This window comes from Nitrospirota bacterium (assembly GCA_037386965.1).
Classification (GTDB): Bacteria; Nitrospirota; Thermodesulfovibrionia; order Thermodesulfovibrionales; family JdFR-86; genus JARRLN01.
This window is the reverse complement of the sequence record JARRLN010000001.1, coordinates 1-86,783: the sequence shown is the minus strand read 5'-3', so window position 1 is coordinate 86,783 and position 86,783 is coordinate 1. Positions and strand designations below refer to the sequence as shown.

Genomic DNA, 86,783 nt, shown 5'->3' with positions numbered 1-86,783 from the left:
GCACAGCAGCGCACATAACCTGTACTTACATTAGTAAGGACGGCTGCCGAAAGTATGTGAAGCGGATTACAGAAGGGAAGGATGGGGAGGGGGACCTTTTTATGCACTTTTGGGCTATAATGCCAAGGTGGAAATCGTTGATTTCAAGAACAAATTGCGTGCCCTGGCCGCGAAATTCGAGAGGAGAGGAAGATATTCGAAGAATCCTCCAAAATTAGTTGGTAAGAGGGTATTTCTAAGGGTTCTGCCCATGATAATTTGAGGATTACTAAAGGGAATGAATTATAGAGGCTCTTATAGAAAACTCCTTGATAATGCAAAGGCTGCCATGGTTGCTGCCATAGAGATTTATAATAAGCCTATCTTCAAATACAGGGACGAGTGTTTCATAATTTTACTCTTGAATGCTTGGGAACTGGCCTTGAAGGCTCTTTTGTCAAAAAATGGACAGTCCATCTTTTATCCGAAGAAAAGAAATCAACCATACAGGACTCTATCTTGGAAGGACGCATTGACGAAGTCAGAGGTTCTCTTTCCAAAGAGCATCCCTTCTTTGCCTGTAAGAAGAAATCTTGAATTACTAAGTACTTATCGGGATAATGCAGTTCACTTCTATAACGAAAAAGGATTTGGAATCCTTGTATGTGCACTTGCCCAAACAAGCATAATTAATTTTAAGGACCTTCTGGCTGAAGCCTTTGATGCAAAGATAGAAGAAGAGGTTAATTGGCAACTGCTGCCACTTGGGTTTTCAACGCCAATTGACCCTATAGCCTACATATCAGAAAAGACGAACAGAGAAAAACCTACCAGAGCTGTGAAACAGTACTTATCCGAATTGGCTGAATCCGTCGATGAAGTGCAAAGAAATAATTATGATACGGGCCGACTGTTGACCGTTTTTAGTGTGAAACTTGAATCAACTAAGAAAATAGAGCGCGCTGACGTTGTCGTGGGTCTCGAAGGCGTGGTAAAGTCAGGCGGACCCTTAGCCATAGTCAAGACTCAGGATCCAAACATTACTCACCCATTGAGGCAGAAAGACATAGTTGATACAATCGCAAGCCTTCACGGCTTTAATTTTACGTCACATGTATTCCAGGCGATTGTGTGGAAGTATAACCTGAAGGAGAAGGCTGAGTATTGTTGGCAAGCCGAGGAGGGAGTTTTAACTAAGTATTCGAGAGACGTGATTGCTTGGGTGAAGCGTCTCACGAAGGCCGACATCGAGGATGCTTTAAAGGACTATAAGTCGCACCTTCGAGCAAAGAGGGAGCGCAGCAATTAGGCACCGGCTGTTTGCACGGTGTAACAGTCGTATATCAGCAACAAGCGCAGCACATCTTTCATGTATAATCAACCCCATGTTCGGACCTCTCCGCCGCCTCTATGACTGGGTGCTGCACTGGGCCGAGACGCCCTACGGCTCGCCGGCCCTGTTTCTTCTGGCCGTGGCCGAAAGCAGCTTCTTCCCCGTCCCCCCGGACGTCCTGCTCATCGCCCTGGGGCTTTCCATCCCCCGGAGGTCTTTTCGCTATGCCGCGCTCTGCACCGTGGGCTCCGTGCTGGGAGGCGCCCTGGGGTATTACCTGGGGACGGCCTTCTGGGACCTCATCGGGGAGGGGATACTCTTTCATTACGTGGACCGGGCCGGGTTTGAGGCCGTGCGCGAGTACTTCCTGCAGTACGAGGGCTGGGCCATCGCCGTGGCCGGCTTCACCCCCATTCCCTACAAGGTCTTCACCATCTCCGCCGGGTTCTTCCGGGTGAACTTCGGCGTCTTCATGCTGGCCTCGGCGCTCTCGCGGGGGGCCCGGTTCTTCCTCATCGCCGCTCTCATCTATGTCTTCGGCCCCTCGATACGGAGCTTCATAGACCGCTACTTCAACGCCCTCACGGTGGCCTTCATGGTGCTTCTCGTCGGCGGGTTTCTCCTCATCCGCTACGTCCTCTAGCCCTCCACGGGGGCACAAAAAGTGTGCAAACCGGCTTGTGAAACCACGGTGGGGCGGATTATAATTGGTGAATGGGCGAGGTGTGTCCGGACTGTAGGCAGGCCCCGGAGCTTTGCACATGCTGTGCCGGATGAGGGCACGTGTGCCCCCTGGAGCGGGGGGAATTATTCTGCCCGGTCTGTAAGCCCGAGCCCCGCGGGCAAAGCAGGGGAGGGTAGGCGCGGAGCGCCTTGACTTTAAAGGATAAATCAGGTAGCATATTCTTTCTTTTGGTTCTTTAAAAAAATGAAGATCCAAGTCTCACGGATACCCGAAGAGGGTCTGGACATAGAGGGCGAAGAGGCGTTTGTCGACGAGGATGCGGGGCCTGTCACGGCGAAGGTGAGCCTTCGGGTCGAGAAAGTCGAAGAGGACGTCCTCATGAGGGGAGAGGCCACGGCCGGACTCCGTCTGGTTTGCAGCCGCTGCCTCAAGGAGTTCGAGAGGGACCTCACCGTCCCCCTGGACCTTGCCTTCTCCCCCGAGAAGGAGATGGGCGAGGAAGAGGAGCACGAGCTGGCCGAGGAGGAGATGAGCACCGGCTTTTACAGCGAGGACGAAATCGACCTCGCCGAGGTGGTCCGCGAGCAGATGCTCCTGAACATCCCCATGAAGTCCCTCTGCGACGAGGCGTGCAAGGGCCTCTGCCCCCACTGCGGAGCGGACCTCAACGTAGAGACATGCGCCTGCGGGACCAGGGAGGTCGACCCCCGTCTCAAGGCTCTGGAGAAGTTTTTCAAGAAGGGAGAGAACTAGGAATGGCAAACCCGACACACAGACATACCCGGTCCCGGCGGGACAAGAGGAGGGCAAACTGGAAGGGGCAGAGCCCCAATGTCATCCTCTGCCCCGAGTGCGAGGAGCCCAAGCTGTCCCACCGGGCCTGCCCTCACTGCGGGTCGTACAACGGTCGGAAGGTCCTGGAGATAGTCGAAAAAGAGGCATGAAAATCGCCCTTGACGCCATGGGCGGTGACTTCGCTCCGGCGGTCACCGTCGAAGGTGCCGTAGAGACCGTCAACGAGCTGCCCGACACGGAGGTGGTCCTCGCCGGCGACGAGCCCGCCTTGCTCCGAGAGCTTTCCTCAAAGAAGTATCCCCAGGGGAGAATATCCATCGTCCACGCCACCGAGGTGGTGGGCATGGAGGAGCCGCCCTTGCAGGCGGTGCGGAAGAAGAAGGACTCCTCCCTCCGGCGTGCCGTGGAGATGGTCAAGGCGGGCCAAGCCGATGCCGCCGTAAGCGCCGGCAACTCCGGGGCCATGATGGCCCTGGCCCTCTTTCTCCTCGGGCGGAGCGAGGGGGTGGAAAGGCCGGCCATAGCCACGGAGATGCCCTCCTTTGAAAACCCCTTTCTCCTCCTGGACGCCGGGGCCAACGTGGACTGCAGCGCGGAGAACGTCCTTCAGTTCGCCTTGATGGGGGACGCCTACGTGCGGCTCGTCCACAAGGTGCCGCGTCCCCGGGTGGGCCTTCTGTCCATTGGCGAGGAGCCCTCCAAGGGCAACGAGCTCACCAAGGAGGCCTTCAAGCTCCTGGAGAAATCCTCCGTGAACTTCATCGGCAACATAGAGTCCCGGGCCGTTTTTCTGGGGCACGCCGACGTGGTGGTCTGCGACGGCTTCGTGGGCAACATCTTCCTGAAGACCAGCGAAGGGCTCGCCGAGGTCGTCCTGAAGATGATACGGCGCGAGATCGGCGCCTCCAGGGTGGGCAAGCTCGGCTATCTCCTCATGAAGTCCGGCATCCGGAATTTCAAGAAGAAAACCGACTATGACGAGTACGGCGGCGCCCCTCTCCTGGGGATACGCGGGACCTGCTTCATAAGCCACGGGCGCTCCAGCCCCAAGGCCATCAAGAACGCCCTCACCAAGGCCGCGGAGTTCGCCCGCACCCGGGCCCACGAGGCCATCTCGGCCGAGATCAGGGAATACCATGCATCGGGAAAGACCCCCGTTGCGGGCTAGGGTCGTCGGGACGGGCTCCTACACGCCCGGGCACGTCCTTACCAACCACGACCTGGAAGAGATGGTCGATACCTCCGACGAGTGGATTACCGAGCGCACGGGCATCAAGGAGAGGCGGATTGCGGCCGAGGACGAGAACACGAGCGACCTGGCCTACGAGGCCTCCGTCCGGGCCCTCAGGGACGCCGGCGTAAAGCCCAAGGACGTGGACCTGATTGTGCTCGCGACCATGACTGCCGACATGCCCGTTCCCGCCACCGCGTGCATCCTGCAGAACAAGCTCGAGGCGAAGCGGGCCGTCGCCTTCGACGTGGGGGCGGCCTGCTCGGGTTTCCTCTTCGCCCTTTCCGTGGCCGAGAACTACGTGAAGACCGGCGCCGCCGGCCGCGTCCTGGTCGTGGGAGCGGAGGTCCTTTCCCGGTTCGTAAACTGGCAGGACCGGAGCACCTGTGTGCTGTTCGGCGACGGGGCGGGGGCCGTTGTCCTGGCGCCCGCCGAAGGGGATGAGGGCATCCTCTCGGTGGAGCTTCACTCCGACGGCTCCCTGGGCAACCTTCTCTGCCTGCCCGGGGGAGGAGCCCGGAGCCCGGCCTCCCCGGAGAGCCTCCAACAGGGGCTTCACTATATCCACATGAAGGGCAACGAGCTCTTCAAGGTCGCGGTCAAATCCCTGGAGAAGGCCGCCCTGGAGTGCCTGAAGAAGAACAAGATGAAACCCTCGGAGGTCTCCCTGCTCGTCCCGCACCAGGCCAATCTGCGGATAATCCAGGCCACCGCGAACCGCCTGAAGCTCCCCATGGAGCGCGTGATGGTAAACCTGCAGACGTACGGAAACACCTCGGCGGCCTCCATCCCGCTGGCCCTGGACGAGGCCGTCAGGACCCGGCGCGTGCGGGACGGCGATTACGTCCTCATGGAAGCCTTCGGCGGCGGGCTCACCTGGGCCTCCGCCCTTGTGAAATGGGCGGCCTGAGGAGCCGCTTCCAGCAAATAAAAAAAGAGGGCCCCTCGAGGGGCCCTCTTTTTTTCATGCGCGTCAGGCTTTGATGAGCTTTTGCAGTATCTCCAGGGGCAGGGGGAGGACGGTGGTGTTGTTGGGGCTTCCGGACATCTCCGACATGGTCTGAAGATACCTCAACTGGATGGCGATGGGCTCGGTGGCGATGACCTGGGCGGCCTCGGTCAGCCTCTTGGACGCCTGGTACTCGCCCTCGGCGTTGATGACCTTCGCCCTCCGGAGACGCTCCGCCTCGGCCTGCTTGGCTATGGCCCTCTGCATCTCCTCCGGGAGGTCCACGTTCTTCACTTCCACCGCGCTGACCTTTATGCCCCAGGGCTCGGTCTGGTCGTCTATGACCTCCTGGAGCTTGGCGTTCAGCTCGTCGCGCTTGGAGAGAAGGTCGTCAAGCTGGCTCTGCCCGAGAATGCTCCGAAGGGCAGTCTGGGCGAGCTGGCTGGTGGCGTAGAAGTAGTCCTCCACCTCCGTGATGGCCTTGGCAGGCTCCATGGGCCGGAAGTACACCACGGCGTTGACCTTCACCGTAACGTTGTCCTCCGTGATGACGTCCTGCGGGGGGACGTCCATGGTGATGGTCCTCAGGCTCACCTTCACCAGCTTATCCACGCCGGGGATTATGATGATAAGCCCCGGTCCCTTGAGGGGGACAAGCCGCCCCAGCCTGAAGACGACACCCCGCTCGTACTCCCTCAGCACCTTGATGGCCGAGAAGAGAAAGAAGGCCACGAACAGGATGATAACGACAAAGACCGTAAAGCCTGTTCCCATGTCGGGCATTGCTGCACCTCCCCTGTTGTTATGTGGATGTTTTCCTTACCTTGAGCTTGAGCCCGTTGGCCGATTCCACCGTCACCGGCTCACCCTTGGCAATGTGCTCGTCGCTTACGGTCGACCATATCTCCCCGTGCACGTTCACTTGTCCGCCCCGGGGGGTTATGTCCGTCACGGCCTTTCCCCTGAGTCCCACCAGGCCCTCAAGGCCAGTGGAGGGCCGGGCCTTGTGGGCCTTTATGATGAGGCCGATAACGATGGTAAAGAAACCCGCTGTGAGAGCAACCGCGGTGACCACCACGGAGAGGGAGAGCTTGAAGAACGGGCCCGCCTCAAAGAGCATGAGGGAGCCGATGGTCATCGATATGATGCCGCCGATGGTGAGGGCGCCGAAGGAGGTCACCTGGGTTTCGAGAATGAAAAGGACGATGGCCAGAAGCACGAGCAGAAGCCCCGCATAATTAACGGGCAGGGTCTGCAAGGAGTAGAACGCCAGGATAAGGCTGATGGCCCCGACGACCCCGGGGAAGATGGTCCCGGGGCTGACCATCTCGAAGAATATACCGTAGAACCCGAGAATCATGAGCATATAGGCCACGTTGGGGTTGCTGAGGAAGTCAAGCACCTTGTAGCGGAAGCCCATCTCCTCGCGCACGACGTGCGCCCCTGCGGTATTGAGCCTCTTCTCCCCGGCGGCTGTCTCCACGGTCATCCCGTCCATCTGCGCCAGCAGCGACTGGACGTCCGGTGCCACAAAATCGATGACGTTATTTTTCAGGGCCTCCTCTTCGGTGACCGAGACGCTCTTTCTCACGGCGTCCTCGGCCCATCGGGCGTTCCGGCCCCGGCTCTCGGCCAGAGAGCGGATGTAGGCGGCCGCGTCGTTGGCAACCTTCTCGGCCATGGTCTCGTCCATCTTTCCGCCCATGGCCACGGGGTGGGCGGCGCCGATGTTGGTCCGCGGGGCCATCGCGGCCACATGGGCGGCGATGGTGATGAAGGTGCCCGCGGAGGCTGCCCGTGCACCGGGCGGCGCCACGTAGACCGCCACAGGCACGGTGCTGGCGTTCATCTCCTTGATGATGCTCCGCATGGACGTATCCAGCCCCCCGGGGGTGTCAAGCTCCATGACCAGGGCTTCCACGCCCTGCCGTTGGGCCTTCTCGAGCTTTCTCGTGATGAACTCGGCCGAGACCGGGCCGATGACACTCTCCACGGTGATGACCATGACCGTAGGGATGTCTCCCCGTTCGCGGCCTTCCTGTGCCCCGGGGGAACTGCCGGCAGGGGCCAGAAACGCCCCGGTGCCCAGAAGAAGGAGAAGCAGCAGGGATGCTCGTTTCAACATATATGATTATAACAGAAGAGTTTCCCCCGGACGTGTGCGCGCTCCCGCGCCTCAGCGGTAATTGACGAACTCCATGTGAAAGTCGAAGTCCCGTTCCTTCAGGGCCTGGATGACGGACTGCAGGTCGTCTATGTTCTTCCCTTTCACCCGCAGCTGGTCTTTCTGGATCTCGGTCTGCACCTTGAGCTTCATGTCCTTTACGAGCTTGGCCAACTCCTTGGCCCGCTCGGTGGGTATCCCCTGCTGAAGACGGACGACCTGACGCACGGTGTCGCCCGCTGCCTGTTCGACTTTCCCGTAATCGAGCGACTTCAGGGCTACGCCCCGTTTGACCAGCTTGCCCTGAAGAATGTCGATTACGCTCTTGAGCTTGTGCTCGTCGTCGGAGAGCACGGTTATCTCCGCCTTGTCCCTGTTGAGGTCGATACTGCTTTTGCTCCCCTTGAAGTCGAACCTCTGGGATATCTCCTTCCCGGCCTGGTTGACGGCGTTGCTGACCTCCTGTATGTCCACCCGGCTCACGATGTCGAAAGAGTGCTCAGCCGCCATGGTCCCCTCCTTCTTCGAGCTTAAAATTATGATGATTATACCGTATATTGCAAGTGCGCAACAACGCTTATTTTCCGGGCGGGAGGTGAAAATTATTCCTTGACACCGGTGCTTGCCGATACTAAAGTAGTCTAAGAAGAAGCATCCAAGAAGAAGCTTTTTGAGGGGAAATACTGAAAGGAGGGACGGCCGTGGATTTTAGCAGACTATGGGGCACATTGCCGCCGGACGTGCTGGATTTCCTTCTTCGCCGCGATGTCGTGCGAAAGATGGCTCTGGAGAAGGGGAAACAGAAGCTGTATGATTATCTGGTCATCGTGAACGAAGATAATCGGCCCAAGGGCGTTCAGCTCAGGCGGACCCGCCTCCTGCAGAACCTCCTGGAGGCGGTCAACAAGGCCTATGAGCAGGGGCGCGTTTCGCCTCATGTGACGCGAGCCATCATCGGCAATCTGGTGGGCAGCACAATCTTGAGAGAAAAAGAGCGCACCCACGGCTTCGTGCAGAAGTACGGCTTTCCGCCTCCCCATCTGCTGACCATAAGTCCCACGAAAAAGTGCAACCTCTTTTGCAAGGGCTGTTACGCAGCCAGCTCGGCGGGCAACAGCGAGACTCTGACGGCCGAGGTCCTGAACAGGATTATCAAGGAGAAGAAACAGCTCTGGGGCTCGTACCTCACGGTCATCACGGGAGGAGAGCCGCTCCTGTACAAGGATGACGGCAAGGGCATCCTGGACATATTCGAGCAGAACAACGACAGCTATTTCATGATGTACACCAACGGCACCCTCATCACCCGCGAGGTGGCCCGCCGCATGGCCCAGTTGGGCAACGTCACGCCGGCCATCTCCATAGAGGGTTTCCAGAAAGAGACCGACGGCCGGCGGGGAGAGGGAGTATACCGGAGGATACTTCAGGCCATGGAAAACCTCCGGAGCGAGGGCGTCCCCTTCGGCATAAGCATGACGGCGACCCGCCATAACGCCGAGGTGCTGCTTTCCGACGAGCTCATAGACTTTTATTTCGAGCACCAGGGAGCCATCTACGCCTGGCTCTTCCAGTACATGCCCATCGGCCGGAGCTACACGGTGGACCTCATGGTTACCCCCGAGCAGCGGGTGAAGATGTTCCAGCGGGAGCAGTACCTCATCAAGGAGAGGAACATTTTCCTGGTGGACTTCTGGAACGGCGGGCCGTACTCCCACGGGTGCATCTCCGCGGGCCGCACCGGAGGGTACTTCTTCATAGACTGGAACGGCAACATCGCGCCGTGCGTCTTTTTCCCTTACTACGTCTCCAACATCTATGACGTCTACAGGGAGGACAAGACGCTGGACGACGTGCTCTTTTCCCCGTACTTCGAGAGCATCCGCACCTGGCAGAACCTTTACGGGTACGCCCAGCCGCCCCGAAAGGTGGGCAACTTCGTCACACCCTGTCCCATGCGCGACCACCACGACGTGGGGCACAGCATCATCAAGCGCTTCAAGGCAAGGCCCATGGACGAAAACGCCGCGGCCGCCCTGGAGGACGCTGAGTACAGGGAACGGATGAGACAGTACGGCCGGGAGATAACGTCTCTTACGCAGGACCTGTGGGAAGAGGAGTACCTGAGCCACGAGAAAGAAAAAGAACCGGTCGACGAAAGGGCGGAGCAGTCTCTCATCTAGCGTTCTTTTAGCTGCCGTGAAAAAGGCCTCCCTTCGAGGAGGCCTTTTCTTTGCACCGCAGGGCGGGCAGCCTCTCAGTTGCTGCCGTAGGTGCGCTTTTCCTCGTCGAACACGCGGGCGGTCTCCAGAAGGAGGTGCATGGTGTCGGTCTTGATGTTGACGTCCCCGGTCGTCTCGCCGTGAACGATGTGGAAGTTGCCGGACGCCCACCTGGCCATCTCGAAGAAGGCCTCCCGTCCGCTCAGGGAGCCCGTGGAGGCATGGACTATCTTGCCGTGGCTCATGTAGATATCGCCGTCGGCGCCCTCCGTGAAAAGCTCTATCTTCGCGGTCTTCAGGCCGAGGTTCAGTATCTGGATGATATCGGTGAGGTTGAAGTCCTCAAGCGAGCCCGAAAGCCCCCGGGGTTCTTTCTTTCTCTCCTCCTTCGGGGGCGCCGCCCCGTCCAGCATCGTGCGGATGGCGGAGACCAGCTCTCCCATGTTGACGGGACTGACCAGGTACAGGAGCTTTTCGCCCCTGAAATGCCTCGGGTACTCGGCATTGGGGAGGATGAAAATGAAGGGCTTCTCGCGGATGCCGGGTATCTCCTGCATGGTGTTATAGAAATGGATGAAGGTCTTCTGGTCCAGGAGCTCCACGTCCGCCACGATGAGGTCCGGCTGCCGCTGCTTCGAGACGCGGATGGCGTCCAGGCTGTTTGATACGTGCACCACCTTGGTCTCATTGGCATCCACGCTGAGCCGTATGAGGGCCGAGAGCGTGGGCTGCCTCTCCAGAAGGAGGATGGACCTCTTGGCCGCCACCTCGGAGGGTTCCTCCTTCAGGACCTGCATGAAGACCTCCACCACCTCGGGGTCGAACTCCTTCCCGGTGGACTTCGTGATCTCGCCGACGGCCTCTTCGCTGGAGAGGGCCTTCCGGTAGGGGCGGTCGGTGGTCATGGCCACATAGGAGTCCGAGATGTGCACGATGCGGGCCCCGATGGATATCTGCCTGCCCCGGAGACCCGCGGGGTAGCCGCTGCCGTCGTAGTTCTCGTGGTGCTGGGCGATGATGGAATCCACGTCCCAGGGGAACCGGACGTCGCGCAGTATCTCCACGGCATTCAGGGGATGGGTCTTGATGGAGAGAAACTCGTTAGACGTAAAGCGCCTGCTCTCGGCCAGCAGCTTGTTCTGGATGCCCACTTTCCCGATGTCCTTCAGCAGGGCGGCGCAGCGAACGGCGTCCACGGTGTCTTCGTCCAGGCCCATCCGCCGGGCTATCTTCACCGAAAGGCTCGCCACAAGCTGGTCGTTATTGAAGAAGAACCGGTCGTCGACCTCGAAGACCTGAAGGATGCGGTCCAGGAAGGAGAACAGGAAGTTCTTCATCTCCCCGAGGCGCCCGTTCAGGGCGTCCTCCCGGCGAATGGAGTCCTGGAGGAACTGCTTGAACCCCTCGTGGCTTATGGAGAGCTTCCCTTCGTCGCTGGCCATCGCGTCCAGGAAGAGAACGGTCACATCGGGCCTCGTCCTCTGCACGATATCCCTGAACTCAGCGGTCTCCGTGGAGCTCATACCCTGGCTTGCCAGGACCATCCCTATGTCTTCCTTCTTCAGGTAATGGATGCTCTCCAGGACACGGCCGGTCTCGAAAACGATGAAGTCCTCGGCCCGCAGAAGGTCTCCGAGGAGGTGCCTTTCCTTCTCATTTTCATTGAAAATCAGAATTTTCTTTACACCCATATCATAAATCTCTTTAATAAAATATAATTAAATATAAAGATGCCCCGGATAATAGTCAAGAGAGGGAAATCACCGTTTCGGTGAAACCCACTGAATTCTCCCCTCAAGCCCCGCGGTTACATACCGCTTGCCCTCCTCATCGACCAGGACGCCCTCGAACCCGTTTTTTTCCAGAAGCTCGAGGCCTTTTTTCCGGCCCATGACGAATACCCCCGTGGCGAGGCCGTCGGTGAGGACGGCCTCCGGGGCCACCACGGTCACACTCACCAGGCCCCGGGCCGGGTATCCGGTCCGGGGGTCCAGGAGGTGGTGGTACCTGACGCCGTTTCGGATGAAGTACCGCTCGTAGTCACCCGAGGTGGACACGGCCTGGTCCCGAAGAGGAAGGACGGCGATGAGTTCGTCCTCGCCGGCTCCTCCGGCCTCGGGCCTCGGATTGCGTATGCCGACGCTCCACCCACCGCCGCCGGGCTTTGTGCCGAAGGCCCTGATGTCCCCCGCCACAGAGACCAGCCCGGCCCGGATGCCCTTTTGCTTGAGGACCTGCACGGCCTTGTCGGCGGCATAGCCCTTGGCTATCCCGCCGGTGTCAAAGGACATGTCCGCGCGGCTCAGGTAGACCGTCCGCTTCTGCCTGTCCACCTCTATGGCCCGGTAGCCCACCCGGGCCAGGGCTTCCTTGACGGCCTCCGGCCCGGGCTTTATCTTCTTTCTGAAGTCCCAGAGGCGGATGACGGGGCCGATGGTGGGGTCGAAAGCGCCGCCGGTGAGGCGGGACACCTGGAGGGCCCGCTCCACGATTTCGAGGGTCTCAGGGGAGACGTTAACGGGGCTTCGTCCGGCCTCCCGGTTGATGGCGGCTATCTCGCTGTCCCGGGTCCAGAAGCTCAGGAGCCTCTCAAGCCTGCGGATTTCCTGGAAGGCGGCCTCTATGGCCGCCCCGGCCTTGTCCTCCGATTTCGAGACCACGGTGACGGTGACCATGGTGTCCATGGCAAACGTGGTCTTCCTGAACATCCGCTCTCCGCCCTGCCGCGTGCAGGCCAGAAGGACGAAAAAGGCCAGAATGACGGGAAGAAATCTATTTCGCATGCCTGTTTACCCTCCGGGCGGGCCCGAGCTTCCGCTTGAGGAACGAGCCGGTATGAGACGCCCTGGAGCGGGCCACCTCCTCGGGCGTGCCAAAGGCCACCAGCCTGCCCCCCCGCTCTCCCCCTTCGGGGCCAAGGTCTATAATATAATCGGCCGATTTCAGGATGTCCAGGTTGTGCTCGATGACCAGGACCGTGTTGCCCCTTTCCACGAGGGTGTTCAGGACCCCCAGGAGCATCTCGATGTCCACGAAGTGCAGGCCCGTGGTTGGCTCATCGAGGATGTAGAGCGTCTTTCCCGTGGATTTTTTCCCCAGCTCCCTGGAAAGCCGCATCCTCTGGGCCTCTCCCCCCGAGAGCGTCGGGGCCGGCTGCCCCAGCGGAACGTAGCCCAGGCCCACGTCCTCCAGTATCTCGAGCTTCTGCCTGAGCGGGGGGACGGCCTCGAAGAAGGTGCGGGCCTCCGAGACGGTCATCGCAAGGACGTCCGCAATGCTCTTGTCCCTGTAGCGTATGTCCAGGGTTTCCTTGTTGTAGCGCTTGCCGCCGCAGGTGTCGCAGGGGACGAAGGCGTCGGGAAGGAAGTGCATCTCCACTTTCCTCATCCCGTCGCCGTGGCAGGTCTCGCAACGGCCCCCCTCGACGTTGAAGCTGAACCGCGAGGCCTTGTACCCCCGCACCCGGGAGTCCGGAAGCCGGGCGAACAGCTCCCGGATGAGGGTGAATACCCCCGAGTAGGTGGCCGGGTTGGAACGGGGCGTCCGTCCCAGGGGGGCCTGTTCCACGCAAATGACGCGGTCGATGTTCTCCATCCCCTTGACGCGCTTTATCCTGCGGCGGTGCTTCCCCGGGACGCCTCTTCGGCCGAGGTGCCTCCTCAAAGCCTTGAAAAGGACCTCGAAGACGAGGGTGCTCTTGCCGGAGCCCGAGACGCCGGAGACACAGACGAAGACCCCCAGGGGGACGTCGACGGCCAGGTTCTTGAGGTTGAACTCCGCCGCTCCCGTTATCTCCAGGTAGCCCGCGGGGGTCCGGCGCCGAGGGGGAAGGGGGATGCCCTGCTCTCCGGAGAGGAACCTCCCCGTCGCCGATTGCGCTTCCCGCTCCACCTCCGAGGGGCTTCCCGCGGCCACCACCCATCCCCCCCGCACCCCGGCCCCGGGGCCCATGTCCACGATGTGGTCGGCCCACCGCATGGTCTCCTCGTCGTGCTCCACCACGATGACGGTGTTTCCCCTGTCTCGGATGGACGAGAGGCTCTCGAGCATGCGGGTGCAGTCTCGGGGATGAAGCCCGATGCTGGGCTCGTCCAGGACGTAGAGCACCCCCGTAAGAGAGGAGCCCATCTGGGTGGCAATCCGTATCCTCTGGGCCTCGCCTCCCGAAAGGGTCATGGAGGGCCTGTCCAGGGTGAGGTAGCCCAGGCCGACCTTGCCCAGGAAGGTGAGCCTGTCCTGCACTTCGGCGAGGATGCGCGCCCCGATGGTGCGTTCCCGTTCGCTCAGGGAGAGGTCCCGGATAAAACGGAGAGCCCCCTCGGCCGGCTTGCGGGAAAACTCCCCGATATTGATGCCGCCCACCCTGATGTGCAGGGCCTCCTTCCTCAGGCGGAGTCCTCCACAGGTCCTGCAGGGCCTGAGCTCCTCGGGGGACTCGTCTTCGCCGTCCTCCCAGAGGTCCTGAAATCCCAGTCCACGGCACGTAGGGCAGGCCCCCAGGCGGCTGTTGAAGGAGAAGAAACGGGGCGTAATCTCCGGGTAGCTGATGCCGCAGCGCGGGCAGGCCATGGTCCTGCTCAGGGGGATGTCCCGGTCCTCGTCCGTCAGGTTTATGATGACCGTGTCGGCGTACTTCAGGGCCGTCTCTATGGCCGCGCGCAGGGGGCGGGAGACATTGGGCTTGATGATGAGCCGGTCTATGACGACCTCTATGGTGTGCCGCTGATGCCTCTTCAGGCTTATCTCCCCGGTGAGGTCCGTCATCTCTCCGTCAATCCGGGCGCGGATGAAGCCCTCCGCCCGCATCTGCTGAAGCTCCCTCTTGTACTCCCCCTTCCTGTCGCGGACCACGGGGGCCAGTATCTGGATGCGGCTCCCTTCGGGCATCCCCATCACCGTCTCTATGATGGTCTCGGCGTCCTGGCTGGTGATGGGCGCCCCGCACCGGTAGCAGAAGGCCTTGCCGATGCGCGTGTACAGGACCCGCATGTAGTCGTAAATCTCGGTGATGGTGCCCACCGTGGAGCGGGGGCTCCTGGCCACCGTCCTCTGCGTTATGGCGATGGAGGGGGAGAGGCCCTCCATGGAGTCCACGTCTGGCTTCTGCAGCTGCTCCAGGAACTGCCGGGCGTAGGCCGAGAGGCTCTCGACGTAGCGCCTCTGGCCCTCTGCATAGATGGTGTCGATGGCCAGGGATGACTTCCCCGAGCCCGATGGCCCCGTGATGACCGTGATGCGGCTGCGGGGGATGACCAGGTCTATCCCCTTGAGGTTATGCTCCCTGGCTCCCTTTATCACTATGGAGTTCTGCATTGCTGGGGAAACGTTTTTCCTTAACCTTTTAATATAAATAAATTGCGGCGCGCCGGGCAACCGGAGGGGCCAGCCCCACGTCGGTGAAACCCCGAGCGTTTGCTGCACCGGGGCTTGCGGGAATTTCTCACCGCCCATAGGGGAGGGCAGGTTATCTCCCGGCCCATGTGATGGGTGGCCGGGGGGCAGGCCCCCGGCGACGGGGAGCGGACAACCGCGCTCATGGCCGCCACCCCGTGAGAGCCAAGGAACAACATATCTAGTCAAAACAGGGACTTATATGCTATACATTCATAAACAACTTTAATATCTTGAGGCCTCAGGTGACAGCTGAAGAGGGGGATGCAGATGGCAAGGAGGCATCCCGGCTAGCCGTCCGTATCCCTTTATGGGCCCGGGAGGGGCAATGAATCCATCGGCCGCGGGGAGTATGGGAAGGGAGGGGCCGCGGGGGCGGGGCCCCTCCCTGAGGGATGTGCCGGGGGTGTCATTTCTTTTCGGACGCGCTTCTCATCTGCGCGGCGTCCTCCCTTATCCTGGCCAGGGATTCCTTCAGGGGCGCCCAGCCGTACCAGTGCATGTAGTCGGGGTTGAAGTGGAAGGCCCCCTGGAAGGCTCGATTGCGGTACTCAAGGAGCATGAGGAATAGGTCCTGCTCCACGGAGCTTTTGGCCTCGTAGAACTGAAGGAGGTCCGGCGCGTAGTGCCAGCCGGCGGGCTTGGCAAGAATGCCGTCCTCATAGAGCCCATTAACGATTCTGATGGCCTGGGCCAGGACGCGGTCGCTCTCGCGAACGATCTGGTCGGCGGCCTCGAGCTGTCCGCGGGCGAAGGAGCTGCTATGGCAGTTGGAGCAGACCCCGAGCATCTGCTCACGCTGCTCCTGGAACCCCTCCCTGGTGAGGCGGGCCACCTTGCCGGCCTTGACCACGTCGAACCTCTCGGTCGGGTTGCCCTCGGCGTCCAGGACGCCCAGGGCCTTCAGTATGGTCACCCGGTCGGCCATCCACGCTGGGTCCTGCTCCGGGAGCCTCAGAGCCAGAAAACCCCAGGCCGTCATCACATCGTGGTCTCCGCCGGGCATGTGGCAGGTCTGGCAGGTCGGGGCGCGTTTGCTCCCCCGCCCCTCTATCTGCCAGATGGTGCCGTGCTTGGAGGTGGACCACATCTCCCACTGGGGATGGTCAAAGCCCATGTGGCAGGTCTGGCAGGCCCTGGGGTCGCGGGCTTCTTTCGCGGAGAAGGTGTGCCGGGTGTGGCAGGAGTCGCAGGCCCCGCTTCCGTAAGCGTACTGCTTGAGCTCCTCGGCGGATTTGAGCCCTACCTTGTGGCAGCCGGAGCACCCCTTGTACCCTTCGGCCACGATGGGGCTCGGCTGGTGGTTCAGCATGGGCATTGCCTTCATGGCTATCCAGGCGAGGCTGTGCTTGCCTTCCTTGTACTGGGCCACCTGCTTCTGGTGGCAGGAAGCACAGGTCTCGGGGGTGGGCATCTTGGCCTTCTGGACGTCCTCGGCCGAGGTGTGCTCGGAGCCGTGGCAGACGGAGCAGTCAAGCCCCTTCTTTCCCATCTTGCCCGAGAGGTGCTGCTCCACGATATTGGGGGTTATCTCCCTGTGGCAGCTGATGCAGGTGCTCTCCTGTGCCGAAATGGCCAGGGAGGGCAGTGCCAGAAACAAAACCGTTACCATGAGCCTCACTGCTGTCATAAAGCTCCTCCTCCGATGTGGAATGCATGTGAACTGCCGCGCTCTCAAGAAACAGCACCACTATAGCGGGTCCGAGGCGTGCCCGGTATGACCCACGTCATACCGGGCATCTTTTACAGGGAATTGACAGGGCAGGGGGAGGTCATGTATAGTTTAGAAACTGCGCAACTTGTTTACCGGCGTTCCGCTCCCTGGGGGACGCCATGAACGGTGCGCCTGCCTTCTTTCCCCTCCCCGGAAGGAGCAGGCGCACTTCTTTTTCCCGAATGGCATCCGCTTCCCCCCTTCATTTGATGGGACGTCGGAGGTGCGGTATAATCAGAGTTTGCCATGAGCCCGAAAAACGGCATTCTCAAGAGCGTTTCACTGTACCTCCGGATGGTCAAGGTCGCCCATTCGGTATTTGCTCTGCCCTTCGCCCTAACGGCTGCCGTCATCGCGGCGGGCGGAGTTCCCCGCTGGTGGACGCTCCTGTGGATTATCGTCGCCATGGTGGGTGCCAGGAGCGGAGCCATGGGCCTGAACAGGGTCATAGACCGGAAGGTGGACGCCAGAAACCCCCGGACCCGTTCCCGGGAGCTTCCCTCCGGGACGATACGTGCCCAGCACGCGCTTTTCTTCTCTCTTGTCTCGCTGGGTCTGATGGTGCTTGCTGCCGCCATGCTCAACCCCCTCTGCCTGAAGCTCTCGCCCATCGCCGTGGCGGTCCTGGCCGTCTATTCGCTTACCAAGAGGTTTACGTGGGCCTCCCACTTCGTCCTGGGGCTGGCGCTTTCGGCCGCTCCCCTGGGAGCCTGGATAGCCGTCCGGGGAACCTTCGACTGGCGGGCCGTCCCCCTGGCCCTGGCGGTTTTCTTCTGGCTTCCGGGGTTTGACATCCTCTATGCCCTCCAGGACGTGGAGTTCGACAGAAAGGAGGGCCTTTTCTCGGTGCCCGCGCGGTTCGGCGTAAAGAGGGCGCTCCTTCTGGCGCGCCTCCTGCATCTTCTTTCCTGGGGGTTTCTGGCCCTCACGGGCGTGCTCTTCGGGTTCGGCCCCTGGTACTGGGGAGGCCTCCTCGTGGTCGGTGGCCTCTTCCTCTACGAGCACTCCTTGGTGCGCGCCGACGACCTGAGCAGGCTGGACATGGCCTTCTTCAACATGAACGGCTATATCAGCGTGACGGTCCTCTTTTTCACCGCGGCGGAGGTTTTCCTCCGTTGAGCCCGGAGAGGCAAAAGTGATATATAATCAGCTATGCGCGTAATTGTCGTCGGCGCCGGAGAGGTGGGCTACCAGGTCACCAAGTTCCTGGCCCTGGAGAAACAGGACGTGGTGGTGGTGGACCGCGACGCGGCCAAGCTCGAAAGGATCAGCGAAGAGGTGGACGTGGGCACGGTGGTGGCCGACGGGTGTTCGCCCTCCGGGCTCAAGGAAGCGGGTGCGGAAAACGCCGACATCCTCCTGGCTGTCACCGACAGCGACGAGACGAACATGATAGCCTGCATGCTGGGCAAGGCCATGTTCGCCATTCCCCGCAAGATAGCCCGCCTCCGCAACCCCGAGTATTTCCGCAACGAGAAGCTCCTGAGCAAGGAGCACCTGGACATAGACCCGGCCATCAGCCCCGAGATGGAGGTGGCCGGGGCGGTCGTCCGCCTCCTGGAAACTCCCTTCGCCACCGATGTGGAGGACTTCGAGGAGGGCCTCATCAAGGTCGTGGGGTTCCGGATGCCGAATGACTCGGCCATCACCGGCAAGCCCCTGAAAAGCATACGCGACCTGGTGCCTCCCAAGAAGTTCCTCATCGGCATCATCGAGAGGGACGGCACCGTCATCATCCCCACGGGCGATGACGTTATCCTCCCCGAGGACGTCATCCACATGCCCGTGAAAAAATGGGAGGTGGGCGATGCCATCCGCTTCCTCGGGGCCTCCACCAAACCGGCCAAGAAAATCATGATAGCCGGCGGCGGACGGGTGGGCCTGGCGGTGGCCGCCGCCATGGAGTCCCGCGCCGATGTAAAGGTCATCGAGAGGGACGCCGGAAGGTCCAAGTTCATCAGCCGGAGCCTGAGAAAGGCTATCGTCCTTCATGGGGACGGCTCCGACGAGGCGCTGCTCAAGGAGGAGAATATCGCCGACATGGATGCCTTCGTCTCGGTCTCCAACAACGAGGAGCTGAACATAATGTCCTCCCTCCTGGCCAAGCGCCTCGGGGCCAAAAAGACCATCACCATCGTCAACAGGCCGGACTATCTCGCCCTGGCGCGCGGCCTGGGGCTTCAGGCCGTCCTGAGCCCCCGCGTCATCACGGCAAGCTCCATCCTGAAATATGTCCGGCGGGGGGACATCCTTTCCATCACCTCCGTGGCCGATGACAAGGCCGAGATCCTTGAGGCGCGCATCGGGGGCTCCTCGGCCCTCATCAACAAGCAGCTCAAGGACGTCCGGCTGCCCAAGTCCGCCCTGGTGGGGGCCATCGTCCGGGAGGACAACAAGATCATCATCCCCTCGGGCCAGGACACCGTGCACGAGGGCGACAAGCTCATCTTCTTCACCCTGCGGGAATCGATCAAGAACGTGGAGAGCCTCCTGGAGTGAGACGGGCCCGGAGGAGATGAACCTTCCCCTCATCCTGAACTTCATCGGTTCGGTCCTGCTTATCCTTTCTCTCTTCCTCGTCGTTCCGGTGGCCATCTCCTCCCTGGGCGCGCAGCCCGGCATCCAGGCGCTCCTGGTCACTTTCGGACTCTGCCTCCTGGGCGGCGCCCTCCTCTATGTCCTTACCCGGAAGCACAGGAAGGAGAGCCTCCGGCACCGCGACGTCTTCGCCGTGGTCACCCTGAGCTGGCTGGTGGCCAGTCTGCTGGGCTCCCTGCCGTACGTGCTCTCGGGGGACCTCCCTTCCTTCACCGACGCCTATTTCGAGGCGATGGCCGGGTTTACCACCACGGGGGCCACCGTGGTGACCGACATAGAGGGCATGCCGCGGGGGATACTCTTCTGGCGGCATCTCACCCAGTGGATAGGGGGGATGGGCATCATTCTCTTCGCTTTGGCCGTCCTGCCTCTGGTGGGAAGCGGGGCGATGCAGCTTTTCAAGGCAGAGGTGCCGGAGGTGACGGTGGACAAGCTCCGCCCCCGCATCATCGATACGGCCAAGGCCCTCTGGTACATCTACGCCGCCCTGACGGGCCTGGCCGTGCTCCTGTATGCGGCAGGGGGCATGGACCTCTATGACGCCTTCTGCCATGCCTTCACCACCTTGGCCACGGGCGGGTTCTCCACCAGAAACGCAAGCCTGGCCTCCTATCGAAGCCCCTTCATCGACGTCGTGGCCACGCTTTTCATGTTCATGGCGGGCGTCAACTACACGCTGTACTTCCGCGGGTTCCGCGGAGAGCTCTCCCGGTTCTGGCGAAGCAGTGAGTTCCGGTTCTACGTCACCGTCACCCTGGTGGCCATCGTGCTGGTGACCTTGAAAATTGCCGGCTCGGAATACGAAAATATAATTACGTCCGTCAGATACGCGGCCTTTCAGGTCGTTTCGGTCATGACCACGACGGGATATACCACGGCGGACTACGGGCTCTGGCCGCCTTTCGTCCAGGCGCTCCTTGTGTTGCTCATGTTCTTTGGAAGCATGGTCGGTTCCACCGGCGGGGGGATGAAACAGGTGCGGGTCCTCCTGATGCTCAAGCAGGGCTATCGGGAGCTCTACCAGCTTATCCACCCCCATGCGGTCACCACGATGAAGCTGGACCGGCGGTTCGTGCCGAAGGAGGTGCTGGGAAGCATCTGGGGGTTTCTGTTTCTGTTCCTCACCATCTATGCGCTGGCAATCCTGGCGATGACCGCCCTCGGGCTGGACCTCGTGACCAGCGCTTCCACGGTCGTATCGGCCATGAGCAACGTGGGCCCGGCCCTGGGTGCGGCCGGCCCCGCGGAGAATTATGCCGGGTTGCCCGCAGCGGGGAAATGGGTACTGATTTTCTGCATGCTGGCCGGCAGGCTCGAGGTCTACACCGTGATAGTTCTCTTTGTGCCGAGGTTCTGGAAGAAGTAGCGGATGAAAATATATAAAAGAACGGGCTTCTGGCTCATCCTCATCGCCCTGGCCGCCCTGGGGTTTCTCGTCTACACAAGGACGCACGTCACCGTAGAGGTAAAAACCCAGCCCGTCGAAAGGCGCGACTTCGCCCTTACCGTGACGGCCACCTCCACGGGCACCATCCGGGCGGACACAGAGGTAAAGATAACCGCCCAGCGCACGGGCAGGCTCTCCTCGCTCCCTGTGGTGGAGGGTGACATCCTCAAGGAGGGGGACACCATCGCCGAGATCGACCCCGTGGAGGCCCGGCTCAATCTGGAGCTCGCAGAGGCCGCCCGTGCGAGGGCCCGGGCCTCTCTCCAGCAGATGCGCGCCTCCTACGAGGCGTTTCAGGTGGAGGTGGAAACAGGCATCGAGAAGGCGCAGGCCGAGCTGAAGGAAGTCCGGGCGCGCCACCAGAAGCTCCAGGAGCTTCAGAAGAAGGGTTTCTTCTCGGACCTGGACATGGCCGCCGTGCAGCGGGAGTACCAGGTGGCCGAGTCCGCGCTTCAGAACGCCCTTTCGCGCAAGAGCCTTCTTCAGGCCCGCAAGGACGAGATACGCGCCCAGCGGGCGGCTGTCCGGGAGGCCGGAAAGAACCTCGAGCTGGCCCGGCTCACCTACCAGTACTCCTTCATCAAGGCCCCCATCTCCGGCATTGTGACCGAAAGGCCCGTGGACCTGGGGCAGACCGTGACCAAGGGGACCCTGGTGGCGGCCATGATTTCCCCCGAATCCCTCTACATAGAGTCCTTCGTAGACGAGGCTGACGTGGGGAAGGTCAGGGTGGGCCAGCCCGTCCGGGTGACCATGGACGCCTATCCCGGCCGCACCTTTCGGGGCGAGGTTTACAGGATTTCCCCGGTGGTCACGGGCGGACGGCTGGAGAGCAGGACCTTCGAGGTGAGGACCCGGCTCAAGGACCCCACCGTGGTGCTCAAGACGGGGATGTCCGCCGACACGGAGATTGTCGTCGAGACGGTCCAGGACGCCCTGGTCATCGAGTCCCAGGCCGTGGTGGACAGGGACGGAAAGAAGTTCGTCTACGTAAAGGACGGCGACAGGGCCGCCCTCCGGGAGGTCACCGTGGGCCTTTCGGACTGGACCCATACCCAGGTCCTTTCGGGCCTGAGCCCGGAGGACGTGGTTATCGTCAACCCCGACGTGCCGGGGCTCAAGGCGGGGGCCAGGGTAAGGGCGGAAGGATGATAGAGCTGAAAGATGTCAGGAAAGTCTACGTCCTGCCCAAAATCCAGGTAGAGGTCCTCAGGGGAATCAGCCTTACGGTCGGAAAGGGGGAGTTCGTGGCCGTCATGGGGCCTTCGGGGTCGGGCAAGTCCACGCTTCTCCATCTCCTGGGCTGCCTGGACCGGCCCACCTCCGGAGAGTACCTCCTGGAAGGCGCGGAGGTAGCCGGCAAGTCAGACAACGAGCTTGCAGCCCTCCGGAACAAGAAAATCGGGTTTGTCTTTCAGAGCTTCAATCTTCTCCCGCGCCTGCCGGCCTGGAAGAACGTGGAACTTCCCCTCCTGTATATGGGCGTTCCGGCCGTGGAGCGCAAGGACAGGGCGATGCGGATGCTGGAGAGGGTGGGCCTTGCCCCGCGGTCCAACCACAAGCCCAGTGAGCTCTCCGGCGGCGAGCAGCAGCGGGTGGCCATCGCCCGGGCCCTGATAAACAACCCCGCCATCATCCTGGCCGACGAGCCCACCGGCAACCTCGACACGCGGTCCGGCCAGGAGATAATGGACCTGGTGGCCGGGCTTCACGCCGAGGGGGCCACCATCATCATGGTCACCCACGAGGCCGACATCGGCCGCCGAGCGGGGCGCATCATCTCCATGAGGGACGGTCTTTGCTACGATGGATGTTTTTGAGACCCTGAGGATTTCCGGCGACTCCCTCCGCGTAAACAGGATGCGGAGCGTCCTGACCATGCTGGGCGTCATCATAGGGGTAGCCGCGGTCATTCTGCTGGTGTCCATCGGCGAGGGGGCCCGCAGCTACATCAAGCAGGAACTGGGGGAGCTGGGCTCCAACATCCTTATCGTCGTGCCGGGAAAGACCTCCAAGGAAGGAGGCATGCACATGGGGACCTCCTCGGTAAGGAAACTGGTCTATGACGACGCCGTGCTCCTGGAAAAGCGCTCCGGAAGCGTGGAGGAAGCGGTCCCCGTAATGCTCGGCACATCCTGGATAAAGCACGACGGCCGCTCCCGGGACACCTACATCGTGGGGGCCACGGAGAAGTATTTCCCCGTCAGGAACCTGGGCATCGAGGTCGGGAGGCCCTTCACGCGCTCCGAGGTGGAGGCCAGCCGCAAGGTCTGCGTTCTGGGGCGCACGGTCAAGAGGGAGATCCTGGGGGACCAGAACCCCCTGGGGGCCATCGTTACCCTGGGGGACGCCAAGTACCGGGTCGTGGGCGTGATGGAGAAGAAGGGCGTCACCCTGGGCAGCGACCTCGATGACGTGGTCTTTATCCCGGTCACGGCGGCCCGGGAGCTCTTTGATACCGACGCCCTCCTGAACATCACGGTCAAAGTCCGTGGGCCGGAGTACATAAAGAGGGCCAAGAAGGAGATAACCGAGATACTGACCAGGAGGCACGCCGGCAGGGAGGACTTCACCATCCTGAGCCAGGACGAGATGCTCAGCGTGATGAACAAGATACTGGCCATCATGACCGCGGTCCTGGCCGGCATCGCCGCAATCTCCCTTCTGGTGGGCGGCATCGGCATTATGAACATCATGCTCGTCTCGGTGCGGGAGCGCACCAGGGAAATCGGCATCCGGAAAGCCATGGGGGCCCGGAACTCGGACATCCTTCTGCAGTTCCTGGTGGAGTCCGTCACCCTGAGCGTTCTGGGAGGCTCCGCCGGAATCGTGCTCGGGGGCGGCCTGGCAACCGTGCTTCCGTACTTTGTCTCTTACCTGCCCACCCATCTGCAGCTCTGGTCCGTGGTGCTGGCCTTTTTCTTCTCCGTGGCCGTGGGTGTCTTCTTCGGCGTCTACCCAGCCCGGAAGGCAGCCCGCTACGACCCCATCGTCGCCCTGAGATACGAATAACCCGCCCGAGCCTCTCCTTTTAGCGCGGCATTGTGCGTTTCCGCATGGATGAAGGCCCTTTCTTTTGGGTATACTAAAAGCACTCTAGCGATAGGAAACTACATAAAGTATTCATGGGAAAGGCTCGGAAATTACTGAATAAAAAAGTCCTGTTCGTCCTTTTCCTGGCCGTGGCCCTTGCCGTTTTCGTCCGTGTCCTTCGCGGACCTTTCGTCTCCGATTACCTGAGACGGACCGTCCTGGCCGACATAACCCGGGCCACGGGCTACCAGGTGGATGTCGAGCGCATCTTCATAAAACCCCTGCCCCTTGTTGTGGAGGCCCGGGGGGTCACGGTGGCCGGGCCGGACAAAAGAGAGGTTCTGCGGAGCAAGGGAATAAAGGCCTACGTGAACCTGTCTTCCCTGTTTTCCGGGCACGTGACCATCCAGCGCCTAAGCGTTCTGGAGCCCGCGGCCTCGGGTGACAGGAAGGATTTCGAGGCCCTGGCGGGCCTTCTCAGGGGCAGGCACGGCGCGCACTCCCCGGTCAGCCTGGAGGTGAAGGTCGTCACCCTCAAGGGAGGCCGCCTCACGCTCCGTGACTCGCCCACGGGCTCTCCCCTTACTCTATCGGGGCTCGACGCGACCGTGCTTCTCCGCAATGAGCCGGAGGTCTCCTTCTCCGTCGGGGCGGTCGGCCCTCTTTCGGTATGGCATACAAGGGCGGTGGAGGCGTCCGTGGAGGGTGAAGCCGTTGTGGGACCGAAGGGCCTGCGGCTCGACAGGCTGGAGGTCAAGTCCCTGGAGGCGACACTGAAAGGGAAGGGCACGGTGTCGTACCAGGGCAGGGTGGCCCTTGCCCTGGACCTGGCACTTCCTTTCTCCGCCGTAAAGGAGGCCCTTTCTTTAGAGAACCCCGGGGAGGGCACCGTCCGGGTGCAGGGAAAGCTCGAGGGCGACGTCAGAGACCCCGCCTTGGACATGAAAATTGCCGGGGGCTTCCGCCTTGCGACCCTCATGGAGGCCCTGGGCGTGCACGGGTACACCCTCACAGGACAGGTTGACCTGAAGGGCACCGTCTCGGGACCGCTCTCGGGTCCCGTGGGCCGGGGCAGAATCACCCTGAGCAAAGGCAGGCTCTTCGGCCTGAAAATCGACGAGACCGCCTCCGACATCGCGTATGAGAACGGGCAGATGCGCTTTACCGCCGCCCAGGGCAGGCTCTATGGCGGCACGGGCAGGGCGGAGGCGTCCATCGGAATCCCCCGGGTAAGGCCTTACACGCTGGACGCCTCGTTCGAGGGCATAGACGCCCACGCCGCCCTGGAGCTTGTGGGGCTCGGCTTTCTCAATCTGCCCCCGGGGCGCGTTAAAGGGGAGCTTCATACCGCGGGGATGCATTTCGACCCGCACGGAGAGGTCGTCTTCACGGCCTCGCGCGAGCGGCCGGGCGACCCGGTGGGAAGAATAAGGAAAATCGCCGGAAAGTTCGATGAGAAAGAAGACGTTGTCACCCTCCAGGGGTTCACCATGGAATCGGCGGCCTCGGAGGCAGCCTTTTCAGGCACCGTGGACCGCGGGAAAAGAGAGCTTTCCCTGGACTGCCGTTTCCTGGCCCGGGACCTCCGGGCGGCCCTGGCGCCCCATTTTCAGGAGATAAGCGGAGAGGGCGCCTTCGCGGGCTCTCTGAAAGGGAGCTTCGAGGAGCCCGTCCTCGAGGGAGACGTGGAGGCCCACGGGACCGCTTACGGCGGCTATCCTCTGGGCAGCGTCCGGGCACGTGTGCGCCTGGGAGAGACGTTTCTTGAGGTGGACCGCGCCCAGGCCGTCCTCGCCGGCGGCGTTACGCACGCCGTCAGAGGCACGGTTACCTTCAAGGGGTCCACAAGCCTCTTTGACTTCAGCAACCCGTCCTATGACCTTGCGGTCTCCCTCTCCGGCGCACCGCTCGGGGATATTCTCGTTCTTTTCGGCAAGGACATCGACGCCAAGGGCAAGGTGAAGGCCGATTTCACCGTGAAGGGCAAGGGGGTCGAGCCCACCCTGGCCGGGCCCGTGCGGATACGCGGGGGGGCCCTGTACGGGCATCCCGTGACGGAGGCCTCTTTTCTTTTCTCCCTTGGCCGCGGAGTGGTGAGCGCAAAGGACGGGCATATCCGGTCCGACGGGGCCTCCCTGGACTTCCAGGGACATCTCTCCCCCGAGGGCTCCTTTGCCTTCGAGGCATCGGGCGGCAATCTCGCTCTCCGAGACCTCGTCGAGAAAACCCCCGTCGATTACACCCTCTCGGTGAGGGCCCGGGGAGAGGGCACTTTCGAGAACCCCTCCATCACCCTGGAGGCCGACCTGGCCCGGGGGAGCTTCCGCGGGCAAGACCTGGGCAATGCCACCGTCCACGGCGTCCTCACGGGAGATTCCCTGCTCTTCAAAGGGGTCGCCCTGGACGGCAAGGCGACGGTGCAGGGGAAAGCCGGGCTTACGGAAGAGCTGCCCTGGAGCGCGGAGGTGGATCTCGAGTACGGACGGTATGCCTTTCTCCTCACCCCCCTCCTCAAGCAGCCCCCCCAGGACCTTACCTTCAACGTGCTTGGGCATGCCAGCCTCTCGGGCGACAGGAAGAGCTTCGGCGGCTCCGCCCGCTTCGGGACCCTCACCTTCACCATGTACGGCCAGGGCTTTGCCAACGATTCGGACATCGTCCTCGCCCTTCATAACAGGGAAATCCGGTTCCAGAAGATGGTGCTCAGAAGCGGCAACACCTCTCTGAGGGTGTCGGGAGGGCTGGACATGGGCTCCTCCCTGGATGTGACTCTGGAGGGCAGTACGTCACTGGCGCCCCTGACGGCATTCTCCGACACCATCGAGACCCTCCGGGGCACGGCGGATTTCGTTTTCACGCTTCAAGGCCCGTGGGAAAGGCCGTCCCTGGACGGGGGGCTCACCCTGGAGGGTGGGCACCTGGCGGTGGCGGACTTTCCTCATCGTTTCAGCGACATGGAGGGCTATCTCTATGTGGACGACAACAAGGTGATTATCGAGGACGCCAGGGCGAAGGTGGGGGGCGGACGCGCCTCGGCCACGGGAGTGGTCGAGCTTGAGAAGTTTGGGCTGAAGCGTTTCCAGATAGAGACGCGTCTGGAGGACGTCAACGTCCAGGCTGCGCGAAACTTCCCGGTCAACATCGGGGGAAACATCGTCTACGTTGGCACCCCCAGGGGGCAGGACCTCACGGGAGATATCCGGATAAACCGGGCCGTCTACCGCAAAAGGGTGGACTGGAAGACGTGGCTCGTCTCCTCCCGCAACGGCGCCCCCAAGGTGGCCGCCTCCCGGGGCTGGCCGGACACCGTCGGCCTGAACGTGCATGTCCAGGGTGCGGAGCATGTCCGCCTGGACAACAACATAGCACGGGCGCCCGTCGAGGTGGACCTGAACGTGCAAGGCACCGTGGGAGCGCCGAAACTCTTCGGGAGGGTGGAGGCCTCCGAGGGAAAAGTCTACTTCAGAAACAGCGAGTTCCGTATCCTGCACGCCACCGTGGACTTCATGGACGCCGACTCCCTCGGGCCCCTGGTTACGGTGGCCGCCGAGACCAACCTCAAGGGCTACCGCATCTGGCTTAACCTGGAGGGCCGGATGGGCGGGGTATTCGACCTCAACCTCAGCTCCGACCCCCACCTGGAAGAGGAAGAGCTTCTGGCCCTCCTGACGCTGGGGGACTACGGCGAAAACCTCACGGGCCTGGAAAGCGGTATCGGGGCGTCGGAGGCCACCTCCTTCCTGACGGGAGAGGTGCAGGACGTCATCGAGGAGCGGCTCACCAACATCACGGGTCTGGACAGGGTCCAGATAGACCCCCACGTATCCAGGAGCACCGGGACCCTCACGCCCCGGATAACCGTCTCCAAAACGCTCCTCAGCGACAAACTCTACGTCACCTACTCCTCGCCCGTCAGCAGCACGGAGGAGCAGGAAATCAGGCTCGAGCTGCTCCTGGGCGAGAACGTCTCCCTTCTGGGCGGACGCGACGACAGGGGCAGCGTTGGTGCGGACATCACGTTCAGGTTCCGGTTCGAGTAGACGTGGGGCCCGCGAGGAAAACGCCCGGCTCCGGCCCGACCGTTCCTCCGTTCGTTCTCGCCGCCCTTCTTCTCATGGCCTTCTTTGTCTTTCGGCCCTTGAGCGCCCTGGCCTCCTACCCCGTCGGCAAAGTCAGGGTGGAGGGACTCTATTGCATATCCGAGGAGGAGCTTCTCTACCTGCTGGGCATCTCGCCGGGCATGGACCTCAGTACAGGGGAGGCGACCCGCGGGATAAAAAGGGCCTTCAGGAAGGGCATTTTCGAGAGCATTTCGGTGGAAAGCGGGGCAGGGGGGCTTATCGTTGTCCGCGTGAAGGAGCGGGATTTCGTAGATAAAATGGAGGTCAGGGGCAACGAAAACGTGTCCGATTCCTTCGTCAGAGAGCACCTGGGCATGCAGGAGCACGACCTGCTCCGGTACGACCTGCTCACAAGAAAGCAGGAGGCCCTTGCCCGAGCCCTCGAAAAAAGGGGATATCCCTCGGCCACGTTCACCTTTCAGTTCTCCCAGACGCACAACCCGCACAGGATACGAGTCCGGGTAAACCTGGATGAGGGAACGCCTCTCCGCGTAAAGAGAATCGATTTTGACGGCGTCATGGCCCAGGACGTCCGCTATCTCATGAAGACGAACGTGGGTGGAGTCTACGACCAGTTCAAGCTCGAAGAGGACCTGGAGCGCATCAAACGGCATTATCGGAAGAAGGGCTACATCGACCCCGCGGCGGGGCCGTATTCCTACGAAGACGGCGTTTTGAAAGTGCGGGTGCGGCCCGGGAGACAGCTTGAGGTCAACATCGTCGGGAACGAATCCGTTTCCGGGAAGAGCCTGAAGGGCGTTTTACCCTTCGAAGAGGCCGGCTCCGCCGCGGACGAAGTGGTGGAGGAGGCGCTGTCCCGGATTCTGGAGGTCTATCACGAGGAAGGCTATCCCTCCGCGCAGGTGGCGCCCGTCAAGGCGATCTCCGACGATGTGGTGCGGCTGAACTTCTATGTCTACGAAGGCCGCAAGGTCCTTGTGGACTCCATCCATATCGCGGGCTCGAACATAGAGGAGAAGAAGATACGGGACATGATGTCCCTGAAGGAGAGGCACGCGTTCAACCCCGCCCTCCTGAAGGAGGACGTAGAGAGAATAAGAGAGCTCTACAGGGCCCTGGGCTACACGGACGTCTCCATAGCCGAACCCGACGTGAAAATCCTGGACTCCTGGGCGACCATAAAGATAGAAATCGAGGAAGGCCGGCAGGTTCACATAACGGAGGTGAATCTGAGGGGCGTCCGGTCAATCCCGGAAAAGGACATCCTCGATGCCCTCACAATAAAGTCCGGCAGCCCGTACAACGACGTGGACATATCCGACAGTCGGAGAGAGATTCTCAGGCTGTACAGAAACCGCGGGTTTGCAAACTGCGCCGTCACCGTGGAAAGGACTCTCACCGAGAAGGGGGCTGCCCTTCTCTACCGCGTGCACGAGGGGCCCCGCATGTTCTTCGGCAAGACGGTGGTAGCCGGAAACAGGCGGACGAAGCCCGAGGTCGTCATGCGGGAGGCAGCCTATGAGGAAGGGCAGCCCTTCAGCCAGGCCCTTCTCGCCGAAACGCGCCAGAGGCTATACAAGACGGGGCTTTTCTCCAACGTCGAAGCGCGGCCCATCCAGCGGAAAGGCAGCCGGAAGGCCGACGTCCTCATAGAAGTCGAGGAAGCCAAGGCGGGCACCGTGGAGTTCGGCGTCGGCTACGGCGAGTACGAAAGATACCGCGGCTTCCTGGAGGTGGGCTATATCAACCTCTTCGGGATGAACCGCCGGGTCTCGGCCCGCGTGGAGGCCAGCACCCTGTCGGAGCGCTACATCCTGAACTTCCAGGACCCGTACTTTCTGGGAAGGGCCCTGGAAAGCAGGACGCTGCTGTTGTATGAACAGCGCACCGAAGAGAACATCGACACGCGCGAGACCCGCTACAAGCTTCGCCGGCTGACGGCGAGCACGAGCCTGGAAAAACAGTTTACTCCCCAACTGAAAGGAAGCATCTCCTATGAGTACAGCCTGGTGAAAACCTTCCACGTTCAGCCCGGCGTCATACTGACCCGGGAAGACACCGGCACCCTGGGGATCAGCTCCCTCACGCCGAGCCTTTCCTATGACACCCGGGACAACCCCTTCGACCCCCGGAGGGGTTTCTTCCTGGGCGGCAGCCTGAAGGTCGCAACCCAGGCCCTGCTGTCGGAGACGAACTTCGTCAAGGGCAGGTTCCAGGCGAGCGGATACCAGGCGCTTGCCCGGTGGCTCGTCCTGGCCGCCTCTCTTCGCTGGGGTCTGGCCACGTCCTTTGACGAGTCCTCGGAGCTCCCCCTGGTGGAGCGGTTCTTCCTCGGCGGCAGAAACACGGTGCGAGGGTTCCCGCAGGACGAGCTGGGTCCGAAAGGGCCTGACGGGGCGCCCACCGGGGGGAACGCCTTCGTTCTGGGCAATCTCGAACTGCGCACGCACGTGACGAGGAACTGGCGGCTCGTGGGTTTCGTGGATTCGGGCAATGTCTGGGTGCAGCCGGGGGACATCAACCCGGGAGACCTCCGCTACACGGCCGGGGCGGGCATCCAGTATAACACGCCGGTAGGGCCCATCCGCGTGGACTACGGGTACAAGCTGGACCGCGAGCCCGGGGAAAGCGCGGGCGAGGTACACTTCAGCATCGGCCACGCCTTCTGAGGCCCTAGAGGAGGACCTTGATGTACGCGGCTTCCCTGAGCTTTTCGATGTGAGCCCGGAGCAGCCGGTTCACCTCCCGCTCCTTCAAGAGGGTCTTGATGGTGTCCTTTACCTTCTCGTACGGTACGTTGCCGAATTCCTCGCGGTGCTCTGCGTAGTAGGCCTGGACCTCGTTCTCCCTGACCTTTACGAACGCCCGCACCTTGAGCTCGATGTACTCCCTGACGAGGGTGTCGTCGTCCGGGGCGTCGATTCTCATGCGCCGGGCCTCCCTGAGGAGCAGGAACCGGTTGATCATGGTCGCGAGGACGGCCTCCCGGGTGGTGTCCAGGCCGGCATCGACCCTGCGCTTGTATTCGGCATCAAGCTCGGCCAGGGTGATGGCGTGGTCCCCTACGAAGGCGACCACGCGGTCGATGACCTCGTCCGCGGCGCCCGGCCGGGGCGAAACCAGAAAACCCGTAACCATGAGGCAGAAAAGAACAAACCAGCAAAGGGCTCTCATCCATCCCTCCGGCGCGGCGCCCACCGGGGAGCGCTCACGCCTTCTCAACTGGAAAGGTATAATAAATCATGGAGCGCACGAACCTCAAAGAGCTCAGTGCCCGGGGCGTGGAGGATTTCCTCTCCACACGGGGCCTTCCCCGCTACCGCTCGCGCCAGCTCCTTCACTGGCTGTATGAAAAGCGGGCGGCTTCCCTCCGGGAGATAACGGAGTTCTCCCGGGACCTCCGGGCCTCCCTGGAGAACGTCGCCTATGTGAGCGGCCTCGTGCTCCTGGCACGGCAGCGGTCGGAGGACGGTACGGAGAAGTTCCTCTTCGGGCTCGAGGACGGCCTCTCCGTCGAAAGCGTCCTCATCCCCGACGGCGAGAGGCTCACCCTCTGCGTTTCGAGCCAGGTGGGCTGCGCCATGGGCTGCCTCTTCTGCCGGACGGGCAGGGAAGGGCTTCTCCGCAACCTGAAGGCCCATGAGATGGTCGACCAGGTCTTTGCCGCGGAGAAGGCCGTGGAGCCTCTTCGGGTGACGAACCTCGTCTTCATGGGGATGGGCGAACCCCTGCACAACCCGGGCGAGGTCGCCGAGGCCGTGAGGCGGCTGACCGGGCTGGCCGGTTTCTCCCGGAAGAGAATCACCGTCTCCACGGCGGGCTATGTGCCCGGCATGCGGGCCCTGTCGGAGGCGGGCCCCCATGTGAGGCTGGCCGTCTCCCTCAACGCCGCGACGGATGCGGTCAGGGACGACCTCATGCCGATAAACCGCAGGTATCCCCTCCCGGTGCTTCTTGAGGAGCTCAGGAACTACCCCCTTCCCAAGCGGGAGCATATCACCATCGAGTACGTTCTCATCGAGGGGAAAAACGATGCCCCTGAGGACGCCCGGCGCCTCCCGGGGCTGCTCCGGGGAATTCCGTCCAAGATAAACCTCATTCCCCTGAACGAGCACGACGGAACCGGCCTCAGGCGTCCCTCCGACTCGAGGGTCATGGCCTTCCAGCAGGCGCTCATCCGGGCGGGGCTCAGGGCGCTTGTCAGAAAGAGCAAGGGTACGGACATACTGGCCGCCTGCGGGCAGCTCCGCTCCAGGATGAGGGAAGGGGCCCCCAGCCCATAGGGCTCCCCGGGGGAACACCCGGGGCTACTTGTAGATGAAGATGAACTCCTCGGGATCGGCGAGGCCGAAGTTTTCCCGGGCGTTCTTCTCGACGTAGAAATCGTCCTTCTTGAGGTTCTCGATGGAGGCCTGGAGGGTGCCGTTGTGCGCCTCCACCTTGGTGACCTCTTCCTCGAGGGCCGCCCTCTTGCCGCGAAGCTCCAGGTAGCGGACGAGGCCCATGTCGCTTAACAGAAGGTTCACCAGAACGTAAAGAAGGCTCAGAAACAGGAAGGTGTACCCGGCATAGCGCCTGAGCCGGACCTCGGTGCTGACCTGTTTTCTCAGCGAGCCGCTACTGTACATTGCGGCGAATATTATACAGGGAATCGAGGCCCAAGTACAGGGCGGAGTCCTCCAGCTCCTCCTCGATGACCAGGAGCCTGTTGTACTTGGCCACGCGCTCGCTCCTGGCCAGGGAGCCCGTCTTTATCTGCCCGGTGTTGCAAGCCACGGCCAGGTCGGCGATGGTGGTGTCCTCGGTCTCGCCCGAGCGATGGGAGACCACGCACGTGTAGGCCGCCCGCTTGGCCATCTCGATGGCATCGAGGGTCTCCGTGACGGTGCCTATCTGGTTCACTTTTATAAGGATGGAGTTGGTGATGCCGCGCCGTATGCCTTCTTTGAGGATGAGCGTGTTGGTGACGAACAGGTCGTCGCCCACTATCTGGACCTTCCGGCCCAGGGCGTCCGTGAGGGCCTTCCATCCTTCCCAGTCGTTCTCGGCCATGCCGTCCTCTACGGAGATGACGGGATATTTCTCGACGACGCCCTCGTAGTAGCGTATCAGGTCTTCCGAGGAGACCTTCTTCCCCTCGAAGTGATAACCGCTGGCCCCGTAAAACTCCGAGGCGGCCGCGTCCAGGGCCAGATAAATTTCCTCGCCGGGCCGGTACCCGGCCTTTTCAACGGCCGAGAGGGTGAGGGTTATCGCCTCCTCGTTGGACGTAAGGTTGGGGGCGAAGCCGCCCTCGTCGCCCACGGCGGTGCTCAGCCCCTTCTCCTTGAGAATCCCCTTCAGGGTGTGGAAGATTTCCGAGCCCGCCCGGAGGGCCTCGGAGAAGGAGTCCAGCCCGGCCGGCATTATCATGAACTCCTGGATGTCCAGATTATTGTCGGCGTGGGCCCCACCGTTGAGGATGTTCATCATGGGCACCGGCAGGGTGCGGGCGTTGGTCCCTCCGATGTACCGGTACAGGGGAAGGCCGATTTCCTCGGCCGAGGCCTTGCAGACGGCGAGCGAGACCCCCAGGAGGGCGTTTGCTCCCAGGTTGCTCTTGTTGTCCGTGCCGTCAAGGTCCAGGAGGAACTGGTCTATCAGCACCTGGTCCAGGGACTCCGTGCCCACCAGCCGGGGGGCTATCTTGTCGATGACGTTGTTTACCGCCGTTTGCACCCCTTTGCCGAGGTAGCGCTGCCCCTTGTCCCTCAGCTCCAGAGCCTCCCTGCTCCCGGTGGAGGCTCCCGAGGGTACCGCCGCCCTGCCCAGGGCTCCGCTTTCCAGGAGAACTTCCACCTCCACCGTCGGGTTTCCCCGGGAGTCCAGTATCTCGCGCGCGTGAACGTCGACTATCTCCCCCATGCATCCTCCTTATCGTTTTATGGAGAGGTACATCTGGACCACCTCCTCCACCTTCTCCTCGTCCAGGGGGCGGTCCTTGAGGTCGCCCCTGTTGTTGATGTAGCGCAGGGTGGTGTCCAGGTAAACGCCGAACTTGTGGCAACTCTCCAGGACCTTTTGCGTGCTTTCGCCGTTGTGCCAGGCGCTCCTGAGGCTCCCGGCCAGGCCGGTGAACTCCTCGTAATCGTCATATCTCAGGAGCTTGGATGTGTAGCTTTCGAAGTAATCCAGGTAGTTCATCAGGCTCCCCAGGAGTGCTCCGAGCTCGCCTTCCTTGCCCGCGCGCCTGGGGGCCTCCTTGAGAAGGCGGTTCAGGATGTAGATGTCCTCCCTGAGCTTCACCGAGAGGGCGGTCTTGGTGATGAAAACGTCAAAAATCTCCTCGCCCCTGAGGTCGGGATTCCAGTGCTTTGCGAGCTGGATGATGGACTGCTCGGTCAGGTTCTTGAGAATCCCCCGGCTGTTTTCCACCCGGGCCCGCATCTGGGCGGTGTTTTCCTTGTCCAGGATGTCCAGGAGCTCCTGGTGAAAGACCCTCTTGCCCTCCATGGACATCTGGTATCCGAGGCTCTCCAGAAGCGTTGCCAGCTCGCCCCGGGGAAGCGTCCGCACCTTTCTTTCTATGTACAGGCGAAGCTGCTCCATCTCGGCCTTGAGAAGGGCGAAGATTGCCAGCGAGCAGTGGATGGCCCGCATGCTCTGGCTGCTGTGGTCCATATGCCGTATGTATCTCAGGAAGCGGAAGAAGTTCAAAAGCACGGTGGAGACGGCCTTCTTGGTGTTGCGGTCCCCTATGTTGCGCACGATATCGGCTATCTCGCGGTTGGAGACCGCGTCCAGCTCCGGGTCTACGTCCTTCCTGAAGGGGTTGAAATAGACGTTGTGCCTGAGCTCCTTGCCTATCAGCTGGCCCACGTTTCTGAAACTGACGTACTCGATGGCGCCCGCCTTCAGCATGTCGGTGATGATGCCCTTGAAGTTGATGAAACCGTCGAAGAGAACGTAGAGGCTCTTCTCCGGGGCGTCCTGCTCGTACATGCCCGTGCGGACCAGGTCCCTGTGCTGCCCGTTCACAAGGCGGGTCTCGGCGTACTTCTGGAACCAGAAGGCGTTACGGTTGCTCTCGGGGATGATGGACTCCAGGATGGTCAGGACGTGCCGGATGACATCCCGCGCACAGGCCAGCTCCCGGGAGAAATCCCGACTTCCCAGGCTTTCCCGCGAGAAGGGAAGGTTTTCCACGAGGAAGTACCTGTCCAGGGCGCGCATCAGGACGTCCATCTCCGAAAACAGGGCGCGATGTTTCTGTTTCGATTCCCTGAGCCAGGCAGACGTCTCCGCTGCGCTCTTCTGTTTGTTGTTATTTCCTGGGTGCATGTATGGCTTCGCCGTGGACGTCCTCCGCCGCTTCCATCAGGCCCTCCGAGAGGGTGGGGTGGGCATGGATGGTGTCGGCGAGGTCGCGTACCGTGAGTCCGTTATGCATGGCCACCGCGGCCTCGTGAACGAGGACGGATGCATGCGGGCCGATGATGTGGGCGCCCAGCACCCTGTCGGTCTCCCGGTCCGCCACGAGCTTGAAGAAGCCCGATATCTCGCCCATGGCATGGGCCTTGCCCAGCGCCCTGAACGGGAAGTGGCCGGTCCGGTACTTTACCCCCCTCTGCTCCGCCTCGTGCTCCCTGAGGCCCACGGAGCCGATCTCGGGCGAGGTGAAGATGGCCGCCGCAACGGTGCCGTAGTCCATCGCGGCGTCCTTGCCACAGACGTTCAGGGCCGCCACGATGCCTTCCTTGGACGCCACGTGGGCCAGGAGAATGCCTCCGGTGACGTCCCCGATGGCGTAGACGCCCTCCACAGTGGTCTCCATGCGCTCGTTCACCACAATCTCGCCGCGCTTGCCGACATCGACGCCGGCCTCCTCCAGGCCCATGTTCTTGCTGTTCAGGGCCCGCCCCACCGAGACCAGGACCTTCTCGGCCGAGACCTCCTTGCCGCCGGAGAGCCTGGCCACCGCGCCCTGGCCGGTCACCTGCACGCTCTCCACGCCGGTTCCGGTAAGAAGCTTTATCTTTTTCTTCTTCAGCTCCCTTGCCAGGAGCTCCGAGACCTCGGGGTCCTCGGTGGCCACGGCCCGCGGGAGCATCTCCACCATGGTGATTTCGGTGCCCAGCTCCGCGAACATGCAGGCCCACTCGCAGCCGATGACCCCGGCGCCCACGATGAGCATGCTTTTGGGAAGCTCCGTAAGCCCCAGGGCATGGGTGCTGTTGATAATCGTCTTGGCATCGAAGGGAAAGGCCTTTATCTCGGCGGGCTCGGAGCCCGTGGCAATGATGACCCCGTCGGCCTCCAGGGTCTCGGTGGAGCCGTCCTTTTTCCGGACCTCCACGCTTCGGGCCCCCTTCAGGGCTCCCCGGCCCTCCACGATGCTGACGCCCCAGCTCTTGAACAGGCCCCGTATGCCTTTCACCTGGATGCCCACTATCTTGTCCTTGCGCTCCATCATTCTGGCAAGGTTGGGCTTGACCGCGCCGTCGAGGTCGAGGCCGAACTTCTCCATCTCCCTGGCCTTCGTATACAGCTCGGTGGAGGCGATAAGGCTCTTGGTGGGAATGCATCCCCTGTTCAGACACGTCCCGCCGACCTCGGTCTCCTCTATGACGGTTACCTCCGCGCCAAGCTGGGCCGCCTTCAGGGCGGCGACGTACCCCCCCGGACCCGAACCGATGACGACCAGCCTCATTTCGCCTCTTCCTCGACGTACTTCTCGTAGTCGGAGGCATCCATGAGGTCGCTGAGCTCGGCGTCGCTGGAGAGCTCGACGACCGCTATCCACCCCTTGCCGTAAGGGTCCTCGTTGATGACCTCGGGGGTCTCGGAAAGCTCCTCGTTGACCTTGACGATGGTCCCGCTCACGGGCGATATTACCGAGGACGTGGCCTTGGTCGACTCTATCTCCGATATCTCGGAGTTGGCCTCGACGGTGTTGTCAACCTCGGGGAGGTCGATGTAGACGATGTCGCCGAGCGCGTCCTGTGCGTAGTCGGTTATGCCGATGGTGGCTTTGTGCCCTTCGGCCCTGGCCCATGTGTGCTCCTTGTGGTACTTGAGTTCATCGGGGTTCATTTCTCCCTCCTTACTGAAGTGATTTGACCGTCTCTTCTCAAAAGCGTATACAAGTATACCAATATCATATATGCATGCAAGCGCAAAATTCCGCCTGTGCCGTCAGGAGCGCCGGGGGCTCCGCACCTTGATGTCCCGAATCCGGGCCACCACCTCCTCGGGGCTCAGGGCCTCGAGGTCCATGCCCAGCAGTTCATCGAGCAGCAGGTCCTCCCGCGGGGCGAACAGGTCCATCTGCCGCGCCCGCCTCGCGGCTTCTCCCTTTGGCTGTTTCTCCAGCAGGGAGAGGACCTCCCCGGCCCGGGCCACCACCTCCGGCGGGAGCCCCGCCAGCCGGGCCACCTGGATGCCGTAACTCTTGTCCGCCGGACCGGCCTCTATTCTCCGGAGAAAGATTATCTCGTCTCCCCACTCCTTGACGGCGATATTGTAGTTGCGCACCCCTTCCAGCAGGTGGGCCAGGTCGGTGAGCTCGTTGTAGTGGGTGGCAAAGAGCGTGCGCGCCCGGACCCTCTGGGAGATGTGCTCCGCGGCGGCCCAGGCGATGCTGATGCCGTCGAAGGTGCTGGTGCCCCTTCCCACCTCGTCCAGGAGGATGAGGCTCCGCTGGGTGGCGTTATTGAGGATGTTTGCGGTCTCCACCATCTCCACCATGAAGGTGCTCTGCCCCCTGCTCAGGAAGTCCGAGGCCCCGATGCGGGTGAATATCCTGTCGGCCACGCCGAGGACCGCTTCCTCGGCCGGGACGAAGCTCCCCATCTGGGCCATGAGCACTATGAGGGCCACCTGGCGCATGTAGGTGGACTTCCCGGCCATGTTCGGGCCCGTGATGACGAGGAGCCGCTCGTCGCCGCCGTCGAGGTGGGCGTCGTTGGGGATGAACTTCTCTCCCAAGGACAGGCGCTCGATGACCGCATGGCGGCCGTTGGAGATGCGGATGACGGGCTCCTCGGTCATGCGGGGCATGACATAGTCATGCCTCTTGGCCACGACGGCCAAGGAGACCAGAAAGTCGGCCACGGCCAGGGCCCGGGCCGCCTCCGAAAGGGCGGGGCTCCACCGGTCGGCCTGGGCGAGAAGGCCGGTGAAGACGTCGAGCTCCAGGACCTTGAGCCTCTCTTCCGCACCCAGGACCTTCGACTCGTAGTCCTTGAGCTCCGGGGTGATGAACCTCTCCCCGCCCACCAGGGTCTGCTTCCGGACGTAATGGTACGGGACCAGGTCCAGGTTCGACTTGGTCACCTCGATGTAGTAGCCGTGAATCCTGTTGAAGCCGACCTTGAGCGTGGTGATGCCCGTCTTCACCCTCTCCTCGGCCTCCAGCGCCGCGATGAAGTCCCTGGTCCCCGTCGAAATGTTCCTGAGCTCGTCTATCTCCGCGGAGAAACCGGCCCTGATGATGCCGCCGTCCCGCACCGATGCGGGCGGATGCTCCACAATGGCCCTCCCGATGAGGTCCGTAAGCTCCTCGAACAGGGGAAGCCCCTCTCCCAGGCTGCAAAGGAGCGGGTCTCCGGAGCCCAGGAGGCTTTCACGTATCTCGGGGAGAGGGGCGAGGGAGTTTCCGAGGGCCGCCAGGTCCCTGGCGGTGGCGCTTCCCGTGGAGATGCGCTGGGCGAGCCTCTCCACGTCCTGGACGTTCCTCAGCCGTCTCCTGAGCCTCTCCAGAATGTCGTAATCCTCCACCAGCACCGCTACAGCCCGGTGGCGCTCGTGGATTTCCTCCGTCTCGACGAGGGGACGCAGGATGGCGGCCCGGAGGAACCGGCCCCCCATGGGGGTAAGGGTCTGCTCCAGCGTGGACAGAAGGGTGGCTTCCGTGGAGCCGTCCTTGAGGTTTCTGACCAGCTCCAGGTTCCGCTGGGTCGGGGTGTCGAGGAACATGGTGCCCGAGGGCGTGAGAGTGGAAAGAGTGCCGAAGTGCAGAGCACCTTTCTGGGTCTCCTCCAGATAGCTCATGAGCCCCCCGGCGGCCCGTACTGCCGCGGTGAGGCCCTCGCAGCCGAAGCCCTCCAGGGAAGCCACCTTGAAGTGCCCGAGCAGCGTGCGCATGGCCCGCGGGTAGTCGAACGCGTGGTCCTCCACGGTAGTGACGTACAGGCCGTCCAGTATCTCCGAATAATGCATGTCCTCTCCGAGGCTCTCGGGCAGCACCACCTCGGCGGGCTCGTAGCGGGAAAGCTCGTCCTCCAGGGGGCGCGTGCTTTCGTAGACGAAAAACTCCCCCGTGGAAACGTCGGCCACCGCCAGGCCGTGCCGGTCGCCCTCGGGGACCAGGCTCACGATGTAGGCGTTCTCCTTGGGGTGCTCCGGCGTGTGGGTGCCGGGAGAGATGACCCGGACCACCTCCCGCCTGACGATGCCCCTGGCCGAGCGGGGGTCTTCGACCTGCTCGCACACGGCCACCTTGTGGCCGGCACGGATGAGCTTGGCGATATAGTTCTCCGAGGCGAAGTAGGGGATGCCGCACATGGGCATGGGGTCGTCCTTGTTCTTCTCCCGGGTCGTCAGCGCTATCTGAAGCACCCGCGAGGCCACCCGCGCGTCCTCGCCGAACATCTCGTAGAAGTCCCCCATGCGGAACAGAACGACGGCGTCGGGATGCTTCTCCTTGATGCTCTGGTACTGCTTCATCACAGGGGTCCCTTCCGGCGGCATAGGAGATTATACCCGCCCGTTTTTCGCCCGTTCAACCCTGGACCGGGCCCGGAAAAAAATGTTATTATGAACTGTTCCGGAGATGGACCTGGAGTATCTCGCCCCCTTAGCTCAGTAGGATAGAGCACAGGTTTCCTAAACCTGGTGTCGCACGTTCGAGTCGTGCAGGGGGCGCCATCCGTATTTTTCGACAAGGTGAGGGGGTCGTGAAGAAGGTTTTTGCCGTTTTCGGGCTCCTGGAACATCCGCATCTTCCAGGCGGGTTTGCCCCGCTGGGTGGAGGCGGGCTATCCCGGTGCAAAAAGGATAGCGGCCACGTCCGCTCGCCCGGAGCGCCTTTACACTGTATAATTGTCTATGATAGACTAAGTGCTTAAAAAAGAAGAGGAAGGAAGGGATTGGAGATGCCTCTGAGCAAGGAGGGAAAAGGGGAGATCATAAACCGGTATAAGACGCATGAGAGCGACACCGGTTCTCCCGAAGTTCAAATCGCTCTGCTGAGCGCACGCATCGAGTACCTGACCGAGCACTTCCGCACGCACAAGAAGGACCACCACTCTCGCAGGGGGCTCCTCAAGCTTGTGGGCACGAGGAGAAAGCTCCTGGACTACCTCAAGGGTTCGGACAAAGACAGGTACGAAAACATCAGACAAAGCTTAGGGCTTAGGAAGTAGAGCGGAACGATGCAGGTAGAGACCGAAATCGCAGGGCGAGTATTGCGCATGGAGACGGGCAGGATGGCCCGTCAGGCCGACGGTTCCACCGTCCTTACGTACGGAGACACCATCCTTCTTGCCACCGCGGTGGCGAGCAAGGGGGTCAGGGAGGGCATCGATTTTTTCCCCCTGACCATAGATTACCTGGAGAAGACCTACGCCGCGGGGAAGATACCCGGCGGCTTTTTCAAGCGTGAGGGCAGGCCCTCGGAGAAGGAAGTCCTCACCTCCCGCCTCATCGACCGGCCGATCAGACCCTTGTTCCCCAAGGGCTTCAAGTCCGAGACCCAGGGCATCGTAAACGTCCTTTCCTTCGGGGACGAAAACACCTCGGACGTAATGGGCATTACGGGTGTGTCGGCTGCGTTGGTCATATCGGATATCCCCTTTGACGGGCCGGTCTCCGGAGTGCGGGTGGGCAAACTCGGCGGGGAGTACGTGCTCTTCCCGAGCCTGAAGGACATCGAGGACCTGGAGCTGGAGATCGCCGTGGCCGGCACGGACGAGGCAGTGGTCATGGTGGAGGGAAAGGCCGGGGAGGTGCCGGAGGCGGATTTCCTGGAGGCCATCGACATCGCCCACAGGGAGATAAAGAGGCTCAACGCACTTCAGAGGGAGCTTCGGGAAAAGGTCGGCAGGCCCAAGAGGGCCATTCCCGAACAGCCCAAGATAGACGAAGAGTTCAAGGCGAAAGTCCGGGAGTACGTCCTGGGCGGCATCCAGGAAGGCATAAAGATACCGGACAAGCTCCGGCGTCAGGACGCCCTGGACCACCTGCTCACCGGGGCCAAGGAACATTTCAGCACGCCCGAGGAGGACCGTTCGCGGGAGGTGGCCGACGTCTTCTACGAACTGGAGCGGCAGCTGGTCCGCAGGGCCATCGTGGAAGAGAACGTCCGCGCCGACGGCAGGCGGCCCGACGAGATACGCCCCATCTCCTGCACCGTGGGCCTTCTGCCCCGGGTGCACGGCTCCGCGCTCTTCGTGCGGGGAGAGACCCAGGCCCTGGCGGTGAGCACCCTGGGCACCACCGAGGACGAGCAGAAGATCGATGCCCTGGAAGGGGAGTATTACAAGAGCTTCATGCTCCACTATAATTTTCCGCCCTTCAGCGTGGGCGAGGCCCGGTTCCTGAGGGGCCCGGGCAGGCGGGAGGTCGGCCACGGCGCCCTGGCCGAGAAGGCCGTAAGGCCGCTGCTTCCCTCCCACGACGACTTCCCCTACACCATCCGGGTCGTCTCCGACATCCTGGAGTCCAATGGCTCCTCCTCCATGGCCACCGTCTGCGCGGCGTCTCTCTCGCTCATGGACGCCGCGGTGCCCATGAAATCCCCCGTGGCCGGCATCGCCATGGGCCTTATAAAGGAGGGCGACAGGACCGTTGTCCTTACGGACATCCTCGGCCTGGAGGACCACCTGGGGGACATGGACTTCAAGGTGACGGGCACCGAGAGGGGTGTGACGGCGTTTCAGATGGACGTCAAGATAGCCGGCATAACCGGCGAGGTGCTCCAGGAGGCACTGGAGCAGGCCCGGAAGGGCCGCCTCTTCATCCTGGAGGCCATGAAGCAGGCCCTGCCGGCCCCGCGCGAGACGCTGTCGCCTTACGCTCCCCGCATCTACACCATGATGGTGAAGCAGGACAAGATCCGCGACATTATCGGCACCGGCGGAAAGGTGATAAAGGGCATCATCGAGGAGACCGGCGTGAAGATAAACATCGAGGACTCCGGCCTGGTGAGCATTGCCTCTCCGGACGAGGCCGCAGCGCGGAAGGCCATCAAGATAATCGAGGGCATTATCGAGGAGCCCGAGGTGGGCAAGCTCTACAAAGGCAAGGTCGTTCGCATCACCGACTTCGGGGCCTTTGTGGAGATACTGCCCGGCACCGACGGCCTCCTGCACATCTCTCAGATAGACCACAAGAGGATAGAGAAAGTGACCGACGTCCTGCACGAGGGGGACGAGGTGCTGGTCAAGGTCATCGAGATAGACAAGCTCGGAAGGGTCCGCCTGAGCAGGAAAGAGGCCTTGAAAGAGAAGGCGCGCCCTCAGGCCTGAGAAGGCCCTGACTTCCGGCGTCCGGTACACCTACAATAAGGGGGGCGTACGTCCCCCTTTTTCCTAGTCAGCGGGTATACATGTTCAGCAAGAAAGCACTGGATAACGGCGTGCTCGTGGTGATGGAGCAGATTCGAAACGTCCGCTCCGTGGCGCTGGGCATCTGGGTGCAGGTGGGCTCTCGCCACGAACCGCGCGAGAGAAACGGGATATCCCATTTCCTTGAGCACATGTTCTTCAAGGGGACGGAGAAGCGCACCGCCCTTGACATAGCCGTGGACATGGACTCCCTGGGCGGGGAGCTCAACGCCTTCACCTCCAAGGAGAGTACGACTTTTTACGTGAAGGTGCTGGACGAGTACCTCGGCCGGGGGGTAGAGCTTCTGGGGGACATCTTTTTGGGGTCGACCTTCCCGGAGGAGGAAATCGAGCGCGAGAAGAGCGTCGTGGGGGAGGAGATAAAGATGGTGGAGGACACCCCCGACGACTACGTGCACGACCTCTTCAACCGCTCCGTCTGGGGCGAGGACGGCCTGGGCCAGGCGGTCCTGGGCACCAGGGATACCGTGGGTGGCTTTTCCCGCGAGAACATCCTGGAGCACATCAAGAACTCCTATGGCACCGGAAACATCGTTGTGGCCTGCGCCGGGCACTTCGACGAGGACGCCCTTATGGAGAACCTCAACAGGGCGCTGGATGGAATCGGGCTGGGCCCGAAGCCCCAAACCGGCGCTTTGCCCGTCTTCCGCCCGCGGGAATCAGTCCATGAAAAGGACCTCTCCGAAGTGCACATCTGCATGGGCGTCAAGGCTCTTCCCCAACCCAGCGAAGAGAGATATCACCTCCTTCTGCTGAACACCATACTGGGCGGAGGGGTCAGCTCCCGCCTCTTCCAGGAAATCCGGGAGAAGCGGGGACTGGCGTACTCCGTCTACTCGTTTCTCTCCATGTACGGGGACACGGGGCTCTGGGGGGTTTACGCCGGCACGGGAGAGGAGCACGCCCAGGAGGTCGTGGAGCACACGGCCCGGGAGTTCCGGTCCCTTGCCCAGACCGTGACGAAGCAGGAGCTTGAGCGGGCGAAGGCGCAGGTGAAGGGAAACCTCATCCTCGGCCTCGAGTCCACGAGCAGGAGGATGCAGAACATCGCCATACAGCAGATATACTACGGCCGGTACTACTCTCCCGGGGAGATACTGAAAAAGATAGACGCCGTCACCCTCGAAGAGGTGCGGCACCTGGCAGGGCGGCTCGCCTCCGATGGGGAGGTCGCCCTTACCGTGCTGGGGCCGGTGGAGCAAGGGTCTCTGAAAGTATCCTGACGGCCCGGTCCATCTCTTCTTCCGTGTTGTCCTTCCCGAGGCTGAACCTTACCGAGGAGAGCGCCTCGTCCTCCGAAACGCCCATGGCCATGAGCACGGCCGAGGGCTTCCTCTCCCCCGCGTGGCACGCGGAGCCCGAAGACATGGCTATCCGGTCCCCCAGGGCGGCGGTCAGGGAGGTGGAATCCACACCGGGGCAGCAGAGATTCAGGGTCCCCGGAAGCCTGAGGGCAGGGTGGCCGTTCAGGCGGAGGGCGGAGACGTTCCGCCTGAGGCCCGAAAGGAACCTCTCCGCCAATGCCTCCACATGGCGTCCCCGGGCCTCTCGCTCCCGGCCCGCAAGCTCGCAGGCCACACCGAGACCCACCACCCCGGAAACGTTCTCCGTCCCCGGGCGGAGCCCCTTCTCGTGTCCGGCCCCGAAGAGGATGGGCTCCAGGGCGATGCCCCTTCGCACGTACAGCGCCCCGACACCCTTGGGCCCGTAGAGTTTGTGGCCGGCCACGGTAAGCATGTCACAGGCCTCCGCGCTCACGGGCACCTTTCCCACGGACTGGGCGGCGTCTGTGTGGAAGGGGACCTTGCGGCTCCGGGCCAGACGCGCTATATCCTCGATGGGCTGGAGCACGCCGGTCTCGTTGTTGGAGTGCATGACGGTGATGAGCACCGTGTCGTCCCGTATGGCCCGCTCCACCTCATCCACCTTCACGCGTCCGTCGCCGTCCACCCCGACGAGGGTGGCCTGAAAACCCTGAGAGAGAAGGTGGCGGACGGCCTGGGTTACGGAGGGGTGTTCCACGGCCGAGGTGACGATGTGCCCTTTCGGACGACGGCGCGCAAGGCCCAGGATGGCAAGGTTGTTGGACTCGGTGCCCCCGGAGGTAAAATAAATCTCCTCCTGCCGTGCTCCGAGAAGCCCGGCGACCCGGGAGCGGGCCGTTTCCACGAACTGGCGCGCCCGGACCCCGGGGAGGTGGCAGCTCGAAGGATTTCCGAAGCCCTCCCTCTGGGCTTCCGCCATGGCCTCCGCCACTTCCGGCTCTACCGGAGTGGTCGCGTTGTGGTCCAGGTAGATCATGGAAGGACTTTATTTTACTAAATTTTTTTGGGCTCCGCAAACCGTGCGTCCCTTTACAAAGCGCGCGCATACCTGATAACATAAAAGGTCAATGAGGAGAGGTGGCCGAGCTGGCTGAAGGCAGCCGCCTGCTAAGCGGTTGTGGGGTCAAAAGCCTCACCCAGGGTTCGAATCCCTGCCTCTCCGCCAGCGTATGGACTTCATGGCGTGCAACCTATACAGGAGGAAGGCGAATGAGAAAACTTCTGGTGCTGTTGGCGGCTCTTGTCGTGGTCTTTGCTTTCGTGGGGTGCAAGCAGAAGGAGGAACCGATTACGAAGCCGGGCCAGCCGGGCGGGGAGGCCGCTTCTCCGCATGGCGTTATGCCTCCCGTGCAGACGCAGATAGTCGTCCCCGAATCGGTTGCAGGGAAGTGGAAGGCGGTCACGTTGGTTATCGAAAACAAGACGACCAAGAAGTCCGACGAAGTCACCATTCCGCTGGAGGGAGAATACGCCATCCCGGGCTCGAACCTGAAGATCGAAGTCGGGCAATTCCTTCCCGACTTCAAGATGAGCGGGTCGACCATTACATCGGCCTCAAACGAGCTGAACAACCCGGCGGTGCATGTTGATGTGTTCGAGGGTGACAAGCAGATATTCACCGGATGGCTGTACTCGAAGTTCCCGGCCATCCACCCCTTCGAGCATGATACGTACGCCCTGACCCTGAAGGAGGGCATCAAGGCCACAAGCTAAACAGAGGAGGGGGCCTTCGGAGCCCCTCCTTCCGTCTGCGCCCATAGCTCAGCCGGATAGAGCATCGGACTACGAATCCGAGTGTCGGGGGTTCGAATCCTCCTGGGCGCGCCATATTTTCAAGCACTTGCGGGCTTCCGGTCATCTTTGCGGGAGCCCTTTGTGCTTGTTTCGTGTGTTCGAAATTGCCCATCTCCTTTCCGTTCGAGGACTTCTTGTGCTTCCCGATGCACATCCGTCAGCCTCTCTGAGGCGGCCCCGAGGTCTGACCCACTGACCACGTCGTACCTTCGAAAATGCGAGAGCCGACATACGGCGCATGGCTGAAAACTCCCGGCTGGTGGCGCACGGACCGGCACCGTCGCGCCGCTTTCTCCGGTTATGGACCTGCATCAAGTCTGGGATAACGTTGACTACCTTGCGCCCTCCGAAAAAGGTACTCTGAGGTGCTCAATGTCCGGTTCCGCCTGGTTGCGGGATTTCCTATCGTGAATGTCATGGTTTCCCAACAGATTCGCATCTCAAGCTGCACCTACCATTAACGAATTATGACCATCATTCATACGGCCTATGATATGTAAACTTTCTCGAATTTTGTGTCGGAGGATTTTACAAAAGATAGTTTAGCCCACAGACGTTGAGAAAACTATCATTTAAAATCCGGATGTTCTAAATGGGCACGTCTTTTGCTTGTAATCGGTCCGATTCCCGATAAACCGAAAAACCTGGAAGGGAGGTGAAAAGAAATGAAAGGACCAAAAGTAGCAATGGGAAGAAAGGTGCAGCTTTTGCTCACCCTCTGTGTTGCGCTTCTTCTGGCATTGCCGTACGTCGCATTAGCGGACACCATCAGCCCGGCTTCGGTTTCAGCGTCTATCGATGTGGGTGAGAGCCTCACCGTTGAAAAGACGGTGACCGTAACCTCGGACGTCACAACGGCAAAGGTGGACGTCTTCTTCCTGTTTGACACCACGGGAAGCATGGCTCCACTGATATCCTCCGCGCAGACCAACGCCTCCACGATTCTCTCAAATGCCTCGGGGCTGGGGGACGTGGCGTTCGGCGTGGGCGACTACGAGGATTTTCCGGTGTCTCCTTACGGCCTCCCGGGCGATGTAGCCTACGAGCTGGTCCAGGATATCACGACGGACGCCACCGCAGCGCAAAGCGCAATCGGTTCGCTGGACGCAGTCGCTGGCAGTGGCGGCGACACTCCTGAGGCCAACCTTTATGCGCTTGACCAAGTGGCCACCACGACCAGTTGGCGGGACGACGCTACAAAGATAGTCGTCTGGTTCGGCGATGCTCCGGGGCATGACGGGGACCTGGAGGCCTCATATCCATCCGATATAGGGCTTTCTGACGCCATCGGTTCTCTCACTGCGGAGAATGTTGTTGTGGAGGCAATCGACCTGGGAGGTTTGAACTCTACCGGTCAGGCGACTGCCATCACCGACGCCACCGGAGGCGACCTGTTCAGCGGTGTGACTTCGGGTGAGATCGTCACCGTGATCGATGACGCCCTGGCGTCCGTCTTTGCGTCCTATAGCGAGGTGTCCCTGATGGCGGATGGCAACCTGCCGGGCGTAGGCGTCTCCATAAGCCCTACGTCTTATCTGGGTGACTTCTCGCGTGACACCGACATGACGTTTGCCTTTGATGTAACCTTTACCGGTCTTGAAGCCGGAACGCATGCTTTCAGCATTGATGCGCTCGTTGACGGGGGCATTGTTGCCATAGAAAGCGACAGATTTACGGTGGGTGGCGCAGCAGCCGCCGTGCCGGAGCCTGCAACTTTTCTGCTGGTGGGAGTCGGTCTTTTAGGTCTTGTCGGTGTGAGAAGTATGAAGTTCGGGAAGTAAATTGAACATCAAGGCGAGCAGGCACGGGTCAATTACCCGTGCCTGCTTTTTCCCCGCTCAAGCCGGACCCCCTGTTTGCCGGTGATGCATTCATTTCGTTGATTTTTTCCTGGACTTCGAGATAATTTAAAAGACGGTCTATTGAAAAGGCAGGGGGTTGAAAATGACGAGGAGAGCATTATTCTGGTTGTGCATGTTTGTCGCGGGGGCGATTGCATCCCTGACATTTGACATCGCGGTTTCTCAGGCCTTCCCGGTAATCGACATAACCCCCGAACAGATACAGGTTCTTCCTGGGCAGAAGTCTCTGGCTGAGGCCCTTGCCCTTCTGAACCATGGTCGATACGATGCTGCAATCAAGAAGGTCCGGGAAGTGCTGAAAGACGACCCCGGCTCTGCCCCCGCCCAGGAAATCCTCGGGGCCGCGTTGGTCATGAAGGGACAGGTTGACGAAGGTCTCAAGGCCCTTAAAAGGGCCGTTGAACTGGACCCTTCCGCGGATTCAGCCATCACCAAGATAGGCGACATCTATATGGCGCAGGGCCAACAGAAGAAAGCTAAAGAGAAATTCCTCCAGGCCATCAAGATAAATCCTCAAAACCGGAGAGCCCACCAAAGGCTCGGGCTGATATACGAGGACGAAGGTAAGTATCAGCAGGCCGTCGAACATTATGGAAAAGGCATAAGGGGGACACCACCCGAGTATGTAGGAGTCAAGGTAAACCTGGGGCGGCTCTATAACCTTTCGAGGATGTACGAAAAGACCATTGCGCTGCTTGAGGGACTCATTACCAGAGATAAAGGTGGTGCCACGGCGCATATCGTGCTTGGCTCCGCTTATCTGAACACGGACAGGGTGAACGAAGCCATTGACCATTTTAAGACCGCCCTCAAACTCGAACCCGACACGGAGAGGGCCCGCCTTCCGCTAGGGATGGCATATAGGGAAAAGGGGAAATACCAGGAATCCCTCGCGGAACTACAGAAAGTAACAGAGATAAAGCCTGAGTGGTCTGTCGGACATTACCAGCTTGGAGAGACGCTCTTTGCGATGGGACGATACGAAGAAGCGCTGCGGTGCTACAAGCGGGCCGCAGACCTAAGCCCTGATCCACTTTTTGCCCGGAAGAGGATTGCAGATGTGTACCTCCGCGAGGAAAAACCCGCAGAAGCGATAAAGATTTACACTGAAATAGTGGGCTCCGGGAACGCGGGTATTGAAATTTACGACTTGCTCGGCTCAACGTATCAGATGATTGGCCAGATGGACCTCGCCGAAGAGACATTCAAGGAAATGTCCCGGAGGTTTCCGGACTCACCCTTGTCTTTTTACGAACTTGGCCTCTTTTACGGTTATGTCAAGAAATACGATATTGCACTCGATGAACTTGGCAAAGCTCTCTCGCTTGCCCCGAGTGAGCCGCTGATTCTCAAGGCCCTGAGCGTAACGTACGTACGGAAAGGCGACCTGAAAAAGGCAATCGAGGCCGCAGAACAGCTCCGGAAGGCCAGCCCCGATAATCCCGATGACATGTTTTACCTTGCCGCCCTCTACCAGGACGCGGGGGACAAACTCCGTGCACTAAAGATGTATCGGGATATCATTGCAAATGATCCCCAGCATGTGTACGCCCTCAACAACCTGGCGATGCTAGAGCTTGAAAGAGGGGACAACGACCAAGCCCTGATGATGGCGCGGAGGGCCGCCTCCTCGGCGGGCGAAAACGCCATGATTCTTGATACCCTTGGATGGGTTCTGTTCAAGCTTGGCAGGACAAAGGAAGCCCTGGATACACTCGAGAAGTCGACCTCTCTGTCGCCGAATAGCCCAACCATCCTTTATCACCTAGCCGAGGCGTACCGGGCCTCGGGCAACGCGGAGGCCGCACGGCGCAGCGTAGAGAAGGCTCTCTCGATCTCTCGGGATTTCAAAGAGGCGAAGGAAGCGGAAAGACTCCTCAAACGTCTTCCCTGAACAGCCGATCCTTACAGAACAAGGATTGCCCTTCGGTAAAGAGCGGATAGATGGGAGTTTGCCGGTCAGACTCCGGCCGCCTTCCACCAGCTCAGTGTCACCTTGATACCGAATCCTCCTGGGCGCGCCACAACTTCATAAAAAAGTTACTTTTTCCAAAGGCCCCTTTCAGAGGGGCCTTTTTTAACAACCACTGGGCAACCGGCAGATGGCGGAGGGGGGCGTGTCGCCAGGAGGAAGAGATGTGGAGGCCTTCCAAAAAGAAGGCACAGTAGCGGCGACCAAACTTAATTCTCATGTCTCTAAAGACACCCACCTTATGGCACTGGCATCTTTCTGAGTGAAAAACAAGCTCATGCGAATTACAGCCGTCAGGTGATTAGGTGAAATTGAAGCGGGGATAAAGAAGGGCGCTCCTCCCATCCAATGTCGTTAGACTATTAACAGGAGGAGCGCCCTATGGCGATCACGCCAGTGTACCAGAAGTCGCGGATGTCACATAATGCTGCCTATCTTCTGAATCGCCTTCTGAACGCCGCAAGCCCCAGGAACCCGCTGCCGAGAAGAAATAGTGTGGAAGGCTCGGGAATGGGCTCTCCACCCCCTCCTCCTCCGCCGCCGCCGCCTTGGGTTATCTCGCCGTAGACCGACAGTCCGCTGATTCCCTGGTCGATATCAAATTGGTTAAGGATGGTGCCGGTGGCGATGTCGATATTGTATATGTCGCCTGTATAATATTCCGCGGTCCAGAAGGAGGTGCCATCCGGGTCGAGATTCAGGGCGAAGAGCAAGCCGGAACCGGGCAGGTACGTCTGCGCAACGTTCCCGCTGCTGTCGAACCGAAGGACCTTATTAGTGTCGGCGGCCAGAATCCCCCCGCTTGAAAGAAGCCTGAGGGCAAACAGGTTAAACCCCTCGTTGGTGAAATCTGTCAGTTGCGTGCTGGTGTCGAGGTCGTACCTGAGAATCCTGGAGCCCTCTGAGGTGTAGTAGAGGGTCGTCTGGTCGGCTGCAAGATCGATCCAGTCGCTCCCCCGGTCCTGCGTCGCGACACTGTACTGGGTGACAGGATTTCCACCCGTACTGGGATCAAACAGGTTGACAGTTCTGTCTCCGTCGGCCGTCCCCGACAGTGCCATCCCGGCTATGTTGAACAGGATAGATTCATTGGTCGAGCCATTGACAGAAGGGTTCGTGAAAAATGGGGAGGGCGACACCAGGTTGCCGCTGGAATCGAATTTGTAAATACCACCTGCGGGTTGTAGCGAGAACCCTGCTGTCACATAAAAGTTGCCGCTCGAATCGAAGGCCGAACCCGTCAACTCCCCAGATGAAGGCGTGCTGAGGGTCTGCACCAGGGTTCCGGTGGGGGTGTACTCTTGGACCGTCCCGTCCCGGAGGGATACGAAAACGTTTCCCTGTGTGTACGGCAGGGCCGAGGCAATGCCCGTCCATGCTAACAACATGAACAACGTCGCTATGATAGCGACTCTTCTCATGGAGACCTCCTTTCGCTGGTCTTATTAAGAATCGAGCAGGCAATATTCGTGCCCTTTTACAGGTGCCTGTCCCGCAAGGATTCCTTGACGCCCTCCTCTCTGTCTTAATTAGATGACCACATCCCCTTGAAATTTTGTAAAAGCAAAATATATGCCTTATATAAAAGCATTGTTTTTATGGGGATTTCTGAATCCTTGCTTATCTTGGGGTGTATTTTTGCAAATAATTCCGACAGAAGATTATGGAATTCTTAACGGTCTATGGGAAGGATTACAATCAGTAACAGATAGGGCTTAATCTTTCTAATGTGAGACAAACGGGAAGACATATGCGGAGTGCCGTTCCCCCGCGTGAATCCCTGTAGTAGGATGAAGATGAGGAGGAGCGTGCATGGTCTTCATGGTCCACGGTGGAGCGGGGGAGAAGAGGCCCTCCGGGGCAGCCTTACAGGCGCTGTCGGAGGCTCTTCGGGAGGGCTGGGACATCCTCAAAGCCGGGGGGGCCGCCCTCGATGCCGTCACCAGGACCATTGCCCTCATGGAGAACTCCGGGGAGTTTAACGCCGGGGCCGGGGCCAACCTCCAGGCCGACGGCCTCCGGAGGCTGGACGCCTCCGTCATGGAAGGCCGCGGGCTTAGGGCCGGTTCCGTCATCGGCCTTCAGGGTTTCAGAAACCCCGTTTTTGCCGCCCGGCGGGCCATGGACCTGCCCAACACAATGCTTGCGGGAGAAGGGGCCGCCGCCATGGCCCGCGCCGAGGGGCTTGCACCGCTCCCCCCGCCGGTCGAAAGGGCCAGAGAGAGCCTGCAGAAGGCGAGACGGAACAGGGACTTCATGGAGCTGTACGAGAAATACTTCTCCACCGTGGGGGCTGTGGCCCGGGACGGGAGGGGCGACCTTGCGGCCGCGGCATCGACGGGCGGGGTCGCGGCGATGCTCCCCGGCCGGGTAGGCGACACCCCCATCGTGGGCGCCGGGGTTTATGCCGAGAACGCCCTGGGTGCGGTGGCCTGCACGGGCTCCGGCGAGCACATCCTGCGCCTTTGCCTGGGCAAGGAAATATGCATGAGCCTTTTCCTCCTGACCCTGCGCGAGGCCGCAGCGCGCTCGCTCACCAGGCTTACCCGCATGGGCGGCGAGGGCGGGGTCATCGCCATTGACGCGAGGGGAAGGCCGGCCATCATCCACACGACGAAGTACATGGCCGGGGGATATGTCGGGAGGGACGGCCTTACGGTGAAGGAGTGCTTCGTGCGCGTCGGGGGCTCCGCGAGGGGCGCGGGCCTTTAGAACTGCCCGAGGAAGCGGACGTCGTTTTCGTAAAACAGGCGGATGTCGTCCACCGAGAAGCTGAGCATGGCGATGCGCTCCACCCCCATGCCGAAGGCAAAGCCGGTGTACTGCTCCGGGTCGTAGCCCACCATTTCGAAGACCCTGGGGTTGACCATGCCGGCCCCCAGGATTTCTATCCACCCCGAGGCCTTGCAGACCCGACAGCCGCGGCCCCGGCAGAAGGTGCACCCGATGTCCACCTCCGCGGAGGGCTCGGTGAAGGGGAAGAAGCTCGGGCGGAACCGCACCGGCACCTCCGGCCCGAAGAAGGCATGAACGAAGGCCTCCAGGACGCCCTTCAGGTGGCTGAAGGAAATGTCGGCGCCCACCATCAGGCCCTCCACCTGATGGAACATCGGCGTATGGGAGATGTCGGCGTCGCAGCGGTAAACCTTTCCGGGGGCGATGAACCTCAGGGGAGGGGTGCTCCGCTCCATGACCCGTACCTGCACAGGAGAGGTGTGCGTGCGGAGAACCACCTCGTCGCTGATGTAGAAGGTGTCCTGCATGTCCCGGGCGGGGTGGTCCTTGGGGATGTTCAAGGCTTCGAAGTTATAGTAGTCCGTCTCCACCTCCGGGCCTTCCTCCACGCCGAAGCCCATGCTCGAGAATATCCCGATGATCTCGTTCATGGTCTGGTTGACGGGATGCTCCCGGCCGTAAGGCCGATACTTGCCCGGCAGGGTGATATCCACGCTCTCGGCCAGGAGCTTCTCACCGAGCTCCTTGTCCTTGAGCTGCACTTTGCGGGAGGAGATTTCCTCCGCGACGAGGGTCTTCAGGTCGTTGACCCCCTTGCCGAAGGCCTTCTTCTCCCCGGGCGGCATCTCGGCCAGCAGCTTGAACTGCTCGGTCACCAGGCCCTTCTTCCCGAGATACTTGACCCGGAGCCTCTCCAGGTCCTGCGTCGAGTGGGCTTGCCGTATGTCCTGTCCGAACTCCTCCCTGAGGGCGGTCAGGTTCATCAGGACGCGAGCTTCTCCCTGGCGGTGCCCACGAGGGCCCGGAAGGCCTCGGGGTCGCGGTAGGCCATGTCGGCCAGGACTTTCCTGTTCAGGAGAATCTCGGAGTCCCGGAGCCCCTTCATCAACTGGCTGTAGGTCAGCCCCTCCTGGCGTGCGGCGGCGTTGATGCGGGCTATCCACAGGGACCTGAACTCGCGCTTCTTCGCCCTCCTGTCGGCGTAGGCATGGCGCAGGGCCTTGTCCACGGCTTCCGTAGCACTCCTGAAATTGCGGCTTTTCGCCGAGTAAAAACCCTTGGCCCTGCTTAAGACTTTCTTTCTGCGTCTGCGGGTCTTGAACCCCCCTCGTGCCCGTGGCATCTATTCCTCCTTGGTCGCTTTCTATCGGCGTCTTACAGGTGAAGGAGCTTGCGGACGGCCTTCTCCTCGGTCGCAGAGACCAGGGCGGGCTGCCTCAGGCGCCTTTTCCGCTTCGCTCTTTTCTTAGTGAGGATATGGCTCTTGTACGCCCTGTTTCTCCTCAGCTTCCCGCTGCCCGTCAGGCGAAAGCGCTTGGCCGCTCCCCTGTGGGTCTTCGCTTTCGGCATTTCGTCCTCCTTCCTTTATTTGGACGAAGGGGCCAGCACCATGATGATGCTGTTGCCTTCGTGTCTGGGTTTCTGTATGACGTTGTAATCGCCGTCCAGAAGCTCCATGACCCTATCGAACACCTTCATGCCCATCTCCGGACGGGCCCTCTCGCGCCCCCTGAAGAACATCGAGACCTTGGCCTTGTGCCCCGCGTCGAGAAACCTCTTGATGTTGCGCACCTTCAACTGCAGGTCGTGCTCGTCGATACGGGGGCGGAGCTTGACCTCCTTGAGCTCGGGCGCCTTCTTCTGCGCCTGCTTCTTGCTTTGCTGATATTTATATTTCCCGAAGTCCATGATCTTGCAGACAGGAGGCTTGGCGCCGGGGGCCACTTCCACAAGGTCCAGGTCCTTCTCCCTGGCTATCCTCAGGGCCTCCCTGGTGGGCACGATGCCGACCTGTTTGGACTCCTCGTCCACCAGCCGGACTTCCGGGACCCGTATTCTCTCGTTTATTCGAGTAATCTTGCTTATGCCTTCACCTCCTCAGTTGTATCTCTTCCCGAAGCAGGGAATAAAACTCGTCAAACGAAAACGGCCCGATGTTCTCACCGGTCCGCTTCCTGACGGTAACCTTGTTTTCCTGCACTTCCTTATCCCCTATTATAACCAGATACGGGACCTTTGCGATAGTGGCCTGCCTGATTTTATAGCCGATTTTCTCGTTTTCCGCTCTGAGCGCGGCGCGCACTCCCCGGCCCTTCAAAAAGCGGGCCAAAGCGCCGGCATACTCCGCGTGGCGGTCCGCGATGGTGAGTATCTCCACCTGCATGGGGGCGAGCCAGAGGGGAAAGGCCCCCGCATAGTGCTCCACGAGGACGCCGAAGAACCTCTCCAGGGAGCCCATCAGGGCCCGGTGGACCATGATGGGCCGGTGCTCCTTGCCGTCGGCCCCCCTGTAGGTGACGTCGAAACGCTCCGGCAGGTTGAAGTCCACCTGCACGGTGCTGCACTGCCAGGCCCTCCCCAGGGAGTCCTTGACCTTGATGTCTATCTTCGGCCCGTAAAAGACCCCCTCGCCCGGGTCCACCTCGTAGGGAAGGCCCTTGTCGCGGAGAGCCGCCTCCAGGGCCCCGGTGGCAAGCTCCCAGTGCTCCCCTGTGCCCACGTATTTTTCGGGCCGCGTGGAGAGGTAGATGTCGTAATCCTCGAAACCGAACGTCCTCAGGACGAAAAGGGTGAAGTCCAGGACTCGCTGGACCTCCTCTTCCGCCTGGTCCTCCCGGATGAAGATATGGGCGTCGTCCTGGGTGAACCCCCGCACCCTGAGAAGCCCGTGCAGGACGCCGGAGCGCTCATAGCGGTAGACCGTGCCCAGCTCGGCGAACCGCACGGGGAGGTCCCGGTAGCTCTTCAGGGAGCTCTTGTAGACCATGATGTGGAAAGGACAGTTCATGGGTTTCACCTCATAGGGCTGTCCTTCCACCTCCATGGGGGAGTACATGTTCTCGCTATAGAAGTCCAGGTGTCCGCTCCGCCCCCAGAGGTCGAGCTTCGCGATATGCGGGGTGTAGAGAATCTGGTAGTCGGCCTTCAGGTGCTCCTCCCGCCAGAAGTCCTCGATGGTCTTCCGGATGATGGCCCCGCTGGGGTGCCAGAGGATGAGCCCCGGGCCGATGTCCTCGCTCACGCTGAAGAGGTCGAGCTCCCGGCCAAGCCTCCGGTGGTCGCGCTTCTTGACCTGTTCGAGGAACTCCAGATACTCCGTCAGTCCCTTCTTGTCGGCGAAGGAGGTGCCGTAGATGCGCTGAAGCATCCTGTTGTGCTCGTCTCCCCTCCAGTAGGCTCCGGCGATGCTCAGGAGCTTGAAGGCCTGCACCCTTCCGGTGGAGGGCAGGTGGGGGCCCCGGCACAGGTCGATGAAGCCGTCCTCTTCATAAAGGGAGACCTCCCGGTCTTCTATCTCCCGGAGGATCTCCACCTTGTAGGGCTCCCCCTTTTCCTCGAAAAGCCCGATGGCGTCCTCCCTCTTCATGGCCTTCCGGACAAAGGGGGTATTCCGCTTGATGAGGTGGGCCATCTTTTTCTCGATGGCCTCCAGGTCCTCCGGCGTGAAGGGGCGGTCCATATCGAAATCGTAATAGAAGCCCTCGTCCGTCGCCGGGCCGATGGCAAGCTTCGCCTCCGGGAAAAGCTCCTTGACGGCATGGGCCATGACGTGGGCGGTGCTGTGGCGGTAGACCTCCCGTCCCTCTTTGCTCTCGAAGGTAAGGACCTCCACGGCCCCGCGCCCGGACAGCCGGGAGACCTCGCTCAGGTCGTACAGTTCACCGTCGGCCCTGAGCGCCAGGGCCTTTCCCTTCTTCAGCTCCTTTTCGGCCTGTGAGAGGTCCTCGGCCTGGACCTCTCCGCCGGGGAAAATGAGTTTAATCTCCGGTCCTCCTTGGGGCCCCTCTCCACGGGGAGGGGAAACGACCGCTTTTCGGTGCAACATCATAATATATATGAATTCACGGCATATTTCAATCTCAGAATGTCCCTGTGTTATCCTTAACCGTGCGCGACGAATTGCTCATGAGGAAGGCTCTCCGGCTGGCCGCCCGGGCCCGGGGCAGGACGAGCCCCAACCCCATGGTGGGGGCCGTTCTCACCCGGGGTGGGCAGGTCGTTGCGGAGGATTTCCACAGGAGGGCCGGCTCGCCCCACGCCGAGGCCCTGGTCCTGGAGAAGGCCGGACAGAGGGCCCGGGGCTCCACCCTGTATGTCACCCTCGAGCCCTGCAGCCACCTGGACAAGAAGACCCCGCCCTGCGCCGACGCCATTATCAGGGCGGGCGTGGCCCGGGTGGTGGTGGCCATGGTGGACCCCAACCCCCGGGTGCGCGGAGAAGGGGTGCGCAAGCTCGGCGAGGCGGGCATAGAAGTCCAAACGGGCCTCCTCGAAGAGAAGGCCCGCGCCCTGAACGAGGCCTACGAGAAGTTCATCACCACGGGGCTTCCCTTCGTCATCCTGAAGACCGCCATGACCCTGGACGGAAAGATAGCGACGCCGGAGGGGGAATCCAAATGGATAACCGGGGAGCCGGCCCGCCGGCTGGTGCACAGGGTGCGGGACGAGGTGGACGCCATCCTCACCGGCATCGGCACCGTGCGGGCCGACGACCCGGAGCTCACCGCCCGGGTGCCGGGAGGGGAGGATCCCTTGCGCGTCATCGTGGACCCGGACCTCGAGGTCTCTCCCGACGCCCGGGTGCTCCGCACGCCGCCTCCCACGCTCCTGGTCACGAGAAACCGGGGCGAGAAGGCCCGCGGGCTCGAGACGAGGGGTATCGAGCTTCTCTTTTTCCAGGGACGCCTGAGCCTGAGATGGCTCATCGAGGAGCTGGGCAGACGGAACATCGTCTCCGTGCTCATCGAGGCCGGCTCCAGCCTGAACGCCTCGGCCTTCGAGGAGGAGATTGTGGACAAGGCGATGGTCTTCGTCGCCCCCACGGTCATAGGGGGAAGGACGGCTTTCACCCCGGTTGGCGGCTCCTCCTTCAGGCGCCTCGGCGAGGCCTGCCGCCTCGACCGGTTGCAGGTGCGGCGGGTCGGCGAAGACATCCTTATCCAGGGCAGGGTCTCCTATCCGCCGCGGATGTCTAAAGCTTCCCCTCCCGCTTCACCCGGTTCTGCTCGTCCATGACGAAGATGCGGGGCGCATGCGATGCCTGTTCCTCCTCGCTCAGGAGGCAGTAGGCGAATATCATGAGCTTGTCACCCACCGCGCCTTTCCGGGCGGTGGGACCGTTGAGGCATATCTCCCCGGCCCCGCCCGCAATGACGTACGTCTCGAAGCGCTCCCCGTTCATGAGGTTGCTCACCTGCACCTGCTCGTACGGCCGTATGTCGGCTTTCTCGAGAAGGCCGGCGTCAATCGTAATGCTCCCTTCGTAGCGAAGGTCCGAACGGGTGACGGTGGCCCCGTGTATCTTGGCCCTGAGCATGGGGCGGAGCATATGTCTTATTCGATGATCCTGGGGACGCGGTAGAAGTTCTTCGCCCTGTCGGGGGCGTTGGCGAGGACCTCGTCAACCGGAAGCGACGGCCTCGGCTTGTCTTCGCGGAAGACGTTGCCCAGCTCAAGCACGTGGGAGGTGGGCTCGACGTCCTCCGTGTCCAGCTCCCCGAGCTTCTCCATGTAGGCCAGGATATCGCCCAACTGGCCCTCGAACATTGCGGCCTCCTCCTCGGTAATGGCCAGCCGGGAGAGGCGGGCGATATACATGACGTCGTCCCGCGTTATGGGCATCCTCAGGTGACCCTTTCGAGGTTGGCGAACTTCAGCGCCAGCCTCTTGACCCCGATGGAGGGGAAGTTCACGGTTATCTTCTGGTCGTCACCGTTTCCGTAACAGTCCCGCACGACGCCCACTCCCCACTTGGGATGCCGCACGCGGGCCCCCACCTTGTAGAGTCCCACGGGCTTGAAGGCCTTCTTTCGGGCCCGCCGCGAGCCGAAGTCCTCCAGGGCCTCGGGGCGCTTCTCTATGCGGAGGCAGCAGACATCGGGCAGGCTGCCCAGAAACCGCGAGGGCTCCTGTTCCTGGACCTTCGCGAAAAGCCTGCGCCGGCCGGCCCCCGTCAGCACCAGCATGTCCTTGGCCCTGGTCATGCCCACGTAAAGAAGCCGCCTCTCCTCGGCTATCTCCTGGGGTGTTTCCGCCTTGAAGTAGGGCACCACCCCTTCCTCCAGGCCGGAGAGACAGACGACCGGAAACTCAAGGCCCTTTGCGCCATGCAGGGTAAGCAGCGAGACCGAACCCTCCGGACCCGCCTCGTCCAGGCTGGTGACCAGGGAGAGGGAATCTACAAACTCCTTTATGTCCCGCCCTTCGGCGGACTCGATGAGCTCCTTGACGTTTTCGGCCCTGTCGTCGTCAACGTAGTCCGAGTAGCCCGTCTTGATATAGATATTGCGGAGCATGTCTGCGGCGTTTTTGTAGCTGCCGGCGGCCACGTCCTCGATGACGCTTGCGAAGCCGTTGAGCTTCTCTTTCGTGGAGGAGATGAGGGAGCCGCCCTTGACGATGCCCTTTATGGCGGCAAAGAGGCTCCCGTTTTTCTTCTTCGCCACCTGTTCGACCTTGGCCAGGGTGGAGGCGCCGATGCCCCTCGGCGGGACGTTTACCACCCGCCTCAAGCTCACGTTGTCGTCCCGGTTCAGGACCAGGCGCATGTACGCCGTGATGTCCTTTATCTCCTTCCTCTGGTAGAAGCTGACGCTGCCCACCACCCGGTAGGGGATGCGCTCGTGCCTCAGGGCGTCCTCCAGGGCGCGCGACTCGACGTTTATCCGGTAAAGGACGGCGCAGTCGCTGTAGTCGTACTGGCCCTTGAGGTACAGCTCCTTGAGGAGCTTTGCGATATATTTGGCTTCTTCGTCCTCGGAGCCGAACCAGCAGTGGCGCACCAGTTCGCCCGGGTCGCGGTCGCACCACAGGGTCTTTTGCCTCCGCTTGTCGTTGTCCTTTATGATGCTATCCGAGACGGCAAGGATGTTCTTGGTGCAACGATAGTTCTGTTCGAGCTTGACGACGGCGGCATCGGGGAAGTCCTTCTCGAAGTTCAAGATGTTCATGACGCTGGCGCCCCGGAAACCGTAAATGCTCTGGTCGTCGTCTCCCACGGCCGCCAGGCTCCTGCTTGCGCGGCCCAGGAGCTTTACCAGCTCGTACTGGGAGGAGTTGGTGTCCTGAAACTCGTCCACGAGGACATGCTTGAACTTGTTCTGGTATTTTTCCAGTATCCTGGGGTTCTCCTGGAAGAGCCGGACGGTGAGCATGATGAGGTCGTCGTAATCCAGGGCGTTACAGCGCTTCAGCTCGTCCTGATACCGCACGTACACCCGGGCCAGCCTCTCTTCGAAACCGAACCCGTCGCCATCGGCCAGAAAGGCCTCCGGCGTGACGCCTGCGGCTTTCAAGGCGCTGATGCGGGAGAGAATCCCCCTGTACAGCGCCTCGTATATCTTGAACTCCTTCAGGATATGCCGGATGAGGGTGCACTGGTCCTCTTCGTCGTAAATGGAAAAATCGTTCTTGTACCCCAGGGGCTGGATCTCCTTGCGAAGGATCCTGTTGCACTGGGAGTGGAAAGTACCTATCCAGGCGCCACGGAGGTCTTTCCTGCTGAGCTCGCCGATGCGCTCCTTCATTTCCCCGGCGGCCTTGTTGGTGAAGGTGACGGCAAGAATGGTGTTGGGAGAAGACTTCTGCGCGAGGTAGGCAAACTTGTGGGTGATGACCCGCGTCTTGCCGCTGCCGGCTCCCGCGATGATGAGCAGGGGTCCCCCATTGTGGGTGACGGCTTCCTTTTGAGAAGGATTCAACCCTTCCAGAATAGATTTCGACATCATCCCCTCATAAATTCTAACAAATCGTCTTAAAAATTATCCACTTTTCACTCGACGGTGACGCTTTTCGCAAGGTTCCGCGGTTGGTCAACGTCGCATCCCCGGAGAACGCCTATATGATATGCAAGAAGCTGAAGCGGGACCGCAAAAAGAATGGGTAAAAGAAAGGGTGAGGCTTCCGGCACCGCGAGGGAGAAGGCGGCCAGGCCGCTGTCGTCCCCGCCGGTGTCCGTCGTCACTGAAATGATGGTTCCGCCTCTGCTTCTTATTTCCTCCATGTTGGATATGACTTTCTCGTAGAGCCCGTCCCGAGGCGCCAGGAACAGGACGGGATAGCCGGCGTCTATGAGGGCGATGGGGCCGTGCTTCATCTCTCCGGCGGCGTAGCCCTCGGCGTGAATATAGGATATCTCTTTCAGCTTGAGCGCCCCTTCCAGGGCTATGGGGTAGTTGATGCCCCGGCCGAGGTAAAGGAAGGCGTTCTTCTTCTGCAGCTCCCGGGAGATGGCCTCCACGTCCTTCTCACCCTGGAGCGCGGTCTCCACCTTGTCGGGCATGGCAAGCAGCTCCTTGACGAGCCCGCGGCAGTCCTCCGGAGCGAGCACCCCCCGCGCCCTGCCCATGGCCACGGCCAGCAGATAGAGGCCCGCCATCTGTGTCGTGAAGGCCTTCGTGGAGGCCACCCCCACCTCCGGGCCTGAGCGTGTATAGAAGACGGCGTCGGCCTCCCGCGAGGAGGTGCTTCCGATGACGTTACAGACGTTGAGGACGGGCACGCCCGTTTTCCTGGCGAGCCTCTGGGCTGCCAGCGTGTCGGCCGTCTCCCCCGACTGGGTGATGGAGACGAAGAGGCTCTTCCCTCCTATGATGGGGCTTCTGTAGCGGAACTCCGAGGCGATATCCACCTCCACCGGCACCCTGGCCAGGGCCTCTATCAGGTACTTGCCCACCAGCGCCGCATGCCACGAGGTCCCGCAGGCCACGATGAAAAGCTTCTCCGCTTCCCGGAGAAGCTCCTCCGTAAGGTGAAACTCCCCCAGGTTGACCTCGCCGGTCTCGGCGCTGACGCGTCCGGCGATGGTGTCGGCCAGGGCGCGGGGCTGCTCGAATATCTCCTTGAGCATGAAATGCTTGTAGCCGCCTTTCTCCGCCATGGAGGCGTTCCAGGCGATGCGGGTTGGCTCCCGCCGGAGGGGCTCCCCCTCGAGGTTGCTGAAGGCTATGCCCCCGCTAGTCATGACCACCATCTCGTCGTCTTCAAGGAAGACCACATTCCGCGAATAACTGAGAAAGGCGGGGATGTCGGAGGCGACGAAAAAGTCCGTCTCGCCGACCCCGGCCACCAGGGGGCTGTCCTTCCGCACCGCCACGACCTTACCGGGCTCATCCTCGCTCATCACGGCGATGGCGTAAGCGCCCCGCACCTCGACAAGGGCCTTCCGGACGGCTTCCTCCAGCGTGCGGCCCCCGGAGTGCTTGTTCACGAGGTGACAGATGACCTCGGTGTCGGTCTCGGAGGTGAAGACGAAGCCGTCGGCCTCAAGGGACCTCTTCAGTTCGTGGTAGTTCTCGATGATGCCGTTATGCACCAGCACGATGCCGCCGGAGCGGTGGGGGTGGGCGTTTTCGTCGGAGGGTTTGCCGTGGGTGGCCCACCGGGTATGGCCGATGGCCACGGTGCAGTGGGCCTCCACGCCCCTCAAGCGCTCACTGAGGTCGTTTATCTTGCCCTTGCAGCGTTTGACGTGGATTTTCCCGTCGCTCAGGAAGGAAACGCCGGCGGAATCATACCCCCTGTACTCCAGCCGCCGGAGGCCCTCCACGATGACCGTGATGGCGTCCCTCTTTCCCACGTATCCGATGATGCCGCACATGCGCGCTACCTCTTTTTCCTCGCCCAGCCGGGGATGGTCTTCTGGGCCGTCCTGCTGACGGCCAGAGCAAAGGGGGGGACGTCCCTGGTAATGGTGGAGCCCGCCCCGATGTAGGCCCCCTTGCCGACTCTGACGGGAGCTACGAGCTGGGTGTCGCTGCCGATGAAGACCTCCGCACCGATAACCGTGGGATGCTTCTTCCTGCCGTCGTAGTTGCAGGTGATGGTTCCCGCGCCCACGTTGACGCCGGGCGAGAGGACGGCATCTCCCAGATAGCTCAGGTGGCCGGCCTTGACGCCCTTGCCCAAAACGGCCTTTTTCAGCTCGACGAAATTGCCGACCCTGGCCCCCTCCCCGATGCGGCTTTCCGGGCGCACGTGAGCGAAAGGACCCACCTGGGCACCGGCACCGACTACGGACTTCTCAATGACCGTGCTGTCCTTGACAACCGCGCGGTCTCTTATGACGCTGTCGGTTATACGCGCGTTGGGGTAGACCGTGCAGCCCCTGCCCACCCGCGTGTCTCCCATGAGGTAGACGTTCGGGTAGATGAGCGTGTCCGAACCGATGCTCACCAGAGGGTCGATGTACACGGCACCGGGGTCCATGAAGGCGACGCCCTTTTCGACATGGCGGGCCACGGTCTTCTCTCTCAGAACGCCCTGGGCCCGCAGGAGGTCTTTCCGGCTGTTGACCCCGAGGAATTCCTCTTCCTCCCCCCGGCGGAAAACCCCCACACGCGCCCCCGCCCGAAGGGCCACCGACACCAGGTCGGTAAGGTAGTATTCCCCTTTTTTCCTGTTGAGCTTTATTTTCTCAAGGAAGGGGAGGGTGTGGACCTCTATGGCGTAGACGCCGCTGTTGACCTCCCGGATGTTCCGCTCCTTGGGGGTGGCGTCCTTCTGCTCCACGATCCTCACGTCACCCCCGCCGCGAACGATGCGTCCGTAGGAGGAGGGGTCCCGGGCGGTGAAGGATAAAACGGAGACGGCGTTTCCCGCACGCGCGTGGGCCGAGAGGAACTTCCGGAGGGTGCCCGCCGTAATCAGAGGGGTATCGCCGTTGGTAACCAGGACGGTTCCGGCGCGGAGCGCGCCCAGGGGCTCCAGGCCCGCCCGCACGGCATGGGCGGTGCCGAGCTGCCTGCCCTGGGTGGCATACTCCACGGGGAGGGGAGGGCGGATGGCCTCGCGCACGGCCCGCCCATTCACGCCCACGACGAGGACGGTCCTCTTCGGACGCAGGGCTTTCAGGGCATGGAGGGGATACTCCAGCATGGGCCTTCCCATGAGGGGATGCAGAACCTTCGGAAGCGAGGACTTCATCCGCGTGCCCAAGCCCGCGGCAAGCACCACGCAGAAGAGGCTTCTGTCGCCCGGAGGGCCCATCAGACCGCTTGTCTTTTCATTACTTCTTCGGGTATGTCGAAGTTGGCATAGACGTTCTGTACGTCGTCGTTCTCTTCCAGGGCCTCCATGAGCCGGGTCATCTGCTCCGCCTGCTTCTCATCCAGGGTAACGTAGCTCTTGGGAAGCATGGTGACCTCGGCCAGGGCGACCTCAATGCCGGCCTTCTCGACGGCCTCCCGCACGGACTCCATGTCCTCCGGGGCGGTGAGGACCTCGTAGCTTTCTTCGTTGGGGTCGTTCTTCATGTCCAGCGCCCCGGCCTCCAGGGCCACGCTCATCAGGTCGTCCTCGCCGGCGGCACTCTTTTCCACCAGGATATAGCCCGTCTTGTCGAAGAGCCAGGCGACGCAGCCGCTCTCGCCCATGCTTCCGCCCTGTTTGGAGAGGATATGCCGCACCTCGGAGACCGTGCGGTTCCTGTTGTCGGTGAGGGCCTCGATGTAGACGGCGACTCCGCCCGGACCATAGCCTTCGTAGAGGACCTCCTCGTAGGACATGCCCGGCAACTCGCCGGTGCCTTTCATGATGGCCCGCTTGATGTTGTCCTGGGGCATGTTGACTTCCTTGGCCTTATCGATGGCGAGCCTGAGGCGGGGGTTGCCGTCGGGGTCGCCGCCTCCCATGCGGGCGGCAACGGAGAGCTCCTTGACGATCTTGGTGAAAACCTTGCCCCTCTTGGCGTCGGTGTGGGCCTTCTTGTGCTTTATCTGCGCCCACTTGGAATGGCCAGCCATGGCGTGCTTTGAGACCTCCTCAAGGCTACTGGCGAAACTGCACTCTCTCGATGCTGCCGAGGCTCATGGCGGGAATTTCCCCCCTCCCGGCCATGAGGAACATTCGCCGGCGATGCTTCTATAATAGCCTGTCAAGCCCCTCCGCTTCAATAGAATCCCGATAGAAACTCAGCCGCCGCACGCCGCCGCCCGGGGACAGGGCCTTTAAAAGGCGACTCCGGCCTACCGGATACCGTAGTCCTTTATTTTCGTCAAGAGGGTCTTGTAACTGACCCCCAGACTCTGGGCCGCCTTGCTCTTATTGCCGCCCGACTCCTGGAGGGCTCGACGAATGTGCCCGGTCTCCGCCTGCCGGAGGGCAAACCGGGCCACCTCATCCAGGGAAGCCCCGGGAGCCCCTGGAAAAAGTCCCGGCGCACCGTCGGGGGCAAGGGAGATGTGCTCGGGCTCGATGCGGCCGCCCTCGGCGAGAATCATCGCCCGCTCTACGGTGTTTTCGAGCTCCCGGACGTTTCCCTTCCAGCGATAGCCCTGGAGCATTCCCACGGCCTCCCCGGAAATGGTCCTCTCGGGCATCTTGAGCTCCCTGGCGTACTTCTTGACGAAGTATTCCGTCAGAAGGGGGATGTCCTCGGGCCTTTCCCTCAACGGCGGAATCCTCAGCGGGAAGACGTTGAGGCGGTAGAAGAGGTCTTCGCGGAACGCCTTCTCCTGGACGGCCTTTTCGAGGTCCCTGTTGCTGGCCGCCACGACGCGGACATCCACCCTGACGGCCTTCGTGCCGCCGACGCGCTCCACCTCGCCCTCCTGCAGGACCCTCAGGAGCTTGGCCTGCAAGGAGGGGTGAAGCTCCCCTATCTCGTCAAGGAATATGGTTCCCTCGTGGGCAAGCTCGAACTTCCCGAGCTTGCGCGACTCCGCCCCCGTGAAGGCTCCCTTCTCGTAGCCGAAAAGCTCGCTCTCCAGAAGGTCGTTGGGGATGGCGGCACAGTTGACCGGGACAAAGGGGTAGTCCTTACGGCCGCTCAGGTGGTGGACCGCCCGGGCGAAGAGCTCCTTGCCGGTGCCGCTTTCTCCCAGAAGTAGAACTGTCGTCCTTGCGGGGGCGACCTTCTGGACTTTACGGGCCAGGTCCTGGATGCCCTCGCTCCGCCCTATGATGGTGGGAAGGCCCAGGTGAGAGGCCAGCTCCTCCCTGAGAAGGATGTTTTCGGTCAGGAGCCTTTGGTTCTCCGTGGCCCTTCGTATGAGCACCAGGAGGTGCTCCACGTTGAAGGGCTTGGTTATGAAGTCGTAGGCGCCTTCCTTCATGGCCTCCACGGCCGTCTCCACGGAGCCGAACGCGGTCATGACGATAACGGGCCTCAGGGGGTTTTCCTCCCGGGAAGCCCGAAGGATGCGAAGCCCGTCGCCGTCGGGGAGTTTCAGGTCCGTAAGAATAAGGTCGGAGGACTCCTGCTTGATTTTTCGAAGACCCTCGGCCTCGTTTTGTGCTGTCAGGGCCCTGTAGCCCTCGGCCTCCAGGGTTTCCTTGAGCATGCGGGCCATGGAGTCCTTATCTTCGACAATGAGGACTGTCTGCATATTTCGCATATTCTACCATAGCGTTCCGCCCATCTTGCGCTATAATTGCGCCATGAGCAGTGCCGCGCTGGACATCGGCTCCAATACCTTGCGCCTTCTCATCGGCACGCTTCAGGGCGGCAGCGTGGAGCCCCTCCTCTACGAACGGGACATCACCCGGCTGGGCGGCGAAATGGGCCGGACCGGCAGGGTGGGGGAGAAAGGGCTTGCCCTGTCCCTGGAGGTCCTGAAAAAGTACCGCTCACTCATGGAGGCGCACGGTGTCGCCCGCTACAGGGCCGTGGGGACGAGCGCCCTGCGCGAGGCGGCCAACCGCGCGGAGGTCCTGCGCATGGTGAAGGAAACCGCGGGAATCGATATCGAAGTCGTCAGCGGCGAGGAGGAGGCCGAGCTGACGGCCCTGGGGGTGACGTCCTCGCTTCGCACGCCGCGCTCCGTCCTCATCGCGGACATCGGGGGAGGGAGCACGGAGATGATGTTCTGCCGGGGGCCGGAGCTTGTGAAAAGAGTTACCGTGCCGGCCGGCGTGGTAAAGATGGCCGAAGGGTTCATCCGGTCGGACCCGCCTCGTCCGGGCGAGCTTGCGGCACTGGACGAGGAAGCCGCGCGGGTGGCCCGGAACCTCGCCCGGCATTTTAAGGACCTTCTTCTGCCGGAGACGGTTTTTGTGGGCACGGCAGGCACCGCCACGACCCTTGCCGCCATGGACCTGGCCCTTGAAGAGTATAACCGGGAGAAGGTCCACGGCCACGAGATATCCCTTGAGAGGCTGAGGCGGATGTCCACCCGTCTGGCCTCTCTGCCTCTTGCGGAGAGGGTCCGGGTCAAGGGGCTTGAGCCCGGCCGAGAGGACTTGATTATACCGGGCATCCTGCTTACAATTACAGTCATGGAAATGCTTAATTTCCGCAGGGTTGTTATCAGCGACCACGGGCTCCTGCAAGGAGTCCTTCTCAGGCTCGAATATGCGTCCCATAAGCTTTCTTGAGCGCATTCTGGGTGAGAGGAGCGTTACCGTTCCTTTCATCGATTACATGAAGGACCCCGTGGCCATCCTCTCGCGCGACGGGCGCATCCTGGAGGCCAACAGCGCCTTTTCCGCCCTGGCCAACCTGGAACCATCAAGCTTGCGCGGGCGCGACTGCAGAGACGTCGAGCCCATGAAGGAGCTCTGGAACACCATCAGCGCATGCGTCCTGCACCGGAAGGAAGAGACGGAGCGCATATCCTACGGCAACATGACCCTGGACGTCCTCATCACCCCCATCATAACGGGAGACGAAGTCCGCAACCTCGGCGTCGTCTTCCGCGACGTGTCGTCCTACGTGCTCCTGGAGAACGAATTCGTGAAGCGGAGCAAGGAGCTCATCATAACGAACACCCTTTCGAGCGCCTTCATCTCCTCGAGCAACATGGAGGACGTTTACACCGAGCTCATCGAGAAGGTCCTCATCATAACGAACCTGAACCTCGGGTGGATTGTCATCGTGGAGGACGACAGGTTCAGGGTGAAGAGCTCCGAGGGGCTGTCACGGGAGTTCCGGGATGCACTGGAGCAGGGCGAGCTGGAGAGCCTGTACCGGCAGGCGCTGGAGGCCGGGGACCCCCTCTATGTGCTTGAGGCCGGGTACAACGACATGCCCGAGCCGTTGAAAAAGGAGGGCATTGCCTTCTGCATCGTCATCCCCCTCAGGGTGGGCGAGGAGAACATGGGCCTTGTGGCGCTGGCCAGCAGGGTGGAGATTCAGTTCGACTTCGACTTTGCCTCCCTTCTCTCCCTGGTGGGCAATAACATTTCGCTCATAGCCGAGAAGATACGCTTCTTCCGGAAAAACGAGATGCTGGCGGTCACGGACGCCCTGACGGAGCTTTATAACGTCCGCTATTTCTACACCGTCCTCAATGCCGAAGTGGCACGCACGGAGCGCTACGCCACGCCCTTTTCCCTCGTTCTCTTCGACATCGACGACTTCAAGTCCCTGAACGACACCTATGGCCATCAGGCGGGCGACGACGTTTTGAAGGACGTGGCCGGCGTCCTGAAGGCGTCCTCCCGGGAGACGGACGTCGTGGCGCGCTACGGAGGGGAGGAATTCATTATAATATTACCGAACACCACGAAGGAGGAGGCCTACGTCCTGGCCAACAGAATAAAGGAAGCCGTGGAGAAGGTGACATTCCTTGACGAAGCGGTCCGCATATCGGTCAGCGGCGGAGTGGCCTCATGTCCCGGGGACGCCTTCGATGCCAAGGGGCTTTTGTACGCGGCGGACATGGCCATGTACGCCGCCAAGGCCGCGGGGAAGAAACAGGTCCGGTGCTTCGAGAAAGAAGGCGCATAAAGGGCTCCCGGGCAATGGCCGCGAGAGCCGGCGCATCGTCTCCGTGGATTTTGGAGAAAAGGCGGAGACGCCGTCAATCGAGAGACGGCAAAAGGCCTTGACGGAGGGGTTTCTTCCCCTTCGTGAGCCCTGTCGGGGGGGCTCGGAAGCCCTGTCGGAGGGCTCGGAAGCCCTGTCGGGGGGCTCGGCGTCCAGGGTAGAGCGGTGCCCCGGCCCTATGAAACCACATGCGTGACATGAAGGAAAGGCTCCGGGGGAGACCTGCTTGCGCTCCCGGCGCGGAGAGGAAAGAGAGTCTCAAAGGAGATGCAGTGACGTTACGGCCCGCAAGGACAGGAGACATCAAGGAGGTCCAGAAGCTCATCAACGAGTTTGCCAAGCGGCAGGAAATGATACCCCGCTCCCTCAACGAGCTTTACGAGAACCTGCGCGACGCCCTGGTGGTGGAGGAGGACGGGGAAATCACCGCGACCTGCTCCCTGCATGTGGTCTCGGAGGACATGGCCGAAATCCGCTCCCTGGCCGTCCGTGAAGGACATCAGAAGAAAGGGATAGGGAAGGCTCTCCTCGAAAGGGCCGTCCAGGAGGCCGGGGACTTGGGCGTCAGAAGAATCTTCTCCCTCACCTACCAGCCGGAGTTTTTCACGCGGTTCGGCTTTCGGGTCGTGGACAAGGCCGCGCTTCCCCACAAGGTCTGGGGAGACTGCCTGAAGTGCCACAAGTTTCCGGAATGCGACGAGACGGCCGTTGTCCTGGAGCTCGGCAGCCAGGGGGCCCGGTGATAAATATCGGGGTGCTGGCCAGCGGCAGGGGGTCGAACTTCCAGGCCATACTGGACGCCCGGGACAGGGGTCTTTTCGAGGCCCGGGTGGTCCTCCTCATCGTGGACAACCCCGATGCCTACGCCCTCACGCGGGCCGCAAGGCACGGCGTGGAGTCGCTTTGCATCGACCCCCGGGAGTTCGCCTCCGGGGACGCCTTCTACGGGCGCATAGCCCGGGAGCTCACGGGGCGGAACGTGGACCTGGTGCTTTTGGCGGGCTTCATGCGGGTGGTGGGGAAACCCCTGCTGGAGGCCTTTCCCCTCCGGGTGATGAATATCCATCCGGCGCTTCTGCCGTCGTTTCCGGGGCTGCACGGGCAGGCGCAGGCGCTTGAGTACGGGGTGAAGGTATCGGGGTGCACGGTGCACTTCGTCGACGAGGGCGTGGACACCGGGCCCATCATCATACAGGCCGCCGTCCCGGTCCTGGACGGGGATACGGAAGAGAGCCTCTCCGCGAGGATTCTCGCCCAGGAGCACAGGATATACCCAGAGGCCGTGCGCCTCTTTGCGGAAGGCCGTCTTGAGGTCGCGGGGCGAAAGGTCTTCGCCAGGGGCTCCGCGAGCCCGGCCGGCACTCTGACAAACCCCCCCGAAGGGTTCTGATTGTCCACTGCCTGCGGGGATGTCCGGGTTTTTCTTGAGTCGGGAACAAGTGCGGAGTTAAGATAAGCCAAGGAGGAGAGGGCATGGTCACCGGGAAACCGCTTTTTACGGTCAATCAGATCCAGGAAAAGGTCCATGAGCTGGCCGGCAGGATATCGGAGGACTATGCGGGCCGGGACCTTTTGGTCGTCTCTCTCCTGAAGGGGGCCTTCATGTTCACGGCCGACCTCGTCAAGAACATCCGCATCCCCCTGATTATCGACTTCATGGTCGTCTCCAGCTATGCCGCGGACCGCAGCACCGGAGAGGTGGTCATCCACAGCGACGTCCGCGAGAGGGTGGAAGGCAGGGACGTCCTCATCGTGGAGGACATCATAGACTCGGGTACCACGCTTAATTACGTGCGCGAGCACGTCCTTCAGAAGAACCCGCGGACCCTGAAGATATGCGGGCTCCTGGACAAGCGGGAGCGGCGCACCGTGGACGTGCCCATCGAGTACGTCGGTTGGGAAATTCCCAACCTCTTCGTCGTCGGCTACGGGCTGGACTACGACAACAAGTTCCGGAACCTGCCGTACATTTCCGTGTTCAAAAAGACCATCTGAGGAGCGCATCGCCAATGTTCGAACTCATGGTGGAGACCAGCTTTGCCGCGGCGCATCAGCTCAGGGGCTACGGCGGCAAATGCGAGCGCATGCACGGGCATAACTGGAAAGTGCACGTGCACGTGGTGGCGGAACGGCTCAACGACATCGACCTGGTCATCGACTTCCACGAACTGAAGAAACTGGTGGGCGAGGCCACGGTGTCCCTGGACCATTCCTTCCTGAACGAGCTCTTCCCCTTCACGGAGAAGAACCCCTCGTCGGAGAACGTGGCCAAGTGGATATTCGATACCGTGAAAAGGAAGATGCCGTGGGACCACGTCCGCCTGTCGGCCGTGACCGTCTGGGAGTCGGAGACGTCTTCCGCTACGTATTATGAGGACTGACGAGGACTTCGCCCGCAGGCTGCTTGCCAGGGCCCGGGAAGAGACGGGCGGCCTGGCAGAGGTCTATCAGCGGGCCTCGCGGACCCTCTCGGTGGACGTCAAGGGCGGAGAGGTGGAGGCCCTGGAGACCTCCGTCGGGTTCGGCTACGCGCTCAGGGTCATCAGGGACGGGCACGTGGGCTTCTCCTATGCCACGGACAAGGACGCCCTCGAAGCAGTCCGCGCAAACGCGCTCGAAACGATGAAGGGCACTGAAAAGGACGAGTTTGCCGGACTTCCCGGGCCTGAGGCCGCCCGGAGCCTGGACGTGTACGACCCGGCGGTGGCCTCCATATCGGAGGAGGAGGCCATCCGGGGGGCCCTGGACGTGGAGAGGGCGGCCCTGGGGGCCGACCGGCGGATGAAGAAGGTACGGCGCGCCCAAGCCTCCTTCGGCCAGAGCGAGACCCTGGTCATGAACACCAGGGGTGTCTCCGTGAGCTACCCCTCCACCCTGGTGGGCGGCAGCATCATGGCCGTGGCCGAGGAGGGTCAGGAAAGCCAGATGGGGTGGGGCTATCAGGTGAACCGCTTCCTCCGCGGGGTCTCCTTCCCCGGGGTGGGCGCCGAGGCCGCACGCCGCGCGCTCTGCATGCTCGGGGCCAGGCGCATCTCCCCGGTCAAGGCCCCGGTCCTTCTGGACGGCCAGGTGGCGGCGGAGTTCCTTTCGGTCTTCGCCTCGATGCTTTCGGCCGACGCCGTGCAGAAGGGAAAATCCCTCCTGGCGGGCAAGGTCGGCCAGCGCGTGATGAGCGAGAACGTGGACATCGTGGACGACGGGCTCCGCCCGCGGGAGCCGGGCTCCCGCCCCATCGACGACGAGGGGGTTCCGGTGGGTCGGCACGAGCTGGTTTCCCGGGGGGTGCTCAGGGGATACATGCACAACACCCGCACGGCAGCCAAGGACGGCGTCCGCTCCACCGGAAACGGCATGCGGCGAGGGTTCCAGGCGCTCCCCACGGTGGGCCCCGTCAGCATGTATCTGGATGCGCCGGGCGAAAAGCCCACCCTGGAGACCCTTCTGGGCGGCATGCAAAGGGGCCTTTATATCGTCGAAGCCATGGGCGTGCATACGATAAATCCCATATCCGGCCATTTCTCCATAGGGGTGTCGGGCCTCTGGGTGGAAGGGGGAAAGGTGCTGTATCCCGTCAAGGAGGCCGCCGTTTCGGGTAACCTTCTTGAGTTCTTCGGAAAAGCGGAGGCCCTGGCCGGAGACCTGAGGTTCTACGGAAGCATAGGCTCTCCGAGCCTCCTCGTGGGCCCCACGGACATCAGCGCTTAGCCATGAGTGTTGCGGACGAGGCACGGAGAATTTTCATCGTCGATGACGAGCCGGACATTCTGGAGTCGCTGCGTGCGGTCTTCGCCTCCCGGGGCTACGAGGCCATGACCGCCGCATGCGGCGAAGAAGCCGTCCGCCTCTTCGCCGACCGGCCCGTGCCCGTTGTGGTCTGCGACCTCGTGCTTCCCGACCTGCCGGGAACGGAGCTTCTCACGCGTTTCCGGGACATTCTGCCCGAGGTCCAGATGATCATGGTGACCGGAAAGGGAACAATCGACGCCGCCGTCGGCGCCATGAAGGCGGGAGTCTTCGACTTCATCACCAAGCCGGTCAACCCCGAACACCTTCTGGAGATGGCCAACCGCGCCGAGCAGCTCTATACGGCCCTGTCGGAGCGGCGAGACCTCATCGAGCAGATGGACCAGCTTACGGAGAGGCATTTCGTGGGCTCGCATCCCTCGGTGAAGAAGCTCCTGCGCCTCGTCGGCACCGTGGCCCCCAGCGAGAGCGCGGTGCTCATCGAAGGAGAGTCCGGCACGGGCAAGGAAGTGGTTGCCCGCCTCATCCACCGGCGGAGCAAGCGGTCCGGGGGCCCCTTTGTGGCCGTGGACTGCGGGGCCATTCCCGAGGGGCTGGTGGAATCGGAGCTCTTCGGATACGAGAAGGGCGCTTTCACGGGGGCCATGAGCAGCCGGCCGGGGAAGTTCGAACAAGCGCACCGGGGAACGCTGTTTCTGGACGAGATAGGCAACCTGCCGCTGCTCTCACAGGCCAAGCTCCTCAGGTCCCTCCAGGAAAGCGCCATCCAGCGCCTGGGGGGCAGGCGCGAGGTTCCCGTGGACATACGCCTCATCGCGGCGGCCAACCAGCCCCTGAGGGACGCCGTGCGGGGAGGGCGGTTCCGGGAGGACCTTTTTTACCGCCTGAATATCGTCACCATCCGGGTGCCGCCCCTGAGGGAGAGAAAGAGCGACATCCTGGCCCTGGCCATGCACTTCGTTCAGAAACACCGGGAGAAGGCCGGCGGCAGCGCCTCCGGCGTGACGAAGGACGCCCTCAAGGTCCTTATGGGCCACACGTGGCCGGGCAATGTCCGGGAGCTGGAAAACGCCATCGAGCACGCCCTCATCATGGCCTCCGGAAAGCAGATACAGGCGTACGACTTGCCTCCGCTGGGCGATGAGGACGGGGGCGAAGGCCCTTCCCGTCTCGATGAGGCGGAAAAGGACCTCCTGGAGAAGGCCCTCAGGGAAAGCGGAGGCAACAAGTACCAGGCGGCCAGGATGCTGGGCATCCCGCGGTCAAGCCTTTACAGCAAGCTGAAAAAATATGGCCTCTCCCGGACCTGATAAGAGAAAAGAGGGCAATGAGAGCCGCCCTCCGGAGAGGGAAAGTTCGGAAAGTTCCGACTTCCTGGCCCGCCTTGCCTCCAGGCTCTCCCACAAGGTGAGCAATTCCCTTGCCTCCTCCCTGAATTATGCCTTCATCCTGAAGGAAATGCATAAGGACGCCGACACCCGGGAAATGGTAAAGAGCATCGAGTCCGGCGTCGGGAAAGCCGCCGCTGCGCTTCACGCCTTTGCCGACGCCTGCCGTCCCGACTGCGGCGGCCGCGGCACGGTCGCGCTGGATTCGATTCTGGCCGAGGTGGTGGACACCGTTTCGCCCGAGGCCAGGGACCAAGGCGTTGCCCTGACAACCCAGTGCGCCCGCGGGGTGGTGGTGGAGACCCGGGCGGACGGGCTCAGGGAGGCCCTCTCCGAGGTGGTGAGAAACGCCCTGGAGGCCAAGGGCAAGAGGGTGGACGTTCGGGGTTTCGCCGAGGAGGAGTCCGTGGTCCTCACCGTGCAGGACGACGGGCAGGGCATGGAGGCGGAGGACATCACCCAGGCGTGTGAGCCCTTCTTTGCGAGGAAGCCCGGCTCCCTGGGCCTTGGCCTTTTCAGGGTGAGCCGCATCATGGAGGTCCTGGGAGGCGAGGTAAAGCTTTCCGGGGCTTCGGGGCAGGGGACCCTGGCCGTGCTCACCGTGCCCAAGAGGTCTTAAAGCGGCGGCCTGTCTGTCCGGCAGGCGACAGTTTGTCCAAAATCCGACGTATCAGGCTTTTCTATCTCCTCGATAATACACGCCTTTTACCTGGCACATCTTCTGCATAAGATATGACATGCAGATACTTGTAGTGGATGACGAAAGGGAGATTCGCGACTCCGTGAGTGAAATTCTCCGTATTGCAGGGTACAAGGTTCTGACAGCCGCCGACGGCGAAGAGGCGCGTAGGTGCATAGAAACCGAGAAGATAAGCATGATGCTCATGGACCTCTGCATGCCGGGCATGAACGGTGAGGAGCTCCTCATGAGCCTGGATAAGAACCCCAAAAGGCCTCCGACCCTGGTTATTACAGCCCTTGCGCCTTGGCAGCTCATGCATCTGATGAAGGCGGGCATCGGCTATATCCGCAAGCCCATCAACAGCGCCTTGCTGCTGGGAGCCGTGGAGACCGTCCTGAGGAAGGAGGCCGCACATGAGTCTTAGGGCCCTGAGCGAAGCCATCATCCTTCAGCAGCTAGAGGACCTCTATGACGAAAGACATACCGCGGAGAGCCTGGAGTTTTTCAGCAGCGAAGGCTTCTCGCAGACGGCAGCGCTCCTCGGGCTGGATGCCAGGGAGAGGATGAGAATCATGGCCCTGGCCACGCGGATTAGCCGACACGCTCAGAAGCAGCACAAACGCAGGCCCCGATACGCAGGCAGGGCATTTACCTCCCCTCATGCCCTGCCTGCCTCCCCCTCCAGGACCTGACATCGTCAGCATCTTGGAGCGCGAAAAGCCCCGCCCGCCCCGGCGGGGCTTTTCTTTTGGAAGGGGGCTGGCCCTGTCTCTCTTTTCCAGGAATGCCCGTCCATCTTCTCCGGAACTCTCCTTCCCGAGGAGGGTGGTATAATCGCCGGGAGGACTAGGGGCATGGAGCTTGACGCCAGGGTTCGCCAGGACGCCATTGCGAGACGTGTCTTCTCCCGGGCAGGGGAGGTTTACCTTGTGGGGGGATACCTGAGAGACCTCGTGGCCCGCGGGGTGCGGTCTCCGGACATGGACTTTGCCGTGAGGGGCAATCCCGGCCCTCTGGCCCACGGGGTATCGGCGTCCCTGGAGGGCACGCTGGTCGCCCTGGGAAAGGAGGGCCTCCTTCGGGTGGTCCTCAAAGGCGGGAGGGTCCTGGACTTCTCACCCCTCAAGGGGTCCATCGAAGAGGACCTCCGGAGGAGGGACTTTACCGCAAACGCGCTGGGCTGGTCTCCCGGGACCGGGCTTCTGGACCCCACCGGGGGGCTGCGCGACATCCAAAGAGGGATACTCCGGGGCGTGGCGAGGCAGAACTTTGTGAGCGACCCCCTGCGCATCCTCAGGGCCTACCGCTTCCTCGCCGAGCCCCCCTGGCGAATCGAGAGGGGCACGAGGGCGGTCCTGCGCGAGCTTGCGTCCCTGGCCGGCAGGCCGGCGGCTGAAAGAATTACTTTAGAGTTTTTCAGGCTCCTCAACGGCGAAAGGGCGCAGGAGGCCCTTCGCACGGCCTACCGCGACCGGGTCCTCCAAGGGATAGTATCCTTGCCAGATGGGCAGTTACGCCGGAACATTCAACGTCTTTCGAGCGTTGCGGGGAAGGTTGAGAAAATACCTGAAAGGTATTACTTGAAGGTATTCCCCCAGGGGCTCGACTTCCCGGGGCTCCTCCGTCTTGAGGGCCTCTTCATCGGCGCCGGGGAGCACCGGCTCAGCCTGAGCCGGCCCGTCCAGAGGCGTCTGCGGCTGGTTCAGGACAACTTCCAGAGGTTTCAAAAAACGGATTTCAGCCGGAAGGATGTGCTTTATGACCTGTTCGCCGAGGGAGGGGAGGCTGCCCTGGACCTGCTTGTCCTGAGCTGCCAGGTGGAGCATCTGGCCCAGCTCAGGAAATTCTGGAAGATAAGCGCCAAGGGGCTTCTCTCTTCGGTGGAGGTCATGGAGCTGGGCACGCTAAAGCCCGGACCGGCCCTGGGCAGGCTCCTCTACGAGCTCCGGAAGGCCCAGTTCACCGGAGAGGTCCGCACAAGGGCACAGGCCCGCAGATGGATATCAAGCAGAAGATTAACTAAACTGAGATAAGGCTTCTTATAATAAGGTAAATGTTTGGATTAGACTGGCGTTGCTGTGTGTCTCTTGGTCACTTCGGTATTTTACATAATATACCTTATCGGACGTTATAATCGACACGAGCTGTTGACAACCTGTTCATGAGAGAAGCGCTGCCCGCCCCCCGTACCTTCTCTGACAAGGGCTTTTCTGTTCGTGTACAGGTTTTGTTCAGAGAAAAAGCGCTTTCGTGCCGCAGGGTTACGGCGCAGCAACGGGCTCTCCCCACAGGGCTTCGTCCTCGAGGGCGCCAATCCTAACGGGGACAAGGCTTCCCTTGAGACGACCCTCTCCGGGCAGGCGGACTTTCAGATAATTCCTGCTCGTGCCCTGCACAAGGCCGTCGGGCAGTTCCTCCTCCACGAGGACCTCGAGTATGCGGCCCACCTGCCTCTTCATGAAAGCCTTCTTCTTTTCAAGGGCAAGGCTTCTGAGGCGCGCCGCACGCTTCTTCTTCAAGGGCCCGCTTACTGCACCCGGCATTCCGACCGCGGGCGTGCCGGGCCTGGGCGAGTACGGGAATACGTGCACATAGGTAAACGGCAGGCTCTCAAGAAGATTGTATGTGTTGAGGAAGGCCTGGTCCGTTTCCCCGGGGAAGCCCGCGATGACGTCGGTGCCCAAGGCCATCCCCGGGTAGCGCTCCGAGATGCCCTGCACCCTCCGACGAAACGCCTCCGCACTGTAATGCCGATTCATCCTTCTGAGAACGCCGTCGTGCCCGCTTTGAAGAGGAATGTGAAGATGGCGGAGAAGGCGCTCGTCCTCGAAGAGCTCAAGCAGGGACTGGTCGACCTCGCCCACCTCCAGGGAGCTCAAACGGACTCGCTTGACGGCCGTATCGCTCAGGACCTTTCGCACCAGGGCGCTCAGGGGCTTCGCGGGCGTGAGGTCCACGCCGTAAAGACCCAGATGGATGCCCGTAAGGACGACCTCCTGCGCCCCCTCGGCCACGGCCCGCCGAACCATCCGCGCCACCGCCTCGGGCTCGACGCTGCGGGGCCTGCCCCGGGCCCTCCAGACCAGGCAATAGCTGCACCGCCTGTCGCAGCCGTCCTGCACCTTGAGGAAAGCCCTCGTGCGCGCTGCCCCCAAAAGATGATGCGTTTCATGAGCTTGCTCGTCTATGTAGCTGATTATGGAATCTTTTTCTGCGTTCCGAACGACGTGCTCCACCCCGCCCAACCCGCGCGCACGCTCGGCATTGAGCTCCGCGTAGCAGCCCGTGACCAACACCCGGGCCCCCGTTCGCCCGGCCCGGCGAATGAGCTGCCGCGACTGGTAGTCGCTCTTGCCGGTCACCGTGCAGGTATTGACGACGCAGACATCCGGGGCGTCCCCGAGGCCCACGATGGCATGGCCCCTGCTTCTCAGGGCGCCCTCCCACTGGGCAGCCTCGGCCTGGTTCACCTTGCATCCGAGGGTAAGGAGGGAAACCTTCATGAGCTGAGCACCTCACCCTCCAGGGAATGCCTCCTGGCCCGCACAATGCGCACGTCGAGCAGCGTGCCCTCAAGGTCCTCTCCGCCTTGGAAGGTCACTATCTTGTTCGTCCGGGTCCTTCCCGTAAGCTGTCCCGGAAGGGCCTCGCCTGGCCCCTCCACCAGGACCTCGGTGGTTGTGCCCGTAAGGGCCTCGTTCTTCCCAAGGGTTATGGAGTCCTGAAGCTCCAGGACCTCCGCAAGCCTGGCGCTCCTGACGGCATCGGGCAGGTGCCCCTGCATCGCCGCGGCGCGCGTCCCCGGCCGGGGGGAGAACGCGAAGGCGAAGATGCCGTCGAACCGCACCTCCCCGAGGACGCCGAGCGTATCCCGATGGTCCTCCTCCCGCTCTCCGGGGAACCCCGTGATGATATCCGTGGTGATGGCCACACCGGGGACGCGGGCCCTCAGGGCCTGCACCTTTTTCAGGTATTCCTCCCGGGTGTACTTGCGGTTCATCTCGCGGAGAACGCGCGTGGAGCCGGACTGTAACGGCAGGTGGACGTGCTCGCAGGGCTTCTCAAGGCCGGCCAGGGCATCCACAAGCTCCGGAGAGAAGTCCTTGGGATGGCTTGTCACAAACCGGATGCGCGCAAGGCCGTCCACCCCGTTCAGCCGTCTCAGGAGCCCGGGGAAGTCCACGTCACTGCGGTAGGAGTTGACGTTCTGCCCCAGCAGGGTCACCTCCCTGAAGCCCTCCGCCGCCAGGGCCCGGACCTCCGAAACGATGCTCTCGCTCGGCCTGCTTCTCTCCCTCCCCCGGGTGTAGGGCACGATGCAGTAGGAGCAGAAGTTATCGCACCCGTACATGATGCTCACCCACGCCCTCCCCCTCTCCTTCCTCAGCACCGGAAGCTCCATCGTCGCCAGGCCGGGGTTTTCCTCCAGGGCGAGAAGGCTCTCCTTCTCCGATACGCCCGTCAGGGCGTGCAGGTTCTGCGGGCCGAACAGATAGTCCACATGGGGCGCCCGCCTGAGAAGCTTCTCGCCCATCTGCTGGGCGATGCACCCGGCGACGGCCACCCGCAGAGCGGGGCGCCTCTCCTTCATCCGCCGGGTCCTGCCCAACTCGCTCAGGAACTTCTGCTCGGCCTTCTGCCGGATGCTGCACGTATTGAAAATGATAAGGTCGGCGTTCTGCCTGTCCTCGGTAAGGTCGAAGCCCTGGGCGCGGAGGATTCCGGCCATCTTCTCCGAGTCGTGCACGTTCATCTGGCAGCCGAAGGTCTTTATGTAGGCTTTCTTCATCTCCGCTCATAACCCCTTAATAGAACGTCTTTTATTATCACCCATGGCAGGCGGGGAAGGCAAGGGATGGGAAGAGGCACGTGTGATTCCCCTCACTCGTGCTTTCCCGCGCCTGGTGATAATAGAAAGAGGATGCCTTCATGGGAATGGAAAAGGCGGCTCAATGAGACATGATGCTTACACAGGCCCCGGTTTCGATGCCTGTGCGGGATGCGGGCAGAAGGTCATCACCGGGGCCATGCGGTGCCCCCGGTGCGGGAGGCTCCTCATCTCGCCCGAGGAACAGCTTGAGAGGCTCACGAAGCTCAAGGAGCGGAAGAAGGAGTCTCATGCGGGCAGGATTCTACGGGCCCTCCTCTGGCTTCTCATCATCGGCACGGCCTATTATTTCTTTTCCGACCGCATCAGGTCATTCCTTCTCTCTGTCCTCCGAGGATGAACGCCCGCCACTGCGCTGCGGTCGCTGAAGAAAGAGAACCCGTTTCGGGGACATTACGAGACGGAACATCCGGGCACCGAAAAAAACATTCCTGGTCTTTAGTCTCCAGTTTCCAGTCAGCTCAGGACGCCTGGAAGCGGAACTTCCGGAGCCTCAGGGCGTTGCTGACGACCGTCACCGAGGACATCCCCATGGCCGCCGCGGCGAAGATGGGGCTCAGGAGAATGCCGTAGAAGGGGAAGAGCACACCCGCCGCCAAGGGGATGAGGATGGTGTTATAGGCGAAGGCCCAGAAAAGGTTCTGCTTGATGTTCCGGAGGGTCGCCTTCGAAAGGGCGATGGCCGTGGCTACCCCCGTGAGGTCGCCCTTGATGAGGGTGATGTCGGAGGCTTCGATGGCCACGTCCGTGCCGGTGCCGATGGCTATGCCCACGTCGGCCTGGGCCAGCGCGGGGGCGTCGTTTATGCCGTCGCCCACCATGGCCACCACCTTGCCCTCCTCCTGGAGCTTCCGCACGTGGGCCGCCTTCTCGTCCGGAAGGACCTCCGAGAGCACGCGGTCGATGCCCGCCTCCCGGGCGATGGCCTCCGCCGTGCGCCTGTTGTCCCCGGTAAGCATCACGACCTCCACGCCCATTTTCCCGAGCGCCTGCACGGCCCGCAGGGAGCTTTCCTTGAGGGTGTCGGCCACGGCGACGACGCCCGCCGCCCGGCCGTCCACGGCCACGAACATCGGGGTCTTCCCCTCCCCTGCCAGGCGCTCTGCCTCTCCGGCAAGGCCGCCGCGCTCCACGCCGTCATGCTCCATCAGGGCGGCGTTGCCCAGAAGGACCTTCCGCCCCTGCACCTCCGTCCTGATGCCTTTGCCGGGCACCGCCTCGAAGGCGCCGTGCTCGGCCAGATTTGCCCCGGCCGCCCTGGCCTTCCTCACGATTGACTCCCCCAGGGGGTGCTCAGAGCCGCGCTCCGCACTGGCGGCAAGAAAAAGGACATCGGCCTCCGAGAACCCGTCCCTGCCCAGGACGTCGGTCACCGAAGGCTCTCCCCTGGTGAGGGTGCCCGTCTTGTCGAAGACGATGGCGTCTATCTTGTGGGCCGTCTCCAGGGACTCCCCACCCCTGATGAGGATGCCGTTTTCAGCCCCCTTCCCAGTGCCCACCATGATGGAGGTGGGGGTGGCCAGCCCCAGGGCACAGGGACAGGCGATGATGAGGACGGCGATGAAGTTCAGGACCGCATAAGTAAAGGCCGGAGCAGGCCCGAAGAACAACCAGACCAGAAACGTCACGGTGGCGATGCCCATCACCGTGGGGACGAATATGGATGCTATCTTGTCGGCCAGCCGCGCTATGGGGGGCTTGGTGCCCTGTGCCTCCTGCACCATCCTGATTATCTGGGCCAGCATGGTGTCGCGGCCCACCTTGGTAGCCTCGAACCTGAAGCTCCCGGTCTTGTTGACGGTGGCCCCGATGACCTCCTCGCCCGCGCCCTTCTCCACGGGGATGGACTCTCCGGTGACCATGGACTCATCCACGGAGGAAGAGCCCTCCCGGATGACGCCGTCCACGGGTATCTTCTCCCCGGGGCGCACGATGACGATATCGCCGGGCTCGACCTCCTCCACCGGGAGGTCCTCCTCGGTGCCGTCCCGCACCACCCGGGCTGTGCGGGCCTGAAGCCCCATGAGCTTCTTGATGGCCTCGGAGGTGTGCCCCCGGGCGCGCGCCTCCAAAACCCGCCCCAGGAGAATGAGGACGATGATGGCCCCGGCGGTGTCGAAATAGACGTGGGCGGAGTAACCCTTTATCTCAAAGACCCAAGGGAAGAAGGTCGCCGTGATGCTGTAGAGGTAGGCGGCCGAGGTGCCCACGGCGATGAGGGTGTTCATGTTGGTCGAGCGGTGCCGGGCCGCCGAGAGTGCTCCGGCGTAAAACTGCCAGCCTATCCAGAACTGTATGGGGGTTTCCAGGACGAGCTGGAGACGGTAGTTCCAGTACCGGGGAATATCAAGGAAGGCCGAAAGGCCGAGCCTCTCCCAGAAAACCAGGAGAAACACCGGGACCGACAGGGCAATGCCTGTGAAGAGCTTCCTCTTCATGGCCCTGAAGGCCGCCTCCCGCTCCCTTCTCTCCTTCTCGACCACGTCCTCGCCCTTCTGCACGCTGAGGACGTCGTAGCCCGCTTCCTTTATGGCCCTGCGGAAGTCCCTCAGGCCCACCTGCTCCGGCACGTACTCTACCACGGCCCGCTCCGTGGCCAGGTTCACCGAGGCCGAGAGGACCCCGTCGAGGCCCTCGATGGCCCTCTGCACCCTGGCCACGCAGGCAGCGCAAGTCATCCCCTTGATGGGAATCTCAGTCCTCTCCACCGAGGCCCCGTAGCCTAGGTCCTGCACTTTCTCGATAAGGTCGTGCGGCTGGATGCGCCGGGAGTCGAAACTCACCGTAGCCCGTTCGGCGGCGAAGTTGACCGCGGCCTCGTCGACGCCCTCCGTCTCCTTCAGGCCCTGCTCCACCCGTGCCGCACAGGCGGCACAGGACATGCCCGTCACGTGGATGTCCAGGGTCCTTCTGTCGCCGTCTCCCTTATCTGCCCTGTTCTTCTCAACCATGTTCCCGCTCTCCTCAGGCGGCTCACGTCTTATTTATATTATATGCTCAAAACTTTGAAAAGACTGTGAAGACGGTTCTGTGCATATGCTTATAATAATTATAATCGGCTATGCTAAGGGTGCAAGAGGAATTCTCATGGAAACCATGAGAATGAGTTGACAAAAGAGCTATAAGTATTTATTATTATCCCATTATTTTTTTGGGGGACTCTCGGGGGAGGGGTTTGTCCGCGCCGGTCCCTTTTATAGATTTATTAAAATTTTTTTCAACTTTTTGAAGGCGGCGCATGGTATTTTATACATTCGGCTGACTCCTGCGCCAGCATCCGTCTCAACAAGAGAAACCTAAGGAAGGGGGAGGAACGTAATGCTCGTCATCGGTGAAAAACTGAGTGTTATCGCCAAGCGGGTCCGCGAGGCCATGGAAAACAGGGACAAGGGCCCCATCCAGGAGATAGCGAAGCTCCAGCATCAGTACGGGGCCGGCATGATAGACGCCAACATAGGCCCCGCCGAGGACGGCGGCGAGGAGCTGATGCAGTGGATGGTCACCACCATCCAGGAGGCAGTCCCCCTGCCCGTCTGCCTGGACACCACCAACGCCAAGGCCATCGAGGCGGGTCTCCAGGTGCACAACAGCGAATGGGGCAGGCCCCTCATCAACTCCACCAGCAACGACCCCGAGAGGTTCCCCATCGTGGAGCTGGCGGCCAAGTACAACTCCCAGCTCATCGGGCTTACCGTGGGCAAGGGCGGCCTGCCTGCCGACGCGGAGGAGCGGGCCGGCATCGCCTCGGAGATAATGGCCCGGGCCATGGAAAACGGCATTGCCCTGGAGGACCTGTACCTGGACCCCCTGGTGCTTCAGATAGCCACCACGCAGGAGCAGGCCCTCAAGGTCGTCCAGTCGGTCAAGATGTTCCAGGAGCTGAACGACCCTCCGATGAAGACCGTGGTCGGCCTGAGCAACATATCCAACGGCTGCCCCAAGGAGGTCCGCCCCATCCTGGACCGCTACTATCTCGCCCTCCTCATGTACGAAGGGCTCACCGCCGCCATCGCGGACCCCAGGGAAGTCAGGGAGACGGTCAAGACCATCGACGTCATGATGGGCAAGACGCTGTACGCCCACTCGTTCCTCGAAATGTAAGGCACCCGGAGAATAAAACTCCATAAGGAGGATGACATGGCTTTCACAGCACCGAAGGAAACCTACCCGGGCAAGGTCTACCCGGTCGGCATGGGGACGGCGGAGAAGGCCGTCATCGTCGGCGGCGAGAACGTCCTGCCCTTCCACGGCTTCGAGGGTGAGATACCCGGCAAGCCCCTCGTGGCCCTGGAGGTCCAGGACGTGCCTCCTCAGGACTGGCCCAAGGCCGTCCGTGACGCCTGCGAGAGTGTCTCGGGCGACCCGGTCTCCTGGGCCAAGCACTGCCAGGACGCCCTGGGGGCGCGGGCCATCGCCCTGAGGCTCATCGGCACCCATCCGGACAGGGAAGACCGCTCGGCGGAGGATGCCGTCAAGACCGTCACCGACGTGCTGGCGGCTGTGCAGGTGCCCCTCGTCATCATGGGGAGCAACCACGTGGAGAAGGACTCCCAGGTCCTGGTGGCCGTGGCCGAGGCCGCCAAGGGCCGCAACTGCCTCATCGGGAAGGCCCAGGAGGCCAACTACAAGACCATCGCGGCGGCCGCCATGGCCAACGACCACCAGCTCATCGCCATGAGCGAGCTGGACATCAACCTGTCCAAGCAGCTCAACATTCTCATCACCCAGATGGGCTTTGCCAAGGAGCGCATTGTCACCGACCCCATGTCCAGCGCCCTCGGGTACGGCCTTGAGTACACCTACTCGGTCATGGAGCGCATCAGGCTGGCCGCCCTCACCCAGAACGACGCCGTCATGCAGCCCCCCATGCTCGCCGACCTGGGCATGTACGTCTGGAAGATAAAGGAGACCACGGCCACCGCCGAAGATATGCCCGAGTGGGGGACCCTCCCGGAGCGGGGCATCGCCTGGGAGGCCGCCACGGCCGCGGCGTTTCTCCTTGCGGGGGCGGAGCTCCTCGTGATGCGCCACCCCGAGGCAGTGGAGGCAGTGGAAAAGTTCATCGCCGAGATGGAGGTATAGCACAATGGCATTGACGGGTGTTCAGATATTCAAGCTCCTTCCCAAGACCAACTGCAAGAAGTGCGGGTATCCCACCTGCCTGGCCTTCGCCATGAAGCTCGCCCAGCGGCAGGCCTCCATCGAGGACTGCCCGGACGTCTCGGAGGAGGCCAAGAGGACCCTGGGCGAGGAGGCGGCCCCGCCCATCCGCCCGGTAACAATCGGTATGGGAGAGAAAGCCGTCACCATGGGCGAGGAGATGGTGCTGTTCCGCCACGACAAGAAGTTCTTTCATCCCACGGTCTATGCCGTCCAGATAAAGGACACCGCGCCGGAGGCCGACGCGGCCGCGACCATCGACGAGGTGCTCGCCTCCGAGATGGAGCGCGTGGGGCAGCACCTGAGGATAGACGCCCTTTATCTTTCCAACGAGTCCGGAGAATCCGCACCCCTGGAGGCCCTGGTGAAGCTGGCCGCCGAGAAGGCCCCGGGGTTTCCCCTCATCATCGCCGCCACGGACGCCTCGGTGGCCTCCGAGGCCCTGGCCTACGTGGAGGGCAGCAAGCCCCTGCTTTTCGGGGCCAACGCCGAGAACCTGGAGTCCATGTGCAGGCTGGCCAGGGAGAAAGGGGCTTCCCTGGGGCTCGTGGCCAAGAGCCTCGAGGAGGCCAGCGAGCTTACCGAGAAGGCCAAGGCCCACGGCGTGGAGGACCTGGTCATCGACCCCGGAGCCAGAAAGGCCGGGGAGATACTCCGCGACAACACCCTGATGAGAAGAGCGGCCCTCAAGAAGAACTTCAAGCCCCTGGGCTATCCCATCCTCACCCCCGTCCAGAGGGACGACGAGATGCTCGAGACCCTGGTGGCGACGGTGGGGGTCTGCAAGTACTCCTCCATCGTGGTCCTCTCCAGCGTGAAGAAGTGGAAGAGCCTCGCCCTCTTCGCCCTGAGGCAGAACATCTACACCGACCCTCAGGTCCCCATGCAGGTGGAGCAGAAGGTCTACAACATCGGCGAGCCCGACGGCGCGGCCCCGCTGATGATAACGACCAACTTCTCCCTCACCTACTTCATCGTGGCCGGCGAGGTGGAAAACAGCAAGGTGCCCAGCCGCCTGGCGGTCATGGACTGCGAGGGCCTCTCCGTCCTGACGGCCTGGGCCGCCGGGAAGTTCACGGCAACCAAGATAGCCCAGTTCATCAAGGAAAGCGGCGTGGAGAACGAAGTGGCCAACAAGGAGCTCATCATCCCCGGCTACGTGGCCATCCTTTCCGGGGCCCTGGAGGACAAGCTCGAGGGCTGGAAGATAACGGTGGGCCCCCGGGAGGCCAACGCCATTCCCGCTTTCCTGAAATCGCGGTGAAAAAGGGAATAAGATAGTAAATACAAAAGAAACCATAAAAACTGGTACAATACGAGAATACGGCAGCAGCCGTCCAAAACGTTTAGGAGGTCGGGATGTCGAAACTCATTGCCTCTGCCGCGATACGGGGAGCCAACACCCTCGTAAAGCGGGCGGAAGAGATGCTGGAGAAGGCCATCGCCGAGCACGGCGAGGATTATGTCTTCGAGTTCCCGGACACGGCGTTCTATCTGCCCATGGTCTACGCCATGACGGCCTATCCGGTGAAAACCCTCGGGGACATGCGCGTGGCCCTGGGCTATGCCAAGGAGATGTCCCATCCGGAGCCTGAAGAAGCACTCTGGAAACCCTACCTCGGCGAGGCCCTGGACTCCGGGATGGCCACCCTCTTTGCCGAAGAGGTCATCCTGGCCCTCCGCTACATCGAGGGGCTGGAGCCCGTGAAGGACCCCGAGACCGGGTTCGAGTACAACGGCTTTATCACCGACACCATCCAGAGGAACCTGGGCATCCAGCTCGTCGACGGCTCCATGCCGGGGTTTGCCGCCATCATCGGGGCGGCCCCCGACGAGGACAAGGCCCTGAGCATCGTCAGGGAACTGCAGGAGAAGAACATCCTGACCTTCCTCTCCGGCCACTCCAACGGAAACAGCATGACCAAGCAGCTCCTGAACAAGGGCGTGGAGCTGGGCTGGGATTCCCGCATCGTGCCCCTCGGCCCCGAAACGGAGCACACCCTGTACGCCCTGGACTGGGCCATCCGGGCCTCCCTCATCTTCGGCGGAAAGAAGCCCGGCGCCTTCCGGGAGCATCTCCACTACCAGAAGGACCGCGTGTTCGCCTTCGCCATCGTCCTGGGGGCGCTGGACGACATCAAGTGGACCACCGGCGCAGGGGCCATCAACATGGGCTTCCCCGCCGTGGCCGACACCGACATACCGGTCATCCACCCCACGGGCGTTTGCACCTACGAGGAAGTGGACAAGGAGTTCGACCATGCCCAGATCGTGCAGCGGGCCATCGAGATACGGGGCCTGAAGATCGTGGTCGAGAAGCCCCCCATCCCCGTGGCCTACGGCCCCGCGTTCGAGGGCGAGCGCATCCGCAAGGAAGACATGTTCATGGAGTTCGGCGGCCAGCGCACCCCGGCCTTCGAGCTCGTGGAGATGAAGGACATGGAGGAGGTGGAGGACGGCAAGATTACCGTCGAGGGCGCCAACTGGCAGGAGACCTACCAGGCCGGCGGCAAGATGCCCCTGGGCATCGTGGCCAAGGTGGCCGGCCGGAAGATGCAGAAGGACTTCGAGAGCGTCATCGAGCGGAAGGTTCACCACGTGCTGAACGAGGCCCAGGGCATCTGGCACATGGGCCAGCGCGACATGAACTGGATACGCATCAGCAACGCCGCCCAGAAAGACGGCATTACCCTGGAGCACCTGGGCGTCATCCTCACCACCATGGTCAAGCATCTCTTCAAGAGCATCGTGGACAAGGTGGAGGTCACCCTGTACACCGACGAGGCCAAGGTCAAGGAGCTGGCCGAGCAGGCCCGCGCCGTCTACAGGGAGCGCGACGACCGCCTGGGCAACCTCACGGACGAGGCCGTCGACACCTTCTACTCCTGCCTCCTGTGCCAGAGCTTCGCCCCGAGCCACGTCTGCGTCATTACCCCCGAGAGGCTGGGCCTCTGCGGGGCCTTCAACTGGCTGGACACCAAGGCGGCCTTTAAAATTTATATGATGCGATAGCGATTTTGAAGCAACACGCCGCTTTCCAGTACCATATGCTTTACAAGCGCCTTCCAGACTGTTATCGAT

The 86,783-nt window shown here is 61.8% G+C and carries 73 protein-coding genes and 3 tRNA genes; 45 read left to right on the top strand and 31 right to left on the bottom strand.

Annotated features, from left to right (window positions below):
• Positions 1–127 precede the first annotated feature (127 nt).
• The 7 genes from P8Y39_00380 (at position 128) to P8Y39_00350 (ending at position 4,933) form a co-directional block, all read left to right on the top strand.
• Positions 128–262, top strand: a complete 135-nt coding sequence (locus P8Y39_00380) for a hypothetical protein (protein ID MEJ2190787.1) — start codon at positions 128–130, stop codon at positions 260–262.
• 15 nt (positions 263–277) lie between these two features.
• A complete protein-coding gene (locus P8Y39_00375) occupies positions 278–1,288 on the top strand; it encodes a DUF3644 domain-containing protein (GenBank protein ID MEJ2190786.1) in 1,011 nt (336 codons plus the stop codon).
• Positions 1,289–1,364: 76 nt separating this feature from the next.
• Positions 1,365–1,955 (top strand): DedA family protein, encoded by a 591-nt coding sequence (locus P8Y39_00370; GenBank protein MEJ2190785.1) that lies wholly within the window; start codon positions 1,365–1,367, stop codon positions 1,953–1,955.
• Between the two features lie 285 nt (positions 1,956–2,240).
• Complete coding sequence (locus P8Y39_00365; protein MEJ2190784.1) at positions 2,241–2,750, top strand: DUF177 domain-containing protein; 510 nt, start codon at positions 2,241–2,243, stop codon at positions 2,748–2,750.
• Between the two features lie 2 nt (positions 2,751–2,752).
• Positions 2,753–2,941 (top strand): 50S ribosomal protein L32, encoded by a 189-nt coding sequence (gene rpmF, locus P8Y39_00360; GenBank protein MEJ2190783.1) that lies wholly within the window; start codon positions 2,753–2,755, stop codon positions 2,939–2,941.
• A complete protein-coding gene (gene plsX / locus P8Y39_00355) occupies positions 2,938–3,960 on the top strand; it encodes a phosphate acyltransferase PlsX (protein MEJ2190782.1) in 1,023 nt (340 codons plus the stop codon). The genes rpmF and plsX overlap by 4 nt, the downstream gene beginning before the upstream one ends.
• Complete coding sequence (locus P8Y39_00350) at positions 3,929–4,933, top strand: ketoacyl-ACP synthase III (protein MEJ2190781.1); 1,005 nt, start codon at positions 3,929–3,931, stop codon at positions 4,931–4,933. Before plsX ends, P8Y39_00350 begins: the two co-directional genes overlap by 32 nt.
• 63 nt (positions 4,934–4,996) lie before the next feature.
• On the opposite strand, the gene P8Y39_00345 is transcribed toward P8Y39_00350, so the two are convergent.
• The 3 genes from P8Y39_00345 to P8Y39_00335 are packed head-to-tail and all read right to left on the bottom strand — an operon-like array spanning position 4,997 to position 7,646.
• Complete coding sequence (locus P8Y39_00345; protein ID MEJ2190780.1) at positions 4,997–5,755, bottom strand: slipin family protein; 759 nt, start codon at positions 5,753–5,755, stop codon at positions 4,997–4,999.
• A 19-nt stretch (positions 5,756–5,774) separates the two neighbouring features.
• Positions 5,775–7,097 carry a nodulation protein NfeD gene (locus tag P8Y39_00340; GenBank protein MEJ2190779.1) on the bottom strand — a complete coding sequence of 441 codons (1,323 nt, stop codon included), beginning with the start codon at positions 7,095–7,097 and terminating at the stop codon, positions 5,775–5,777.
• 51 nt (positions 7,098–7,148) lie between these two features.
• On the bottom strand, positions 7,149–7,646 hold the full coding sequence (locus tag P8Y39_00335) for a YajQ family cyclic di-GMP-binding protein (protein MEJ2190778.1): 498 nt from the start codon (positions 7,644–7,646) through the stop codon (positions 7,149–7,151).
• A gap of 191 nt (positions 7,647–7,837) precedes the next feature.
• Between P8Y39_00335 and P8Y39_00330 the strand changes: the two genes are divergently transcribed.
• Positions 7,838–9,316, top strand: coding sequence for a radical SAM/SPASM domain-containing protein (locus tag P8Y39_00330; protein ID MEJ2190777.1), 1,479 nt, complete (start codon positions 7,838–7,840; stop codon positions 9,314–9,316).
• Positions 9,317–9,390: 74 nt separating this feature from the next.
• Here the strand turns inward: P8Y39_00330 and P8Y39_00325 are convergent, their stop codons facing one another.
• The 4 genes from P8Y39_00325 to P8Y39_00310 all read right to left on the bottom strand — a co-directional run bounded on the left by P8Y39_00325 (position 9,391) and on the right by P8Y39_00310 (position 16,376).
• Positions 9,391–11,046, bottom strand: a complete 1,656-nt coding sequence (locus tag P8Y39_00325) for a DUF4388 domain-containing protein (GenBank protein MEJ2190776.1) — start codon at positions 11,044–11,046, stop codon at positions 9,391–9,393.
• 69 nt (positions 11,047–11,115) lie between these two features.
• A complete protein-coding gene (locus tag P8Y39_00320; protein ID MEJ2190775.1) occupies positions 11,116–12,138 on the bottom strand; it encodes an FAD:protein FMN transferase in 1,023 nt (340 codons plus the stop codon).
• Complete coding sequence (gene uvrA, locus P8Y39_00315) at positions 12,128–14,668, bottom strand: excinuclease ABC subunit UvrA (protein MEJ2190774.1); 2,541 nt, start codon at positions 14,666–14,668, stop codon at positions 12,128–12,130. The genes P8Y39_00320 and uvrA overlap by 11 nt, the downstream gene beginning before the upstream one ends.
• A 487-nt stretch (positions 14,669–15,155) precedes the next feature.
• Positions 15,156–16,376 carry a multiheme c-type cytochrome gene (locus P8Y39_00310; protein ID MEJ2190773.1) on the bottom strand — a complete coding sequence of 407 codons (1,221 nt, stop codon included), beginning with the start codon at positions 16,374–16,376 and terminating at the stop codon, positions 15,156–15,158.
• A 330-nt stretch (positions 16,377–16,706) separates the two neighbouring features.
• Here P8Y39_00310 and P8Y39_00305 point away from each other — a divergent pair, with 330 nt between their 5' ends.
• The 8 genes from P8Y39_00305 to bamA all read left to right on the top strand — a co-directional run bounded on the left by P8Y39_00305 (position 16,707) and on the right by bamA (position 30,289).
• A complete protein-coding gene (locus tag P8Y39_00305) occupies positions 16,707–17,579 on the top strand; it encodes a UbiA-like polyprenyltransferase (GenBank protein MEJ2190772.1) in 873 nt (290 codons plus the stop codon).
• A 33-nt stretch (positions 17,580–17,612) separates the two neighbouring features.
• Positions 17,613–18,959, top strand: a complete 1,347-nt coding sequence (gene trkA / locus P8Y39_00300) for a Trk system potassium transporter TrkA (GenBank protein ID MEJ2190771.1) — start codon at positions 17,613–17,615, stop codon at positions 18,957–18,959.
• A 16-nt stretch (positions 18,960–18,975) separates the two neighbouring features.
• The gene (locus tag P8Y39_00295) at positions 18,976–20,424 is read left to right on the top strand and encodes a TrkH family potassium uptake protein (GenBank protein MEJ2190770.1); all 1,449 of its coding nucleotides are present in this window, start codon (positions 18,976–18,978) and stop codon (positions 20,422–20,424) included.
• Positions 20,425–20,427: 3 nt separating this feature from the next.
• Positions 20,428–21,657 carry an efflux RND transporter periplasmic adaptor subunit gene (locus P8Y39_00290; protein ID MEJ2190769.1) on the top strand — a complete coding sequence of 410 codons (1,230 nt, stop codon included), beginning with the start codon at positions 20,428–20,430 and terminating at the stop codon, positions 21,655–21,657.
• Positions 21,654–22,325 (top strand): ABC transporter ATP-binding protein, encoded by a 672-nt coding sequence (locus P8Y39_00285; GenBank protein MEJ2190768.1) that lies wholly within the window; start codon positions 21,654–21,656, stop codon positions 22,323–22,325. The genes P8Y39_00290 and P8Y39_00285 overlap by 4 nt, the downstream gene beginning before the upstream one ends.
• Complete coding sequence (locus P8Y39_00280; GenBank protein MEJ2190767.1) at positions 22,312–23,517, top strand: ABC transporter permease; 1,206 nt, start codon at positions 22,312–22,314, stop codon at positions 23,515–23,517. Before P8Y39_00285 ends, P8Y39_00280 begins: the two co-directional genes overlap by 14 nt.
• 113 nt (positions 23,518–23,630) lie before the next feature.
• Positions 23,631–27,578, top strand: a complete 3,948-nt coding sequence (locus tag P8Y39_00275) for a translocation/assembly module TamB domain-containing protein (GenBank protein ID MEJ2190766.1) — start codon at positions 23,631–23,633, stop codon at positions 27,576–27,578.
• A gap of 2 nt (positions 27,579–27,580) precedes the next feature.
• A complete protein-coding gene (gene bamA / locus P8Y39_00270) occupies positions 27,581–30,289 on the top strand; it encodes an outer membrane protein assembly factor BamA (protein ID MEJ2190765.1) in 2,709 nt (902 codons plus the stop codon).
• 4 nt (positions 30,290–30,293) lie between these two features.
• Here bamA and P8Y39_00265 read toward each other — a convergent pair whose 3' ends face one another.
• Positions 30,294–30,794, bottom strand: a complete 501-nt coding sequence (locus P8Y39_00265) for a SurA N-terminal domain-containing protein (GenBank protein MEJ2190764.1) — start codon at positions 30,792–30,794, stop codon at positions 30,294–30,296.
• A 65-nt stretch (positions 30,795–30,859) separates the two neighbouring features.
• Between P8Y39_00265 and rlmN the strand changes: the two genes are divergently transcribed.
• The gene (gene rlmN / locus P8Y39_00260) at positions 30,860–31,903 is read left to right on the top strand and encodes a 23S rRNA (adenine(2503)-C(2))-methyltransferase RlmN (protein ID MEJ2190763.1); all 1,044 of its coding nucleotides are present in this window, start codon (positions 30,860–30,862) and stop codon (positions 31,901–31,903) included.
• Positions 31,904–31,927: 24 nt separating this feature from the next.
• On the opposite strand, the gene P8Y39_00255 is transcribed toward rlmN, so the two are convergent.
• From P8Y39_00255 to mutS, 6 genes are all read right to left on the bottom strand, one after another.
• Complete coding sequence (locus tag P8Y39_00255; protein ID MEJ2190762.1) at positions 31,928–32,248, bottom strand: septum formation initiator family protein; 321 nt, start codon at positions 32,246–32,248, stop codon at positions 31,928–31,930.
• Positions 32,238–33,524, bottom strand: coding sequence for a phosphopyruvate hydratase (eno, locus tag P8Y39_00250; protein ID MEJ2190761.1), 1,287 nt, complete (start codon positions 33,522–33,524; stop codon positions 32,238–32,240). Before eno ends, P8Y39_00255 begins: the two co-directional genes overlap by 11 nt.
• A 9-nt stretch (positions 33,525–33,533) precedes the next feature.
• A complete protein-coding gene (locus P8Y39_00245) occupies positions 33,534–34,940 on the bottom strand; it encodes a hypothetical protein (GenBank protein ID MEJ2190760.1) in 1,407 nt (468 codons plus the stop codon).
• Positions 34,924–36,309 carry a dihydrolipoyl dehydrogenase gene (lpdA, locus tag P8Y39_00240; protein MEJ2190759.1) on the bottom strand — a complete coding sequence of 462 codons (1,386 nt, stop codon included), beginning with the start codon at positions 36,307–36,309 and terminating at the stop codon, positions 34,924–34,926. Before lpdA ends, P8Y39_00245 begins: the two co-directional genes overlap by 17 nt.
• Entirely contained in the window at positions 36,306–36,692 is a 387-nt protein-coding gene (gene gcvH / locus P8Y39_00235; protein MEJ2190758.1) for a glycine cleavage system protein GcvH, read from the bottom strand. The genes lpdA and gcvH overlap by 4 nt, the downstream gene beginning before the upstream one ends.
• Before the next feature lie 102 nt (positions 36,693–36,794).
• On the bottom strand, positions 36,795–39,326 hold the full coding sequence (mutS, locus tag P8Y39_00230; GenBank protein ID MEJ2190757.1) for a DNA mismatch repair protein MutS: 2,532 nt from the start codon (positions 39,324–39,326) through the stop codon (positions 36,795–36,797).
• Between the two features lie 124 nt (positions 39,327–39,450).
• Between mutS and P8Y39_00225 the strand changes: the two genes are divergently transcribed.
• The 4 genes from P8Y39_00225 (at position 39,451) to P8Y39_00210 (ending at position 43,449) form a co-directional block, all read left to right on the top strand.
• Positions 39,451–39,527, top strand: a tRNA-Arg gene (locus P8Y39_00225).
• Between the two features lie 227 nt (positions 39,528–39,754).
• Positions 39,755–40,024 carry a 30S ribosomal protein S15 gene (gene rpsO / locus P8Y39_00220; GenBank protein ID MEJ2190756.1) on the top strand — a complete coding sequence of 90 codons (270 nt, stop codon included), beginning with the start codon at positions 39,755–39,757 and terminating at the stop codon, positions 40,022–40,024.
• A gap of 9 nt (positions 40,025–40,033) precedes the next feature.
• Complete coding sequence (gene pnp, locus P8Y39_00215) at positions 40,034–42,127, top strand: polyribonucleotide nucleotidyltransferase (protein MEJ2190755.1); 2,094 nt, start codon at positions 40,034–40,036, stop codon at positions 42,125–42,127.
• 80 nt (positions 42,128–42,207) lie between these two features.
• Positions 42,208–43,449 (top strand): pitrilysin family protein, encoded by a 1,242-nt coding sequence (locus P8Y39_00210; GenBank protein ID MEJ2190754.1) that lies wholly within the window; start codon positions 42,208–42,210, stop codon positions 43,447–43,449.
• Here the strand turns inward: P8Y39_00210 and P8Y39_00205 are convergent.
• Positions 43,403–44,527 (bottom strand): cysteine desulfurase family protein, encoded by a 1,125-nt coding sequence (locus P8Y39_00205; protein ID MEJ2190753.1) that lies wholly within the window; start codon positions 44,525–44,527, stop codon positions 43,403–43,405. The two genes, P8Y39_00210 and P8Y39_00205, sit on opposite strands and share 47 nt — an antisense overlap.
• 95 nt (positions 44,528–44,622) lie before the next feature.
• On the opposite strand from P8Y39_00205, the gene P8Y39_00200 reads away from it, so the two are divergent.
• From P8Y39_00200 to P8Y39_00180, 5 genes are all read left to right on the top strand, one after another.
• Positions 44,623–44,716 (top strand) — tRNA-Ser (locus P8Y39_00200).
• A gap of 44 nt (positions 44,717–44,760) precedes the next feature.
• Positions 44,761–45,264 (top strand): DUF2155 domain-containing protein, encoded by a 504-nt coding sequence (locus tag P8Y39_00195; protein MEJ2190752.1) that lies wholly within the window; start codon positions 44,761–44,763, stop codon positions 45,262–45,264.
• A gap of 37 nt (positions 45,265–45,301) precedes the next feature.
• Positions 45,302–45,378, top strand: a tRNA-Arg gene (locus P8Y39_00190).
• A 653-nt stretch (positions 45,379–46,031) separates the two neighbouring features.
• Entirely contained in the window at positions 46,032–47,126 is a 1,095-nt protein-coding gene (locus tag P8Y39_00185) for a VWA domain-containing protein (GenBank protein MEJ2190751.1), read from the top strand.
• 163 nt (positions 47,127–47,289) lie between these two features.
• A complete protein-coding gene (locus P8Y39_00180) occupies positions 47,290–49,101 on the top strand; it encodes a tetratricopeptide repeat protein (GenBank protein ID MEJ2190750.1) in 1,812 nt (603 codons plus the stop codon).
• A gap of 509 nt (positions 49,102–49,610) precedes the next feature.
• Here P8Y39_00180 and P8Y39_00175 read toward each other — a convergent pair.
• On the bottom strand, positions 49,611–50,600 hold the full coding sequence (locus tag P8Y39_00175) for a PEP-CTERM sorting domain-containing protein (protein ID MEJ2190749.1): 990 nt from the start codon (positions 50,598–50,600) through the stop codon (positions 49,611–49,613).
• A 391-nt stretch (positions 50,601–50,991) separates the two neighbouring features.
• On the opposite strand from P8Y39_00175, the gene P8Y39_00170 reads away from it, so the two are divergent.
• Positions 50,992–51,891 carry an isoaspartyl peptidase/L-asparaginase gene (locus P8Y39_00170; protein MEJ2190748.1) on the top strand — a complete coding sequence of 300 codons (900 nt, stop codon included), beginning with the start codon at positions 50,992–50,994 and terminating at the stop codon, positions 51,889–51,891.
• On the opposite strand, the gene pheS is transcribed toward P8Y39_00170, so the two are convergent.
• The 5 genes from pheS to thrS are packed head-to-tail and all read right to left on the bottom strand — an operon-like array spanning position 51,888 to position 55,963.
• On the bottom strand, positions 51,888–52,898 hold the full coding sequence (gene pheS, locus P8Y39_00165) for a phenylalanine--tRNA ligase subunit alpha (protein ID MEJ2190747.1): 1,011 nt from the start codon (positions 52,896–52,898) through the stop codon (positions 51,888–51,890). The two genes, P8Y39_00170 and pheS, sit on opposite strands and share 4 nt — an antisense overlap.
• On the bottom strand, positions 52,898–53,257 hold the full coding sequence (gene rplT, locus P8Y39_00160) for a 50S ribosomal protein L20 (GenBank protein MEJ2190746.1): 360 nt from the start codon (positions 53,255–53,257) through the stop codon (positions 52,898–52,900). The genes pheS and rplT overlap by 1 nt, the downstream gene beginning before the upstream one ends.
• Before the next feature lie 32 nt (positions 53,258–53,289).
• A complete protein-coding gene (gene rpmI, locus P8Y39_00155) occupies positions 53,290–53,484 on the bottom strand; it encodes a 50S ribosomal protein L35 (protein ID MEJ2190745.1) in 195 nt (64 codons plus the stop codon).
• A 15-nt stretch (positions 53,485–53,499) separates the two neighbouring features.
• Entirely contained in the window at positions 53,500–54,000 is a 501-nt protein-coding gene (gene infC, locus P8Y39_00150) for a translation initiation factor IF-3 (protein MEJ2190744.1), read from the bottom strand.
• A 4-nt stretch (positions 54,001–54,004) separates the two neighbouring features.
• Complete coding sequence (thrS, locus tag P8Y39_00145; protein ID MEJ2190743.1) at positions 54,005–55,963, bottom strand: threonine--tRNA ligase; 1,959 nt, start codon at positions 55,961–55,963, stop codon at positions 54,005–54,007.
• 77 nt (positions 55,964–56,040) lie between these two features.
• On the opposite strand from thrS, the gene ribD reads away from it, so the two are divergent.
• The gene (gene ribD, locus P8Y39_00140; GenBank protein ID MEJ2190742.1) at positions 56,041–57,150 is read left to right on the top strand and encodes a bifunctional diaminohydroxyphosphoribosylaminopyrimidine deaminase/5-amino-6-(5-phosphoribosylamino)uracil reductase RibD; all 1,110 of its coding nucleotides are present in this window, start codon (positions 56,041–56,043) and stop codon (positions 57,148–57,150) included.
• Here the strand turns inward: ribD and P8Y39_00135 are convergent.
• From P8Y39_00135 to P8Y39_00105, 7 genes are all read right to left on the bottom strand, one after another.
• A complete protein-coding gene (locus tag P8Y39_00135; protein MEJ2190741.1) occupies positions 57,107–57,463 on the bottom strand; it encodes an aspartate 1-decarboxylase in 357 nt (118 codons plus the stop codon). The genes ribD and P8Y39_00135 overlap by 44 nt on opposite strands.
• Before the next feature lie 5 nt (positions 57,464–57,468).
• Entirely contained in the window at positions 57,469–57,756 is a 288-nt protein-coding gene (gene gatC / locus P8Y39_00130) for an Asp-tRNA(Asn)/Glu-tRNA(Gln) amidotransferase subunit GatC (protein MEJ2190740.1), read from the bottom strand.
• A 2-nt stretch (positions 57,757–57,758) separates the two neighbouring features.
• The gene (locus P8Y39_00125; protein MEJ2190739.1) at positions 57,759–59,861 is read right to left on the bottom strand and encodes a DUF3553 domain-containing protein; all 2,103 of its coding nucleotides are present in this window, start codon (positions 59,859–59,861) and stop codon (positions 57,759–57,761) included.
• A 44-nt stretch (positions 59,862–59,905) separates the two neighbouring features.
• Positions 59,906–61,732 (bottom strand): glutamine--fructose-6-phosphate transaminase (isomerizing), encoded by a 1,827-nt coding sequence (gene glmS / locus P8Y39_00120; GenBank protein MEJ2190738.1) that lies wholly within the window; start codon positions 61,730–61,732, stop codon positions 59,906–59,908.
• Between the two features lie 5 nt (positions 61,733–61,737).
• Positions 61,738–63,120 (bottom strand): bifunctional UDP-N-acetylglucosamine diphosphorylase/glucosamine-1-phosphate N-acetyltransferase GlmU, encoded by a 1,383-nt coding sequence (gene glmU, locus P8Y39_00115; GenBank protein ID MEJ2190737.1) that lies wholly within the window; start codon positions 63,118–63,120, stop codon positions 61,738–61,740.
• On the bottom strand, positions 63,120–63,875 hold the full coding sequence (locus P8Y39_00110; protein ID MEJ2190736.1) for a YebC/PmpR family DNA-binding transcriptional regulator: 756 nt from the start codon (positions 63,873–63,875) through the stop codon (positions 63,120–63,122). The genes glmU and P8Y39_00110 overlap by 1 nt, the downstream gene beginning before the upstream one ends.
• A 222-nt stretch (positions 63,876–64,097) precedes the next feature.
• Positions 64,098–65,459 (bottom strand): sigma-54 dependent transcriptional regulator, encoded by a 1,362-nt coding sequence (locus P8Y39_00105; protein ID MEJ2190735.1) that lies wholly within the window; start codon positions 65,457–65,459, stop codon positions 64,098–64,100.
• Positions 65,460–65,511: 52 nt separating this feature from the next.
• On the opposite strand from P8Y39_00105, the gene P8Y39_00100 reads away from it, so the two are divergent.
• The 12 genes from P8Y39_00100 (at position 65,512) to P8Y39_00045 (ending at position 75,687) form a co-directional block, all read left to right on the top strand.
• Complete coding sequence (locus P8Y39_00100; GenBank protein ID MEJ2190734.1) at positions 65,512–66,447, top strand: exopolyphosphatase; 936 nt, start codon at positions 65,512–65,514, stop codon at positions 66,445–66,447.
• Positions 66,425–67,801, top strand: a complete 1,377-nt coding sequence (locus P8Y39_00095; GenBank protein ID MEJ2190733.1) for a diguanylate cyclase — start codon at positions 66,425–66,427, stop codon at positions 67,799–67,801. The genes P8Y39_00100 and P8Y39_00095 overlap by 23 nt, the downstream gene beginning before the upstream one ends.
• A 311-nt stretch (positions 67,802–68,112) precedes the next feature.
• Entirely contained in the window at positions 68,113–68,583 is a 471-nt protein-coding gene (locus P8Y39_00090) for an N-acetyltransferase (protein ID MEJ2190732.1), read from the top strand.
• On the top strand, positions 68,580–69,230 hold the full coding sequence (gene purN, locus P8Y39_00085; protein MEJ2190731.1) for a phosphoribosylglycinamide formyltransferase: 651 nt from the start codon (positions 68,580–68,582) through the stop codon (positions 69,228–69,230). The genes P8Y39_00090 and purN overlap by 4 nt, the downstream gene beginning before the upstream one ends.
• Positions 69,231–69,313: 83 nt before the next feature.
• Positions 69,314–69,835 (top strand): hypoxanthine phosphoribosyltransferase, encoded by a 522-nt coding sequence (hpt, locus tag P8Y39_00080; GenBank protein MEJ2190730.1) that lies wholly within the window; start codon positions 69,314–69,316, stop codon positions 69,833–69,835.
• A 14-nt stretch (positions 69,836–69,849) separates the two neighbouring features.
• On the top strand, positions 69,850–70,221 hold the full coding sequence (gene queD, locus P8Y39_00075; protein ID MEJ2190729.1) for a 6-carboxytetrahydropterin synthase QueD: 372 nt from the start codon (positions 69,850–69,852) through the stop codon (positions 70,219–70,221).
• Entirely contained in the window at positions 70,211–71,545 is a 1,335-nt protein-coding gene (locus P8Y39_00070; GenBank protein ID MEJ2190728.1) for a TldD/PmbA family protein, read from the top strand. Before queD ends, P8Y39_00070 begins: the two co-directional genes overlap by 11 nt.
• Positions 71,546–71,547: 2 nt before the next feature.
• A complete protein-coding gene (locus P8Y39_00065; GenBank protein ID MEJ2190727.1) occupies positions 71,548–72,894 on the top strand; it encodes a sigma-54 dependent transcriptional regulator in 1,347 nt (448 codons plus the stop codon).
• Between the two features lie 148 nt (positions 72,895–73,042).
• On the top strand, positions 73,043–73,591 hold the full coding sequence (locus P8Y39_00060) for a HAMP domain-containing sensor histidine kinase (GenBank protein MEJ2190726.1): 549 nt from the start codon (positions 73,043–73,045) through the stop codon (positions 73,589–73,591).
• Positions 73,592–73,709: 118 nt separating this feature from the next.
• Positions 73,710–74,078 carry a response regulator gene (locus tag P8Y39_00055; protein ID MEJ2190725.1) on the top strand — a complete coding sequence of 123 codons (369 nt, stop codon included), beginning with the start codon at positions 73,710–73,712 and terminating at the stop codon, positions 74,076–74,078.
• A complete protein-coding gene (locus P8Y39_00050; GenBank protein ID MEJ2190724.1) occupies positions 74,068–74,346 on the top strand; it encodes a hypothetical protein in 279 nt (92 codons plus the stop codon). Before P8Y39_00055 ends, P8Y39_00050 begins: the two co-directional genes overlap by 11 nt.
• A gap of 162 nt (positions 74,347–74,508) precedes the next feature.
• Positions 74,509–75,687: a hypothetical protein gene (locus tag P8Y39_00045; GenBank protein ID MEJ2190723.1), complete on the top strand. Its 1,179-nt coding sequence runs from the start codon at positions 74,509–74,511 to the stop codon at positions 75,685–75,687.
• A 228-nt stretch (positions 75,688–75,915) separates the two neighbouring features.
• On the opposite strand, the gene mtaB is transcribed toward P8Y39_00045, so the two are convergent.
• Together mtaB and miaB are read right to left on the bottom strand one after the other, a co-directional pair.
• The gene (mtaB, locus tag P8Y39_00040) at positions 75,916–77,157 is read right to left on the bottom strand and encodes a tRNA (N(6)-L-threonylcarbamoyladenosine(37)-C(2))-methylthiotransferase MtaB (protein ID MEJ2190722.1); all 1,242 of its coding nucleotides are present in this window, start codon (positions 77,155–77,157) and stop codon (positions 75,916–75,918) included.
• On the bottom strand, positions 77,154–78,443 hold the full coding sequence (gene miaB / locus P8Y39_00035) for a tRNA (N6-isopentenyl adenosine(37)-C2)-methylthiotransferase MiaB (GenBank protein MEJ2190721.1): 1,290 nt from the start codon (positions 78,441–78,443) through the stop codon (positions 77,154–77,156). The genes mtaB and miaB overlap by 4 nt, the downstream gene beginning before the upstream one ends.
• A gap of 163 nt (positions 78,444–78,606) precedes the next feature.
• Here miaB and P8Y39_00030 point away from each other — a divergent pair, with 163 nt between their 5' ends.
• Positions 78,607–78,882, top strand: a complete 276-nt coding sequence (locus P8Y39_00030; GenBank protein MEJ2190720.1) for a hypothetical protein — start codon at positions 78,607–78,609, stop codon at positions 78,880–78,882.
• 121 nt (positions 78,883–79,003) lie between these two features.
• Here P8Y39_00030 and P8Y39_00025 read toward each other — a convergent pair whose 3' ends face one another.
• Positions 79,004–81,493 (bottom strand): heavy metal translocating P-type ATPase, encoded by a 2,490-nt coding sequence (locus P8Y39_00025; GenBank protein MEJ2190719.1) that lies wholly within the window; start codon positions 81,491–81,493, stop codon positions 79,004–79,006.
• A 367-nt stretch (positions 81,494–81,860) separates the two neighbouring features.
• Between P8Y39_00025 and P8Y39_00020 the strand changes: the two genes are divergently transcribed.
• The 4 genes from P8Y39_00020 to P8Y39_00005 all read left to right on the top strand — a co-directional run bounded on the left by P8Y39_00020 (position 81,861) and on the right by P8Y39_00005 (position 86,714).
• Positions 81,861–82,643, top strand: coding sequence for a dihydropteroate synthase (locus tag P8Y39_00020; protein MEJ2190718.1), 783 nt, complete (start codon positions 81,861–81,863; stop codon positions 82,641–82,643).
• Between the two features lie 36 nt (positions 82,644–82,679).
• Entirely contained in the window at positions 82,680–83,624 is a 945-nt protein-coding gene (locus P8Y39_00015) for an acetyl-CoA decarbonylase/synthase complex subunit delta (protein MEJ2190717.1), read from the top strand.
• Between the two features lie 4 nt (positions 83,625–83,628).
• Positions 83,629–84,966, top strand: a complete 1,338-nt coding sequence (gene acsC / locus P8Y39_00010; GenBank protein ID MEJ2190716.1) for an acetyl-CoA decarbonylase/synthase complex subunit gamma — start codon at positions 83,629–83,631, stop codon at positions 84,964–84,966.
• A gap of 95 nt (positions 84,967–85,061) precedes the next feature.
• Positions 85,062–86,714: a CO dehydrogenase/CO-methylating acetyl-CoA synthase complex subunit beta gene (locus tag P8Y39_00005; protein MEJ2190715.1), complete on the top strand. Its 1,653-nt coding sequence runs from the start codon at positions 85,062–85,064 to the stop codon at positions 86,712–86,714.
• The last annotated feature ends 69 nt before the right edge of the window (positions 86,715–86,783 follow it).

What these genes read in the sequence shown, in the direction of transcription:
- P8Y39_00060 (MEJ2190726.1), top strand. Translation starts at nt 73,043, where the DNA reads ATGCATAAGGACGCCGACACCCGGGAAATGGTAAAGAGCATCGAGTCC.
- rplT (MEJ2190746.1), bottom strand. Translation starts at nt 53,257, where the DNA reads ATGCCACGGGCACGAGGGGGGTTCAAGACCCGCAGACGCAGAAAGAAA.
- miaB (MEJ2190721.1), bottom strand. Translation starts at nt 78,443, where the DNA reads ATGAAGAAAGCCTACATAAAGACCTTCGGCTGCCAGATGAACGTGCAC.
- P8Y39_00170 (MEJ2190748.1), top strand. Translation starts at nt 50,992, where the DNA reads ATGGTCTTCATGGTCCACGGTGGAGCGGGGGAGAAGAGGCCCTCCGGG.
- P8Y39_00105 (MEJ2190735.1), bottom strand. Translation starts at nt 65,459, where the DNA reads ATGCAGACAGTCCTCATTGTCGAAGATAAGGACTCCATGGCCCGCATG.
- glmU (MEJ2190737.1), bottom strand. Translation starts at nt 63,120, where the DNA reads ATGGGCCCTCCGGGCGACAGAAGCCTCTTCTGCGTGGTGCTTGCCGCG.
- P8Y39_00175 (MEJ2190749.1), bottom strand. Translation starts at nt 50,600, where the DNA reads ATGAGAAGAGTCGCTATCATAGCGACGTTGTTCATGTTGTTAGCATGG.
- ribD (MEJ2190742.1), top strand. Translation starts at nt 56,041, where the DNA reads ATGAGGAAGGCTCTCCGGCTGGCCGCCCGGGCCCGGGGCAGGACGAGC.
- P8Y39_00025 (MEJ2190719.1), bottom strand. Translation starts at nt 81,493, where the DNA reads ATGGTTGAGAAGAACAGGGCAGATAAGGGAGACGGCGACAGAAGGACC.
- P8Y39_00340 (MEJ2190779.1), bottom strand. Translation starts at nt 7,097, where the DNA reads ATGTTGAAACGAGCATCCCTGCTGCTTCTCCTTCTTCTGGGCACCGGG.
- P8Y39_00350 (MEJ2190781.1), top strand. Translation starts at nt 3,929, where the DNA reads ATGCATCGGGAAAGACCCCCGTTGCGGGCTAGGGTCGTCGGGACGGGC.
- rpsO (MEJ2190756.1), top strand. Translation starts at nt 39,755, where the DNA reads ATGCCTCTGAGCAAGGAGGGAAAAGGGGAGATCATAAACCGGTATAAG.
- P8Y39_00135 (MEJ2190741.1), bottom strand. Translation starts at nt 57,463, where the DNA reads ATGCTCCGCCCCATGCTCAGGGCCAAGATACACGGGGCCACCGTCACC.
- P8Y39_00280 (MEJ2190767.1), top strand. Translation starts at nt 22,312, where the DNA reads ATGGATGTTTTTGAGACCCTGAGGATTTCCGGCGACTCCCTCCGCGTA.
- P8Y39_00325 (MEJ2190776.1), bottom strand. Translation starts at nt 11,046, where the DNA reads ATGGGTGTAAAGAAAATTCTGATTTTCAATGAAAATGAGAAGGAAAGG.
- P8Y39_00050 (MEJ2190724.1), top strand. Translation starts at nt 74,068, where the DNA reads ATGAGTCTTAGGGCCCTGAGCGAAGCCATCATCCTTCAGCAGCTAGAG.
- gatC (MEJ2190740.1), bottom strand. Translation starts at nt 57,756, where the DNA reads ATGCCCATAACGCGGGACGACGTCATGTATATCGCCCGCCTCTCCCGG.
- hpt (MEJ2190730.1), top strand. Translation starts at nt 69,314, where the DNA reads ATGGTCACCGGGAAACCGCTTTTTACGGTCAATCAGATCCAGGAAAAG.
- P8Y39_00290 (MEJ2190769.1), top strand. Translation starts at nt 20,428, where the DNA reads ATGAAAATATATAAAAGAACGGGCTTCTGGCTCATCCTCATCGCCCTG.
- P8Y39_00070 (MEJ2190728.1), top strand. Translation starts at nt 70,211, where the DNA reads ATGAGGACTGACGAGGACTTCGCCCGCAGGCTGCTTGCCAGGGCCCGG.
- P8Y39_00045 (MEJ2190723.1), top strand. Translation starts at nt 74,509, where the DNA reads ATGGAGCTTGACGCCAGGGTTCGCCAGGACGCCATTGCGAGACGTGTC.
- P8Y39_00110 (MEJ2190736.1), bottom strand. Translation starts at nt 63,875, where the DNA reads ATGGCTGGCCATTCCAAGTGGGCGCAGATAAAGCACAAGAAGGCCCAC.
- P8Y39_00335 (MEJ2190778.1), bottom strand. Translation starts at nt 7,646, where the DNA reads ATGGCGGCTGAGCACTCTTTCGACATCGTGAGCCGGGTGGACATACAG.
- rpmI (MEJ2190745.1), bottom strand. Translation starts at nt 53,484, where the DNA reads ATGCCGAAAGCGAAGACCCACAGGGGAGCGGCCAAGCGCTTTCGCCTG.
- P8Y39_00095 (MEJ2190733.1), top strand. Translation starts at nt 66,425, where the DNA reads ATGCGTCCCATAAGCTTTCTTGAGCGCATTCTGGGTGAGAGGAGCGTT.
- P8Y39_00295 (MEJ2190770.1), top strand. Translation starts at nt 18,976, where the DNA reads ATGAACCTTCCCCTCATCCTGAACTTCATCGGTTCGGTCCTGCTTATC.
- gcvH (MEJ2190758.1), bottom strand. Translation starts at nt 36,692, where the DNA reads ATGAACCCCGATGAACTCAAGTACCACAAGGAGCACACATGGGCCAGG.
- eno (MEJ2190761.1), bottom strand. Translation starts at nt 33,524, where the DNA reads ATGGGGGAGATAGTCGACGTTCACGCGCGCGAGATACTGGACTCCCGG.
- P8Y39_00195 (MEJ2190752.1), top strand. Translation starts at nt 44,761, where the DNA reads ATGAGAAAACTTCTGGTGCTGTTGGCGGCTCTTGTCGTGGTCTTTGCT.
- P8Y39_00205 (MEJ2190753.1), bottom strand. Translation starts at nt 44,527, where the DNA reads ATGATCTACCTGGACCACAACGCGACCACTCCGGTAGAGCCGGAAGTG.
- P8Y39_00015 (MEJ2190717.1), top strand. Translation starts at nt 82,680, where the DNA reads ATGGCTTTCACAGCACCGAAGGAAACCTACCCGGGCAAGGTCTACCCG.
- P8Y39_00030 (MEJ2190720.1), top strand. Translation starts at nt 78,607, where the DNA reads ATGAGACATGATGCTTACACAGGCCCCGGTTTCGATGCCTGTGCGGGA.
- rpmF (MEJ2190783.1), top strand. Translation starts at nt 2,753, where the DNA reads ATGGCAAACCCGACACACAGACATACCCGGTCCCGGCGGGACAAGAGG.
- uvrA (MEJ2190774.1), bottom strand. Translation starts at nt 14,668, where the DNA reads ATGCAGAACTCCATAGTGATAAAGGGAGCCAGGGAGCATAACCTCAAG.
- P8Y39_00365 (MEJ2190784.1), top strand. Translation starts at nt 2,241, where the DNA reads ATGAAGATCCAAGTCTCACGGATACCCGAAGAGGGTCTGGACATAGAG.
- P8Y39_00185 (MEJ2190751.1), top strand. Translation starts at nt 46,032, where the DNA reads ATGGGAAGAAAGGTGCAGCTTTTGCTCACCCTCTGTGTTGCGCTTCTT.
- P8Y39_00285 (MEJ2190768.1), top strand. Translation starts at nt 21,654, where the DNA reads ATGATAGAGCTGAAAGATGTCAGGAAAGTCTACGTCCTGCCCAAAATC.
- queD (MEJ2190729.1), top strand. Translation starts at nt 69,850, where the DNA reads ATGTTCGAACTCATGGTGGAGACCAGCTTTGCCGCGGCGCATCAGCTC.
- P8Y39_00265 (MEJ2190764.1), bottom strand. Translation starts at nt 30,794, where the DNA reads ATGAGAGCCCTTTGCTGGTTTGTTCTTTTCTGCCTCATGGTTACGGGT.
- P8Y39_00210 (MEJ2190754.1), top strand. Translation starts at nt 42,208, where the DNA reads ATGTTCAGCAAGAAAGCACTGGATAACGGCGTGCTCGTGGTGATGGAG.
- P8Y39_00005 (MEJ2190715.1), top strand. Translation starts at nt 85,062, where the DNA reads ATGTCGAAACTCATTGCCTCTGCCGCGATACGGGGAGCCAACACCCTC.
- P8Y39_00345 (MEJ2190780.1), bottom strand. Translation starts at nt 5,755, where the DNA reads ATGCCCGACATGGGAACAGGCTTTACGGTCTTTGTCGTTATCATCCTG.
- lpdA (MEJ2190759.1), bottom strand. Translation starts at nt 36,309, where the DNA reads ATGAGGCTGGTCGTCATCGGTTCGGGTCCGGGGGGGTACGTCGCCGCC.
- acsC (MEJ2190716.1), top strand. Translation starts at nt 83,629, where the DNA reads ATGGCATTGACGGGTGTTCAGATATTCAAGCTCCTTCCCAAGACCAAC.
- plsX (MEJ2190782.1), top strand. Translation starts at nt 2,938, where the DNA reads ATGAAAATCGCCCTTGACGCCATGGGCGGTGACTTCGCTCCGGCGGTC.
- P8Y39_00245 (MEJ2190760.1), bottom strand. Translation starts at nt 34,940, where the DNA reads ATGCACCCAGGAAATAACAACAAACAGAAGAGCGCAGCGGAGACGTCT.
- P8Y39_00255 (MEJ2190762.1), bottom strand. Translation starts at nt 32,248, where the DNA reads ATGTACAGTAGCGGCTCGCTGAGAAAACAGGTCAGCACCGAGGTCCGG.
- P8Y39_00180 (MEJ2190750.1), top strand. Translation starts at nt 47,290, where the DNA reads ATGACGAGGAGAGCATTATTCTGGTTGTGCATGTTTGTCGCGGGGGCG.
- P8Y39_00310 (MEJ2190773.1), bottom strand. Translation starts at nt 16,376, where the DNA reads ATGACAGCAGTGAGGCTCATGGTAACGGTTTTGTTTCTGGCACTGCCC.
- P8Y39_00065 (MEJ2190727.1), top strand. Translation starts at nt 71,548, where the DNA reads ATGAGTGTTGCGGACGAGGCACGGAGAATTTTCATCGTCGATGACGAG.
- P8Y39_00125 (MEJ2190739.1), bottom strand. Translation starts at nt 59,861, where the DNA reads ATGATGTCGAAATCTATTCTGGAAGGGTTGAATCCTTCTCAAAAGGAA.
- P8Y39_00100 (MEJ2190734.1), top strand. Translation starts at nt 65,512, where the DNA reads ATGAGCAGTGCCGCGCTGGACATCGGCTCCAATACCTTGCGCCTTCTC.
- mutS (MEJ2190757.1), bottom strand. Translation starts at nt 39,326, where the DNA reads ATGAAGCAGTACCAGAGCATCAAGGAGAAGCATCCCGACGCCGTCGTT.
- trkA (MEJ2190771.1), top strand. Translation starts at nt 17,613, where the DNA reads ATGCGCGTAATTGTCGTCGGCGCCGGAGAGGTGGGCTACCAGGTCACC.
- thrS (MEJ2190743.1), bottom strand. Translation starts at nt 55,963, where the DNA reads ATGATGTTGCACCGAAAAGCGGTCGTTTCCCCTCCCCGTGGAGAGGGG.
- P8Y39_00375 (MEJ2190786.1), top strand. Translation starts at nt 278, where the DNA reads ATGAATTATAGAGGCTCTTATAGAAAACTCCTTGATAATGCAAAGGCT.
- P8Y39_00305 (MEJ2190772.1), top strand. Translation starts at nt 16,707, where the DNA reads ATGAGCCCGAAAAACGGCATTCTCAAGAGCGTTTCACTGTACCTCCGG.
- glmS (MEJ2190738.1), bottom strand. Translation starts at nt 61,732, where the DNA reads ATGTGCGGCATCATCGGATACGTGGGAAAGAGGGACGCCATCACGGTC.
- P8Y39_00320 (MEJ2190775.1), bottom strand. Translation starts at nt 12,138, where the DNA reads ATGCGAAATAGATTTCTTCCCGTCATTCTGGCCTTTTTCGTCCTTCTG.
- pheS (MEJ2190747.1), bottom strand. Translation starts at nt 52,898, where the DNA reads ATGAACCTGACCGCCCTCAGGGAGGAGTTCGGACAGGACATACGGCAA.
- pnp (MEJ2190755.1), top strand. Translation starts at nt 40,034, where the DNA reads ATGCAGGTAGAGACCGAAATCGCAGGGCGAGTATTGCGCATGGAGACG.
- P8Y39_00020 (MEJ2190718.1), top strand. Translation starts at nt 81,861, where the DNA reads ATGCTCGTCATCGGTGAAAAACTGAGTGTTATCGCCAAGCGGGTCCGC.
- mtaB (MEJ2190722.1), bottom strand. Translation starts at nt 77,157, where the DNA reads ATGAAGGTTTCCCTCCTTACCCTCGGATGCAAGGTGAACCAGGCCGAG.
- P8Y39_00275 (MEJ2190766.1), top strand. Translation starts at nt 23,631, where the DNA reads ATGGGAAAGGCTCGGAAATTACTGAATAAAAAAGTCCTGTTCGTCCTT.
- P8Y39_00055 (MEJ2190725.1), top strand. Translation starts at nt 73,710, where the DNA reads ATGCAGATACTTGTAGTGGATGACGAAAGGGAGATTCGCGACTCCGTG.
- P8Y39_00370 (MEJ2190785.1), top strand. Translation starts at nt 1,365, where the DNA reads ATGTTCGGACCTCTCCGCCGCCTCTATGACTGGGTGCTGCACTGGGCC.